109 protein-coding genes, 1 tRNA gene and 2 pseudogenes (2 of these 112 cut by a window edge) are annotated in these 114388 nt (G+C 60.2%); 77 read left to right on the top strand and 35 right to left on the bottom strand.

What is annotated here, in order from left to right; translation table 11 throughout:
- From flhF to MHM84_RS02215, 4 genes are all read left to right on the top strand, one after another.
- Window positions 1–922, top strand: partial view of a flagellar biosynthesis protein FlhF gene (flhF, locus tag MHM84_RS02230; protein WP_239261995.1) — the end only. It extends 1355 nt beyond the left edge of the window; only the last 922 of its 2277 coding nucleotides appear in the window; its start codon lies beyond the left edge, outside the window; it ends in the stop codon at window positions 920–922.
- Window positions 923–943: 21 nt separating this feature from the next.
- The gene (locus MHM84_RS02225; RefSeq protein ID WP_239261993.1) at window positions 944–1444 is read left to right on the top strand and encodes a hypothetical protein; all 501 of its coding nucleotides are present in this window, start codon (window positions 944–946) and stop codon (window positions 1442–1444) included.
- Window positions 1441–1857, top strand: a complete 417-nt coding sequence (locus MHM84_RS02220; protein WP_239261991.1) for a flagellar protein FlhE — start codon at window positions 1441–1443, stop codon at window positions 1855–1857. Before MHM84_RS02225 ends, MHM84_RS02220 begins: the two co-directional genes overlap by 4 nt.
- 160 nt (window positions 1858–2017) lie before the next feature.
- On the top strand, window positions 2018–2719 hold the full coding sequence (locus MHM84_RS02215; protein WP_239261988.1) for an RNA polymerase sigma factor FliA: 702 nt from the start codon (window positions 2018–2020) through the stop codon (window positions 2717–2719).
- Window positions 2720–2746: 27 nt separating this feature from the next.
- On the opposite strand, the gene MHM84_RS21555 is transcribed toward MHM84_RS02215, so the two are convergent.
- From MHM84_RS21555 to MHM84_RS02190, 5 genes are all read right to left on the bottom strand, one after another.
- Window positions 2747–3976, bottom strand: a complete 1230-nt coding sequence (locus tag MHM84_RS21555; RefSeq protein ID WP_239261987.1) for an HDOD domain-containing protein — start codon at window positions 3974–3976, stop codon at window positions 2747–2749.
- Window positions 3977–4133: 157 nt separating this feature from the next.
- Window positions 4134–5459, bottom strand: coding sequence for a DEAD/DEAH box helicase (locus MHM84_RS02205; RefSeq protein WP_239261985.1), 1326 nt, complete (start codon window positions 5457–5459; stop codon window positions 4134–4136).
- Between the two features lie 161 nt (window positions 5460–5620).
- Window positions 5621–6196, bottom strand: coding sequence for an ABC-type transport auxiliary lipoprotein family protein (locus tag MHM84_RS02200; protein ID WP_239261983.1), 576 nt, complete (start codon window positions 6194–6196; stop codon window positions 5621–5623).
- Window positions 6197–6250: 54 nt separating this feature from the next.
- Window positions 6251–7900 carry an intermembrane transport protein PqiB gene (pqiB, locus tag MHM84_RS02195; RefSeq protein ID WP_239261981.1) on the bottom strand — a complete coding sequence of 550 codons (1650 nt, stop codon included), beginning with the start codon at window positions 7898–7900 and terminating at the stop codon, window positions 6251–6253.
- Complete coding sequence (locus MHM84_RS02190; protein ID WP_239263791.1) at window positions 7893–9188, bottom strand: paraquat-inducible protein A; 1296 nt, start codon at window positions 9186–9188, stop codon at window positions 7893–7895. Before MHM84_RS02190 ends, pqiB begins: the two co-directional genes overlap by 8 nt.
- Before the next feature lie 252 nt (window positions 9189–9440).
- Between MHM84_RS02190 and MHM84_RS02185 the strand changes: the two genes are divergently transcribed.
- From MHM84_RS02185 to MHM84_RS02150, 8 genes are all read left to right on the top strand, one after another.
- Window positions 9441–10412 carry a calcium/sodium antiporter gene (locus MHM84_RS02185; protein ID WP_343218269.1) on the top strand — a complete coding sequence of 324 codons (972 nt, stop codon included), beginning with the start codon at window positions 9441–9443 and terminating at the stop codon, window positions 10410–10412.
- A 73-nt stretch (window positions 10413–10485) separates the two neighbouring features.
- A complete protein-coding gene (locus MHM84_RS02180) occupies window positions 10486–11457 on the top strand; it encodes a calcium/sodium antiporter (RefSeq protein ID WP_239261979.1) in 972 nt (323 codons plus the stop codon).
- 270 nt (window positions 11458–11727) lie between these two features.
- Window positions 11728–13140, top strand: a complete 1413-nt coding sequence (locus tag MHM84_RS02175; RefSeq protein WP_239261977.1) for a cytochrome ubiquinol oxidase subunit I — start codon at window positions 11728–11730, stop codon at window positions 13138–13140.
- 3 nt (window positions 13141–13143) lie between these two features.
- Window positions 13144–14145, top strand: coding sequence for a cytochrome d ubiquinol oxidase subunit II (gene cydB, locus MHM84_RS02170; protein ID WP_239261975.1), 1002 nt, complete (start codon window positions 13144–13146; stop codon window positions 14143–14145).
- 6 nt (window positions 14146–14151) lie between these two features.
- On the top strand, window positions 14152–15852 hold the full coding sequence (gene cydD / locus MHM84_RS02165) for a thiol reductant ABC exporter subunit CydD (RefSeq protein ID WP_239261973.1): 1701 nt from the start codon (window positions 14152–14154) through the stop codon (window positions 15850–15852).
- Window positions 15836–17563, top strand: a complete 1728-nt coding sequence (gene cydC / locus MHM84_RS02160) for a thiol reductant ABC exporter subunit CydC (RefSeq protein ID WP_239261971.1) — start codon at window positions 15836–15838, stop codon at window positions 17561–17563. Before cydD ends, cydC begins: the two co-directional genes overlap by 17 nt.
- 59 nt (window positions 17564–17622) lie before the next feature.
- The gene (locus tag MHM84_RS02155) at window positions 17623–18627 is read left to right on the top strand and encodes an adenosine deaminase (protein WP_239261968.1); all 1005 of its coding nucleotides are present in this window, start codon (window positions 17623–17625) and stop codon (window positions 18625–18627) included.
- A gap of 146 nt (window positions 18628–18773) precedes the next feature.
- Window positions 18774–19772, top strand: a complete 999-nt coding sequence (locus MHM84_RS02150) for a cytochrome-c peroxidase (RefSeq protein WP_239261966.1) — start codon at window positions 18774–18776, stop codon at window positions 19770–19772.
- Window positions 19773–19832: 60 nt separating this feature from the next.
- On the opposite strand, the gene MHM84_RS02145 is transcribed toward MHM84_RS02150, so the two are convergent.
- The 5 genes from MHM84_RS02145 to xdhA all read right to left on the bottom strand — a co-directional run bounded on the left by MHM84_RS02145 (window position 19833) and on the right by xdhA (window position 27598).
- Complete coding sequence (locus tag MHM84_RS02145) at window positions 19833–21218, bottom strand: nucleobase:cation symporter-2 family protein (RefSeq protein ID WP_239261963.1); 1386 nt, start codon at window positions 21216–21218, stop codon at window positions 19833–19835.
- A 298-nt stretch (window positions 21219–21516) separates the two neighbouring features.
- A complete protein-coding gene (gene guaD / locus MHM84_RS02140; protein ID WP_239261961.1) occupies window positions 21517–22839 on the bottom strand; it encodes a guanine deaminase in 1323 nt (440 codons plus the stop codon).
- Window positions 22836–23699, bottom strand: coding sequence for a xanthine dehydrogenase accessory protein XdhC (xdhC, locus tag MHM84_RS02135; RefSeq protein WP_239261959.1), 864 nt, complete (start codon window positions 23697–23699; stop codon window positions 22836–22838). Before xdhC ends, guaD begins: the two co-directional genes overlap by 4 nt.
- Window positions 23686–26127, bottom strand: a complete 2442-nt coding sequence (gene xdhB, locus MHM84_RS02130) for a xanthine dehydrogenase molybdopterin binding subunit (protein WP_239261957.1) — start codon at window positions 26125–26127, stop codon at window positions 23686–23688. The genes xdhC and xdhB overlap by 14 nt, the downstream gene beginning before the upstream one ends.
- Window positions 26111–27598 carry a xanthine dehydrogenase small subunit gene (gene xdhA / locus MHM84_RS02125; protein WP_239263787.1) on the bottom strand — a complete coding sequence of 496 codons (1488 nt, stop codon included), beginning with the start codon at window positions 27596–27598 and terminating at the stop codon, window positions 26111–26113. The genes xdhB and xdhA overlap by 17 nt, the downstream gene beginning before the upstream one ends.
- A 212-nt stretch (window positions 27599–27810) precedes the next feature.
- On the opposite strand from xdhA, the gene MHM84_RS02120 reads away from it, so the two are divergent.
- Together MHM84_RS02120 and MHM84_RS02115 are read left to right on the top strand one after the other, a co-directional pair.
- Complete coding sequence (locus MHM84_RS02120; protein WP_239261955.1) at window positions 27811–28443, top strand: TetR/AcrR family transcriptional regulator; 633 nt, start codon at window positions 27811–27813, stop codon at window positions 28441–28443.
- Window positions 28444–28562: 119 nt separating this feature from the next.
- Complete coding sequence (locus tag MHM84_RS02115) at window positions 28563–29285, top strand: GntR family transcriptional regulator (protein ID WP_239261953.1); 723 nt, start codon at window positions 28563–28565, stop codon at window positions 29283–29285.
- A 27-nt stretch (window positions 29286–29312) separates the two neighbouring features.
- On the opposite strand, the gene MHM84_RS02110 is transcribed toward MHM84_RS02115, so the two are convergent.
- Window positions 29313–29516 carry a hypothetical protein gene (locus tag MHM84_RS02110; protein ID WP_239261951.1) on the bottom strand — a complete coding sequence of 68 codons (204 nt, stop codon included), beginning with the start codon at window positions 29514–29516 and terminating at the stop codon, window positions 29313–29315.
- Window positions 29517–29638: 122 nt separating this feature from the next.
- Window positions 29639–30595: a calcium/sodium antiporter gene (locus MHM84_RS02105; protein ID WP_239261949.1), complete on the bottom strand. Its 957-nt coding sequence runs from the start codon at window positions 30593–30595 to the stop codon at window positions 29639–29641.
- Window positions 30596–30826: 231 nt separating this feature from the next.
- On the opposite strand from MHM84_RS02105, the gene otsB reads away from it, so the two are divergent.
- Both otsB and MHM84_RS02095 read left to right on the top strand, forming a co-directional pair.
- Window positions 30827–32398 (top strand): trehalose-phosphatase, encoded by a 1572-nt coding sequence (gene otsB, locus MHM84_RS02100; protein WP_239261947.1) that lies wholly within the window; start codon window positions 30827–30829, stop codon window positions 32396–32398.
- Window positions 32399–32569: 171 nt separating this feature from the next.
- Window positions 32570–33241 carry a metallophosphoesterase gene (locus tag MHM84_RS02095; RefSeq protein ID WP_239261944.1) on the top strand — a complete coding sequence of 224 codons (672 nt, stop codon included), beginning with the start codon at window positions 32570–32572 and terminating at the stop codon, window positions 33239–33241.
- Window positions 33242–33575: 334 nt separating this feature from the next.
- Here MHM84_RS02095 and MHM84_RS02090 read toward each other — a convergent pair whose 3' ends face one another.
- Entirely contained in the window at window positions 33576–33758 is a 183-nt protein-coding gene (locus MHM84_RS02090; protein ID WP_239261941.1) for a hypothetical protein, read from the bottom strand.
- 518 nt (window positions 33759–34276) lie between these two features.
- Window positions 34277–34441, bottom strand: coding sequence for a hypothetical protein (locus tag MHM84_RS02085; protein ID WP_239261939.1), 165 nt, complete (start codon window positions 34439–34441; stop codon window positions 34277–34279).
- Between the two features lie 374 nt (window positions 34442–34815).
- Between MHM84_RS02085 and MHM84_RS02080 the strand changes: the two genes are divergently transcribed.
- Complete coding sequence (locus tag MHM84_RS02080) at window positions 34816–36564, top strand: hypothetical protein (RefSeq protein ID WP_239261937.1); 1749 nt, start codon at window positions 34816–34818, stop codon at window positions 36562–36564.
- Between the two features lie 189 nt (window positions 36565–36753).
- Window positions 36754–36843 (top strand): annotated as a pseudogene (locus tag MHM84_RS02075) (IS3 family transposase); the annotation flags it as partial.
- Between the two features lie 61 nt (window positions 36844–36904).
- On the opposite strand, the gene MHM84_RS02070 reads toward MHM84_RS02075, so the two are convergent.
- Entirely contained in the window at window positions 36905–37420 is a 516-nt protein-coding gene (locus MHM84_RS02070; protein WP_239261935.1) for an Hsp20 family protein, read from the bottom strand.
- A 453-nt stretch (window positions 37421–37873) separates the two neighbouring features.
- Window positions 37874–37950 (bottom strand) — tRNA-Pro (locus tag MHM84_RS02065).
- Between the two features lie 193 nt (window positions 37951–38143).
- Here MHM84_RS02065 and MHM84_RS02060 point away from each other — a divergent pair.
- From MHM84_RS02060 to MHM84_RS02030, 7 genes are all read left to right on the top strand, one after another.
- Complete coding sequence (locus MHM84_RS02060) at window positions 38144–38506, top strand: CidA/LrgA family protein (RefSeq protein WP_239261933.1); 363 nt, start codon at window positions 38144–38146, stop codon at window positions 38504–38506.
- Window positions 38503–39231, top strand: a complete 729-nt coding sequence (locus MHM84_RS02055) for an LrgB family protein (RefSeq protein ID WP_239261931.1) — start codon at window positions 38503–38505, stop codon at window positions 39229–39231. The genes MHM84_RS02060 and MHM84_RS02055 overlap by 4 nt, the downstream gene beginning before the upstream one ends.
- A 122-nt stretch (window positions 39232–39353) precedes the next feature.
- On the top strand, window positions 39354–39527 hold the full coding sequence (locus MHM84_RS02050; RefSeq protein ID WP_239261929.1) for a DUF2970 domain-containing protein: 174 nt from the start codon (window positions 39354–39356) through the stop codon (window positions 39525–39527).
- Between the two features lie 125 nt (window positions 39528–39652).
- Window positions 39653–40771, top strand: coding sequence for a cytochrome c oxidase subunit II (gene coxB, locus MHM84_RS02045; protein ID WP_239261927.1), 1119 nt, complete (start codon window positions 39653–39655; stop codon window positions 40769–40771).
- A gap of 46 nt (window positions 40772–40817) precedes the next feature.
- Window positions 40818–42455, top strand: a complete 1638-nt coding sequence (gene ctaD, locus MHM84_RS02040; RefSeq protein WP_239261925.1) for a cytochrome c oxidase subunit I — start codon at window positions 40818–40820, stop codon at window positions 42453–42455.
- Window positions 42456–42492: 37 nt separating this feature from the next.
- Window positions 42493–43056, top strand: coding sequence for a cytochrome c oxidase assembly protein (locus MHM84_RS02035; RefSeq protein WP_239261923.1), 564 nt, complete (start codon window positions 42493–42495; stop codon window positions 43054–43056).
- Complete coding sequence (locus MHM84_RS02030; protein WP_239261921.1) at window positions 43053–43913, top strand: cytochrome c oxidase subunit 3; 861 nt, start codon at window positions 43053–43055, stop codon at window positions 43911–43913. The genes MHM84_RS02035 and MHM84_RS02030 overlap by 4 nt, the downstream gene beginning before the upstream one ends.
- Window positions 43914–43919: 6 nt before the next feature.
- Here the strand turns inward: MHM84_RS02030 and MHM84_RS02025 are convergent, their stop codons facing one another.
- On the bottom strand, window positions 43920–44117 hold the full coding sequence (locus MHM84_RS02025; protein WP_239261918.1) for a DUF2909 family protein: 198 nt from the start codon (window positions 44115–44117) through the stop codon (window positions 43920–43922).
- Here MHM84_RS02025 and MHM84_RS02020 point away from each other — a divergent pair.
- The 4 genes from MHM84_RS02020 to cyoE are packed head-to-tail and all read left to right on the top strand — an operon-like array spanning window position 44116 to window position 47403.
- Window positions 44116–44847: an SURF1 family protein gene (locus tag MHM84_RS02020; protein ID WP_239261916.1), complete on the top strand. Its 732-nt coding sequence runs from the start codon at window positions 44116–44118 to the stop codon at window positions 44845–44847. The genes MHM84_RS02025 and MHM84_RS02020 overlap by 2 nt on opposite strands.
- Window positions 44844–45380 carry a hypothetical protein gene (locus tag MHM84_RS02015; protein ID WP_239261914.1) on the top strand — a complete coding sequence of 179 codons (537 nt, stop codon included), beginning with the start codon at window positions 44844–44846 and terminating at the stop codon, window positions 45378–45380. Before MHM84_RS02020 ends, MHM84_RS02015 begins: the two co-directional genes overlap by 4 nt.
- 54 nt (window positions 45381–45434) lie before the next feature.
- Window positions 45435–46499 (top strand): COX15/CtaA family protein, encoded by a 1065-nt coding sequence (locus MHM84_RS02010; RefSeq protein WP_239261912.1) that lies wholly within the window; start codon window positions 45435–45437, stop codon window positions 46497–46499.
- Window positions 46492–47403: a heme o synthase gene (gene cyoE / locus MHM84_RS02005; protein WP_239261910.1), complete on the top strand. Its 912-nt coding sequence runs from the start codon at window positions 46492–46494 to the stop codon at window positions 47401–47403. The genes MHM84_RS02010 and cyoE overlap by 8 nt, the downstream gene beginning before the upstream one ends.
- 61 nt (window positions 47404–47464) lie before the next feature.
- On the opposite strand, the gene MHM84_RS02000 is transcribed toward cyoE, so the two are convergent.
- A complete protein-coding gene (locus MHM84_RS02000; protein ID WP_239261908.1) occupies window positions 47465–48925 on the bottom strand; it encodes a DASS family sodium-coupled anion symporter in 1461 nt (486 codons plus the stop codon).
- A 194-nt stretch (window positions 48926–49119) separates the two neighbouring features.
- Here MHM84_RS02000 and MHM84_RS01995 point away from each other — a divergent pair, with 194 nt between their 5' ends.
- The 10 genes from MHM84_RS01995 to ihfA all read left to right on the top strand — a co-directional run bounded on the left by MHM84_RS01995 (window position 49120) and on the right by ihfA (window position 59297).
- Complete coding sequence (locus MHM84_RS01995) at window positions 49120–49587, top strand: DUF2489 domain-containing protein (RefSeq protein WP_239261906.1); 468 nt, start codon at window positions 49120–49122, stop codon at window positions 49585–49587.
- An 18-nt stretch (window positions 49588–49605) separates the two neighbouring features.
- The gene (locus tag MHM84_RS01990) at window positions 49606–50745 is read left to right on the top strand and encodes an amidohydrolase (protein ID WP_239261904.1); all 1140 of its coding nucleotides are present in this window, start codon (window positions 49606–49608) and stop codon (window positions 50743–50745) included.
- 283 nt (window positions 50746–51028) lie between these two features.
- The gene (locus tag MHM84_RS01985; RefSeq protein ID WP_239261902.1) at window positions 51029–51919 is read left to right on the top strand and encodes an OmpA family protein; all 891 of its coding nucleotides are present in this window, start codon (window positions 51029–51031) and stop codon (window positions 51917–51919) included.
- A gap of 321 nt (window positions 51920–52240) precedes the next feature.
- A complete protein-coding gene (gene thrS / locus MHM84_RS01980; protein ID WP_239261900.1) occupies window positions 52241–54139 on the top strand; it encodes a threonine--tRNA ligase in 1899 nt (632 codons plus the stop codon).
- Window positions 54111–54710, top strand: coding sequence for a translation initiation factor IF-3 (gene infC / locus MHM84_RS01975; protein ID WP_275445639.1), 600 nt, complete (start codon window positions 54111–54113; stop codon window positions 54708–54710). The genes thrS and infC overlap by 29 nt, the downstream gene beginning before the upstream one ends.
- Window positions 54711–54801: 91 nt before the next feature.
- Entirely contained in the window at window positions 54802–54996 is a 195-nt protein-coding gene (gene rpmI / locus MHM84_RS01970) for a 50S ribosomal protein L35 (protein ID WP_019017569.1), read from the top strand.
- Between the two features lie 34 nt (window positions 54997–55030).
- The gene (rplT, locus tag MHM84_RS01965; protein ID WP_092850218.1) at window positions 55031–55384 is read left to right on the top strand and encodes a 50S ribosomal protein L20; all 354 of its coding nucleotides are present in this window, start codon (window positions 55031–55033) and stop codon (window positions 55382–55384) included.
- 132 nt (window positions 55385–55516) lie between these two features.
- Complete coding sequence (gene pheS / locus MHM84_RS01960; protein WP_239263783.1) at window positions 55517–56536, top strand: phenylalanine--tRNA ligase subunit alpha; 1020 nt, start codon at window positions 55517–55519, stop codon at window positions 56534–56536.
- A gap of 26 nt (window positions 56537–56562) precedes the next feature.
- Window positions 56563–58947 (top strand): phenylalanine--tRNA ligase subunit beta, encoded by a 2385-nt coding sequence (gene pheT / locus MHM84_RS01955; RefSeq protein ID WP_239261898.1) that lies wholly within the window; start codon window positions 56563–56565, stop codon window positions 58945–58947.
- Between the two features lie 26 nt (window positions 58948–58973).
- Complete coding sequence (ihfA, locus tag MHM84_RS01950) at window positions 58974–59297, top strand: integration host factor subunit alpha (protein WP_239261896.1); 324 nt, start codon at window positions 58974–58976, stop codon at window positions 59295–59297.
- Between the two features lie 68 nt (window positions 59298–59365).
- On the opposite strand, the gene MHM84_RS01945 is transcribed toward ihfA, so the two are convergent.
- Window positions 59366–59572, bottom strand: coding sequence for a DUF2788 domain-containing protein (locus MHM84_RS01945; protein ID WP_239261894.1), 207 nt, complete (start codon window positions 59570–59572; stop codon window positions 59366–59368).
- Between the two features lie 142 nt (window positions 59573–59714).
- Between MHM84_RS01945 and MHM84_RS01940 the strand changes: the two genes are divergently transcribed.
- Together MHM84_RS01940 and MHM84_RS01935 are read left to right on the top strand one after the other, a co-directional pair.
- Window positions 59715–60179, top strand: coding sequence for a flavodoxin (locus MHM84_RS01940; RefSeq protein ID WP_239261892.1), 465 nt, complete (start codon window positions 59715–59717; stop codon window positions 60177–60179).
- A 13-nt stretch (window positions 60180–60192) separates the two neighbouring features.
- Entirely contained in the window at window positions 60193–60567 is a 375-nt protein-coding gene (locus MHM84_RS01935; RefSeq protein WP_239261890.1) for a hypothetical protein, read from the top strand.
- A 134-nt stretch (window positions 60568–60701) separates the two neighbouring features.
- Here MHM84_RS01935 and ppnN read toward each other — a convergent pair whose 3' ends face one another.
- Window positions 60702–62066: a nucleotide 5'-monophosphate nucleosidase PpnN gene (gene ppnN, locus MHM84_RS01930; protein WP_275445638.1), complete on the bottom strand. Its 1365-nt coding sequence runs from the start codon at window positions 62064–62066 to the stop codon at window positions 60702–60704.
- A 319-nt stretch (window positions 62067–62385) separates the two neighbouring features.
- Between ppnN and MHM84_RS01925 the strand changes: the two genes are divergently transcribed.
- Complete coding sequence (locus tag MHM84_RS01925) at window positions 62386–63303, top strand: LysR family transcriptional regulator (protein ID WP_239261888.1); 918 nt, start codon at window positions 62386–62388, stop codon at window positions 63301–63303.
- A 115-nt stretch (window positions 63304–63418) separates the two neighbouring features.
- Here the strand turns inward: MHM84_RS01925 and gcvP are convergent, their stop codons facing one another.
- Together gcvP and gcvH are read right to left on the bottom strand one after the other, a co-directional pair.
- Window positions 63419–66313 (bottom strand): aminomethyl-transferring glycine dehydrogenase, encoded by a 2895-nt coding sequence (gcvP, locus tag MHM84_RS01920; RefSeq protein WP_239261886.1) that lies wholly within the window; start codon window positions 66311–66313, stop codon window positions 63419–63421.
- 106 nt (window positions 66314–66419) lie between these two features.
- Complete coding sequence (gene gcvH, locus MHM84_RS01915) at window positions 66420–66815, bottom strand: glycine cleavage system protein GcvH (protein WP_239261884.1); 396 nt, start codon at window positions 66813–66815, stop codon at window positions 66420–66422.
- 556 nt (window positions 66816–67371) lie between these two features.
- Here gcvH and MHM84_RS01910 point away from each other — a divergent pair.
- Both MHM84_RS01910 and gcvT read left to right on the top strand, forming a co-directional pair.
- On the top strand, window positions 67372–68751 hold the full coding sequence (locus MHM84_RS01910) for a sodium:alanine symporter family protein (RefSeq protein ID WP_239261882.1): 1380 nt from the start codon (window positions 67372–67374) through the stop codon (window positions 68749–68751).
- Window positions 68752–68788: 37 nt separating this feature from the next.
- Window positions 68789–69901, top strand: a complete 1113-nt coding sequence (gcvT, locus tag MHM84_RS01905) for a glycine cleavage system aminomethyltransferase GcvT (RefSeq protein WP_239261879.1) — start codon at window positions 68789–68791, stop codon at window positions 69899–69901.
- 80 nt (window positions 69902–69981) lie between these two features.
- Here the strand turns inward: gcvT and MHM84_RS01900 are convergent, their stop codons facing one another.
- The 3 genes and pseudogenes from MHM84_RS01900 to MHM84_RS01890 form a co-directional block, all read right to left on the bottom strand.
- Window positions 69982–70920 carry a LysM peptidoglycan-binding domain-containing protein gene (locus MHM84_RS01900; protein WP_239261877.1) on the bottom strand — a complete coding sequence of 313 codons (939 nt, stop codon included), beginning with the start codon at window positions 70918–70920 and terminating at the stop codon, window positions 69982–69984.
- Window positions 70866–71736, bottom strand: a pseudogene (locus tag MHM84_RS01895) (acyltransferase). Before MHM84_RS01895 ends, MHM84_RS01900 begins: the two are co-directional and overlap by 55 nt.
- A gap of 104 nt (window positions 71737–71840) precedes the next feature.
- The gene (locus MHM84_RS01890) at window positions 71841–73790 is read right to left on the bottom strand and encodes an acetoacetate--CoA ligase (protein WP_239261875.1); all 1950 of its coding nucleotides are present in this window, start codon (window positions 73788–73790) and stop codon (window positions 71841–71843) included.
- 375 nt (window positions 73791–74165) lie between these two features.
- Between MHM84_RS01890 and MHM84_RS01885 the strand changes: the two genes are divergently transcribed.
- Entirely contained in the window at window positions 74166–75503 is a 1338-nt protein-coding gene (locus MHM84_RS01885) for an MFS transporter (protein ID WP_239261873.1), read from the top strand.
- Window positions 75504–75515: 12 nt separating this feature from the next.
- Here MHM84_RS01885 and MHM84_RS01880 read toward each other — a convergent pair whose 3' ends face one another.
- From MHM84_RS01880 to MHM84_RS01870, 3 genes are all read right to left on the bottom strand, one after another.
- On the bottom strand, window positions 75516–76283 hold the full coding sequence (locus MHM84_RS01880) for a DUF1338 family protein (protein WP_239261871.1): 768 nt from the start codon (window positions 76281–76283) through the stop codon (window positions 75516–75518).
- Window positions 76284–76510: 227 nt separating this feature from the next.
- The gene (locus MHM84_RS01875; protein ID WP_239261869.1) at window positions 76511–76786 is read right to left on the bottom strand and encodes a GrxA family glutaredoxin; all 276 of its coding nucleotides are present in this window, start codon (window positions 76784–76786) and stop codon (window positions 76511–76513) included.
- A gap of 146 nt (window positions 76787–76932) precedes the next feature.
- Complete coding sequence (locus tag MHM84_RS01870) at window positions 76933–77754, bottom strand: inositol monophosphatase family protein (protein WP_239261867.1); 822 nt, start codon at window positions 77752–77754, stop codon at window positions 76933–76935.
- A gap of 125 nt (window positions 77755–77879) precedes the next feature.
- Here MHM84_RS01870 and hybE point away from each other — a divergent pair, with 125 nt between their 5' ends.
- A complete protein-coding gene (gene hybE / locus MHM84_RS01865) occupies window positions 77880–78317 on the top strand; it encodes a [NiFe]-hydrogenase assembly chaperone HybE (protein WP_239261865.1) in 438 nt (145 codons plus the stop codon).
- Window positions 78318–78354: 37 nt separating this feature from the next.
- Complete coding sequence (locus tag MHM84_RS01860; protein ID WP_239261863.1) at window positions 78355–79137, top strand: 3-hydroxybutyrate dehydrogenase; 783 nt, start codon at window positions 78355–78357, stop codon at window positions 79135–79137.
- A 10-nt stretch (window positions 79138–79147) separates the two neighbouring features.
- Here MHM84_RS01860 and MHM84_RS01855 read toward each other — a convergent pair whose 3' ends face one another.
- Together MHM84_RS01855 and MHM84_RS01850 are read right to left on the bottom strand one after the other, a co-directional pair.
- Window positions 79148–79687 (bottom strand): response regulator transcription factor, encoded by a 540-nt coding sequence (locus tag MHM84_RS01855; RefSeq protein ID WP_239263779.1) that lies wholly within the window; start codon window positions 79685–79687, stop codon window positions 79148–79150.
- Window positions 79688–79718: 31 nt separating this feature from the next.
- Window positions 79719–80996, bottom strand: coding sequence for an ATP-binding protein (locus MHM84_RS01850; protein ID WP_239261860.1), 1278 nt, complete (start codon window positions 80994–80996; stop codon window positions 79719–79721).
- A gap of 385 nt (window positions 80997–81381) precedes the next feature.
- On the opposite strand from MHM84_RS01850, the gene MHM84_RS01845 reads away from it, so the two are divergent.
- The 4 genes from MHM84_RS01845 (at window position 81382) to MHM84_RS01830 (ending at window position 85113) form a co-directional block, all read left to right on the top strand.
- Window positions 81382–81957 (top strand): hypothetical protein, encoded by a 576-nt coding sequence (locus MHM84_RS01845; protein ID WP_239261858.1) that lies wholly within the window; start codon window positions 81382–81384, stop codon window positions 81955–81957.
- 186 nt (window positions 81958–82143) lie between these two features.
- Window positions 82144–83733: a peptide chain release factor 3 gene (locus MHM84_RS01840; RefSeq protein WP_239261856.1), complete on the top strand. Its 1590-nt coding sequence runs from the start codon at window positions 82144–82146 to the stop codon at window positions 83731–83733.
- A 102-nt stretch (window positions 83734–83835) separates the two neighbouring features.
- Window positions 83836–84312: a large conductance mechanosensitive channel protein MscL gene (gene mscL, locus MHM84_RS01835; RefSeq protein ID WP_239261854.1), complete on the top strand. Its 477-nt coding sequence runs from the start codon at window positions 83836–83838 to the stop codon at window positions 84310–84312.
- Between the two features lie 27 nt (window positions 84313–84339).
- The gene (locus tag MHM84_RS01830; protein WP_239261852.1) at window positions 84340–85113 is read left to right on the top strand and encodes a TatD family hydrolase; all 774 of its coding nucleotides are present in this window, start codon (window positions 84340–84342) and stop codon (window positions 85111–85113) included.
- Here MHM84_RS01830 and MHM84_RS01825 read toward each other — a convergent pair.
- Window positions 85110–86168: a folate-binding protein gene (locus tag MHM84_RS01825; protein WP_239261850.1), complete on the bottom strand. Its 1059-nt coding sequence runs from the start codon at window positions 86166–86168 to the stop codon at window positions 85110–85112. The two genes, MHM84_RS01830 and MHM84_RS01825, sit on opposite strands and share 4 nt — an antisense overlap.
- A 144-nt stretch (window positions 86169–86312) precedes the next feature.
- On the opposite strand from MHM84_RS01825, the gene MHM84_RS01820 reads away from it, so the two are divergent.
- The 11 genes from MHM84_RS01820 to MHM84_RS01770 all read left to right on the top strand — a co-directional run bounded on the left by MHM84_RS01820 (window position 86313) and on the right by MHM84_RS01770 (window position 98550).
- On the top strand, window positions 86313–86504 hold the full coding sequence (locus MHM84_RS01820; protein WP_239261848.1) for a hypothetical protein: 192 nt from the start codon (window positions 86313–86315) through the stop codon (window positions 86502–86504).
- A gap of 21 nt (window positions 86505–86525) precedes the next feature.
- Window positions 86526–86930 carry an OsmC family protein gene (locus MHM84_RS01815; RefSeq protein ID WP_239261846.1) on the top strand — a complete coding sequence of 135 codons (405 nt, stop codon included), beginning with the start codon at window positions 86526–86528 and terminating at the stop codon, window positions 86928–86930.
- 39 nt (window positions 86931–86969) lie between these two features.
- Window positions 86970–89000: an excinuclease ABC subunit UvrB gene (gene uvrB, locus MHM84_RS01810; RefSeq protein ID WP_239261844.1), complete on the top strand. Its 2031-nt coding sequence runs from the start codon at window positions 86970–86972 to the stop codon at window positions 88998–89000.
- A 363-nt stretch (window positions 89001–89363) separates the two neighbouring features.
- Window positions 89364–90506, top strand: coding sequence for a branched-chain amino acid ABC transporter substrate-binding protein (locus MHM84_RS01805; RefSeq protein WP_239261842.1), 1143 nt, complete (start codon window positions 89364–89366; stop codon window positions 90504–90506).
- Window positions 90507–90610: 104 nt separating this feature from the next.
- Window positions 90611–91531 carry a high-affinity branched-chain amino acid ABC transporter permease LivH gene (gene livH, locus MHM84_RS01800; protein ID WP_239261840.1) on the top strand — a complete coding sequence of 307 codons (921 nt, stop codon included), beginning with the start codon at window positions 90611–90613 and terminating at the stop codon, window positions 91529–91531.
- Window positions 91531–92784, top strand: a complete 1254-nt coding sequence (locus MHM84_RS01795; protein ID WP_239261837.1) for a high-affinity branched-chain amino acid ABC transporter permease LivM — start codon at window positions 91531–91533, stop codon at window positions 92782–92784. The genes livH and MHM84_RS01795 overlap by 1 nt, the downstream gene beginning before the upstream one ends.
- Window positions 92777–93547 (top strand): high-affinity branched-chain amino acid ABC transporter ATP-binding protein LivG, encoded by a 771-nt coding sequence (livG, locus tag MHM84_RS01790; RefSeq protein WP_343218268.1) that lies wholly within the window; start codon window positions 92777–92779, stop codon window positions 93545–93547. Before MHM84_RS01795 ends, livG begins: the two co-directional genes overlap by 8 nt.
- Before the next feature lie 9 nt (window positions 93548–93556).
- Window positions 93557–94258 carry an ABC transporter ATP-binding protein gene (locus MHM84_RS01785; protein WP_239263776.1) on the top strand — a complete coding sequence of 234 codons (702 nt, stop codon included), beginning with the start codon at window positions 93557–93559 and terminating at the stop codon, window positions 94256–94258.
- Window positions 94259–94470: 212 nt separating this feature from the next.
- Window positions 94471–95976, top strand: a complete 1506-nt coding sequence (locus tag MHM84_RS01780; protein WP_239261834.1) for a fumarate hydratase — start codon at window positions 94471–94473, stop codon at window positions 95974–95976.
- A 106-nt stretch (window positions 95977–96082) separates the two neighbouring features.
- Complete coding sequence (gene cls / locus MHM84_RS01775; protein ID WP_239261831.1) at window positions 96083–97501, top strand: cardiolipin synthase; 1419 nt, start codon at window positions 96083–96085, stop codon at window positions 97499–97501.
- 131 nt (window positions 97502–97632) lie between these two features.
- Window positions 97633–98550, top strand: coding sequence for a LysR family transcriptional regulator (locus MHM84_RS01770; RefSeq protein ID WP_239261828.1), 918 nt, complete (start codon window positions 97633–97635; stop codon window positions 98548–98550).
- 12 nt (window positions 98551–98562) lie between these two features.
- Here the strand turns inward: MHM84_RS01770 and MHM84_RS01765 are convergent, their stop codons facing one another.
- On the bottom strand, window positions 98563–99639 hold the full coding sequence (locus MHM84_RS01765) for a bifunctional nicotinamide-nucleotide adenylyltransferase/Nudix hydroxylase (protein WP_239261825.1): 1077 nt from the start codon (window positions 99637–99639) through the stop codon (window positions 98563–98565).
- Between the two features lie 190 nt (window positions 99640–99829).
- Between MHM84_RS01765 and MHM84_RS01760 the strand changes: the two genes are divergently transcribed.
- Window positions 99830–100744, top strand: a complete 915-nt coding sequence (locus MHM84_RS01760; protein WP_239261823.1) for a YihY/virulence factor BrkB family protein — start codon at window positions 99830–99832, stop codon at window positions 100742–100744.
- Between the two features lie 101 nt (window positions 100745–100845).
- Window positions 100846–101118, top strand: coding sequence for an acylphosphatase (locus tag MHM84_RS01755; protein WP_239261821.1), 273 nt, complete (start codon window positions 100846–100848; stop codon window positions 101116–101118).
- Window positions 101119–101121: 3 nt separating this feature from the next.
- Here the strand turns inward: MHM84_RS01755 and MHM84_RS01750 are convergent, their stop codons facing one another.
- The 3 genes from MHM84_RS01750 to MHM84_RS01740 form a co-directional block, all read right to left on the bottom strand.
- On the bottom strand, window positions 101122–102063 hold the full coding sequence (locus MHM84_RS01750; RefSeq protein ID WP_239261819.1) for a nucleoside hydrolase: 942 nt from the start codon (window positions 102061–102063) through the stop codon (window positions 101122–101124).
- A gap of 71 nt (window positions 102064–102134) precedes the next feature.
- Window positions 102135–103055 (bottom strand): ribokinase, encoded by a 921-nt coding sequence (locus MHM84_RS01745; protein WP_239261817.1) that lies wholly within the window; start codon window positions 103053–103055, stop codon window positions 102135–102137.
- A gap of 134 nt (window positions 103056–103189) precedes the next feature.
- Entirely contained in the window at window positions 103190–104128 is a 939-nt protein-coding gene (locus MHM84_RS01740; RefSeq protein WP_239261815.1) for a D-2-hydroxyacid dehydrogenase, read from the bottom strand.
- A 184-nt stretch (window positions 104129–104312) separates the two neighbouring features.
- Here MHM84_RS01740 and MHM84_RS01735 point away from each other — a divergent pair, with 184 nt between their 5' ends.
- From MHM84_RS01735 to MHM84_RS01675, 13 genes are all read left to right on the top strand, one after another.
- On the top strand, window positions 104313–104576 hold the full coding sequence (locus MHM84_RS01735; RefSeq protein WP_239261813.1) for a zinc ribbon domain-containing protein: 264 nt from the start codon (window positions 104313–104315) through the stop codon (window positions 104574–104576).
- 58 nt (window positions 104577–104634) lie between these two features.
- A complete protein-coding gene (gene aspS / locus MHM84_RS01730; RefSeq protein WP_239261812.1) occupies window positions 104635–106416 on the top strand; it encodes an aspartate--tRNA ligase in 1782 nt (593 codons plus the stop codon).
- A 131-nt stretch (window positions 106417–106547) separates the two neighbouring features.
- The gene (gene ruvC, locus MHM84_RS01725; RefSeq protein WP_239261810.1) at window positions 106548–107087 is read left to right on the top strand and encodes a crossover junction endodeoxyribonuclease RuvC; all 540 of its coding nucleotides are present in this window, start codon (window positions 106548–106550) and stop codon (window positions 107085–107087) included.
- 87 nt (window positions 107088–107174) lie between these two features.
- Window positions 107175–107780 (top strand): Holliday junction branch migration protein RuvA, encoded by a 606-nt coding sequence (gene ruvA / locus MHM84_RS01720; RefSeq protein ID WP_239261808.1) that lies wholly within the window; start codon window positions 107175–107177, stop codon window positions 107778–107780.
- A 9-nt stretch (window positions 107781–107789) separates the two neighbouring features.
- On the top strand, window positions 107790–108830 hold the full coding sequence (ruvB, locus tag MHM84_RS01715) for a Holliday junction branch migration DNA helicase RuvB (RefSeq protein ID WP_239261806.1): 1041 nt from the start codon (window positions 107790–107792) through the stop codon (window positions 108828–108830).
- Window positions 108827–109252 (top strand): tol-pal system-associated acyl-CoA thioesterase, encoded by a 426-nt coding sequence (gene ybgC, locus MHM84_RS01710; protein WP_275445635.1) that lies wholly within the window; start codon window positions 108827–108829, stop codon window positions 109250–109252. Before ruvB ends, ybgC begins: the two co-directional genes overlap by 4 nt.
- A complete protein-coding gene (gene tolQ / locus MHM84_RS01705) occupies window positions 109249–109935 on the top strand; it encodes a protein TolQ (protein WP_239261804.1) in 687 nt (228 codons plus the stop codon). Before ybgC ends, tolQ begins: the two co-directional genes overlap by 4 nt.
- A gap of 15 nt (window positions 109936–109950) precedes the next feature.
- Window positions 109951–110391 carry a protein TolR gene (gene tolR / locus MHM84_RS01700; RefSeq protein ID WP_239261801.1) on the top strand — a complete coding sequence of 147 codons (441 nt, stop codon included), beginning with the start codon at window positions 109951–109953 and terminating at the stop codon, window positions 110389–110391.
- 6 nt (window positions 110392–110397) lie between these two features.
- A complete protein-coding gene (gene tolA / locus MHM84_RS01695) occupies window positions 110398–111588 on the top strand; it encodes a cell envelope integrity protein TolA (protein WP_343218267.1) in 1191 nt (396 codons plus the stop codon).
- Complete coding sequence (gene tolB / locus MHM84_RS01690) at window positions 111585–112877, top strand: Tol-Pal system beta propeller repeat protein TolB (RefSeq protein WP_239261798.1); 1293 nt, start codon at window positions 111585–111587, stop codon at window positions 112875–112877. Before tolA ends, tolB begins: the two co-directional genes overlap by 4 nt.
- A 36-nt stretch (window positions 112878–112913) precedes the next feature.
- Entirely contained in the window at window positions 112914–113453 is a 540-nt protein-coding gene (gene pal, locus MHM84_RS01685) for a peptidoglycan-associated lipoprotein Pal (protein ID WP_239261794.1), read from the top strand.
- A gap of 60 nt (window positions 113454–113513) precedes the next feature.
- On the top strand, window positions 113514–114233 hold the full coding sequence (gene ybgF, locus MHM84_RS01680; RefSeq protein ID WP_239261792.1) for a tol-pal system protein YbgF: 720 nt from the start codon (window positions 113514–113516) through the stop codon (window positions 114231–114233).
- Window positions 114234–114294: 61 nt separating this feature from the next.
- Window positions 114295–114388: the 5' portion of a YciK family oxidoreductase gene (locus MHM84_RS01675; RefSeq protein ID WP_239261790.1), read on the top strand. 668 nt of this gene lie beyond the right edge of the window; the window shows 94 of its 762 coding nt (coding positions 1–94); it begins with the start codon at window positions 114295–114297; its stop codon lies off the right edge, out of view.

Here is a 114388-nt window from a genome sequence, read left to right as displayed (position 1 = left end):
AACCTGGCCATTGCTGGGCTATCCATTGGAGCAGCAGCGCGCCCGGGTTCCCGGCCTGATCGACACCGAGCGACGCTTGCTACATGGCCAGCAGGAAACTCTGCATGCCTTGCTCTGGGGGCGCGCCAAGACGGTGAGCGGCACGGATTGGGCCATGCCGGCAGTCAGCTTGAATGCGGCCGGCCATGCCCAGGCAATGCCGTGGTTGGCGCATCTCTTTCCTGCGGGCGAGGCCGAACGCCTGATGTGGGCCGAAGCCGAGCTGGGGCCGGCCTGGCATCTGCTACCCAGCTACCCCGGTGTACTGGCGCGCGATACGTTGGCCAATCTCGGCATGGCGTGGCTGGCGATGGGGCAGGCCAATTCCCGGGTCATGGCGGGCGGGGAGCGGCACACGCTGGCAGCGTTGAGTCGCCATGCCGAGCTGCAGACCCAACTGACGTGCCGGTATCGTGGCCGTGATTCCAGCCTCGCACTGTCTCGCCTTGCAGTCGACGTCAGCGATGGCGAGCGCCTGCATGCTTGGTTCGGCACGCTTTCAGCGACCGAAACCGGCCGCCAAGTGGGGCAGCGCTATTGGCTAGCGCCGCGGAGCGACATGCGCGAGCAGGGCATCGTGGAGGCAATGACGTCGCAACTGATCCATGACGATCTGCCGTTATTGACCCGCCGGGCCTGGCGCTTGGTGGGAGAGGCCAGCCGTGTTCCGCTCGATCCCGAACTGCAGCTGCTGGTGGCGACAAGCTTGGCGGCGGTCGCGTCCCGCCTCGATCAGGACGGGGCCGATTGGGCAATGGATGTACGTGCGCATGTCATGGCTGCGATCGGGGGGCGGCGGACGCGTTCATCCACCGCGCTGCTGGAAGGGCTGGTTCACGTGTTGACGGCGCGTGATGCCTTTCGCCTGGCCGGCGTTCAGTGATCGTCTAGGGAGTGAACACAGGTGAGTCAGTCGGATCAGGCGGCGGGACTGCGACGTTGGGCCGAGTCCATGACGCCGCCCCAGCCCAGTCCTTCCCAGGAAGCCACGCCCTCCCGCGTCTTGTTGACGCTGGGATTGCCGGAGGGGGCGGACAGCGATGTCGAGCCCGTCATGGATGCGCTGTGTCGCTGGCATGAGCGGGGCCAATCATGGGTCGGCGATCCTGCGGCCTGGCGTGTGGTGGCGCTGGATGCGCAAAGTCCCCATGTCGCTGCCTTGGCCAGTCAGCAGAAACGCTGGGCGCTTTGGGTGGACGATGATGCAGACGGCTTTCGGCGTGCCTATCGGACATTGAAGCAACTGGCTCGGCATCCAGGGACGCCGCGACGCTTGCTGATGGTACATCCTCCGTTGCTGTCCGGCGCCGGCCTGCTGGGTAACCTGCGTGATGCGGCAGCCCATTTCTTTGGAATCCAGCTCGTCATGATCGGCTTTACCAAGCCCAGGGGAAAGCGCACGTGAGATTAACCAGAGGTGTTGCCTGTCTGGCATTGGCCGCTTGCAGCCTGCTCCCCGTCTCGAGTGTTGCCGCGCCGGGGAGCTGGGTGAGTGCCGGGGAGAGCGTGCGATTGTTTACCACCGGCCGGGTGGTCGAATCGCAGCCCTTGTTACCGCAAGGCGACATGGTCAAGGGCACTCACATACGACAGGTTCGCTGGCAATATCGCGTTCCCGCCGGCCAGCCCTACCTGGAAGCCTGGCTCTGCGCTTCGCAGGAGTGCGTTCGCCTGGGAGGCCCACGCGGCTCCAGCCGGGCCCTGGCCGGCCTGGCGGCGGATCAACCGTTGCACTTCCGCTTTCGGCTACCCAAGGGGCGCCAGCCGGCCAAGCCGTTTCGCGTCGAAGGCCTCCAGGTCATCGTCGATTACCAATAATTGGCGCCATTTGCACTACGCGTCGTTAAAGCGCGAATAAACCATGGCAATAGGGGGTTTTCGTTGCTTGGTAGCTATCGGCACAACGTAATAATGCAAGTATCGGCAGCCAATCGCATCGGTTGACATGCTGTCGCTTACTCTTTTCGAGGCGAGTGGAATGTACACGGCACAGGGCAAGATCGACCAACGCGCACTACTCGATCAATACCTTCCCATCGTGCGGCGACAGGCGCTGGCGCTTCAGGTGAAGTTGCCGGCCAGCGTCGAGCTCGATGACTTGATTCAGGCAGGCATGCTCGGCCTGTTGGACTCCTTGGGGCGTTATGATTCCGCCCAGGGGGCCAGCTTCACCACCTATGCCAGTCAGCGCATTCGTGGCGCGATGATCGATGAACTGCGTAGCCGCGATTGGGTGCCGCGCAGTGTCAGGCGCAATGCCCGCGAAATCGAAGAGGCGATTCGCAGCCTGGAGCAGCAATTGGGGCGTGCTGCCGAAGAGCGCGAAATCGCTGACGAACTCTCGCTGAGTCTGGAAGAGTACCGCCAACGCCTGGCGGATACCAACGGGGGACAATTGCTCGGCTACGAGGATATCGTGGCCGAAGGCGGCGAGCCCGAGGCGGACGAGCGCTCGCCGAAGTCGCCTTTCGACGCCATCGCCAGCGGCGAACAACGCCAGCGCCTGGTAGCGGCCATCGAGCGATTGCCCGAGCGCGAAAAGCTATTGCTGGGCCTGTATTATCAGGAGGAACTGAACCTCAAGGAGATCGGCGCCGTGTTGGGGGTCAGCGAGTCGCGCGTCTGTCAACTGCATAGCCAGGCCGTGGCACGCTTGCGTGCAAAACTGGCCGACGCCTGATCGGCCGGGCTCTTCTTCCTCATGACGTCAGGATGTCTTGAGCGATTGCAACAGGGCATCCGCCTCTTCGTTGGCTTGCAGATAGCAACGGCGCAACTGGGCGCGTTGCGTGGAGTCGTTGCCATCCATATCCACGGCCATCTTCTCGTAGTCCTCCGCCAAAACCAGCAGAGCGCCGAGGCTGCCTGAGCGTGTTCGCAGGGCGGCAAGTACGTCTTCCGGCAAGGGGACCTCGCGCAACAAGGTCTCCATGGACAGGTCGAGCATCACGTCCATCAACGAGAACAGGCCAGCCGTGAAGGCGCTTTCCCGGTCGATGCCGGGAAAGGGATCGGCCAACAGGCGACACATCAGGGCGCGGATCAATGCCAGTTTCATGGTCAGGCGACAGACCGGGCCGTTTTGCGACAGCATCACGGTGGCGACCAGGGTGCGCAGCTCGATCAGGCCCAGCAGTTGCAGGCTGCGCTTGAGCTGGTTGATCTGCTTGCCCTGGCCGAAGTATCCCGAATTGGCACGTTTTAGTACCGTGACGTAGAGATACGGGTCCTGGGCAATGAGCTTGGCGACGTCGTCGAGGTTCACGGTGTCGCGGTAAAGCTCGGTAATCAGCTTCAACTGACTGCTCTGATTGCTACGACGTGTGTTCAGGCTGGCAGTGTGGGTCTTCGGCTGAGCGAAGAAAAAGCCTTGGAACAGCTGAAAACCCAGCGACTTGTAGCGCTCGAAGACATCCAGATCGTCAACTTTCTCGGCAAGAAACGTACGCTCGCCATTGGTCAGCGACTGGACGGCTTGTCGGTCATAGGGCCGGGTCGTATCGACTTTGATGATGTCGGCAAGCTCACCGAGCGTGCTGGTGCGGCTGTCGTCGCTCTGCAGGGTCCACGAGACGCGATAGCCGTAGCTCTTGATGACCTGAATGGCACGAACGGTTTCGCTATCCGCCTGAACCGAATCGGTTATCTCGATAACGATCTGCTCTGCCGGGGTGGGCAGCAGTTCGGGACGAGCCAGCCATTCACTGGAAACATTGAGAAACAGCCAGCGATTGCTGACCAGCTTCTCCAAGCCGATATCGTAGATGGCGGCACTACACGCCCGCGCGGTGGCTAACAGGGGGTCGGTGATGACCGCCGTGCTGGCCTGCGGCGATGAACGATAGAGCAGCTCATCGCCGACATGTTGAAACTGGGCATCGCATACGGGCTGCAGAGCAATGCAATATTGATCGTCGTCAACGACGGAAGTGCTCACACCGGATTTCTCGATAAAAAGTGAGACGGGTCAATCTCTTGCAGACATAAGAGTACTCGGCCAGGCGGGTTGAAACAATTCATGCCTTGCCGTATTGGAAGCGCAAGGTTCAACGCAAGGTAGGCCGGCACCGAGCGATATCGATGCCGGCAAGCGATCAGGCTTGTTGAGAACGCTGGGGGCGGCGGCGGCGGCGCTGTTGGCCGGCATTGTCACCTTGGCGTTGCTGGCTGTCGTTGCGAGCGCCGCTCTGGGACTTTCCCTGGCGCGGATTGGCGGTCTTGTTGCGAGGCTGCTGTCGGCCATTGCCTCCGCGGCGACCGTTCTCGATAGGTTCGGGCTTGGCGTTGGGATCGGGCTCGAATCCCGTCTCGATATGCTTGGGCAGGTCGCGCTTGATCAGCTTCTCGATATTCCGCAGCAGGCCATGTTCGTCGACGCAAACCAGCGAAATCGCCTGACCTTCGCTACCGGCCCGGCCGGTGCGTCCGATGCGATGCACGTAATCTTCGGCAACGTTGGGAAGCTCGAAGTTGACGACATGAGGCAGTTCGCTGATGTCGAGGCCGCGTGCAGCGATGTCGGTTGCCACCAGGACCTGGAGGCTGCCGTCCTTGAAGGCGGCAAGGGCGCGGGTGCGGGCCGACTGGCTCTTGTTGCCATGGATCGCCATGGCGGGAATGTCCTGCTTGTCCAACTGTTCGGCAAGTCGGTTGGCGCCATGCTTGGTGCGGGTGAAAACCAGCACCTGGTACCACTGGTGGCGCTTGATCAGATGGGCCAGCAGATCGCGCTTTTTCTCCCTGTCCACTCGATAGACGGCCTGATCGACGGTCTCGGCCGTGGTGTTGCGACGGGCGACTTCGATCATCGTAGGCTGGTCGAGCAGACCGTTGGCCAACTGCTGAATTTCATCCGAGAAGGTGGCCGAGAACAGCAGGTTCTGACGCTTGGCGGGCAGCAGGCGCAGCAGTTTCTTGATGTCGTGTATGAAGCCCATGTCGAGCATGCGATCGGCTTCATCGAGCACCAGTGTCTCGACCCGCGATAGATCGACATGGCGCTGCTGATGCAGATCCAGCAGGCGACCCGGCGTAGCAACGAGGATATCGAGGCCCGGACGGACGGCGTCGATCTGCGGCTGAGCGCCAACGCCACCGAAGATGACGTGCGAGCGCAGCTTGAGATGACGGCCGTAGGCGGTGACGTTGTCACCGATCTGGGCGGCAAGCTCGCGGGTTGGGGTAAGCACCAGGGCGCGCACCTGGCGGGCGCCGGGGCGGCCGCCGGCACTGAGACGCTGTAGCAAGGGCAGGGTGAACCCTGCGGTCTTGCCGGTGCCCGTCTGGGCGCTGGCCAGTAAGTCGCCGCCCTTGAGCACGGCGGGGATCGCCTGGCGCTGGATCGGGGTCGGGGTGGTATAGCCCTGCTCTTCGACGGCACGTAGCAGCTCGGCGCGCAGGCCTAGATCGGAAAAACTCATGCAAGCTCCGGATATACGCACTCGCCGCACACCTGAAGGGTGCGTCCCGGGCCAATGCGAAGAAAAGAACGGTGACAATGGAGGCGCAGCAGGGGGACGAAAAAGCTGCGACGCGCATCATGACAGAAAGTCTCGCATGATGCACGCCAAGAGGCTGCAGCCTACAGTGAGCGGATGCGCTGAGCGATGTCGACGGCGACTTCATCCCAGCTCTTGCCGAGGGCGCGAACCAGGGCGGGGTAACCGTCGCTATCCAACGCCACACTCGCCGAAAAGGGCTCGATGGTCAGAATGTCGCCGTCGGCATCACGCAATTGCCAACGTCCGCCGGCTACCGCCATGCCATCGTAGCGGCCCAGGAATTCATCGACCTCCACGCGCAGATGCCAGGCATCGTTGACGTTGCCGCTATCCAGCACACGGGTGTCGGGCAGGCGCTCGGCCAGTCGCTGACGCAGGCCGCGACGCAGTTGGCGGCCCAGGTCCTCGGCCCATAAATGCGTGCTGGCCTGATGTAGCAACACATCGTTGCGCTGCAGGACGATGCCTTGACCGGAAAGGTAGTTGGCCACCTGGACGCTATCGATCACGAGGGTGCGTTGGGGAGACGGCGCCGTCGGCTCGTTGGTATAGGTACCTGGCGGGAGGGTGTAGCGCTCCAGCGAGGAGCCACCGCCGCCTGCGGCACACCCCGTAAGCCAGGCCAGCAGCGGGAGCAATATCAGGACTCGCATCATGGATCGTCCTCCGTTAATGAACATTCTGCCGGTGCCGTTCGACACCGGCTGTGCTTAGCGACTCGGTGCTCTGGGAACCGGATCCGCGCCACCGCTGCGGTCGAAGATCAGCGCGCTGGGTTGCTCGCTCAGTGTCCTGGCGACCGGCTGCAGGTCGCGGATCAACTGATCGAGGCTTTCCAGCGTCTCCGTCAGCTCGCGATAGGCATCGGATTCCGGCGACAATCCCTGCAGGGTCTGACGCAGTTCGCGCAGCGATGCGTTGATGTTGTTCAACAGATCGCCGGTGGTCGGGTCGTCCAGCAGGGCCTGCAGGGATTCTGCCGTACGGCGCACTTCGACGAGTACCGATTGCGAGGTCTGTAGATTCTCGTCCAGCCCTGTCAGGATAGGCTCGATTTCCAACTGATTGAGTTTCTCGAGCAGGTTGGCGACCTGTTGTTCGATCTGCGCGAAACCACCGGCAGTGGTGGGGAACACGGGAATGCCATCGAAGGTCTCGCGCTGATAGTCGCCGGCGTCCTCTTGGAAGTTGAGATCCACGAACAGGGCCGCGGTCAGCAAATTGCCGGTTTTCAGCGAGGCTCTCAGGCCGTAATCGAACATCCGGCCGATCCGCTCGCGCCACTCGTCCAGATCGATATCCTCGGGGGCATCGTCACCGCTGCCCAGGCGCTGGGGCTCGATGCGAATCAGCACCGGGATGGCAAAACGCTGCCGCGTATCCGGCTGTGGCGCACTGAAGTGCCACGGGACGCTGACCACCGTACCGACACGTACGCCGCGGTACTCCACAGGTGAGCCGCGCGATAGACCGCGCACGGTGTCGTCGATCAGAAGGACGTATTCCAGATAGCGGTTGAACGTGCCCTGGAGGGCGCTTTCCTCGTCTGGATAGAGCTGGTAGGTGCTATCCGGTGACGCCTCGGGCCCCATGGGCACGTCCGAGGGGACGCCGAAGGTCACGCCACCGCCAATCAGCGTCTCGAGCGACTCGACGTTGGCATTGAAGCCCTCGGAGGTCAGGTTCAGGCTGATCGCCGCCGCTGTCCAGAAGCGTGTACTTTCGGTCACCAGGACGTTATACGGTGCCTCGATGAACAAGCGATGACGCATCTTTCGCGTCTCGGGATCGAACTCGGTATTTTCCACCCGGCCTACGGTAAAGCCCTGATAGGTGACCGGATCACCGACGTTGAGCGAGCTTCCCACTTCGCTGACCAGGTTGATACGAATTCCTTCGGCATTGGGCGGTGCAACGGGGGGCTGTTCGAGAACTTCGAAATGATATTGCGGTTGCTCGCTCCTGCCGGGCTGCAGCTGGATATAAGCGCCCGACAGCACGGTGCCCAGGCCGCTGATCCCTTCGCGCCCGATTCGCGGCTTGACGACCCAGAAACTGGTGCCTTCGTTGAGTAGCCGGTCGGTATCCTCCGCCATGCGCGCCGTCACTACGGTATGGGTCAGGTCATCGGACAAGCGCACCCCCGTGACACGGCCGACCTCGACATTGCGTGACTTGATCAACGTTTTGCCCGCCTCGATGCCTTCGGCATTGGGCATGATCAAGGTGATTTCGGGGCCACGGCTGGCATAGTTGTCATAGACCAGCCACAAACCGATGATCACGGCGACCAGCGGCACGATCCAGATCGGCGACAGACGGGTTTGACGATGACGCTCAGCGCGATGCGCTTCAGGCATGACGGGCTTCCTTGTCAGACGTTTCGAGCGGGGGAGATTTCCATAGCAGGCGTGGATCGAAGGTAATGGCTGCGAGCATGGTCAGTACCACTACGCTGGCGAAAGCCAGTGCGGCAGGCCCCGGCGTGATGGTCATCAATGCGTCGGCACGGATCAGGGCGACCAGTATCGCCACGACGAAGATATCGACCATGGACCAGCGACCGATGAATTCAGTAAGCCGGTAGAGCCGAGTGCGCGTGACGGGATGATAGCTTGAGCTGCGTCGGGCGACGATACATAGCCAGGCCAGGGCGATCAATTTTCCGACCGGGACCAGCACGCTGGCGACGAAGATGACCAGTGCCACCGGGATCGAGCCCGCCTGCCAGAGTTCCACCACTCCGCCAATGATCGTTTGTGGGTCGCTGCTGCCCAGGTAGGTGGTGGTCATTATCGGAAAGACATTGGCCGGAACGTACGCCACCGCAGAAGCGAATAGCAAGGCCCAGGTACGTTGCAGGCTATGTGGCAGCCGGGCATGCAGGCGTTCGCCGCAGCGCCGGCAACGGCCATGACCCTGCCCGTCGAGGCGATTGACCAGGCCGCAGGTCGGGCAGCCACTGAGCCCCTGAGTCGCGGCAACGGTTCCGGTTCGGCTACCTTCCGGGGCCAATGGCTCACCGGCCAGCGAGAACCACATCCAGTCGCTGTCGATGGATTGCGTCGTGGCCAGTAACAGCACGGCAAAGCAACAGAAAGCCCAGAACGAAATACCCAGGGTGACACTTGCCAGGCCCGAAATTTTGATCAGGCTGACCAGCGCGCCGATGATGAATACATCGGCCATCATCCAGGGATGCAGATGTGCCAGGGCACGCGCGATGTAACGGCTGGCAGGCAGCCGGATGCGCTGGATCAGGCCGGCATGCAGCCAGATGACGCCTGCCAGGTAGACGGCCGGCAGCACCATGATCGTCAAGGCTACACTGATCGCGACCAGGGGCTGATCGAAGCCGATCAGAGTGGCTGCCGTCTGGGGAAGCTCGATGCGGTTGCTGACGCCACTGACCTCGAAGCTGACGAAGTCGAACGAGACGGCGAGGACCAGGGCGACCAATGCGGCGATGCTCAGAGCCAGGCTACGCTCGGCAGGTTGCTGGTGGCGCGTTGCCAGCGTGTGCCCGCACCGGGGGCAGTCGGCTTTCTGCCCGGCGCGCAATGGCGGCAAGGCCACCAGCCAATCGCACTCGTGACAGACGCGCAAGCGTCGCCGTGTTTGTCGGGGCGTTGGGTCTACCGGGCGCATGTCCTGGTCGAAAGGCTCCGAAGTCGTTTTGGCTGAGCGTAGGTTCACGAGCTAGCTTCCCGCCGACATTTGACGATAAAAGTCGTTCCTTGACGTATGAACAGTGTAACCTTACTGGCTGCGCGGTACGAACCAGTGTCGTTGCACTGGCGTATCGTGCAACCATGCTTAGCTGGCCAAGGTTTTTCACCTTGTGGTTCGCAAGCGCCCATGCTTCGCTGTGCGCACACTCATCGGTAAGGGAGAAGTAACGTGTTAATGGCCATCGCCGCCATCGTGGTAGGGTTGATCATACTGGTCTGGAGCGCAGATCGCTTCGTGGATGGCGCTGCCGCTACCGCAAAACACTTAGGCGTGCCGTCCCTGCTCATCGGCATGCTGGTCATCGGTTTCGGCACCTCGGCGCCTGAGTTGATGGTATCGGCCCTGGCTGCCGGACAGGGCAACCCCGGGTTGGCACTGGGCAACGCCTATGGTTCGAACATCACCAATATCGGTTTGATCCTCGGCTTCGTTGCCTTGATGAGCCCACTTGCCGTTCATTCGCAAGTACTAAAGCAAGAGCTGCCCCTGCTTGGCCTGGTCACGCTGATTTCGGCATGGTTCCTGCTGGATGGCACGATTTCCCGGCTCGATGCCACGATCCTCATCGTTCTGCTGTTCGTCGTCATGGGCATCAGTATCTGGCGTGCCCGCCAGGGCAATGGCGATGCACTTGGTGTGAATACCGAACAGGACATGGCGGAAAACGCCATGAGCCTGAAGGCTGGGGTGGTCTGGACCTTGGTCGGGCTTGTACTGCTGATTGCCAGCTCGCGGATGCTGGTGTGGGGCGCTGTCTACATTGCCCAGACGTTCGGCGTCAGCGATCTGATCATCGGCTTGACCGTCGTCGCCGTGGGTACCTCCCTGCCTGAGCTAGCCTCGTCGATCAGTGCCGTGCGCAAGAAAGAACACGATCTGGTCCTCGGCAACGTGGTCGGTTCCAACCTGTTCAATACGCTGGGTGTCGTGGGTTTGGCCGGGGTGATTGCGCCGATTCACTCCGTGTCGGAAGCTCTGTCTCGCGATTGGCCGGTCATGGCTGCGCTGACCCTGGCCGTGGTGATCTTCGGTATCGGTTGGCGAGGTCAGGGGCGGATCAATCGCCTGGAAGCGGCAGCCTTGCTCGCTGCATACGTCGGCTATACCGGCTATCTTGTTTATACCGTTATCTCAGCGTAGTTCACACATGCCATGCCGGTGATGGAAGGGATCCTGAATCCGGCATGCGCATCTGACAAGAGGAGACAGGGACGTGTGGCTTCCTCTGTTGTCTATCGTCATAGGACTCATCCTGCTGGCCTGGAGTGCCGATCGCTTCATTGACGGCGCGGCGGCCACCGCTTTCCATCTGGGGATGCCACCGCTTCTGGTCGGCTTGCTGATCATCGGGTTCGGTACGTCGGCGCCGGAGATGGTGGTGTCCGCGCTGGCCGCCATACAGGGGAGTCCCGGTCTGGCATTGGGTAACGCCTACGGCTCGAATGTTGCCAATATCGGCTTGATTCTCGGCGTTGTGGCATTGCTGAGTCCACTCGCCGTGCATGGCCAGTTGCTGCGTCTGGAGCTGCCCGTTCTGGGGGCAGTCACGTTGCTCTCCGGTGCCTTGCTGCTGGATGGCACGATTTCACGAATCGATTCGGCATTACTGCTCTTCCTCCTCGCTGCGGTCGTCGTGCTCAGTATTCTGCGAGCACGACGACGCGCCAGGAAACAGCCGGTTGACCTGGATGAAAGCCGAACAGCGGGCCAAGGCATGTCGCTTCGTCAGGGCATGATCTGGACCGGGTTCGGGCTGGTAGTGCTCGTCGCCAGCTCACGGCTGTTGGTCTGGGGGGCGGTGAGCGTAGCCGAGGCGATGGGGGTCAGCGATCTGATCATCGGTTTGACTGTCGTCGCCATTGGAACGTCATTGCCTGAACTGGCCTCGTCGATCAGCGCCGTGCGCAAGCGAGAGCACGACATGGTGTTGGGCAATGTGGTGGGGTCCAATCTATATAACACCCTTGGCGTGGTTGGGCTGGCGGGGGTCATTGCGCCGATCCATACCGCGTCGGAAGCCCTCTATCGAGACTGGCCGGTGATGGCGGCGCTGACGCTGGTCATGGCCCTCTTTTGTCTTGGCCGCGGCGGCCCGGGGCGAATCTTGCGTTGGCAAGCCGCGCTGCTGCTCATGGCCTACCTTGGCTACAACGCCTACCTGATCGGCTCGGCCCTTACCGTTTAGCGGTGAGTTCCGCCAGCTGCGTCAACGAGACACACCTGGGGCGGGTGGATAAGCTTCAAGTGTCGTTATCGATTGCGTAGCATGGCGTTAACGAGATCGTACTACGCCCGGATACTGTTTGTTTTGCGGCATAAGCTGCGTGAATGACTATCCTCTGTGTGTCGTTTACGAATGCGCGACGGCCACTCGGCCCGAGTGACAATAATCGGGAAGACCCGAAAAACGCATCGACGGCTGCCTCTGAACCACGACTAATGTCAAGGAGAAGCCATGGAACTTGATCCGATACTTCTATCGCGATTGCAGTTCGCCTTCGTTGTCTCTTTTCACGCGATATTTCCCGCCTTTTCGATCGGCATAGCTTCGTTCGTGGCGCTGCTTCAGGGGCTTTTTGTCTCGACGGGCAATCAAGCCTGGGAGAGATTGTCGATTTTCTGGACCAAGGTGTTTGCCGTTGTCTTCGGCATGGGCGTGGTGTCGGGCATCGTCATGGCTTTTCAGTTCGGTACCAACTGGAGCAATTTTTCGCAGGCGACAGCCAACTTTTTCGGACCCATGCTCAGCTATGAGGTGCTGACGGCCTTCTTCCTGGAAGCGGGGTTTCTCGGGGTACTGCTGTTTGGTCGCGATCGCGTATCACCGGGTGTGCATCTGTTCGCTGCCATCATGGTCGCCCTGGGTACGCTCATTTCATCCTTCTGGATCTTGGCTGGCAACAGCTGGATGCATACCCCGGATGGGGTCGAGTTCCGTGACGGCGTCTTCCATGTCACTTCCTGGTTCGATGCAATCTTCAATCCGTCCTTTCCTTACCGTCTGGCGCATATGGTAATGGCGTCCTTCTTGGCTGGCGGTTTTGTCGTGGCTGGGGTGAGCGCCTGGTATTTGCTGCGCAAGCACGATGTCGAAGCCAACCGCAAGGCACTATCGATGACCCTATGGCTACTGTTGTTTGCGGCGCCGGCTCAAGCGGTAATCGGTGACTTTCATGGCCTGAATACACTGGAGCATCAGCCGGCCAAGATCTCGGCGATAGAGGCCATCTGGGAAACCGAGGAATCCGTACCATTGCTGCTCTTTGCGATTCCCGATCAGGAAAACCAGACCAACCACTTCGAGGTCGGCATTCCCAAACTGGGCAGTCTGATCCTGGCCCACGATCCCAACGCTGAGCTGCCCGGCCTGAACGAGGTGGCCCGCGACAGACAGCCTCCCGTGTGGTTCACCTTCTTCGGGTTCCGCATCATGGTGGGGCTGGGGGTGTTGATGATTGTGTTTGCTGTAGTCGGGCTGGTATTGCGCCGTGGCGGCAAGGTCTATACCAGCCGGTGGTTCCTGCAGGGATTGAGACTGATGAGCGTGACGCCATTCATTGCCCTGCTTGCCGGCTGGATCACGACCGAAACCGGGCGGGCTCCCTGGCTGGTTTACGGCATGATGACCCATGCCGAAGGGGTAACGCCGTCACTGAGTACGGGGATGGTGTGGTTCACCCTGCTGGGCTATATCGCCGTTTACGCCGTCATTTTCTGGGCTGGGCTCTATTACCTTACGCGGGTAATACGCAAGGGGATTCAGGAAGACGAGGCTGGCACCGAGGAAAGCCATCGCCCCATGCGTCCCATGTCGGCCTCGCATGTGTCGTTCGATAGCGAAGACGATGCTGCACCAAGGAGGGGATAACCTATGGATACCTACGTTTTATCGACCATCTGGGCTGTCATCATTGCCTTCAGCATCATCATGTACGTGCTCCTGGACGGTTTCGTGCTGGGCATGGGTATTCTCTTCCCGCTGGCTCCCGACGAAGAGGCTCGTGACGTCATGATGAATACCGGGGCGCCGATCTGGGACGGCAATGAGACCTGGCTGGTATTGGCGGGCACGACGTTGCTAGGGGCGTTTCCGCTGGTTTACACCATTATTTTGCCGGCGCTTTACATCGGCGTCTTTCTGATGGTCGCCGCGTTGATCTTCCGGGGCGTGGCGTTCGAACTGCGCTTCAAGTCGCATCGTTCGCGCAAATGGTGGAACCTGGCATTTGCCGGCGGCTCCGCTGTGGCGGCTTTCGCCCAGGGTGCCGTGGTAGGCGCCTATATTCTCGGCTTCGAAACCGAAAGCCGGACGTTTGCCGGCGGCCCCTTCGACTGGCTGACGCCGTTCACCATCATGACCGGACTGGGCATGATGGCAGGGCTGGCGCTGCTGGGGGCAACCTGGATCATCATGAAGACCGAGGGTGCAGTTCAGGACTGGGCCTTCCGTCTCGTGCCCAAGCTGCTCGCCGGCGTACTGCTGGTGTTCGCCATCGTCAGCTTGTGGACGCCGTATGTCGATCCCAATGTCTGGAATCGCTGGTTCAGCAATATCCAGTTCATCTGGATATTGCCGGCAATGGCGCTGCTCAGCGCCGCTCTGCTGTTCTGGGCGGTCAAACAGCGGCGCGACAGGCTGCCGTTCCTGGCCACCTTGAGCATGTTCATCTTTACCTATCTGGGGCTGCTGGTCAGCCGCTGGCCATACGTGGTGCCCCCCAACCACACGCTATGGGATGCCGCCGCTTCGCCGAGTTCTCAGCTGTTCTTGCTGATCGGGACATTGTTCGTCATTCCGATCATTCTCGGCTATACCGCCTGGGCGTACTGGGTGTTCCGAGGCAAGGTACGGCCGGGCGAAGGGTACCACTGAGCGCTTATGGAGGAGTCCGATCTAACTCCGCGTGGCTGGCTGCGCCATCAGGCGACCCGCGTTCGAGTTCTCTTGGCGCAAGTCGTGGCGCTGGGGGTGGTCGTGGGGTGCCTGACGATCGTTCAGATGGGCCTGCTTGCCTGGATCGTCAGTCGCTTGACCATAGAGGGCATCCCGGCCGACGAACTGATATGGCCTTTCATGGGTCTGGCGTTGGTCGTCGTACTGCGTGCCCTGGCCCAGTGGGGCCAGGAAAGCGCCGGCAACGAGGCTGGAGTGCGGGTGCGCTCGCGCCTCCGCGCCGAGTTGCTGGATCACCTGGCAGCGCTAGGACCCCAGCGTCTCAGCGATCAGCACAGTGCGGGCCTGGGCGGCCAAGTGGTAGAGCAGGTCGAAGCGCTAGACGGTTATTTCTCGCGTTTTCTGCCTCAGCTCCGCCTGGCCGTCGTGTTGCCACTGATCATATTATGCGTCGTGCTGTGGCTAGACTGGTTGGCGGCGCTGTTTCTGCTTCTCGCGGCTCCCTTGATTCCGTTGTTCATGGCCCTGGTGGGCATGGGGGCCGAGCGGCTCAACCGTGAGCAGTTTCTGGCCGTGACTCGACTGGCCGGGCACTTTCTCGACCGGGTCCGTGGCGTAACGACGCTGCAGCTGTTCAACCGCACCGAGCGAAGCGTCGATGAGGTGTTCACGGCAGCGGACGATTATCGACAGCGCAGCATGCGCACGCTGCGTATCGCCTTTCTGTCGTCGGCCGTCCTCGAGTTCTTCGCCTCGGTGGCGATTGCCGTAGTCGCTATCTATATCGGGTTCGGGTTGCTGGGATACATCTCGTTCGGGCCGGCCGATGAACTGACTCTGTTTAGTGGCTTGTTCGTTCTGCTCCTGGCGCCGGAATTCTTTCAGCCGTTACGCACCCTGTCGCAGCACTATCACGATAGAGCGGCGGCACTGGGGGCCGCGGACGCTCTGGTGAAGCTGCTCAAGCGTCCGGCGCCCGCCGAGCCCGTACCGGCCGAGGTTTCCGAGACCGAGGGGCAGGCAAGCGGTTCGCGTGTTGACCTCGAAAACGTCGTGGTGAGTTATCCCGAGCGCGGACGTGTACTCGGGCCGCTGGATCTCGTCATCGAGCCCGGCGAGTGCCTGGCCGTGACAGGGCCTTCGGGAACGGGAAAATCGACCTTGCTGCACTTGCTGGGCGGGTTCGTCACACCGGCCGAGGGAAGCTATGAGGTATCCCCTGCAGCGCCCATTGCCTGGATGGATCAGCGTCCTTGGCTGGTCAAGGGCAGCCTGGCAGACAACCTGCGCCTGGCTGCACCCGATGCAGACGAGGCGCGTCTGTATGACGCTGTCCGTCAGGCCGGATTGGGTGCGCTGATCGACACGCTGCCTGACGGGCTCGACACTTCCCTGGGGGAGCGCGGCCTGGGACTGTCGGGCGGGCAGGCGCAGCGCTTGGCGTTGGCGCGTGTATTTCTCTCGCAGGCGCCGCTTGTACTGCTCGACGAGCCGACCGCCAGCCTGGATGTCGACACCGAGGCCCAGATCATCGGCTCGCTGCGCCGCCTTATCGACGCAGGCAGAACCTTGATCGTGGCCACGCATCACCCGGCATTGATAGACATGGCGGATCGCGTACTTACGTTGAGCGAAGGCCGAGTGATCGATTCCCAACGGCGAGGACGCAATGAAATCGAGCAATGACGCGACGCTGACTGCCACCTTTCGTCCTTGGATGAAAGTGCTTGGCCGGCGACGCCGCCGGCTGTGGCTGGGTGGCTTGTTGATACTGCTTACCGTCGCTGCCGCGATTGGCCTGCTGGCGCTGTCCGGCTGGTTCATCACGGCGACGGCGGTTACCGGGCTGATGCTCGCCGCCGGCATCCAGGCCACGCTCGATATTTACCGTCCCGGCGCCGGCATCCGCTTCTTTGCCGTCGGGCGCAGCGTGGTGCGTTATGTGGAGCGTGTCTACAACCACGAGACGGTGCTGCGCCTGCTTGCCGACCTGCGTGCCGGCATGTTCACCGTCATGACTCGCCTGGATGAACGCGTGGTGGGCCAGTTGCGCGCCTCCGAATGGCTCAACCGCCTGACGGCGGACATCGATGCGCTGGATAGCCTCTACCTACGCCTATTGGCACCGCCACTGGTGGCATTGCTGGCGATTGCCGGCATCGGTATTCTGCTGGGGCTGTTCGTGCCGGGCATCGGCGTGGCGGTTGCCATTCCCTTGCTCGGATTATGGCTATGGCTGGTGGTGGGCCAGGCCCGTCTCGGGTTGGCGGCCAGCCGGCGCAGAATAGCCACCCTCGATCGGCTACGCATGCGCAGTATCGAACAGATGCAAGGCTTGGCCGAGTTGCGCTGCTACGGCACGCTGGCCACGCATCGCCGTGCATTGGCCGACGAAGAGCGCGCCTTGTACGAGGACCAGCGTCGGCTCGGGCGCTATCAGGCGTTGGGTAATGCCCTGGTGGGCATGGGCGTTACGCTGAGCGCAGTGTTGGCCCTATGGCTGGGAGCCCGGGCATTCGGTGCCGGTGAGATAAGCGGGCCGGTCATGGTCATGATGCCCCTGGCCGTACTCGCCATGAGCGAAGCGCTGGCGATGTTGCCCAGTGGCTTCACGCATTTCGGCAGTACCTTGGCCGCGGCCGAGCGCCTCAACGGAATTGCCTCGTTGCGTGGCGCGATTCGCGAACCACAGGCTCCCGAGGCCTTGCCCGAGGGGGCGTTGTCCCTGGAGATGGTCGATGTCTCGTTGGACTATTCCGGCACGGGGTTGCCTAGCGAGGTCCGTAGCGTGACTCCGGCGCTCGAGCGTGTGTCGTTCAGCGTGCATGCCGGAGAGCGTGTCGCATTGCTGGGCGAGTCGGGGGCCGGCAAGTCGAGTGTCGCCAAGCTGGCCACTCGACTGATCGAACCCGAGCAGGGGCAGGTCCTCATCGGTGGCAACAACGTGCGTCAGGTGGCGTTGGGCGAGCTACGTTCACGCATCGGCTATCTGACTCAGCACGCCGAGCTTTTTCATGACACGCTGGCAGCCAATTTGCGCCTGGGCGATGCCCAGGCCGATGACGCACGGCTATGGGACGTGCTGAGTATCGTCGATCTGGCAGCCTGGGCTCGTGAGCTGCCGCAGGGACTGGACACATGGGTCGGCGAGTCGGGGCGTCAGCTTTCCGGTGGCCAGGCCCGCCGCGTGGCCCTGGCACGGGTACTGCTGTGCGATCCGGATCTGGTGATTCTCGACGAGCCATTTTCCGGGCTGGATGCAACGACGGCAGCCTATATCGCCTCAAGGCTGGACGATTGTCTGGCCGGGCGCACCGTCATCTATCTGGCGCACGACGAGGCGGGCCTTCCTTCGGTCGATCGAGCCTTACGCCTGCGGGAAGGGCGGCTCACCTAGACTTTGCGCAACTGGTCAAGTCACGGCAAGATGGCTCAAACCCGATGAGGAGTGACGCGATGAAGGATTGGTTGAAAGCCCTGCCCAAGGTCGAGCTGCATCTACATATAGAAGGCTCGTTGGAGCCGGAATTGATGTTTGCGCTGGCCGAGCGCAATGCCGTCAGCTTGCCTTACTCCTCGGTGGACGAGGTGCGAGCCGCCTACGATTTCAGCGATCTGCAATCCTTTCTGGACCTCTATTACCAGGGCATGGCGGTGCTGCGCACGGCCGACGACTTCCATGACCTGGCCATCGACTACTTTCGTCGCGCCCAGGCCGAAGGGGTCGTGCACGTGGAGCTTTCCTTCGATCCGCAGGCGCATCTGTCGCGCGGCGTCGGCTTCGACGTGCAGATCGAGGGACTGACCCGGGCCATGCGCCATGCCGAGCGGGAGTGGGGGCTATCCACGGCACTGATCATGAGCTTCCTACGCGACAAGCCCGCCGAGGATGCCATGGCCGTACTCGATCAGGCTGGCTCCTACCTGGAGCTGATCGATGCCGTTGGGCTGGACAGTGCCGAATCGGGCAATCCGCCGTCCAAGTTCGCCGAGGTGTTCGCCCGGGCAAAAACCTTAGGCTTGCCACGTGTCGCCCATGCCGGGGAGGAGGGGCCGGCCGACTACATTCGTGAGGCGCTGGACTTGCTCGAGGTATGTCGCATCGACCATGGCGTGCGTTGTCTGGAGGATCCCGAGCTGGTCGCCAGGCTACGCGAGAGCCGGATCCCGCTGACCGTCTGCCCGCTGTCCAATGTTCGGCTCAAGGTGGTCGAGCGGATCCAGGACCATCCATTACCCCAGTTGCTGGATGCCGGACTCAAGGTCACGCTCAATTCCGACGACCCGGCGTATTTCGGTGGGGGAGTACTGGACAACTACATGGCTTGCGAGCAGGCTTTCGGCTGGGACAGGGCGACGTTCGTTTCGATGGCGCGCAATGCCATCGATGTCGCCTTCATGGAGGAAGGGCGTCGGCAGGTGCTTTTGGCCAGGCTCGACGAGTTTTCCCAAGCGGTTTGATCCCGATCAAGTCCCTTGGCGCAGGAATTGACCGGCATCAATCAAATGCCTTCGCCGGGCTCTCACAATGGAACGAGATAAAGACACATCTAATAGATGTGCTGCCGGGCCGCAGGGCCGGGCTCGTTCCAGCAAGGGAGCCTGACATGAAACGTAGTGCGTGGGGAGCCATTATCGCCTTGGGGCTGGCGGCGCCAGCCTGGGCCGACCGCATCGCTGAAGAACCGATCAAACCCATCGAGCCGGCTACGGTCGATGCACCGCTCAAGGTGGAACTGGGCAAGAAGCTGTTCTTCGATCCGCGGCTGTCACGATCAGGGTTCATTTCCTGTAACTCCTGCCATAACCTCAGCCTGGGCGGCAGCGACAACCTGCCGACCTCCATCGGCCACCATTGGCAGGAAGGCCCCATCAACTCGCCGACCGTGCTGAATTCAAGCCTGAGCCTTGCGCAGTTCTGGGACGGCCGTGCCGAATCGCTCCAGGAGCAAGCTGCAGGACCCATTGCCAATCCCAAGGAGATGGCCTTTACCCACAACCTGGCTGTGGACGTGCTGACATCGATTCCGGAATATCGCGCCATGTTCGATGAGGTGTATGGCACCGAAGCCATCACCATCGCCGAGGTGACGGACGCCATTGCCGAGTTCGAGAAGACGCTGGTCACCCCGAACTCGCGCTTCGACCAATGGCTGCGGGGCAATGACGCTGCCCTGAGCGATGCGGAAAAGGCGGGTTACCAGCTGTTCAAGGAAATCGGCTGCGCCGGTTGTCACCATGGCCCGGCAGTGGGCGGAACCTCGTTCCAGCGCATGGGGTTGTTCGAGAAATACCTGACCAACAACCCCTCGCAGGGACGTTTCGAGGTGACCGGCAAGGATGCAGACCGCATGTCATTCAAGGTGCCGAGCCTGCGTAACGTCGAGCTGACCTACCCGTACTTCCATGACGGCGCTTACTGGGAGCTGGAAAAAGCCGTAGACGTGATGGCAACACTGCAGTTGGGACAGGAGCTGGATGCCGAAAGCATCGACAATATCGTGGCTTTCCTGCACAGCCTGACCGGGGAGCAGCCCGACTTCACCATGCCGATACTGCCGGCCTCCACGTCGGAAACGCCACGTCCGGTGCCGTTCAAGGAGTAAGCTTGCCCCAGACGACGACAGCCCGCGAAATGCGGGCTGTCGCGTTTCAGTGTCCTCAGCTTATTTCGGCGAGGCCCCAGGACTGGGTACTTCATTGGTAGGAGCCTCGGCCTGGACTGCCTTGCCCGTATCGGGCAGCAATAATGTACAGAGAATGGCCGTGAGTCCGCCCGTGGTGATCGGGGACGAGAATATCTTCTGCATCAACGGTGGCAGACCGGACAGTACCTCGGGGACCAGGAGAACGCCCAGCCCCATGCCCAGGGAGGTGGCAATGGTCATCAGTGCTTTGCGATCCATGGCCTGGCTATTCAGGATGCGAATCCCCGAGACGGCGATCAATCCGAACATGAGCGTGGTCGCTGCACCCAGTACGGGGCGGGGGATCTGCTGTAGAAACTGACCCAGTGCCGGAATCAGTCCCAGTACGATCAAGATCCCCCCGACGTACCAGCCGACATGGCGACTGGCCACACCGGTGAGCTGGACGACGCCGGTGTTCTGGCTGAACGTGGTGTTGGGGAAGGTATTGAACAGGGCAGCCAGTGCCGAGTTGACGCCATCGGCCATGACGCCACCGCGAATGCGTTGGCGGTAGATCGGGCCGTCGACGGGCTCGGCCGAGGCGCGTGAAGTGCCGGTCAGATCGCCTATGGTCTCGATTGCGGTGATCAGGAAGATGAAGGCGACGGGAATGAAGGCGGCGATATCGAAGTCCAGTCCGTAGCGCAACGGTTGCGGGACGGTGAGCCAGGTGGCCTCGCTCAGCGAGGGCAGCCCCATCTGGCCGCCCAAGGCGGCAGCCAGGCAGCCCACGACGAGGCCCACGAAGATCGATCCGATGCGTAGCCAGGCATGGCGCGAGAGCTGACAGGCGACGACGGTGACGATGACCAGTGCGGCCAGGCCCAGGTTGCCCAGGCTGCCGAAGTTCTCCGCCCCGAAGCCGCCGGCCATATCGGTAACCCCCACTTTGATCAGTGACAGGCCGATGAGCACCACGACGATGCCTGTCACTGTGGGTGTGATGATGCGCTTGAGCTGCGGCAGAACGCTACCCAAGGCGATTTCTATCACGCTGCCCGCCAGGCAGACACCGAACAGGGTGGCGAGCACGGCTTGGTCGCTGGCGCCCCCGTCCCGCGCCGCCTGGCCGGCGATGATCAATGCTCCGACGAAGGCGAAACTGGTGCCCTGTACGCTGAGTAGCCCGGACCCCAGCGGACCGATGCGCTGGGATTGCAGCAGGGTGGCGACGCCCGAGACGAACAGGGCCATGCTGATCATATAGGGGATATAGGCCTCGAGTCCCAGCGCGCCGGCGATGATCATGCTGGGAGCGATGATGCCGACGAAGCTGGCCAGCACATGTTGTAGCCCGGCGAGAAGTGCCTTGGGTGGGGCAGGGCGATCTTCAAGCCGATAGAGTGGCGTGTCGATGGACATGGCGGCGGTTCCTGATTGGATTGGTTGTATACAAGAAATGTTTTTCTTTCTGTATGCAATTAGCTTGCCAATCAAGGAGCGCACTATCATGCGGGGGGAAGCGCATCAGCAGGCAACGCTAGGCGACTCGCCTGGGTCACGATAGGGGACGCTGTTCAGCCACAGTTTCGTTAGTGCATTGACTTGGTGCATTGGCACTATTTGGCGAGTCTTAAAAGTGCAGGATGACAGACGAACCTGACTCAAAAGCATCACGCCCGGCACGGCCGGGCGTGACATTAATGCCCTGTCGGGCAAGTTAGCTATCAACCTCGCTACGCTGATGTACGCACCGACCGTTGGCCCAGGTCGCATGCACGGCGCGGTCGTCGCCCAGGATCATCAACGCGAACAGGCGCTCGCCCAGGCTGGTGGTGCGGGCCATGCGACGCTCCAACAGCGGCGTCGCCTTGGGGTCGAGCACGACGATGTCCGCTTCCGCGCCTTCGCGCAGGCTACCGATGTGAGAGTCCAAGTGCAGGGCGCGGGCATTGCCCAGCGTCAACCGATAGAACCCCTGCCAGGGCGTCAGCGGCTGGTTGAGCAACTGACCCACCTGGTATGCCGCTTTCAGGGTGCCGAAACCGGACAGGTCCGTGCCGCCACCGATGTCGCTGGCCAGCGAGACGTTGAGGCCGGCCTCGCGGCAGGCCAGGCGGTCGAACAGGCCGCTGCCGAGGAACAGGTTCGAGGTCGGGCAGAAGGCGATGTTGGCCCCCGCCTGGGCCAGGCGGTTGCGTGCATCCTGAGTCAGGTGAATGCCGTGGGCGAAGGTGCTCTTCGGACCGACCAGTCCGTAGCGCTCATAGACGTTGAGATAGTCGCTGGCTTCGGGAAAAAGCTCTGCCACCCAGGCGATCTCGCCGTGGTTCTCCGACAGGTGCGTCTGCAGGTGCAGGTCGGGCGCATTGCGCAGCAGGCCGCCGGTAGCGTCGAGCTGTTCGCGGGTGGACGTCGGTGCGAAGCGCGGCGTCAACGTGTAGCCCAGCCGGCCCTTGCCGTGCCAGTCGCCGATCAGGCGTTCGGTATCGCGAATGCCGCCGTAGGTGTCGTCAACCAGCGCATCCGGTGCATGGCGATCCATCAGTACCTTGCCGGCCAGCATGCGCAGGCCGCGGCGATGGGCGGCTGAGAAGAAGGTGTCCACCGAGATCGGATGCGAGGTGCAGAAGACTTGGGCGGTCGTCGTGCCGACACGCAGTGTCTCGTCGAGAAACGCCTCGGCGATGGCTTCGGCATGAGCACGCTCGGCAAACCGGCACTCTTCCGGAAACGTGTACTCATTGAGCCAGTCGAGCAGCTGGCGCCCATAGGAGGCCATGATCTCGAGCTGCACGTAGTGCACGTGACTATCGATGAAGCCCGGCATCATCAGCTTGTCGCCGTAATCCACCACTTCGATGCCCTCGGGCAGCTCGGGCTCGAGCTTGAGGTATTCGGCGATGGTGCGGATGCGGCCATTCTCGATCCACAGCGCGCCATCCTCGAGATACACCACGCTGCCCGGTTGCGGCGTATCGTCCTCGCCCGGATCGTTCATGAAGCTGAGCAACGGGCCGCGCAGCACTCGGGAATCGGTCATTTCCTGGTCTCCAGCTGGGAATTCGGTGAGCGGTCGGCGTCGAATACCTTGCGCAGTACCCTGGGTTCGATACCGCGTTGATCGGGACGTTCACCCGATGACTTGAGGGTCAGCAACTCGGCACTCACCGCCAGCGCGATCTCGTAGGGGCGCTTGCCCTGGGCGCCGGCAATGCCGATGGGGCAGCGCACCTGCGACAGCGAGGCCGGGGTGTGTCCCGCCTCGCGCAGGCGACGCTGAAAGCTGGCCCACTTGCTCTGCGAGCCGATCAGGCCGATCGACGCACAATCGCCGCGCCTCAACAGCGCATCGACCAACACACGATCCTCGGCATGATCATGAGTCATGACCAGCGCGTGCGACCCCGGAGGCAGGGCGGCTACGCTGGCTGCACTGTCCGAACCATCGCGACACTCGAGTCGTGCCTGGCCGGTGGCTTCGGCCGGGAACGATTCCGGCCGGCTGTCGTGCCACAGCACGCGCCATGGCAACGGTGCCAGCAACTGCATCAGGGCCTGTCCCACATGACCGGCTCCGAATACGGCCACGGTCATTTCGGCGCCGGCGAAGACTTCGATCAGCACATGAACATAGCCGCCACAGCATTGGCCGGAGCGGCCGCCGAGCGGGAAAGCCTCGAGGCGCGTGGCGGTGTCGTGACCTGCCAGGGCCTGGCGGGCGGCATCGATCACCTGGAACTCGAAGGTGCCGCCGCCCAGGGTATCGTGGACCTCGTCGGCGGTGATGACCATCTTGGCGCCCGGTTCGCGCGGCGTGGAGCCCGCCGCCCCGACCACGGTGGCCAGGACGTGGGGCGTTGCTGCGTTCTGCAGGCGATGCAGGGCATCATGCCAGATCATCGCTGGTCTCCACCGACGGGGCCATGGCAGCGGCACGGCGCAGCGCTTCGGCGGCCATCAGCACGCGCTCGGGGGTCGCCGGCGTGTCCAGGCGCGGCGCCTGCCGGTAATCGACCAGACTGGCCAGGGCGTCACGAAGCGCGGACCACACCGAAATGCCCAACATGAAAGGTGGCTCGCCCACGGCCTTGGAGCGATAGATGCTGGCCTGTGAGTTGGGGTGCCCCTGCAGCAACTCCACATTGAATTCCGGCGGCAGGTCGCCAAACGCTGGGATCTTGTACGTGGCGGGACCATCGGAGAGCAGGCGGCCCTGGTCGTTCCACTTGAGTTCCTCGGTGGTCAGCCAGCCCATGCCCTGAATGAAACCGCCCTCGACCTGGCCCATGTCAATGGCCGGGTTCAGCGAGTCGCCCACGTCGTGCAGGATATCGGCACGCGTCAGTCGGTATTCGCCGGACAGGCTATCGACCTCGACCTCGGCGACAGCGGCGCCATGGGCGAAATAATAGAAGGGGCGGCCCTTGCCGGTATTACGGTCGTAGTGGATCAGCGGCGTGGAATAGAAGCCCTTGGCCGACAGCGATATGCGTGACAGATAGGCGGCCTGAACCAGCTCGCCCCACGAGATGCGACGGTTGAAGGCGACCAGTTCGCCATTTTCCATGGTCATGCCTTCACGGTCGATCTCATAGTGCTCGGCAGCGAAGTCGAACAGCCGTTCGCGGATCTGGCTGGCCGCGTCGCGTGCGGCCATGCCGTTGAGATCGGCCCCGCTGGAAGCCGCCGTCGGCGAGGTGTTGGGTACCTTGTCGGTACGTGTCGCTGTGATCCGCACCTGTGCCAGATCCAGCCCCAGTTCGCGCGCCACGACCTGGCAAACCTTGGTATGCAGGCCCTGGCCCATCTCGGTGCCGCCGTGGTTGATCATCACGCTGCCATCGGTATAGACGTGCAGCAGCGCGCCGGCCTGGTTGAGGTGCTTGGCGGTGAAGGAAATGCCGAACTTCACCGGGGTCAGCGCCAGGCCCTTCTTGACGATCGGGCTGCGGGCGTTGAATTCGCTGATTGCCTTGCGGCGGTTCCAGTAATCGCTGCTGGTTTCCAGGCGCTCGACGATCTCGTGGATCAGCGCATGCTGGTCCACGCTCTGGCCGTAGTGCGTGACGTCGCGCCCCGGGCGGTAGAGGTTGCGCTTGCGTACCGTCAACGGATCCTCGCCGACGTGACGGGCGATGTCGTCCATCGCCGCCTCGATGATCATCATGCCCTGAGGACCGCCGAAGCCGCGAAACGCGGTGTTCGAGGCGGTATGGGTGCGGGCGCGATGGCCGGTGACGCGAGCCTCGCCCAGCGAGTAGGCATTGTCGGCGTGGAACATGGCGCGATCGACGATCGCCTCGGACAGGTCCGGTGAATAGCCGCAATCGCCGATCACCGTGATATCGCCACCGGTCAGCACACCCTGGTCATCGAAACCCAGACGATAGCGGTTGTGAAACGGATGGCGCTTGCCCGTGGCGCGCGTATCCTCGGCGCGCGGCAGGCGAAGCCGGATCGCCCGTCCGGTGCGACGGGCGAACAAGGCCGCGATACAAGCCCAGGGCGAGGCCTGGGTTTCCTTGCCGCCGAAGCCGCCACCCATGCGCCGGGTTTCCACCGTGACGGCGTGAAAGGGCACGCCCAGCACTTCGGCGACCAGCTTCTGCGTCTCGCTGGGGTGCTGGTTCGAGGTGAATACGGTCACGCCTTCGTCCTCGGTGGGCGTGACCAGGCAGGCCTGGCCTTCGAGATAGAAGTGCTCCTGCCCGCCGACGAACTGCTCGCGCTCGAGTACATGCGGCGCGCTGTCCAGCGCGCGTTGCCAGTCGCCACTCTGTTGGACGTGGGTCGGGCGTACCACATCGCCGGCCTCGGCAGCCGAGACCGGATCGAGGTTGATCGGCTGCTCGTCGATTTCCGCCACGGCCAGCCGGACCGCCAGGCGGGCTGCCTTGTAGCTGGTCGCGGCGACGGCAAACAACGACTGGCCGAGATAACTGATTTCGTCATCGACAAAGATCGGATCGCCGGGAAACACCGGTCCAATGTCGGTATGTCCCGGTACGTCGACGATGGTGATCACGTCGATGACGCCGGGGGCATGCCTGACCTTGTCCAGGTCGAGCCGGGTCAGGCGCCCATGCGCCACGGGCGAGAAGCCGATTGCGACATGCAGGGCATCGGCCGGCGCCGGCAGGTCGTCGATGTAGGCAGCGCGACCGGTGACGTGCTTGATGGCGCTTTCATGGGCTGCAGACAGACCGGCGCAGCCCCGGCTGGTCTCGCTCTCGGTATCCCGAGCCAGTGGTCCGTCGCCCTTGTTGCGTCCGATCTGTTCCTGACGCGCATTGGCGGAATCGCGGGAAAGTTCAGTGAGCGTACGCATCGAGGCAGACCTCCGCAGTGTCGTTGTCGTGGCTCGTTTGTGTCTCTTTCTGCAGCATCAGGCGCAGACGCTCGAGCAAGTTGGCTGCCGCCACGAGACGGTATTCACTGGAGCCCCGCACATCATCGAGAGGCTGGAACTCCTGTCGCAGCGCCGCTCGGGCGGTCTCGAACGCGGCGGGGCCCGGTGGCTGGCCTTCCAGCGCCGCTTCAGCCTGGGGCGCGCGGCGCGGAATGGCCGCCATGCCACCAAAGGCGAGATGGACATCCCGCATCACGCCGTCATCCAGCCGCCAGGAAAAGGCGGCCAGAACCGCGGAAATATCGTCCTCGCGACGTTTGGACAGCTTCCAGACCTTGAGCTGGCGCTCTTCGAGCCGCGGCAGGAAAATGGCACGGATGAACTCGCCCCGCTGGAGGGCCGTCTTCTTGTAATCGAGGAAGAATGTCTCGATGGGAAGTTCGCGCTGCCCTTCGGGGCCATCGAGGGCCAGCCGGGCATCCAGCGCCAGCAGCACCGGCGGGGTATCGCCAATCGGCGAGGCATTGGCCACGTTGCCGCCCATGGTCGCCCGGTTGCGGATCTGCGACGAGGCGAAACGGTGCATGAGGTGTGCGAAGGCCGGGTAATGCTTGGCGAGCAACGGCTCCAGCCGACGATAGGTGACGGCGGCACCTACCCACCAGCCATCGGCGGTTTCCTCGATGGTGTTGAGTCCCGCGACCTGGCGGACATCGACGACATCCTCGAGCGGCTTGAGCTGCTGCGTCACTTCCAGCCACAGGTCGGTGGCCCCGGCCACCAGGCGTGAGTCGGGACGCTGACGGCGCAGTTCGCGCAGGCTCGCCAGGTCGCGTGGCATGGCATAGCCCTCGGCTGTCTCGGAAGTAGATTGGGCAGGGCGCGTGGCAGCGCTGAACAGCGTTTCGACATTGCGAGGCAGGTCCGGATCGTCCGCCCAGGTGGGGTGCGTATCGGGATACTCACCCATGCGCAGGGCGGCATCGCGAATCGGACGGTAGCCAGTACAGCGGCAAAGATTGCCTCCCAGTGCCGACTCCAGGCGCTCCTGTGTCAAGGGCGCCGGTCGATGCCGCTGGCCTTCGTGCAAGGTGAACAGCGACATGACGATGCCGGGGGTACAGAAACCGCATTGGCTGCCGTGGCAATCGACCATCGCGGCCTGTACCGGATGCAGCGCGTCGCCCCGGGCCAGCCCTTCGACAGTAACCACGTGGCAGCCATTCAACTGATGGGCGGGCATGATGCAGGCATTGGCGTTGTGATAGACCAGGCCGCCTTGGCCGTCGGGCTCGCCGATGGCCACCGTACAGGCGCCGCAGTCGCCGGAGGCGCAGCCTTCCTTGGTTCCGGTCTTGCCCAAATCGATACGTAGCAGTTCCAGCGCACTGGTGTCCGGGCTGATGTCGGCACACTGCTGACGTTGCCCGTTCAGATAGAAGTCGATCATCACGGAGTTCGCTCGTTGTTATCGGAGATCTGTCAGGAGGAGTTTGCAAGCAACTTGACCGAATGGTCAATGTTATTTAGCGTGGCCGAAAGCCCTCGTGCGTGCAAGCCAGCGAACGTAAAAGTTCCTTCCTGCCAAGTAGCGAGAGCCCCGGCGTTGAGTCCCTCGCCAAGCTAGGGCAAGCTTGCCGCTTTGGCAGGGGGAAGGCCTCGATGACGACAATGACTGCGCCAGAAATGACACGAACGCGGCTACGCAACGAAAAAGCCATCCTCGATGCCGCCGAGCAGGTCTTTGCCCGTCACGGCTACCGTGGTGCCAGCGTGCAGGCGATTGCCGAAGCGGCGGGGTTGCCCAAGTCGAACGTGCTCTATTACGTGGGCAGCAAGCGCCAGCTGTATGTCACGCTGCTCGAACGCATGATGGAGCGCTGGAACGCGATGCTGGACGACATCAGTGTCGATGACGATCCCGCCGAGGTCATCGAAGCCTTTATCCGCAGCAAGATGGAGCTCACCCGCACGCATCCCCAAGGCTCGCGGCTGTTCGCCGCGGAAGTGCTGCAGGGGGCGCCATTTCTGCAGGACTACTTACATGGCGAATTGCGTGAGTGGGTCCAGGCGCGGGCAAAGGTGTTCGAACAGTGGGCGGCAAGGGGGATGATGGACCCGGTGGATCCGGTCTGGTTGATCTTTCTGATTTGGTCGTCCACTCAGCACTATGCCGATTTCGAAGCCCAGGTCTTGGGTATTACCGGTCGTGAGGCGCTGGATACCGACGACTATCGCCATATCACCGACTTCCTGTGTCACGTCATCCTCAAGGGGTGTGGTGTCCGGACATGATTCCCACTGGAAACATCATACTTGTTTGATTGGATACAATCTTCGCGTGGTTTGGATACGTATAGCGTTCGTCGTGACAACATGCGAAGGTATGCATGACCGAGCGAGGGAGTACGGCTATGCCGAAGTCATGGCAGGACACGGTAACCGACGATATTCATGCAGGTAAGCGTGTCGGCGACCAATATATCGTCGACATGATACGCGATGCGGTGTTGTCCCAGCGCCTTCCGCCGGGCACGCGTCTGCCCGAGGCAACGTTGGGAGGCATCTTCGGGGTCAGTCGCTCGGTGGTACGCAAGGCATTGACCCGGTTGGTCGGTGACCATGTCGTCGTACAACAGCCGAATCAGGTGGCTCGTGTCGCGTCGCCCGATATCCAGGAGACGAAAGAGATCTTTGCGGCGCGGCGCTTGGTGGAGGGCGAGGTGGCAGCCTTGCTGGCAGGCAAACTATCCTCCGCGCAATATGAGGAACTACGGCAAATTGTCGAAGAGGAGCATGGCGCACACCAGCAGGGCGACGAAGCCCGGCGCGTAAAGTGCTCCCTGGCAGTGCATCGTTATCTGGCGGATCACTCGCCGAACCGGGTGCTGGGCAGCATGCTGACCGATTTGATTCTGCGTACATCCATCGTGATCGCGCTATACAAACGTCCGGGCATGGAAGCCTGCTATCTGGATCACGACCATGCCGATCTTCTGAACCTGCTGGGGTCCGGCTCGCCGCAGCAGGCTTGCAATCGGATGCGCCAGCACCTGAGCGATCTCGAGGGGCTACTCGATCTACGCCCTCAGGGAGGGCGAATCGATCTGGCGGCTATCCTCGGTGGGATCGCCTAGCTTCATCGTCGTCGCTCACGTCTGAGGTCATTCCGAGCCCGGGTCAGCGTCAGTGCCGCCTTTATAAGCTGCCCAGTCCGAATCCAGCATGTGTTCGCGTTCCGTCTGAGCTCGGTCATAGCTATCGTAGATTCCCAAACTCATGCCAGTGTCGCCGTCGAACAGTTCGTAGCGAGTCGCCGAACGGCTCTCGACGTCGACTTCCCTGATTTCCATCGCGCTTCTAAGCATGCCGGTTCCCTGAGCCAATTCATCCTATCGATAGGACACCCTACCACGCTCTTGGGCATGCCTGGGTATCCTCATGGCAACGGCATGATCCAATAGGTAACCTGCTTCCCTCCGCTGGCGCTTCAGAACGACATGAAACTCAGCCAGACATAGACTACATAGCTGCCAAGCAGAATGGCGCCTTCGACACGCGACAGACGCAATCCGGTGTAAAGAAAGCCCATGAGTACGACGGCCGAACCCAGCATGACCCACTGATCGAAAACCAGGATGCGCTCGGCCATCGGCAAGGGTTGCAGGATGGCCGAGATGCCGAGGATACCCAGCACATTGAAAATGTTGCTGCCGAGGATGTTGCCCACGGCGACATCGGCATGTCGGCGCAAGGCGGCGATCACCGACACCGCCATTTCGGGCAGTGAAGTCCCGACAGCCACCAGCGTCAGGCCGATGACGGTCTCGGGTATGCCCATGGCTTCGGCAATGCCGATGGCGCCGTGAAGAAGCAGCCTGGAACCGCCGATCAACAGGCCGAGGCCGAACAGGATGGCCAGTACGATGGTGAGCCAACGGCGTGGCAACGCCGTCATCTCCTCGGCTTCTGCGGCATGCATGTCGCCAGCCGGTATGTGCTGACGGCTTTCGCTGCGATAGGCCCAGACCAGGTAAGCAGCCAAACCGACCAAAAAAATCAGCGCATCGACTCGGCCGAGGCCGCCACTCAATGCCAGCACGATGAACAGGGCACTGGCGACCACCACGACGAGGCCATCGCGTCGCAGGGCCAAGGGCTGGACGGTCATTGGCGTGATCACGGCGCACAGCCCGAGGATCAGAAGAATGTTGCCGATATTGCTGCCGACGATGTTGCCCACGGCTATGTCCGGTTGGGCATTCATTGCGGCATCGATGGACACTACGAGTTCCGGCGAAGAGGTGCCGAACCCTACGATGACGAGGCCCGTCAACAAGGGGGAAACCCCGACCCGCCGCGAGGCGGCGATGGCACCCCGAATCAGCGTTTCACCGCCCAGCGTGAGCAGTGCGATACCGATAGCCAAGCTAAGCGCATATCCCATGGATTCGAGTCCCTGCGTTATTGTGAATCAACCTGCTGATGCTAATGCAGTCTGCTGGCGTTGACGATAGGAACGTAGACCATAGCGATGCTTCCTTCGTCGTGTGGCGTTTGCGCCCAGTTGACCCCAGGGCCGTGTCGCGACCCCCGTCCGGCCTGGAAGACACTACGCCGGAGCGGCCAACTACACTATCGACACGACTCCGTGAACGGACAGAAACAGGGATTAGCGATGCAACAGCCAAGGCGCTCGCCACAGGATGTAACGCCGACCGGTTATCGGGCCGGCATCTTCGATCTGGACGGGGTAGTGACCCATGCGACACGTATCCATTGCCAGGCTTGGCGAAAGCTCTTCGACGGCTATCTCGCCGAGCGTGCCAAGCGCGACGGTGAACCTTTCCAGGCATTCGATCCCCAAGACTACCGACGCTATGTCGACGGCGCGCCACGCTACGACGGGGTAAGTAATTTTCTTGAGTCCCGCGGCATACGGCTGCCGTTCGGCTCGCCCGGGGACGCTCCCGATGAAGAGACCGTGTGTGGGCTAGGCAATCGCAAGCAGCGATATTTCGAACGGTTTCTGGGAGCAGAGGGAGTCGAGATCTTTGCATCGTCGGTGGCTTTCATCGAGTCGATCCGCAAGGCTGGGATAAAGACGGCGCTGATTTCATCAAGCAAGAATGCGCAGGACATTCTCGTCAGGACCGGCTTGGATCACTTGTTCGATGCCGTGGTCGACGGTATCGAGGCCGAGCGCTTGGGGCTGCAGGGCAAGCCGCATCCCGATATCTTCCGCCATTCAGCCAGCCTGCTGTCGGTGACCCCGGGAGAGGCCTTTGCCGTCGAAGATTCCCGGTTCGGCGTCAAGGCCGCCGACAAGGCAGGTATCGGCCTGGTGATCGGTGTCGATCACGCCCAACAGCGTAACGAGCTATTGGCTCATGGCGCCGATGTCGTAGTCGACGACCTGGCCGAATTGATGCCGGGCCATAGGGTGCACGGCGATTCCCTGCCGGATGCCATGGATGCTTTCGACCGCCTCGTCGAGTCCCTGGGGGCTGAGCGTCCGGCTATATTCTTGGACTATGACGGTACCCTGACACCCATCGTCGATCGGCCGGAACTGGCCGTCCTCGACAAAAGCATGCGCCATACCCTCGAAAGGCTGGCCGAGCGCTGTACCGTCGCCATCGTCAGCGGACGCGACCGAGCCAACGTAGCCGAGCTGGTAGGGATCGATAACCTCGTCTATGCGGGGAGCCACGGTTTCGACATCGTCGGCCCCAATGGCCTGCAGATGCAGCACGAACGTGCCGCGGAATTCCTGCCGGCCCTCGATGAGGCCGAGGCGCAACTTCGGGCCCGTCTGGCCGAGGTGCCGGGCGCCCTTGTCGAGCGCAAGCGCTTTGCCGTCGCCGTTCATTACCGGCTGGTCGCCGAGCGCGACGTGGATCGCGTTGATGCGACCGTCGAATCCGTGGCGGGTGAGCAACCGCCACTACGCCGTACCGGTGGCAAGAAAGTCTTCGAACTGCGCCCGCAATTGCCCTGGGACAAGGGCAAGGCCGTCGCGTGGTTGATCGAGGCGCTCGGCCTGGCGGAGGAGGGCGTCGTGCCGATATACATCGGCGACGACGAAACCGACGAAGATGCCTTCATGGCGCTACGCGAGCGGGGCGGGATCGGGCTGTTCGTCGGCGATACTACGCAGGACACGGCTGCCAGCTATCGTTTGAGCGACACGGTTGCCGTCGGGCACTTTCTCAGCCGCCTTGCCGACGTTCTGGGAGATGAATCATGAGTGATTGAACGATGCATAATGGAAAGGCCCTGCCAATCCTTGGTCAGGGCCTTTATGTTCTGTCATGCATCCTGCCGTCGTTGGAATGGCACTTGGCGGTTTTGCCTGGCGCCGGGTTATGCCTACGCTGAGTAAGGATCTCCTCATTGCCAGCCATACCTAGGGGAAAGAATGCTTCAGAAGCATGGCCCGAACGACCGGGGCCGGGATTTCTTCGTTGGAGACATTCACGGCCAATTTGCGCTGCTGCAGGCCTCGTTGAAGCGGGTAGCATTCGATCGTGCCAACGACCGGCTGTTCTGTGTCGGTGATCTGATCGACCGAGGCCCTGACAGCTTGGCCTGCCTGGCCCTGGCTTTCGAGCCGTGGTTCTTCGGGGTGCGTGGCAACCATGAAATATTGGCGCACCAGGCCCTGAACGAAGGCGGCAGGGCCTGGCGGCTCTGGATGATGAATGGCGGGGACTGGGCAGACCGCTGTGCCTCGAGCGATGTCGGAGCTTGCCTGGAGCGAGCCTTGGAACACTTGCCTTACGCACGTGACGTCGAGGTGAAAGGTCATAGGATTGGCATGGTCCATGCCGAGCCACCGGCCGATTGGGCGATGCTTGAATCCGAAGGCGCGCGCCATGAGCACGATATGGTTTGGGGTCGCTCGAGGATTCAGCGCCGCGATGAGACGTGTATCTCGGGTATCGATGGCGTCGTCGTCGGGCACACCATCGTTCCTCACCCCCTATGCCTGGGAAATGTGCTGTACATCGATACCGGGGCCTTTCATACCCAGAACTTGACGCTCATGGAGGCCGACGAGGTGATTGGCTGGGTAGCTATAAAACGCTAGATCGAGCGTAGCGCCCATACATAAACTAAGCCCGGCCTCAAAAAGGAGAGAGCCGGGCTGGAGCAGAAGTTTTCCTCTGCCAAAGGTAAGCTGTTACGGGATCCTTGGCACCTAAGCGGCATCCTGCCTTCGTCACTGCCTTCTTTCCCGAGTGCCGGTCTTCCTGACCGCGCTCTTCCCTGAACTGGCGGCCTGTCCTTGGCCGCTGCTTACCGTGCCTCTAAGGTTAGTGAGACGATCCAATGATTGCAAAAAGGAAAATGTTTAGAAAAGAAACCGGGCTGGACCAGCGTTTACACATGAGCTGGGCAACCTGCCCATTCGGCAGCTAGAACTACAGTTCTAGCTTTCGTTTCCAGGGGTTGCGCTCGGTTTCCGATGCCTTCTGGATCTCTTGTTGCATGTCCCAGCCTGCGAGTGGATCCGTCTGCTGTACTTCGGTAGTGGATGCGTTCAATCCGATGAACGTCAATGCTGCTCCGACGAGCAGCACGCCCAGCAAAGCGACTCGTCCCATCACTGCTTCCCTGCGTTGGTTTATGTTTCAGATAGGCTCAGTCTAGTCGCTTGATTGAAACATTCCAGTTACATTCTTCTAGTCCTTTTGGCTAATCTTGATGATTAGCGCATGGCTATCGTTTGTCTTTGAATAATTGCTACCTGTAGTGAGCTTTGGTCATCCGGTTTTCGTATTGGTTGCAAACTTTGTCGAGAACAGCTTCGAGGAGGTTTTGCTATCTTGATGGGTATACCGTTATATGGCGTATAGGCCGCTGGTCTATCCGTCGCCGTTCCAAGGGTTACGCTCGTTGTCCGATGCCTCCTGTATCGCCTGGCGCATGTCCCAATCCGACAGTGGCGCTGTCTCGATTTCCGTTGGTGATTGATCCATGGCCCTGTATAAGATGACTGCCCCAGCGAGCAGTATCACTAGTAATGCGACTCGTCCCATGGCGGCTTCCTGAGGTTGTCGGTATACGTACCATCAACGAGCGTGCCTTGAACGAGCTGGGTTTACAAATTCTCTGGCTGGACTTATTCGTTCTTGCCCTGCCACTTGGTGCGTCCCTCTTCGGAGGCGCCGGGAATGGCATCCCTTGGTTCCCAAAGTGGAGCCTTTTCTTCAGAGCCACTTTCCAGCAAGGCGTAGGCTGCAATCATAAGCCCTAAAATGATAGCGCTGGTTTTGACGATGCTCATGGCTGCACCTCGGCAGGCATTACGGCTGTACCGTCAAACGTCTTCATTGTTCCCTCCTAAATTAGTATTTACCTGCTTTGCGCCAGTGTAGATGAAGTATTTGGTGTTTGCCTGCCACTAATTTGCCTCTTGTGCTTAGGGAGGGAGTACTACTGCAGCCTAATGCTACCGACAGGTATAGGACTTATAGGGTAGATGCAGGCGTGCGAGGAGTCGTTGCCAAAGGCCGCACAGCTCCCAGTGAGCCCTTGTCAGCGGGTATGGACCGGGACACGGACCTGAAGCGTACTGAATCGGATGCTTGTCTCAGGTTGTGCCGCTATATGCTATATGAAGCTATTGAACCCGATTTGGCAGGGGGCGAATGTCATTCTATGGCCAAGGCCACTGGAGATAGCGTGGATCGAGCGCGGCGTAGGTTCGTTCTCAAGGCGTTACGGGCTGGTGCTGTTTTGACGGTTGCCGATAATGCGCACTCGCACAATCAGACGAGTCATGCGGCTACTGGTGCCGACACAGACGTCGATTATGCTAGCGTTGCCGGCGAGTTGGGAAACATCCATGTTTCCAACGGCTTCGATAAACGCAAGCTTAACGAACGGTTGCTTGACCAGGGCATATGGGTGTCATCAAGGGATGAGCTCATGGCGGCTCAGGATTATGTCAAAACCGTATTGGGTGAGCGTACGACCATCCATTTGTCGCGCGATTTTTCTCCTTGGACTGCAGCGCAAACTAGCATCGATTTGGCTTATGTCACGTTGGCCGGTCATGCCGATGGTGCTCATATCGATGCCAGAGGTATACCCAATGTCGAAGGCAATTATTTTCTTAGGCTGTACAATTCAGGCGATAAAACGGTAAATAGTCTTTCCTATCTGGGCGGAGATCGCCTCAGCGGAATCAACGTCATAGGGCCGGGTAGACACAGTCATGTGACAGCATTTCTCTTTAATAGCCCTGAAGGCTCGCTTGGCGTATTTTCCACTCGATCACGCCAGCTGCAGGAGTTCGGCTATGGCGATGTGTATCAGCAGAACGCCTATATCGTACATAACTACAACTGTAGCATTACACGGTGTGCCGTCCATATAGACATGCCTAGTGGGTTCGCAAACTACGGGGAGGGCATCGAATATTACGGCGGAGCAGTCGCCACATCCAGCGGACTGGCCATACATAACGATAACAACAATGGCGCCATCCGGCTATTCGGTACCTCGGTGGACTATGTCGGTCAATTGGTTCATGCACAGTCGGGGTCCGTTGAGCTATATGGCTGTCACCAAGAGTTCAACAATGACAGCAATCCGCTAACTGCGATTCCCTACATTTGTGGCTCTCATGAAACGTCGCGCATCGTTATCGTTGGTGGAGAGATTCTAGGCTGGAACAGTGACCTTGATGTCCCAGCGCTGTTTGACGTGTCCGCTGATGCGATGGGCGTATTTTTACGCGACGTTAAACTGCTGAAGCTGTTAACAACGACTGGTCGATTCAAACAGGGCGACGGGGCGATCTATATCGATAATCCAGGCGTGATCGACGGGACGGGGAATTATCTGGTATCGACGCTACTATCGGCGCGTGAGAATCTGGTTCTGGATGGCGGTAATCAGGGGAATGCCCCAGCAGAGTGGCTGATCGCAAACGACACTGCTGCGATCACTGACCGTTTAACCGGAGACAATTTAGCATTATCCAACAGTACCGATGTAGCCTGCAGCGGATCGAAGGCTTTCAAGGCGGCCAAGGTGAAATATGGGCGTGGAAGCAATGCGGCGATAATGCTGCTCGTGCCGGTAAAAAAAGCCGGCACCTTGAATAATTCTTCATACCTTTATCGGTTTGCGGTGGGAATGACCGGAACTGCATATGCGGAACAAGCATACGTAGGGGTATCACATTTCAGCCAATATGGTTTGCCCGTGATTGCCAAGACTGAAAGGATTTGCAGCGGCGTAGCGCTGGCGGCAGTCACGACGAGGTGGGTTCGACACCACCAGCAACTCGTGCGTAAGCCTGCGCCTGATTGGGCCACTCACGTCGCTTTCATCATCAACATGTTCGATGTCAGTGTTGGAGCGCTGTATATCGATGATGTCGAGATATACCAGTTCTAGAGCTGCGTTCTACGCTCTGATCGAAAAACGTGGGCTTGGCCTTGTCGGGTAGGCCTGGGGATGCTCGGTGTTTTTTCGCGAAGCTCAGTGAACTCACGGGAAATCATATCGGGCTAGACTGAGTTTCAACGATCCCAAGCTCACGCTGCTCTAATTATGCGCTCTGGCTTGCCGGCGGCTCTCCAGTAAATTCACTACTGCAACCACAAGCGTACAAAGATGAAACTAAAAGGCCCAAGTCCTGTGCAGTACAGGACTCAGGCCTTGGGTGCCACCTAGATGAACCGCCCAGCTTTAGTAGGGGAACAGTTCAAAACGGGGCTCTATAACGAAGTGGTCATTATGCTGTGTTCTTCATCTGGGCCGGCTCCTGTACCCGTTCGCCCTGTTTGGACTCGAGTTGCCGGACCCCAGATTGGTTTTGACCGACTGCATTGATTTCGATTTCGCGCGGCTTCTCCGCTTCAGGTATTTCGCGCAACAGGTCGATGAACAATAGGCCATTTTCCAGACGGGCCCCTTGTACATCGATGTGATCCTCAAGCCGGTAAGTCAGCTTGAAGGAACGGTGCGCGATGCCTTGGTGCATGTAGGAGACGTTTTCCTCGCCTTTCTCATCGGTCTTGTTGCCGGAAACCGTCAGCACGCCTCCCTCGAGCTTGATGCTAAGCTCCTTTTCAGTGAAGCCGGCGACGGCCAGCACAATCCGGTACTCGTTATCGCCATGCTTCTCGACATTGTACGGAGGGAAGCTAGACGTAGCGCCTCCTTCGAACGCACGCTCGAATAGATCGTTAAAGCGATCGAAGCCGATGGAATGACGGAAGAGCGGTTCCAGTGAGAATGCAGGGTTCATAGATATGTCCTCCCTAGTGGCTAGCGAAGTCATACCTTCTGCTACGGGATCCGATTAGCGGCATCCCGTCTCGAAGGGTTCTGCCTTTCGGCAATCATGAAATATGGCCGTCCGCAACGATATCAACTACTTTTTTTGTAAAAAAATGTTTTTTGTGGCTTCTGTTTGTGTTGAAGCTTGGTTCAGCGCTGCGACGCGGCCCTTGTACGCTCATTGACCATGCCACGCTCTTTCTGGGGTAGGCGAGCCAGGTCGACAGCATCGGCCGGCTCGTCAGGCGTGATGGCTTCGATTGCGGCGATGTTCTGTATGGACTTACAGGTTACTTGAGGCGAAGGATGGGGAAGGGTTGGCTGTAGCGGTGAGTTTTCAGAATATTTTGGGAAAATTTTGGGAGACAAAGAAAAAGCCGCTTCGGTGTTTACCGTAAGCGGCTGATTCTTTTAATCTTTCTGGTCGGAGCGACAGGATTCGAACCTGCGACCTCTGCAACCCCATTGCAGCGCGCTACCAAGCTGCGCCACGCTCCGTCATCTTCACTCTTGCGGGAGCCCCCGCAGCGAACGAGGCATATACTAACGTTTTTCCTGCCAATTGCAACCTTGTATTTCGCTTTTCTTTCAAGCGCTTGGCGTAGCGATGTCAAGACGTATTCGCTCACGACCACCGCGCTAGACTTTCGTAGTAAAATGCGCCGTCTTGATATGACTGCAGGGGAGAGCCATGCCACTGATCGTGGGGATGAGCGTGCTGTTGGGCTGTCAGTTTCTGGGAGAGCTGTTGTCTCGTGGTCTGGCTATTCCCGTGCCGGGACCGGTGCTTGGCATGGTCGTGTTGTTGCTCGCCCTGCTGATGCTTGGTCGTGTTCCTGATTCGCTGCGTCTCGCCGGCGAAGGACTGTTGCGTTACCTGACGCTATTGTTCGTGCCTGCCGGCGTTGGCTTGATGGTGCACTTCGAGCTGATCAAGGCGGATTTCTGGGTATTGGTCGTCACGCTGGTTGTGTCGACGGCGGTGACCCTGGCGGTAACCGGTAAGGTGCTGGATCGCCTGGCCAAGCGCTATGCCAAGGGGGGCGGTAAATGAATCTGGCGGCGCTGGACAAGCTCTGGGTTTACCTGTCCGGGAATCCGTTGCTCTCCCTGTTGGCGACACTAGTGGCTTTTACCTTGGCGACACGCATCAATCGACTTGCCAAGGGCTCACCTTTCGCACACCCCGTTATCGTCGCTATTGTCTTGCTAATCGGTTTTTTGCTCCTAACTGGTATCGATTACGCCACTTATTTCGAAGGGGCGCAGTTCATCCACTTTTTGCTTGGGCCGGCAACCGTGGCGTTGGCGATACCGTTGTTCGACCATCGCGAGCGGGTTAGGCGCATGCTTGTCCCTATCGTACTTGCCTGCCTGACCGGCATTGTGACTGCCGTGTCGTCGACCCTGGCCATCGGCCTGCTGCTGGGGGCGCGTCATGAAACGTTGCTGTCGCTGGCCCCGCGCTCGGTGACCTCACCCATTGCCATGGGTATTGCAGAGCAGATCGGCGGTATCCCTTCCTTGGCAGCGGGGCTCGTGCTTCTGACCGGCTCGGTCGGATGCGCGCTGGGGCCCTGGCTGTTTCGCCAGTTGCGCATCGAGGACCCCAGCGTTCAGGGGTTTACCATGGGCTTGGCTGCCCATGGTTTCGGTACGGCGCAGTCGTTTGCTTCGCTAGGGGCCATGGCCGGCGCTTTTGCAGGCTTGGCGATGGGGTTGACCGGTATGGTGACGGCCTTCCTGCTGCCGTTGATCGTCAGGCTGTTCGGGCTTTGATGGCATAGTTTCAGCCGGTCTCTCGTTGAAAATCCACTGTGTGCCACGTGCGGTCAACGGCTACGCTCCACAAGAGGCAAGTTTAGCCAGCCAGCCTGACGAAACTGCAGGTAGGAGGCACGATGTGGGGCGTCGTCAAATCGGTATTGGCCGCGTTCTTTGGGGTACAGAAGGAGCGCCAGCGACAGCACGATTTCAGTGAGGGAAAGCCGGTTGCCTTCATCATGACCGGGATTGTGCTTGCCGTAGCGCTGGTCATCGCCATCTTGCTGGTGGCCACGCTCGCATCCCGATAGCGCAAATTAATCTTTCGTCTGTGGCGACCGCTAAATCACCGAACCTTCTTCTATACTTCGACAAGCACGTCCTAATCTAGCTCTACCCCTCGCTCCGACTCATTAAAACAATCATGGAGGAGCCGATGCGCAAGACATACGTTCTTGCCGCCCTGATTACCGGGCTGGCTGGGCTCGAGCGCAACGCTTTGGCCAACGGTTGGAATATGCCGGTCGGGGTGACGGAAGTCAGCCGTCATGTCCATGGCTTGCACATGACCATTTTCTGGATTTGCGTCGTGATTGGGGCCGTCGTGTTCAGCGTGATGTTCTATTCGCTGTTCCGTTACCGGCGGTCAAAGGGGGCGCAGGCCGCGAATTTTCATGAGCACACCACCGTCGAAATCTTCTGGACGGCCATCCCGCTATTGATTCTCGTTGCCATGGCTATCCCGGCCACGGCCACGTTGCGCCATATGTACGACGCTTCCGAAGCGGACCTCGAAGTGATGGTGACCGGGCATCAATGGCGCTGGCATTACGATTATGTCGGCGAGGACGTCGGTTATTTTTCCAACCTGACTACTCCGCGCGAACAAATCGACGGGACACAGGCAAAGGATGCCAACTATCTGCTGGAAGTCGATCAGCCTCTCGTTCTTCCCGTGGACCGCAAGGTACGACTGTTGATGACCTCGTCGGATGTCATTCACTCATGGTGGGTACCCGACCTGGCCGTGAAGAAGGATGCCATCCCCGGATTCGTCAACGAAGCCTGGACGCGTATCGACGAGCCGGGCATTTATCGCGGTCAATGTGCCGAACTGTGCGGCAAGGATCATGGCTTCATGCCCGTGGTCGTTCATGCCATGGCCCAGGATGAATTCGATGCCTGGCTGGCCGAGCGCAAGCAGGAAGCTGCCGCTGCGGCGAGCGGTGTCGATCGTAACTGGACCCTGCCGGAATTAATGGAACGAGGCGAGCAGGTCTACGGTTCCATCTGCGCATCCTGCCACCAACCCGAAGGGCAAGGCCTGCCGCCGACGTTTCCTGCATTGGTGGGCAACCAGGCTCTACTGGAGGATCTCGAAGGCCATATCGACACCGTCGTCAACGGTGTCGCCGGTACGCCAATGCCGGCTTTCAGTGGCACCTTGAATGCCGTGGATATCGCGGCGGTGATCACATTCGAGCGTAATGCCTGGGGCAACGACACCGGCGATATCATCCAGCCGTCGACCATCCAGGCGCAGCTCTCACCCTAGGATCCTCGATCCGACGCATGGCATAACCAAGCCGGGAGGAGACGTCATGGCCCCCAAGTTACCGCTCAAGGCAAGGCTAGAGCATAGCGAGAACGTGGCCGGCGGAACCGCCGTTCAAGACCATGACGCGCACCATTCAAGTGGTCCGCTGCGTTGGCTGTTGACGACCAATCACAAGGAAATCGGCACGCTTTACCTGATTTTCTCGCTGACCATGTTTCTGATCGGCGGCGCCATGGCGCTGGTGATCCGGCTGGAGCTTTTCCAGCCCGGGCTGCAACTGGTCAGGCCCGAGTTTTTCAATCAGATGACCACCATGCATGGTCTGATCATGGTGTTCGGCGCCGTGATGCCCGGATTCGTCGGGCTCGCCAACTGGATGGTGCCGCTGCAGATCGGGGCGCCGGATATGGCGCTGCCCAGGCTCAATAACTTCAGCTTCTGGCTACTGCCGGTGGCGTTTCTGTTGCTGTTGTCGACACTGCTGATGCCGGGCGGTGGGCCGAATTTCGGCTGGACGTTCTACGCGCCGCTCTCGACGACATATGCGCCACCTTCGACGACCTTTTTCATCCTGGCGATGCACATGGCCGGCATCAGTTCGATTCTGGGCGCGATCAATATCATCGCGACCATTCTCAATCTGCGGGCACCGGGCATGCGCCTGATGGACATGACGTTGTTCGTTTGGACCTGGCTGATCACGGCCTTCCTGCTAATCGCCGTCATGCCGGTGCTGGCGGGGGTGATCACCATGATGCTGCTGGATATCAACTTCGGCACCAGTTTCTTCAATGCGGCGGGCGGCGGCGACCCGGTACTTTTCCAGCATCTGTTCTGGTTCTTCGGGCATCCTGAGGTTTACATCATGATTCTTCCGGCTTTCGGCATCATTTCGGTGATCGTGCCGGCCTTCGCCCGCAAACCGTTGTTCGGCTATGCCTCGATGGTGTACGCCACGGCGTCTATCGCCATTTTGTCCTTCCTGGTCTGGGCACATCACATGTTCTCGGTGGGTCTGCCGCTCATTGCCGAATTGTTCTTCATGTACACGACGATGCTGATTGCAGTGCCGACCGGGGTGAAAGTCTTCAACTGGATCGCGACGCTGTTCCGCGGCTCGATTACCTTCGAGACGCCCATGCTGTTTGCGCTGGCATTCATCGTCCTGTTCACCATCGGCGGGTTCTCGGGACTGATGCTGGCCATCGCGCCGGCGGATTTCCAATACCACGATACCTACTTCGTGGTGGCGCACTTCCATTATGTGCTGGTGCCCGGGGCCGTATTTTCGATCATGGCGGCCGTCTACTACTGGCTGCCCAAATGGACCGGCCATTACCCGGATGAATGCCTTGGACGCTGGCATTTCTGGCTGTCGGTGATCGGGGTCAACCTGCTGTTCTTCCCGATGCACTTCGCCGGCTTGGCGGGCATGCCCCGACGTATTCCCGACTACGCATTGCAGTTCGCCGATTTCAACATGGCCTCGAGTATCGGCGGCTTCTTGTTCGGCTTTTCGCAATTGCTGTTCGTGTGGGTCGTCATCAAGTGCGTGAGAGGCGGAGTGACGGCACCGGCCAAGGCGTGGGATGGCGCCACCGACCTGGAGTGGAGCGTACCGAGCCCCGCGCCGCTGCATACCTTCGAAACACCACCGGATCTTCGTCGAGTCGCTGGCTGACGCATCGTCGTCGGCAAGGAGCGGCCGGGAGGCAGTCATGACACCAGTACAACGCACGGTCACCAAGACACTGCTGGCGCTGGTCGCGATGGTGGGGTTCACCATTGCTTTGGTGCCGCTGTACGACGTGTTCTGCCAAGTGACGGGCCTCAATGGGCGTGCTGCCAGTCAACCCCAGGCTTTCGCCAGTGGTGAAGTGGATGAGTCGCGTTACGTGACGGTGCAGTTCATCACCCGCAAGGGCAGTGGGCTGCCTTGGCGGCTGGAAGCGTTGGATAGCCAGATTCGCGTGCATCCTGGCCAGGCCTACGAGGTGGACTTCGTGTTCAGCAATTACGGCAAGTCGGCCTACCGCGGCAGGGCCGTGCCCAGCGTCAGTCCGGGCGAGGCGTCACTCTATCTGCGCAAGGTAACCTGCTTCTGCTTCCAGGAGCAGCGTCTCGAGGCGGGCGAGCGGGTGCAGCTGCCCCTGGTTTTCCAGCTTTCACACGATCTTCCCGAGAGCGTTCATACCGTGACGCTCGCCTATACCCTTTATCCGGTCCTGGATCGTCCGGCCGCCAGCGACGACGAGACGATCAGCCAAGGAGGCGACGCATGAGTGGAGGCAGCTACTACGTTCCCGCCAGCAGCAAGTGGCCGGTACTGACCGGGCTGGCGCTGGGGCTGTTCATGATCGGCACGGGCATCTGGCTGGTCTTCGACCGGGCCGGTTATCTGATCGTTCTGGGGGCGCTTGCGATCGTCACGGCGATGGCGCTGTGGTTTCGCGACGTGGTCAGGGAGTCGCAGAGCGGACTCTACGATGAACAGATGGATCGCTCCTTCCGCTGGGGGATGGGCTGGTTCATTTTCTCGGAAGTGATGTTCTTTGCCGCCTTCTTCGGTGCGCTTTTCTACATTCGGGTGTTTGCCGTGCCCTGGCTCGATGGCGAGGGTGCCAAAGGCGTCAGTGCCCTGTTGTGGCCCGATTTCGTGGCCAGCTGGCCGCTCATGAATCCGCCCGACAGCAGTGTGGCCGGGCCGCGTGAAGTGGCCGATCCTTGGCAACTCCCATTGGTCAATACGCTGTTTCTGGTGGTGTCCAGCATCACCCTGACGATCGCCCACGAGGGGCTGAAGGAGGGCTACCGCGACAGTGCCCGCAATTGCCTGGCGGTGACCATAGTCCTGGGTATCTGCTTTCTGATCGTGCAGGGGCTGGAGTACTACGAAGCCTATCATCATCTGGGCATTACGCTGCAGGCCGGTATCTATGGGGCGACCTTCTTTCTGCTGACAGGCTTTCATGGCGCCCATGTCACGGTTGGCGCCACGATACTCATCGTCATGCTCTGGCGGCTGCGGCGCGGCCATTTCACTGCCGACAATCACTTCGGATTCGAGGCGGCGGCCTGGTACTGGCACTTCGTCGATGTGGTTTGGGTCGGGCTGTTTCTGTTCGTGTACGTCTTTTGAACCCACTCAAGCCGAGCTGGCCAGTCCACCGAAATAGAAGCCGTAGACCAGCAGGGCGACCAGCACGACGGCCAGGGTAACTCGGACCTTGAGCGAGGCCAGTAGGCGTCGCGACCGACTGTCGTCACGCAACAGGAAGCCGGCACCGACCAGCAGGCTGGTGAGCATGGCAAGAAACACGACGGCAATCAGGACTTTGATCATGGGAGGTTCTCGCAACGTGGTCATGTGCAGTTCAAGCAAACCTGCAGGCGGCGTCAAGTGGCAAGGCCTCTGGTGGGGGGGCTGGAGCCTGATTGTCGTGCTGGGCCTTTGCCTGGGGGTGTGGCAATGGCAGCGGGCCGAGGAGAAACGGGGCCATCTGGCCGCGCTGGCCGAGGCGCCGGTGCTGTTCATGCCGCAGCGACCGCCGCCCGAGGGGGCGCAAATTTCCCTGCAAGGTCGCTTCCTGCCACAACAAACCCGGTTTCTCGACAATCGGGTCCGTGAGGGGCAGATCGGGGTGGCCGTACTGACGCCCTTGGAAGATAGCCAAGGGCGCTGGTGGCTGATCGAGCGGGGCTTCGTACCCATTGGACCCTACCGGCGGGACCCTGACGTAGACACCCCGACCGGCCCGGTAGAAATCACCGGGCAATGGCAGGGCGCCAGTGACGCATCGCCCCTGTTTGGTCCCAATCAGGAAGGGCAATGGCTGCAACGTATCGAGCTGGATGCCTGGCAAGGTGCGTCTCGCTTTGCCTACGCTGGTTGGTTGCACCAAGGCGGAGGCGAAGGCGCGTTTGCCCCCTGGTGGACGCCAAACGTGATGCCGCCGGAGCGCCATGTGGCCTATGCCGTGCAATGGTGGTTGCTCGCGGTTGCCGCTGCAGCGGTGATGTGGTTCGGCAAGCGGCATGTTTCGTCTCGGCCACCTTGGAGAAACACGCCATGACACTGCGTATCGCACATGCTGACAGGCAGCGACTCAAGCTGCTGGCACTGATCGGACTTTTCGTGGCGCCGCTCATCATAGCCTGGAGCATGATCGAATGGCGTGTAGGGATTCCCGCAGAGCGCGTCGCCCATGGGCGGTTGATGCCTGCCGTACCCAACCTCCAGACGTGGCCCTTGGCTGCGCCGGTGTCGACGAGGGGGACGTTCGACTGGGTATTGGCCTATGACTGCAATGTCGATTGCCCGGCCGTTGCCGATCGCTGGTGGCGCTTGCACCGTGCGCTGGGCCGAGAGGCGCCTCGTCTGACCCGGGTGCGCTTGGGTGGCCAGGCCGATGCTTTGCCGGGGGAAGTGCGTAATCAATGGCGCGTTCGCCCTGCCTGGAGCCGTGAGGAGGCATTGTGGTTGATCGATCCTGATGGTCGTGTGGTGCTGGGCTACCGTCCGCATCACGCAGCCGAGGATGTGTTGGAAGACTTGCGCCACCTACTGAAGATGAACCCGCAGCCAGCCCTGGCCATCAGGGAGTGAGTTGCACAGGAGCTAATGAACGACAGGGAAGACGACTGAAGAGGAGCGACAGCAATGGAAGCTGTGCAAGCCAGAATGCGTCTGGCCAAGGCCTTGAGTCTGTTGGGCGTGATAGTGACGTTTGGCGTGATCCTGATGGGGGCCTGGACACGGTTGGAGGATGCCGGTCTGGGATGTCCCGACTGGCCTGGATGTTACGGTCACATGGTGGTGCCCGACAGCGCTACGGCGTTGGCCCGTTTTCCTCATGCGCCACTCGATGCCGGCAAGGCCTGGTTCGAGATGGTCCATCGCTACCTGGCCGGTGGGCTTGGCCTGCTGGTCGTCGGGCTTGCCTGGCTTGCCTGGCGGCTGCGTCACGTGCCCGGCTATCCCGTCCGTATCAGCCTGGCGTTGCTGGCACTGATCATGCTGCAGGGGGCATTCGGTGCCTTCACGGTAACGCTGCGTCTCTGGCCCCAGGTCGTCACGCTGCATCTCATCGGCGGCATGACCATCATGCTGCTGTTCCTGTGGCTTCATCTGCGCCAGCGCGAGATCGTCTCGCAGCCATGGTGGTCTGCGAGGATGGCAAGATTGTCCCGGCCTGGTGGGCTGTGGCTGTTTGCGATTGCAGTGCTGGCCGGGCAGTTAATGCTGGGTGGCTGGACCTCGAGCAATTATGCCGGCATCGCCTGCCAGGGCATTCCCTCGTGCAATGGACAATGGTGGCCGGCGATGGACTGGGGCGAAGGCTTTCATTTGACTCAGTCGATTGGCCCCAGCTATTTGCATGGCAAGCTGCATGCCGAAGCCCGGACGGCCATTCATATGGCGCACCGTCTCGGGGCGGTGCTACTAGGCGGGGCATTGGTGGTGTTGTTGTGGCGCTACCGCCACGACGTCGACGTACGACCGTTTCTGGGTCTGGCGATGGCAGCCTATGCGCTCCAGGCTGGGTTGGGAATCGCCAATGTGCTGTTTTGGTTGCCGCTCGGCTTGGCGCTGGCGCATACCGCGGGTGCGGCCTTGCTGGTGTTGGCGATGACGGCCGCGGTCTGGCGGGTGACCAGCTTGTCGCGCGGCCTGGCGCCACGACCGTCGGGAACCGATCCGGAAGAGGAGTGGGTCAATGCGTGATGCAGCAGTGGCTGAATCCCAGGTAGTGTTATCGCCATGGCAATGGCGCGACCTGGTCGAGATCGGCAAGCCACGCGTCGTGGTGGTCATGCTGGTGTGCGCAGCCGTCGGGATGGCATTGTCCGTACCGGGCCTGCCGCCGAGCGGTGCCGTTGTGTTCGGGCTGCTGGGTATCGGCTTGGCGGCCTCCGGTGCGGCGGCTTTCAATCATGTACTGGATCGGCGTCTCGATGCACTCATGGTGAGGACCGCAAGGCGGCCGGTGGCGTCGCGGCGATTGCCGACAGCGTTGGCTCTTGGATGGGCCTCGCTGCTTTCGACGGTTGGGGTTGGCCTGCTGGCCTGGCAGGTCAATCCATTGACCGCTTGGCTCACCCTGGCCTCGCTCATTGGCTATGCACTCATCTATACCGCCTTCCTGAAGCGGGCCACGCCTCAGAACATCACGATCGGTGGCCTGGCCGGAGCAGCGCCGCCGCTGCTGGGTTGGACCTCGGTGAGTGGTAGCGTCGACCCCGAGGCGCTGCTGTTGGTGCTGATCGTCTTCGCCTGGACGCCACCACATTTCTGGGCCCTGGCCATTCATAAGCGGGAGGAGTACGCACGTGCCAACGTACCGATGCTGCCGGTAACTCATGGCGATGCATTCACGCGTTTGCAGGTCTGGCTGTATGGCTGGCTGACCGTGGCGGTCACGCTGTTACCGTATGCCACCGGGATGGCCGGTGCCGTCTATTTGATCGGTATCATGGCGCTCAATGCACGCTTCATGCAGTGGAATTGGCGAGTCTGGCGGGCCAGGGACGACAAGGCGCCACTCGCGGCGTTCTGGTTCTCCATTCGCTATATTCTGGGCGTCTTTGCGTTGCTGTTACTCGATCACTATGCCGCACTGCCAGGCTGAAGCCCGCCATGAACGAGAAAGCCGCCTTGAAGCGGCGGCTTTCGGACAAAGCGAAGCATGGTTACCAGAAAGCGCCAACCAGCATATAAACCAACAGGGTAACCACCACGGTGCCGGCCAGGTTGAGAAAAAAACCGGCACGAATCATCGACTGAATCTTCATGTGACCCGTGGCGAAAACGATGGCGTTGGGCGGAGTCGCCACCGGCATCATGAAGGCGCAGCTGGCGGCAATGGCTGCCGGCACGGTGATCAGTAGCGGTGAAACGTCCAGCGACAGGGCCAGTGCGCCCAGCAACGGCAAAAACGCGGCGGCCGTGGCCGTGTTGGAGGTGACTTCGGTCAGGAAGATGATGACCAGCACCACGATGCCGATCAGCAGAATCAGCGGCAGGGCGCCGAACACGGCCAACTGATTCGCGATCCACTCCGCCAGTCCCGAGTTCTTGATCGAGCCGGCCAGCGCCAGGCCGCCACCGAACAGCAACAGAACGCCCCACGGCAATCCCTGGGCACGCTCCCAGTCGAGCAGGCGTACGCCTTTTTCGTTGCCACTGGGAATCAAGAACAGGGCAAGGCCGGCGGCGATGGCGATGCTCGTGTCGTTGAGCCAGGCGATGCCTACATCGTTAAGCAACGGACGAAAGACCCAGGCCAGTGCCGCCAACAGGAATATGGCACCGACCCGGCGTTCCGCCGCCGAGATGGTGCCCAATGCCTTGAGTTCGCCCTTCACCAAGGTGGCGCTGTCTTCGTTGCTGCCCAACGAGAAGCCGCCACGTGTCAGCCACCACCAGGCAATGATCATCATGGTGAGGCTGACCGGCACGCCGACCATCATCCACTGGGCGAATCCGATATCGATCCCCCGGTCCTCGGCCAGATAGCCGGCCAGCAGGGCATTGGGAGGCGTACCGATCAGCGTAGCGATACCGCCGATACTGGCTGCATAGGCGATGGCCAGCAGCAGCGCCGTGGCGTATCGGCTGAGTTCTTGAGGGTCGTTTTTTTCCAGCAGAGAAATGACCGACATGCCGATGGGCAACATCATGATGCTGGTGGCGGTATTCGATACCCACATGCTGAGAAAACCGGTGGCGATCATGAAACCGCCAATCTGGCGCCGGGGCTGATGGCCGACCATCTGCAGCACCTTCAACGCGATTCGCCGATGCAGGTTCCAGCGCTGCATGCCGATACCGATCAGGAAACCACCGAGAAACAGGAAGATGATCGGGTTGGCATAATTCGAGGCGGTGGACGAAAGCTCGCCGATGCCTAGGGCGGGAACCAGAACCAAGGGCAGCAGCGAAGTGGCAGGAATCGGTATGGCCTCGGTCGACCACCATGTTGCCATCAACAGGGCCAGACCGACACACGCCCAGGCCGGCTCGGACATGCCCGCCGGCGCGGGAAGTACCAAGGTCAACATGAGCCAGGCCGGGCCCAGCCATAAGCCGACGCGAGCCGCCGTGGAAGGGCGCGTGTCCTGATCGTCGGGTGCATTTGTCGGGTTTTCCATGCCTAATCTCCTCTCCCTTTCGTGCAGTACAAAGTGCTGCAGACCCTACCACACCGTAGCTCAACTGAGCGCAAGGTTCGGCTGATGTCCTGTGCCATGCTGGGCTGACAGGAAAAGCCAGGACGCGTTCTTGGGTTGGGCCAAGGAAGTCGGCCACGTATACTGCGTCCAATCCAACGATCGTCGAGGAAAGAATGAGTGAAACAGTGGCCTGGCTATTGCTGGGTGCAGGCGGGATCGTGGTCATTGCCCTGGGCGGTTATGCCATGAAGCTGTGGCGCGAAGTGAAGCGTCGCGAGGCGATGAAGAAGGATGAAGTCCGGCGCGCCAACGATAACTGTCTGCAAAGCCTCGAGCTGATCGCCAAGGCCATGCTCAATGAGCAGGTCGATCCGATCGAGGGCAGTCTGCGCTGCAAGGTACTGCTTGAGATCATCGACCCGGCACTGGTCGCGCGTTCCTCGTTTCAGGTCTTTGCTGAAGTGCACCAGCGCACCTCCCATCTACACACCCATTCGGCACGTCGAGAGCTGTCTCCGCGCGAGCGTATGAAAGAAGATCGCGAACGCCTGGCGGTGGAAGACGAACTGCGTAACAGTATCCTGCAGGCAGCGCATGCCGTCCTGGATTTCAAGCAGCGCTGGCCGTCCAGTCTGCACTAGTCATTATCGGTGACCCTGATGACATTGCTCGAAACCTCCCTTATGGAATTGCGTCATCACTTGCATGCCATGCCGGAGCTGTCCGGTGAGGAGTCGGCAACGGCCGAACGTGTCGCCGGCTGGCTGGAGGAGGCTGGTGCCGATGAAGTGATACGCCATCTGGGTGGGCACGGCGTGGCGGGCGTGTTTCGTGGAAACGCATCCGGTCCGCGCGTGCTGCTGCGTGCCGAACTCGATGGCTTGCCCATCGATGAGCAGGGGGATAAAACATGGCGTTCCAGGCGCGCTCATGTCGCGCATAGCTGTGGGCACGATGGGCACATGGCCGTATTGCTTGGCGTGGCGCAGCAACTCGCTCGTCAGCGTCCTGCAAGCGGAGAGGCCGTGCTCCTTTTTCAGCCGGCGGAAGAGACGGGCGAAGGGGCGCGGCGTATCGTGGCCTCCGAGGGATTCGAGCGGATTCGCCCGGATCATGTCTATGCCTTTCATAACCTTCCCGGACGACCCGTGGGCGAAGTGTCGGTTTGCGCCGGCACGTTTACCTGTGCGTCGCGAGGCATGATCGTCCGTCTGAATGGTTTGTGTTCCCATGCCGCTCATCCCGAGTTGGGGCGCAATCCCGCCATGGCCATGTGCCGGATTCTCCAAGGGCTGAAGCGCCTTCCGCAGCAATTGCCCGACGACCATGGTCTGGTTATGGTGACGCTCATCCATGCGCGTCTCGGTGAAGTCGCATTCGGTACATCGCCCGGCCAGGCGGAAGTCATGGCAACTCTGCGTACTGCCAGTGACGACATGATGCGTGCCCTTGCCGAAGCGGCCGTGGCCTTGGTTCGCGCCGAAGCCGATGAGGAGCAGTTGGGTATCGAGATCGACTGGTGCGATGCTTTCTCCGCCACTGTCAATGCCGAAGAGGCGGTGCAGACCATCGAGAAGGTGGCTGCCGAACAGGGCTTGCCAGTGTCGCGCATGGCGTCGCCACATCGTTGGTCGGAGGATTTCGGGGCCCTGAGTAGCGTCTCCAATGGTGCGATGTTTACGTTGGGGGCTGGCGAGGAATGCCATCCCTTACATCATCCCAGCTACGATTTTCCAGATGCGTTACTAACGACGGGGGTGGGAATATTGCTTGGGCTTGTTCGTCGCCATCTTGCATAATGCCTTCGGTTTCTGCAGCCTTATACGCGGCTGTTACAGTTGACGAAATGACCAGTCATTATCCTGTCAGTCCCGGTTAGGGCTGCTAGGATAGGAAGGACCGTATATCGTTGTTACCACATGCAACGGTTGCGGGAAGGCACGGTTTGGCCGGCGAGCGCCGGGTGCTTTCTTTTTGGGGGATGGATGAGCATATGATGCTCATTTCCTGATGGGACCATTTTGGGTCCTGCTGAGTAACGTTACGTTACGACTAGCGCTGTGTGTTAAGAAGGAGTCTTACATGAAAAAATCAACCACTGGCTTGTTGCTGGGTTCCGCTCTGGTCGTCGGCCTGTCGGGCTGCGCCAACTCCGGCGCCCAGTCCACTTCATCCTACGGGAGCGAGCAGGACGCCTGGTACCAGTCGCCATTCGTTTGCGGCCTGGCCGGCGGCCTGATCGGGGGTGGGATTGGTTACGCCACCAGCAGCGATTCAGACGAGGACGATGGTGCAGCGCTGGGTAGCGTTGCCGGTGCTACCGCAGGCGCTCTGATGTGTGCGGATTTCTCCTCTCAGGTCGGCGATAGCGATGGTGACGGTGTACCCGACGACCGTGACCAGTGCCCGAACACCCCGGCCGGTGTCGCTGTCGACGCCAGCGGCTGTCCGCTCGATAGCGACGGCGACGGCGTGCCCGACTACATGGATGAGTGCCCCGGAACGCCTGCCGGTGTCGAAGTCAACGCCTCCGGCTGCCCGCTGGATTCCGATGGCGACGGCGTGCCGGACTACATGGACCAGTGCCCGAACACGCCGGCCGGTGCCGAAGTCAATGCACTGGGTTGCGAAGCCGACGTAGTCCTCCAGGACGTGACCTTTGAGTTCGATTCTGCCCAGCTGACACAGCAGGCCGAGCGTATCCTCGATGGTGTCGCCCAGAAGCTGCGCGCCAACGAGAACGTCCGCGTTCGCCTGGAAGGCTATACCGACTCCATCGGTTCCGAGTCGTACAACCAGGATCTGTCCCAGCGTCGTGCCAACGCCGTCAAGGACTACCTGACCTCCCAGGGTATCGCCGCCAGCCGCATGCAGGCTACCGGCTACGGTGAACAGCAGCCGATCGCCACCAACGAGACGGAAGCTGGCCGTGCCCAGAACCGTCGCGTCGAACTTGGCGAGTGGCAGCAGTAAGCGACCCTTGCGCGTCGCTTTCCGTCACCGGGCATGATCCGGTTGCGAAAGGAAAGGAGAGGGTGCCAATCGGCACCCTCTTATTTTGTCTACCTGCCTTTACGTTACGCGCGGCAACGCTTGCAGTGGACGGAAGGTAACGACGGCTGCTAATGTTGCCTCTCTTCGATGTCCGCCATCGGGCACCGTCTCACGTCACATGCCCAGCGCATGATTGCTGCGTGATGGCCCGGTAGGATTCGAAGCTCCCGTTCCAATTCATGACTCCTGCGATACGTGGTCCCTGGTATGGATCACCACTGCGCCCGAAGGAAGCCCTCAATGCCCATCGTTACCCTGCCTGACGGTAGCCAAAGAACGTTCGAAGAACCCATCAGCATCATGCAGCTCGCCGAATCCATCGGCCCCGGCCTGGCGAAAGCCTGTGTCGGCGGTAAAATCGATGGCGTGGCCGTGGATGCTGCCGACATGATCGAGCATGATGCTGACGTCGCGATCCTCACCGCCAAGGATCCGGAAGGTCTCGAAATCATCCGGCATTCCTGTGCCCACCTGATCGGCCATGCCGTCAAGCAGCTTTACCCCGATGCCAAGATGGCCATCGGTCCCGTCATCGAAGACGGTTTCTACTACGATATCGATTTCGGCCGTTCGGTGACGCCCGAGGATCTGGAGTTGATCGAACAGCGCATGAAGCAGCTGATCGACACGGATTACAACGTGGTTCGCGAGTATGCCGACCGTGACAAGGCCATGCTCACGTTCCTGCATCGCGACGAGCCCTACAAACAGGAAATCGTTCGCGAGATACCCGAAGGCGATACCATCCGCCTGTATCACCACGAAGAATACACGGACATGTGCCGCGGTCCGCACGTGCCCAATACGCGCCACCTCAAGGCCTTCAAGCTGACCAAGCTGGCCGGGGCCTACTGGCGCGGCGATGCCAGCAAGCCCATGCTGACGCGTATCTACGGGACGGCCTGGCCCGACAAGAAGCAGCTCAATGCGTATCTCAAGCGTCTCGAAGAAGCCGAGAAGCGCGACCACCGCAAGCTGGCCAAGCGCATGGACCTTTTCCATCTTCAGGAAGAGGCGCCCGGCATGGTCTTCTGGCATCCTAACGGCTGGACGATCTACCAGGCTCTCGAGCAGTACATGCGCCGCGTACAGCGCGAGCATGGCTATCAGGAAATCAAGACACCTCAAGTCATCGATCTGTCGCTGTGGAAGAAATCGGGGCATTGGGGGCATTATTCCGAACTCATGTTCACGACCGAGTCGGAGAAGCGCGAATTCGCCGTCAAGCCGATGAACTGTCCCGGCCATGTCCAGGTCTTCAATCAGGGGCTCAAGAGTTATCGCGACCTTCCGCTGCGCCTGGCCGAGTTCGGCAGCTGTCACCGCAATGAACCGTCCGGTTCCTTGCACGGGCTGATGCGCGTTCGTGCGTTTACCCAGGACGATGCCCATATCTTCTGTACGGAAGGACAGATCCAGTCCGAGGCCGAGGCGTTCATTAAGCTGACGCTGCAAGTCTATAAGGATCTGGGCTTCGATGACGTCGAGCTAAAACTATCGACACGTCCCGATTCCTATGTCGGTGAACTCGAGAACTGGGAGCGTGCCGAGCAAGGATTGGCTCAGGCGCTGGATGCCTCGGGACTGAGTTGGGAGCTCTTGCCTGGTGAAGGCGCTTTCTATGGACCGAAGATCGAATTTTCGCTGCGCGACTGCCTGAATCGCGTCTGGCAGTGCGGTACCCTGCAGTTGGATTTCAATCTGCCGGGAAGGCTAGGCGCCCAGTACGTCGACGAGGATGGCGCTCGCAAGACGCCGGTCATGCTGCACAGAGCGATTCTCGGCTCGTTCGAACGCTTCCTGGGAATCCTGATCGAACATTACGCAGGTGCGTTGCCGCTGTGGCTGGCACCGCAGCAAGCATCTATCCTGACGATTACCGATGCGCAGCGTGATTATGCTCTCGATCTCGAGCGCCGCTTGCAGAAAACCGGTCTTCGCGTCAAGGCGGACTTGAGGAATGAGAAGATCGGCTTTAAAATCCGTGAGCATACGTTGCAGAAGGTCCCGTACCTACTGGTGGTCGGGGACAAGGAAATCGAGTCCGATTCAGTGGCCGTTCGTACCCGCAGCGGTGAAGACCTGGGCACGTTGAAGGTCAACGACCTGATTGCCCGGCTCGATGCCGAACGGGGCTAACGACAACGTCAACCAGAACGGAGACATAGCGATCAAGCGAAGCAACCCAAGAGGGCGGCCCCAAGAAAAGCGCCCCCCGATGAACGAGCGGATTACCGAGGATGAGGTTCGCCTCATCGACAGCGATGGCGAGCAGTTGGGTGTCGTGCCGACGCGTGAAGCGTTGGAGCGTGCCGAAGCGGCTGGTCTAGACTTGGTGCAGATTTCCAATGCCGATCCGATCGTCTGTAAGATCATGGATTACGGCAAATTCGTCTTCGAGCAGAAAAAGCAAAAAGCCGCTCAGAAGAAGAAGACCAAGCAGATCCAGGTCAAGGAAGTCAAATTCCGGCCTGGCACCGACGAGGGTGACTATCAAGTCAAGTTGCGTAACTTGATTCGATTCCTCGAAGGTGGCGACAAGGGCAAGGTCACGCTGCGTTTCCGCGGCCGTGAGATGGCGCACCAGGAAATCGGCCGCAAGCTGATGGAGCGCATCGCCGCGGACCTCGAGGAACTGGCGAATGTCGAGTCCTTCCCGAAAATGGAAGGCCGTCAGATGATCATGATTCTTGCCCCCAAGAAGAAGTGATCCGAAGGCAGGTAAACGGGTAGCCGTGACGATTTTGCGTCATGGCTATCGGCCCCGGATTTTCTAAAGAAACCGAGCGGAGTTTTCACTCATGCCGAAAATCAAGAGCAATAGTGGCGCTGCCAAGCGCTTCAAGAAGACAGCTAACGGCTTCAAGCACAAGCAGTCTTTTCGTAGCCACATCCTGACCAAGAAGTCCACCAAGCGTAAGCGTCAGCTGCGCGGCACCAAGCTGATTCACGATGCCGACAAGGCGCTGATTCAGCGCATGCTGCCCAATCTGTAACCTTGGTCGAACCGTTTAACGTCAGGAGAATGCTATGACTCGTGTCAAGCGTGGCGTCGTTGCACGTCGCCGTCACAAGAAGATTTTGAAGCAGGCCAAGGGCTACTACGGTGCTCGTTCGCGCGTATTCCGCGTAGCCAAGCAGGCGGTCATCAAGGCCGGCCAGTATGCCTATCGCGACCGTCGCCAGCGTAAGCGCCAGTTCCGTGCCCTGTGGATCGCCCGTATCAATGCGGCGGCCCGTCAGAACGGCCTGTCTTACAGCCGCTTCATTGCTGGCCTCAAGCAGGCTGGAATCGAGATCGACCGTAAAGTGCTGGCCGATCTCGCCGTTCACGAAAAGGCCGCCTTTGCCGCTATCGTCGAGAAGGCCAAGGCTGCCCAGTAAATGATGGCCGCCGCGATACCGTTGCGGTATCGCGAACCATCGTGAACGTCGCAGGGGAAGAGCAGCCGCTCTTCCCCTGTTTTTTTGGAGCGCCGTATGGCGCTCCGCGACCAACGTTTCGGAGCAGTACGGATGGAGCATCTTCCCAATCTGGTAGCCGAGGCGCGTGCGGCCATCGCGTCGGCGGACGGTGTAGCCTCTCTCGATGAAGTCAGGGTTCGATACCTCGGCAAGAAGGGTGAGATCACCGCCTTGCTCAAAGGGCTGGGCAAGCTGGCTCCCGAGGAACGGCCCCAGGCTGGCGAGCGAATCAATCAGGCCAAGCAGCAGCTCAGTGGCGAGCTGGATGCACGCAAGAACGAACTCGAACGACATGCGCTACAGGCGCGGCTGGCTGCAGAGCGCCTGGACGTAACGCTGCCGGGGCGTGGCCAGGTTTATGGCGGGCTGCATCCCGTGACCCGCACGCTGGAGCGCATCGAAGGACTGTTTACACGGATCGGCTACGATGTGGCGGTCGGTCCGGAGATCGAGGACGATTACCACAATTTCGAGGCGCTCAACATTCCCGCGCATCACCCGGCGCGTGGCATGGCGGACACGTTCTATTTCGATGCCACGCGGTTGTTGCGTACGCATACCTCACCCGTGCAGGTCAGGACCATGAAAGGTCAGGAACCGCCGATTCGCATCGTCTGTCCTGGCCGAGTCTATCGCAGCGACTCCGATCTGACGCATACGCCGATGTTTCATCAGGTCGAAGGGCTGCTGGTCGATGAGGATGTCAGCTTCGCCGACCTCAAGGGAACCATCGAGGATTTCCTCAAGGCCTTCTTCGAGCGCGACGAGCTATCGGTACGCTTCCGGCCGTCCTACTTCCCGTTCACCGAGCCGTCCGCCGAGGTCGACATCCAGTGCGTGATGTGCAACGGCGAGGGTTGCCGCGTTTGTTCCCACAGTGGCTGGCTCGAGGTCATGGGCTGCGGCATGGTGCATCCGGAAGTCTTCCGCCATTCGGGAATCGATGCCGAGCGCTACAAGGGTTTCGCCTTCGGCATGGGCGCCGAGCGACTCGCCATGCTGCGTTATGGCGTCAACGATCTACGGTTGTTTTTCGAAAACGATCTGCGCTTCCTGCGCCAGTTCGCCTGACCGCTTCAAGGAGATAGGAAAGCAAGATGAAATTTTCCGAACAGTGGTTGCGTGAATGGGTGTCGCCCGAGCTGACCACCCAGGCGCTTGCCGACCAGATCACCATGGCGGGCCTCGAGGTGGATGCCGTCGAGCCGGTGGCCTCGGCATTCAGGGGCGTGGTCGTTGCCGAGGTGGTCGACAGGACGCCACATCCGGATGCCGACAAGCTCAATGTATGCCGCGTTGACGATGGCTCCGGTGAGGACGTGCAGGTGGTGTGCGGCGCGTCCAACGTGGCCGTGGGGCAGAAAGTGCCGTTTGCCCGGGTCGGGGCGGTTCTGCCCGGCGATTTCAAGATCAAGAAAGCGAAGCTGCGGGGCGTGGAGTCTCGCGGGATGATCTGTTCCGCCTCCGAGCTGGGGCTCGAAGAGGAGACCTCTGCCGGCATTCTCGAACTACCGGCCGATGCGCCGGCCGGCAAGGATTTCCGGGAGTGGATGAAGCTCGATGACCATACGATCGAAGTCGATCTGACGCCCAACCGCGGCGATTGCCTGAGCCTGAAGGGGATGGCGCGCGAAGTCGGCGTATTGAACCGCCTGGCGCTGACGCCGCCCGAGGCCTCGGAACATGCACCTGTCCATGACGCAGTGTTCCCCGTCCATGTCGAGGCGCCGGAGCGTTGCCCGCGCTATGTGGGCCGTGTGGTCAGGAACGTCGATGTGACGGCGCCCACGCCGTTGTGGATGGTCGAGCGCTTGCGTCGCAGCGGCGTGCGCTCCATCGACCCGGTCGTCGACATCACCAACTATGTCATGTTGGAGCTGGGTCAGCCGATGCATGCCTTCGATCTGGCCAACCTGAGCGAAAGCATCGTGGTGCGTCCTGCACAGGAGGGTGAGACGCTGGTCCTGCTCGATGGTCAGAGCATCGCGCTGCGCGAGGATACGCTGATCATTGCCGACCGCGACAAGCCATTGGCGATCGCCGGTGTGATGGGGGGAGAGTATTCGGGCGTCAGCGCCAGCACGCGTGATGTTTTTCTCGAGTCGGCCTTCTTCACGCCATTGGCCGTAGCCGGTCTGGCACGTTCCTATGGCTTGCACACCGATGCATCGCATCGTTTCGAGCGGGGAGTGGATCCTGCTCTGACCCGGCAGGCCGTGGAACGAGCCACGGCGCTACTGCTCGACATTACCGGCGGAGAGCCGGGACCGCTGAGCGAAACCGCCAGCCCCGACCATCTTCCTGTCGAGCGCCAGGTCCTGTTGCGTGCCGCACGTATCGAGCAGTGCCTCAACCTGACGCTGCCGGGCGAAGAGGTGGTCGACATTCTCGAACGCCTGGGTATGCGTGTCGTCGTCGATGGCGAGGGGAGTTGGTTGGTGACTGTCCCGAGCTGGCGTTTCGATGTGGCCATCGAAGAAGACCTGATCGAAGAGCTGGCGCGCATTTACGGATACAACCGGCTGCCGGTACGCCGGCCCTCGGCGCGACTCGGATTGCGGGCAGACGGCGAAAGTCGTCAGCCACTGGCGAGGCTGCGTCGTCAAATGGTGGCGCGCGGTTATCAGGAGGCGATTAGCTACAGCTTCGTGGCGCCCGATCTTCAGGCGCTATTGGCACCCGATGTGGCAGCGCCGCAATTGGCCAATCCGATTTCCAGCGATATGTCGGTCATGCGTGCCAGTCTCTTTCCAGGGCTGGTCAAGGCATTGATGCACAACCTGAACCGCCAGCAGCAGCGCGTGCGCCTTTTCGAGACGGGGCTGGTATTTCGTGGCGAACTCGACGATCTGGAGCAGAGCCCCATGCTGGGTGGGTTGATCTGCGGGACGCGCGACCCGGAGGGATGGTCCGCTCGCCGAGAAGGTGTCGATTTCTTCGACCTCAAAGGCGATCTGGAAAGCCTGATGGCGGTCGGCGGCGATCTGTCGGCCTGGCGGTTCGAGCCGGATGAGCACCCTGCGCTACACCCCGGTCAGACGGCGCGAGTCTATCGTCATGAGCGACCGGTCGGCTGGATCGGCGCGTTGCACCCGGCCGTACGTGCCGAACTGGGACTGCGCGTCGATGCCTTCCTGTTCGAGGTCCGGCTCGATGCCCTGACCGAGGGCCGCTTGCCCGCGTTCACGCCGTTGTCTCGTTATCCCGAAGTGCGCCGTGATCTGGCACTGGTGGTCGAGGAAGACGTCCCCGTACAGGCGTTGCTGGACACGCTGCGCGAAAAAGCCGGCGAATGGCTGACCGACCTACGCCTGTTCGACGTTTACCAAGGGCCGGGGGTGGAGAAAGGTCGCAAGAGTGTCGCCTTGGGCTTGACCTGGCAGCATCCTTCGCGCACGCTCAATGATGATGAAATCAATCAGTTAGTCGATGGAATCATCGCCGAGTCCAAGCAGCGCTTCGATGCGGAACTGCGGGGCTGAATCGACATCTGTACGAAGGAGTGACCATGGGTGCGTTGACCAAGGCGGAGCTGGCCGAACATCTTCATACGGAGCTTGGCTTTTCCAAGCGGGAAGCCAAGGGCATGGTTGAGGCGTTCTTCGAGGAAATCCGCGGTTGCCTGCGCGAAAACGAACAGGTCAAACTGTCGGGTTTCGGCAATTTCGATCTGCGCGACAAGCGAGAGCGGCCAGGACGCAATCCCAAGACCGGTGAAGAGATCCCCATTTCGGCGCGACGTGTGGTGACGTTTCGTCCGGGTCAGAAACTCAAGGCTCGGGTGGAGCAGTTCGAAGGCGAAATCTCCGACGCCGTCGCGACGCACTCCTGATTCCGGCAGGTCAGGTGTCTCTAGCCACGCCATGGCTCATGGCGTGGCTTTTTGCCGTTGCCCATCCGTTAAAGCCCGCCGCTCTCCATCATCTTGGTGATCACCGTCTTGATGACGAAGCCTAGCATGCCTGCACCCAGGGCGATGAACAGTATGAGGGTGCCGAACTTGCCGGCGTTGGATTTGCGTGCCAGGTCCCAAATGATGAAGCACATGAAAAGAATCAGACCACCGATCATGATCGGTGTGACCCATGCCTCGAATGTGCGCTCCATGTTTTCCTCCCTGCAATGAGACGGCCAGTATAGCCAGTGCGGCCGACCCGCGCATTGGCAGCGCCTCATCCCTTGCCGATGCGTGGGCGCATCGGGGATTCCATGCTAATATCCGGGCAAATTTCTCAAGCAATGGCTTTCAATGTCCACGCTAAAGATCTTCGTCGGTACCATGTATGGCGGTGCTCTGGATGTCGCCGAGCAGGTCAAGCCTCTGTTCGAGGAGGCGGGGTACGATGTCGGCATCTACGAGCAGCCTACGCTGGACGACTTGCTCGAATCGCCCACCGACTTGGCGCTCTTCTGTGTTTCGACGACGGGGAGTGGCGATTACCCAGGCAATTTCGTGCCGTTTGCCCGTGAAATCGATGAGCGACACCCGGTATTGACCGAGTTGCGCTATGGCCTGATTGCGCTGGGAGACAGCTCTTACGGGGATACTTTCTGTGGGGCGGGCCGTTCTCTCGACGCCCTGTTGGAATCGCATGGGGCGCAGCGTCTTGGCCAACGCCTGGAAATCGACGCCATGGAAACGTTCATGGCTGACGATGCCGCCATTCCCTGGGTGGAAGCCTGGATCGAAGAGCAGGGCCTGCGGATCGGCTGACGGAAATCCTTTCATGACGACATCCATGACCCCCGAGCGTCTCAGCACGCTGATTGGGGTATTGACGGCGATTGCCGCCACGCTGCCGCGCTACGTGTACGGCGCCGTCGATCAGGGGCGTTTGGTGCTGATCCTGATGGCCTTTGGCGTGGTTGCCATCGTCGCCGGCATCGCCTGGCGCCTGCTGGCTCGATCGGCGCGCCAACGCTTGCCTGGCCTGTTGGCAAGGTTGCTGATCAACGTATTGCTGGGCTGCCTATTGGTGACCCTATGGCAGTGGTACGAGCATGGCACGATAGCGCCGCTTCTGCTGCTGTCGCATGGAGCCACGTTCGGCCTGCTGATTCATGCATTGACCGTAGGCTGGCGACGTCGCAGCGCTACCTGATGAGGCGTGAGCGTTAGCGAGACGCCTATGTCTTGCCTGAAAAATGCCTGCGCTCGGCGATTTTTCAGACAGGACTTGAATATCACAAGGCCCGGCAATGCCGGGCCTTGTGGTGTCTGGTTCAGCGTCTATTCTCAGCCCAGCGTATAACACGGGACGTAATCGCTCCCAGGCAGCTTCATGCGGCCTTGAGCGACGAACGAGCTCAACAGTTCGTCGAGACGTGTCATGAGCTCGGGCTCGGCATGCAGGCGAAATGGGCCGTGAGCCTCAATGGCACGGATACCCGGCTCCTTGACGTTGCCTGCGACGATGCCCGAGAACGCACGACGCAGGTTGGCGGCCAGTTCGTGCACGGGTTGGTCGTGGTGCAGAGCCAGGGCAGCCATGGCGGCATGGGTAGGCTCGAAAGGCTGCTGGAAGTCGGGCTGGATGCTCATTCGCCAGTTGTAGTAGAACGCATCGTCATGAGCACGGCGGAATTCGGTAACCTCGTCGATACCTTCACGCATGGCGTGTGCTACCCCGACCGGGTCGTCGATGATGATCCGGTATCGCTGACGGGCTTGGTCGCCAAGCGTGTAGGCGAGAAACTCGTCGATACGCTCGAAGTAGTCCGCAGCGCTGCGCGGTCCGGTGAGAATGACCGGGAAAGGCATCTTGGCGTTGTCCGGGTGCAACAGGATCCCGAGCAGGTAGAGGATCTCTTCGGCAGTGCCTACGCCGCCCGGAAAGACGACTATGCCATGACCGACACGCACGAATGCCTCGAGACGCTTCTCGATGTCCGGCATGATCACCAGCTCGTTGACGATCGGGTTGGGCGACTCTGCGGCGATGATGCCGGGTTCGGAGATGCCGAGATAACGTCCATGCTTGCGGCGCTGCTTGGCATGTGCCACGTTGGCGCCTTTCATCGGCCCCTTCATGGCGCCGGGGCCGCAGCCGGTGCAGATATCCAGTTCCCGCAAGCCAAGGTGGTAGCCCACATCCTTGGTATAATCGTACTCTTCTCGGGATATCGAGTGACCGCCCCAGCAGACCACGAGGCTGGGCTCGCAGGATGACTTCAACGTGCCGGCGTTACGCAGGATGTGGAACACGGCGTTGCTGGTGTCCTCACTGCTCGACAGGTCGAAGCGTGGGTGCTGCTGAATTTCGTTATAGACGTAGACGATGTCGCGCAGTACGGCCGAGAGATGTTCGCGTATTCCTCGGATCATCTTGCCGTCGACGAAAGCCTCGGCAGGTGCATTACTCAGCTTGAGGCGGATGCCCCGATCCTCCTGAAGGACTTCGATGTCGAAGTCGTGATACGCCTCCATCAGGGCAAGACTGTCATCGGTGGCCGTATCGCAATTGAGTACCGCCAGGGCGCAGCGACGCAACAGATCGTGCAGACCGCTGGAGGACGTATCGCGCAGGCGATTCACTTCGTGCTGGGAAAGTACCTCGAGGCTGCCCTCGGGGGAAATCGTTGTGGAAATCTTGCGTGGCATTCGGGTTTCCTTGTTGACCGTCAGGCGGCACTGCGGCTCCATGACCAGTTGGGTATTCTACAGAGGGCCGGTACACCGGGCCGCGGGTCGGACATGGACGGGTATCCTTAGGGCGTTGCGACAATGTCTGTGATGCTAACATGCGCCGCGGGGAACTCGCAGCGCTGCGCATGGCAGGATTGTCTGGTAACATTTATGCAGTGATATCAGCCGTTTCCCATAATGGCTCTGCGTTTTCGTGTCGTTCGCTCGCCGCCGCCGTGTTGGCATCCGGTCGATTTCCGTCATTTGCATTATCCGTGAGTGGACTCGACGATTCATGTTCAATGCCCAGTATTTTCGCACGTTCATTACGCTGGTAGAGACCGGGAGCTTTACGCATACCGCGCGCCGTCTCGATATGACGCAGCCCGGCGTCAGTCAGCACATCCGCAAACTGGAACAGTATCTCGACAAGCCTCTGCTCAACCGCCAAGGTCGCCGATTCATGCTGACGGAAACCGGGCGGCGCGCCTACGACTATGCCGTCAAGCTGTTCGCCGAGCATGAGCATTTCCGCCATTCGCTGGATGACGATTCCCTGCATGCCGGCGATTGTCGTATCGCGTCGCCGGGGAGCGTCGGGCTGATGTTCTATCCTTTCATCCTCGGCTATCAGCAGATGCATCCCGGTTTGACGGTCAGTTACAGCTTCGCGTTCAACCAAGACATCGTGAGGGACGTACTGACCGGGAGATACGATCTGGGCATCGTGACCGAGATGGCCAACCAACCCGATCTCGAATACGAACCCTGGCATCAGGAGCCGCTTTGCCTGGTAGTGCCTGCCGATTTCGCAGGTAATACCTTCAATGACTTGATGGCGTTGGGGTTCATGAATTATTCCGACGGCGTCAACCATGCCAGCCAATTGCTGCGGGCCAATTTTTCCGGTGAATTTCGCAGCATGAACCAATTTCCCAAACAGGGATTCACCAACGAGGTGGCCATGGTGCTCGATGCAGTGGCCCGCGGCCTGGGGTTTACCGTCATTTCACGACTGGTGCTGGAAACCTCGCCTTGGCAGCGTCAGGTGAGGGAGTTGGTGCTACCGCAACACGTCTATGAGACGCTCTATATCGTGACCCGCACGGGCGCCGAGATGCCAAGGCGCTATACGCAATTGCTCGAGGACTTCCGGGATCAGCGGCGTAACATGCTATACGGCCTTTCCGAAGAGCCCGGTTTCGATGCGTAGTCAGCGTTTTTGCCGTCGCGGCTAGACATGCCGGCCGATGGCCGCTGTGCAGGCAGCCAAAAAGACGGCCCCCGCAGACGAAACGCTGCGGGGGCCGTTTTTTCGGCTCGGGAAATCAGTCGCGGTAGGCGTCGATAGTGGGACACGAGCAGATCAGCTGTCGGTCGCCGTAGACGTTGTCAACGCGATTGACTGCCGGCCAGAACTTGGCCGTCTTGGTGGCTTCGGTCGGGAAGGCGGCGATTTCGCGACTATAAGGCCTTTCCCAGCCGTCATCCATGAGATCCGCCATGGTGTGTGGCGCATTCACCAACGGGTTATTCTCCACAGGCCATTCCCCGCTCTCGACTCGGGCAATCTCCTCGCGAATGGCGATCATTGCGTCACAAAAGCGATCGACCTCATAACGGGACTCGGACTCGGTCGGTTCGATCATCAAGGTGCCCGGTACCGGGAAGGACATGGTCGGCGCATGGAATCCATAGTCCATCAATCGTTTGGCGATGTCTTCCTCGCTGATACCGGAGGCGGCCTTGAGCGGGCGAATGTCGACGATGCATTCGTGGGCCACCGTGCCGTTGACTCCCCGATAGAGCACCGGGTAATGCGTCTCGAGCCGTTTGGCGATGTAGTTGGCGTTGAGAATCGCCAGTTCGGTTGCTTCGCGCAGTCCCTGGGTTCCCATCATCTTGATGTAGGCCCATGAGATCGGCAGGATCGAAGCGCTGCCGAAGGCGGCGGCGGATACCGCGCCACAATCCTCGCGCACCCCTGGAATCGGTGTAACGACATGGTTGGAGACGAAAGGCGCCAGATGCGTTTTGACGCCGATCGGCCCCATGCCGGGGCCGCCGCCGCCATGGGGGATGCAGAACGTTTTGTGCAGGTTGAGGTGCGAGACGTCTCCGCCGAAATCGCCGGGGCGGCACAGGCCGACCTGGGCATTCATGTTGGCGCCGTCGATATACACCTGGCCGCCATGCCGATGCACGATATCGCAGGCTTCGCGGATCTCTTCCTCGAAGACGCCGTGCGTGGAAGGATAGGTCAGCATGATCGCCGACAGCGCCTCGCTGTGCTTTTCGGCCTTGAGGCGTAGGTCGTCGAGATCGATATTGCCGTTCTTGTCGCACTCGACGACCACGACCTTCATCTGCGCCATGGCCGCCGATGCCGGATTGGTGCCGTGTGCCGAGCTGGGTATCAGGCAGATATCGCGGTGCCCTTGATCGTTGGCGGCCTGGTAGCGGCGGATGGCGACGAGGCCGGCATATTCGCCCTGGGCGCCTGAATTGGGCTGCATGGAAATATGCTCGTAGCCGGTGATCTCGACCAGGAACGCGGCCAGCTCGTCGATCATCTGCTTGTAGCCGACGGCCTGGTCGCCAGGCACGAAGGGGTGCAGGTTGGCGAACTCCGGCCAAGTGATCGGCATCATCTCGCTAGTCGCATTGAGCTTCATGGTGCACGAGCCCAGCGGGATCATGGCGTGGGTCAGCGATAGATCGCGATTCTCCAGGCGCTTGAGATAGCGCAGCATCTCGGTCTCGCTGCGATAACGCGTAAAGTTGGGGTGCGTCAGGTAATCGCTTTCACGCACACAGTCGGCAGGAATGCCGCTCAGTCCGTTGGCGACCACCTCGTCATCGAGGCTGGATACCGAAAGTTCGTGTTCTTCACCCAGCAGGACATCGAAGAGTGTGGCGACATCGGCTGCCGTCGTGGTTTCGTCGAGACTGATGCCGATGCGTCCGTCTTCATGGAAACGCAGGTTGACTGCATGGGTCAGGGCGCGGCCGTGGATCTTGCCAGCATCGGCGTTGACCAAGGTCAAGGTGTCGAACCAGCTGTCGTGGGCCAGCGTCAGCCCCTTGCGCTTGAGCCCTTCGGCCAGGATGGTGGTCAACCGGTGAATGCGAGAGGCGATGGTGCGCAGCCCTTCGGCGCCATGATAGACGGCGTAGAAACCGGCGATATTGGCCAGCAGCGCTTGCGAGGTACAAATGTTAGAGGTGGCTTTCTCGCGGCGGATATGCTGTTCGCGGGTCTGCATGGCCATACGCAGGGCGGTGTTGCCACGGCTGTCCTTGGACACTCCGATGATGCGTCCCGGGATCGAGCGTTTGTGCTGATCCGTGGTGGCGAAGAAGGCTGCATGGGGACCACCGTACCCCATGGGAACGCCAAACCGCTGCGAATTGCCCAAGACCACGTCCGCGCCGATTGCGCCAGGCTCCTTGAGCAGTGCCAGGCTCATGAGATCGGCGGCGACACATGTCATGACTTGGCGCTCGCGTGCTGCATCGAGCAACGGCGCGAGGTCATGAACGCGTCCCGTTTCGCCGGGATACTGGAGCAGCGCCCCGAAGACGTCATGTTCGGCAAGTCGGTCGGGCCTGTCGATGATCAGTTCGAAGCCGTAATACGCCGCCCGCGTACGCAGTACGTCCAGGGTTTGCGGCAGCACGTCATCGGCGACGAAGAACTTGTCGGTCTTGGCTTTCTTGTTGGCCCGGCGGCATAACGCCATGGCTTCGGCGGCAGCGGTCGCCTCGTCGAGCAGCGAGGCATTGGCCAGATCCATCCCAGTGAGGTCCATGACCATCTGCTGGAAATTGAGCAAGCCTTCCAGCCGGCCTTGTGCAATTTCCGGTTGGTAGGGCGTATAGGCCGTATACCAGCCGGGATTTTCGAGTACGTTGCGAGCTATGACCGCCGGGGTATGGGTGTTGTAGTAACCCTGGCCGATATAGGTCTTGAAGAGCTTGTTCTGTTGAGCAAGGCGCTTTAGATAATCCAGCGCCTCGGCTTCGCTACGAGGTGCCTCGAGATTGAGTTGGCGTTCCAGGCGGATATCGCGTGGAATGGTCTTCTCGATCAGCGTTTCCATGCTGTCGATGCCGAGCTCGCCCAGCATATAGGCGACGTCCGCACTGTCCGGTCCATTGTGGCGATGAACGAAGGCATCATGACTGGCCAGCTCGGCCAGGCGGCGTTTTTCTACAGCCATGGGGCACCTGTGTGGTAGCGGGGCGGTCAGGCCCATAACAGATAAGGGTGTTGCGTGGCGAAAGACGCCGAGAGGTGTGATGCAGTGGCGTCTTTCGCAGGAGACGTCAGTCTTCTTCGGCTTCGGCGATCTGGGCGTAAGCATCCGCATCGAGCAGATCGTCGAGTGCCGTATCATCGGCCAGTTTCAGCTTGGCGAGCCACCCATCTTCGTATGGCGACTCGTTGACGGTCTCCGGAGCGTCTTCCAGGCTTTCGTTGACTTCGACGATCTCGCCTGACAGCGGCGCATAGAGGTCGGAAGCGGCCTTGACCGACTCGATGACACCGAATTCCTCGCCGGCATCGAGTTCGCGGCCGACTTCGGGAAGCTCGACGAAGACGACGTCGCCCAAGGCTTCCTGAGCATGATCGGTGATGCCGATGGTGACTGTGCCGTCGCCATTGTCCAGCACCCATTCGTGGCTTTTGGTGTAGCGAAGGTTATCGGGAATGGAGCTCATCTTGTTTTCCTATACGAGAAGGGGTTCCTGTTGGCGGGAATCGTACCGTCATGCGTGGATGGTTACGAGTCTCGTAGGGTTGTCCAAATAAGTTTTTACTGCAATACGACCTGACCGTGACTATAGCGTGGCCAGCTTTCGCACGAGCGTCCAGCCGCACTCATCGAACGACTCTCCGCCTGCCGCCTCCTATGCCTGATCTTCCGAGGCGAAACCTTTGCCTGTGTATGCATAGCGCACACGGGCAGGTTGTCTAGACTGAATTTGGCCGGTAATGTAACCATGTTTCTTATTGGAAACAAGTTTCTTCGATGGGGCGACCCGAGAATACGTCCCTGCGAAAACAAGAGAATGGTAATTTCGGCCTTGCCGACTAAAGTCCCAAGTTTCCTCTGCCATCAATACATAAGGCAAAAATTTCCTACATAACGCTGGGTCTCGGTGGCGGTATTCGCTAAGGTAAGCGGGTTCGCAAGAAGCGGGTCGCTTCTCCGTCATGTCAAGGGCTTACGGTGCGCCGTGCCCATAACAACAAGCGAAACATTGGAGTATTCACGTGGAAACGTTGACAAGCATTCTATCCGCCATCGAAGGGGTCGTTTGGGGGCCCCTGATGCTCTTGCTGCTGCTTGGAGTGGGGCTGTATCTCCAGATGGGCCTGAAGGCCATGCCTATCCGCAAGCTTGGCATGGGGTTCAGGCTATTGTGGCAGGGGCGTACAACGGCCGAGGGGGATGAGAAGGAGGGCGAGGTATCGCCTTTCAATGCCCTGATGACGTCGCTCTCCGCCACGATCGGGACCGGCAATATCGCCGGGGTCGCCACGGCGATCTTCCTGGGCGGTCCAGGTGCGGTGTTCTGGATGTGGATCACTGCCCTGGTGGGTATGGCGACCAAGTTCGCGGAGGCCGTGCTGGCCGTTCGCTATCGCGAAATCGACGAGGCGGGAGATCACGTAGGCGGGCCGATGTATTACATCCGCAATGGCCTGGGGCGCAAGTGGGCCTGGTTGGGTGGCTTGTTCGCCTTCTTCGGTGCAGTGGCCGCGTTCGGTATCGGTAATACCGTTCAATCCAATTCGGTAGCCGATGGGCTCAATGAGTCGTTGAGTCTGCCACCCTGGCTGACCGGTATCGTGATCATGCTGCTGGCCGGTGCCGTCATTCTGGGCGGGATCAAGCGCATCGCCAAGGTGGCGGGCAAGCTCGTACCGCTAATGGCCGTCGCCTATATTATTTGCGGCCTCCTGATCCTGATCATCAATGCCGACCAGATCGGTTCGGCACTCGGGTTGATCTTCGGGCATGCGTTTTCACCGGCATCCGCCGTGGGCGGTTTTGCCGGGGCCGCGGTCGCCAAGGCGATCCAGTTCGGCGTGGCGCGTGGCGTGTTCTCCAACGAGGCAGGGTTGGGCAGCGCCCCGATCGCTCACGCCGCCGCACAGACCAAGAACCCGGTTCGTCAAGGCCTGGTCGCGATGCTCGGTACCTTCATCGACACGATCATCGTCTGCTCGATCACGGCACTGGCGATCCTGACCACCAGCGACTGGACGTCGGGCGAGACCGGGGCGGCACTGACCAGCATGGCCTTCGACAACACGCTGCCGGGCGTAGGCCAGTATGTCGTTTCCTTTGCGTTGGCCGTGTTTGCCTTTACGACGATTCTCGGTTGGGCCTTCTATGGCGAAAAATGCTTCGAATATCTGTTCGGCGTACGCTCGATCAAGCTCTATCGCGTAGTCTATATTCTTGCCATTTTTGCGGGTGCGGTGGCTCCTCTGGATTTCGTCTGGCTGATGGCCAGCGTGTTCAATGCGCTGATGGCCATCCCCAACCTGATCGCCCTGGCCTTGCTGTCGCCGGTCGTGTTCAAGCTGACCAAGGATTATTTCGAGGGCAAGACCGTGCTACCGGGTGAAGACCTGGGGCGCTGAGCCGCCGGTATTAGCGAACGTTGACGAGGAGCGACCAATGTACGAACTTGGCAAAACCCCGCTGCACGATCTGCATCTGGAGCTGGGTGCAAAGATGGTCGAATTTGCCGGTTACTCGATGCCGGTGCAGTACCCGCTTGGGGTCAAGAAGGAGCATGAGCATACCCGCTCTGCCTGTGGGCTCTTCGATGTCTCGCACATGGGCCAGATCGTAGTGAGTGGCCCCGAGCCCGCCCAAGCGCTGGAGGCGTTGGTATGCACCGACATTGTGGGGCTGCGTGAGGGAATGCAGCGTTATACCCTGTTCACCGGCACCGAAGGTGGGATTCTCGACGATCTCATGGTGGTCAATGCAGGCGATCACCTCTATCTCGTGGTCAATGCGGCCACCAAGGCGCAGGACATTGCCCACTTGCGTATGGGGTTGGGAACCGAGTACCGGGTCGAGGAACTCGACCGCGGCCTGTTGGCGTTGCAGGGGCCGAGAGCCGCCGACGTAATGGCCCGGTTATGTCCCGAAGCCTGCAATTTGACCTTCATGCAGCATGGGCAGTATGACGTGGCGGGCATCCCGGTATGGATCAGTCGCAGCGGGTATACCGGTGAGGATGGCTTCGAAATCTCGGTGGCGGCGCAGGAGTGCGAGGCGCTCGCCCGGCGTCTCCTGGACGAGCCCGAAGTCGAGGCGATCGGCCTCGGCGCCCGCGATTCGTTACGCCTGGAGGCCGGCCTATGCCTGTACGGCCACGATATCGATCAGACCACCACACCCGTGGAAGCCGGCCTGACCTGGGTGGTCAGCAAGACACGTCGCTATGGCGGCGAACGCGAAGGAGGCTTCCTCGGGGCGGATATCATTCTTCACCGAATCCAGGTCAAGGATCATCAGCGCAAACGTGTGGGCCTGCTCGGAGAAGGACGTGCGCCGGTGCGTGAAGGTGCCGAGCTCTACAGCGAAGACGACAGGCATATCGGGACGGTGACCTCCGGCGGCTTCGGACCGTCGGTCGGCAAGCCCGTGGCGATGGGTTATGTGGCGATCGATGACGCCGAGGTCGGTAATGTCGTTTATGCCGAAGTGCGCGGTAAACGCTTGCCAATGACGGTTAGCAAGATGCCTTTCGTCGAGCCAGGCTATTATCGAGGCTAGTCGTATTATACCGTTATCTTTCCCAAGCCAAAGCCGTCTCCAAGGAGGCGGCTTTTCATTTGGTGACCGGCTAGCGGATATCAGCGCAATACCTTGCGGGGGTCGATGGGCTTTCCGCCGTGTCGCACGTCGAAGAGCAAGTCATAACGCTCGGTGGCGGAGCTGTAGCTCACCGTGCAGACTGCCGTTCCCATGGGGACCGTCTGGCCCTCCTTGACCTTCAGGTCGTCGCACAAGGCATACACGCTCTGAAGATTGCCGGAGTGATGAATGATGACCACATTGCCCAGATGGCGCATGCTACTGGCGAAGCTCACCTTACCGTTCGCCACGCTCTTGGCTTGGCTGCCGCTATGCGTACTCAGCAGCATGGGTTGCAGGCTGCCACGACTGTCCTTGCCGAACTGACGTACGACACGATAGTCGTCGAGCGGCCAGGACCAATCTTTTTGCTGGCTCGGCAAGGGGCCGGGGTCGGGTATCCTGGCTGGTTTGGCGGCTGGAACTGCGGGTTTTGGCTTTGGCTTGGGCGAAGTGGAGCGGCTTGCGACACGGCTGGTATTGCCGCGCAGAGGCACCTGTAGCAGATACCCCACTTTCAGTGCATTGGGATTGATCGAGCGATTGGCGTTTTGGATCCTTCCCGAGGTCGTCCCGAAGTGTCTGGCAATGCTCGAATAGGTATCGCCGGGGCGTACCTGGTATCGATAAGGACCGCCCGAGGGAGCGCGCTCCTGCTGGGTCGGTATCATGATTCGCTGGCCGATGGCCAGCTTATGCGGGTCGACGCCTGGATTGAAGCGCATCAGGCGCACGAGCGGTATATCGGCACGTCTGGCAATGGCGCCCAGCGTGTCGCCACGCTGGATCGTGACCCAGTTCCCGGCAAGCGTGGCAGGGCTGCGCCAGGTGGTCGAGCCTACCGGTGTGGCGCAGCCGCTCAGCAGCAGGCAAAGCAAAAAGATCAGTGCAATGAGTCCAGGAAGCGATCTTTGTCCTGCCACAAGGCGTTGAGCCATTTCTGGAAACGTTCCTTATACTGCGGATCCTGATGATAGTCACCACCGTGCATCCAGCTCGGTAGGTCGAGGCGTCGAGCATACAGGCACGGCGGCTTCCCGTCCGCAGAGAAAATCCCAGAAACTGGGGCATTCGCGCGTATAACCCAGTGTGACATCGAGGACGCCACTGAGCTGTCTTCCCAGCAGGCTGACGACTTGGGCCGTGCCGCCGGCCTTGGGGCGCAGCAGGTGGCGATAAGGGCTATTCTGCCTGCGTTGCTTGGTGGGGGTGAAGCGCGTCCCTTCAACGAAGTTGTAGATTGCCATGGGCATCTGCTGGGCGCGTTCGCACAAGCGTTCGGTTGCCTGCCTGTCGCGTGTGGCCAACGCGGGATTGCGCTCTAGGGCATCGCGTTTGTAGCGTCGCATGAACGGAAACTCTAGCGCCCACCACGCCAGGCCGATCACCGGTACCCAGATCAGCTCACGCTTGAGAAAGAAGCGCGGCATTGGGATGCGGCGGTGCAAGGCCATCTGCAGCAGGAAGATATCGGTCCAACTGCGATGGTTGGCAACCACCAGCCACCATTGGTGAGGCGACAGTCCCTGCGGGAGGTGAATGTCCAGGCGCGGTTTGAGCCAGCGCCGCATCCACCATAGATTGGTCCCGATCCAGGCCAGGGCAATACGGTTCAGGCCCCCGAGCAGGCGTAGACGTAGCCGGCGCGTTGGGGTGACGAGTTTCAACAAGGTGAGGGCGTACAGAGGAACGGCCCAGAACAGGGTGCTGAGCACCAGTAGCAGAATGCTCACGATCCCCTTGAGGGTCGACATGTCATGCTCCTTCAATGACGTGGCGACATGCTACTGGATGCGGGTAAGGCTGCCCAGTCTTGATGTTTGCCCCTCGTGTTGATAGCAGCGAGAGGCGTGACGGATCACTGATGCAGTTCGGTAAGGTTCTCGTAGAGCTTGAGTGCTTCGGGGTTGGCAAGCGCATCCTGGTTCTTGACCGGCCGCCCGTGGACGATGTTGCGCACGGCCAGCTCGACGATCTTGCCTGACAGTGTGCGAGGAATATCGCTGACCTGGATGATCTTCGCTGGCACGTGTCTAGGACTGGTGTTGATGCGAATCGTGCGCCGTATCTCGTCGCGCAGGGCCTCGTCGAGTTCGATACCCGGCTGTAGACGTACGAACAGGATGACGCGAATGTCGTCGCCCCACTCCTGGCCGATGCATAGCGACTCGAGGACGCCTTCGACTTTTTCCACCTGGCGATAGATCTCGGCGGTACCGATGCGCACGCCGCCCGGGTTGAGCACGGCATCCGAGCGACCATGAATGATCAGGCCGTCTTCGGCTGTGATCTCGGCGTAGTCGCCGTGGGCCCAAATCCCCGGAAATGTCGAGAAATAAGCTTCTCGGTAGCGTTCCCCATCCGGATCGTTCCAGAACCCGATGGGCATCGAGGGAAACGGGCGGGTACAAACCAGCTCGCCCTTTGCCTCGCGCAGTGATTTGCCGTCGTCGTCGAAGACATCCACCGCCATGCCCAGGCCACGGCATTGCAGTTGTCCGCGGTAGACCGGACGAATCGGGCAGCCCAAGGCGAAACAGGAGACGATATCGGTGCCGCCCGAGATCGAGGCCAGCAACAGGTTGGGCCCGATGTCGCGGTAGACGTAATCGAAGGATTCGTGGGCCAGAGCCGAGCCTGTGGAAAGCACGGCACGCAGGCGGGAAAGATCGTGGCTGCGGCCGGGTTTGAGGCCTTCCTTTTCACAAGCGGCAATGTACTTGGCGCTCGTGCCGAAGACGCTGATACCTTCGCGTTCGGCCAGCGACCACAGTACGTCGGGTGTGGGAGCGAAAGGTGAACCGTCGAACAGCACCAGTGTCGAGCCGCTGGCCAGGCCGGAAACCAGCCAGTTCCACATCATCCAACCGCAAGTGGTGTAGTAGAAAAGCACGTCGTGGGAACGTAAATCGGTATGCAGGCGATGTTCCTTGAGATGCTGCAACAGCGTGCCGCCAGCCGAATGGACAATGCACTTCGGGGCACCGGTCGTTCCCGACGAGTAAAGTATGTAGAGCGGATGGTCGAAGGGCTGGGGCTCGAATTCGATCTCGCTGGCGTTGTTGTTGAGGTAGTCGTGCCAGGCAACGGCCTTGTCGATGCCGTGAGTATGGGCTTCGTCATGCAGGAAAGGGAATATCACCACTTGATTCAGCGACTCGATGGCGCCACTGATCTTGGCAATGCGGTCGTGGGTGTCGATGGGCTTGCCGTTCCAGGTATAGCCATCGGTGGCAATCAGCACCTTGGGCTGGATCTGACCGAAACGGTCGAGCACGCCATTGAAGCCGAAATCCGGCGAGCAACTCGACCATACGGCGCCCAGGCTGGCCGTAGCGAGCATGGCGATAACGGCATGCTCACTGTTGGGCACGAATCCGGCGACACGGTCGCCGGCGGTAATGCCGCTGGCGCGCAGGGCGTGCGCTAGCTTGGCGACCTGATCGTACAGTTCGGCAAAGCTGATCTGTTGGCGTCTTCCACGTTCGTCGCAAGCGATCAGGGCCGGATGGTCGTCACGTCGGCGCAGCAGGTTGGCGGCGAAATTGAGCTTGGCATGCGGAAACCAGCGCGCTCCCGGCATGGCATCGGGGCGCTCGAGTAGCGTATCGCCCTGGGTATCGGCCAGCACGCCGCTCTCTTCCCAGACGAGTCGCCAGAACGTTTCCAGGTTGTCCACGCTCCACGCATGGAGTGACGCATAATCGCTTAGCTCGGCATCATGCTCGCGATTGATGCGTTGCATGAGGGCATGCATCTGTGTGGCTTCGATCTCGGACTGGGAAGGTTGCCAGAGCGGTTGCGACATGCTGTCCCTCCTGCGTTATTGATTGTGTGGCCAAGTCAGGGTGATGCGCTGCAAAACGCGTCCATTTAAATCTACCCAGAGCATAATTGCCACGGACGAGAGCACGCTTCCTCCCTTCGTCTAATGAATGCTCATGCTGAGAATGATGAAAAACTGAGCATTTCGTAACAGAGCAACGGTTCATCAATGTTACGCGGGAATTGCGCAGCAGCCTTGCACAGCCTTATCCACAGTTTCTGTGCATAAGCGGAATAGCTGTGAAATTTTCTTACCAAATTTTGAGAGGCGCTTTGGGGGAGAGTAGACTTTCCTATGTATGCCGGCCAGTGAGCCGGCGATTGCATTTTTATGCTTGGTAAAGAGGGAGACGAAGCCTTGCGCGGCTTGCCTGCAACACTGCCGATCCTTTTCGTATGCGAAATCAGCTTTTTGCTCGGCCATGGCCTGATCATGACCCTGCTTGGGGTACGCATGTCCCTCGAGGGGTTCCCGTCGCAAATGGCGGGTTTATTGATGTCGAGTTTCTCGCTCGGGTTCGTGTTGGGCAGCTATTTCATCGAGAAGCGCATCCGTTCGGTCGGCCACATTCGGGTCTTCGCCGCTTGTGCTGCCATGCTGGCAGTGACCGCCATGCTGCATGGCTTGTGGATCAATCCCTGGGCATGGTTGGTTTGGCGTGTCGCCGGTGGTGCATCCACGGCGGGGCTGCTGATGGTCATGGAGTCTTGGGTGTCCGGCGAGTCCAATAACGAGAACCGGGGCAAAGTGCTGGCCTGGTACATGATCATCTCGACCCTGTCCCTGGCGGGGGGGCAATGGATGCTCAACCTGGCCGACCCGGGTACGGCCGTACTCTTTTCGGTGTCGGGCATACTTTTCGCACTGGCGCTGGTGCCACTATCCATCCATCGTATTCCTGGCCCGTCCCAGGGCAGTCACGACGTGGCCCACAAGATCAAGCTCAGCGAACTTTTCAAACGCGCACCGGTTGGATTGGTGGGGGCGTTTACCGCCGGTCTCATGGCACAGGCATTCTTCGCCATGACCCCCTACTTTGGCCAGGAAATCGGCCTGACGACCCGCGAAACCTCTCAGTTCATGGCGATTACCACCATGGTTGCGCTGGTCGCCCAATGGACGTTGGGACGTGTCTCGGATCGCATCGATCGTCGCAAGGTGATCCTTTTCATGGCCGTGGTAATGGCCGCGACAGGCAGCGTGATTTCCGTGGCGGCCGCCTACAGCTATCTGGCGTTGCTCATCGTGGCATGCCTGCATACCGCCATGTTGCATACCCTGTATTCCTTGAGCCTGGCGCATACCCATGATTGGCTGGAACCGTCGGAGATCATTGCGGCGAATGCCAAGCTGATGATTTGGTATGGCGTTGGCTCGATCATCGGCCCATTCAGCGCATCCTTGGTCATGCAAGCGGTCGGGCCGGAAGGGCTATGGCTGTTTTTGGGTGCCGCTGCCCTGGCCTTGGGCATGTTCGTGCTCGTGAGGCTGTTTGGTCGTCGAGGTTGGGAGCCCGAAGTGGAACAGGAGCCTTTGGCGCCCATGCCGCTGGTCGAGACATCGCACTATCTGAACGAGCTCGACCAACAGCGCTACGAAATGCAGCAACTGGAGCTGGATTTCGAGCGTTTCAGCGAACCCGAGGAGCAGGGCGCGTTGAGTGGGGCCGATGCTGGGATGACTGATAAGGCTTGATAGGCAACGACGTCAGGCGATTTCACAACGGGTATGCTGAGGTAGCAATAACTCGACGGCACGCTCCTGATCGTTGGTCAGGCATTTCTGTACCAGGGCGACGCCTCCCACGGCGATACGATGCTCGTCGCCCTCGGCAAAGGGGAGTCGCCGCAGGCAGGTCGGGTAAAAGCGATAGCTCAAAAGGGGAGATACCGGAAAAATCCCGTGTTGGCGATCGGCGCTCCCTACGAAACCGGCCTGCTGCATGGCGTGGTCGAGCGACTGAAGATCGCTACCCGCTCTGTGGCAATCGAAGCCGGCATGGTGCACACGAGGCCCCATCACCGAGAGCCAAGCCGCCAGTGGGTTCGATTGCTTCAAATGCTGGTAGGTCGCCCAGTCGGGCATCGGCCAGGGGCGTCCTCGGCAGAACAGATTCTGTCCACGGCAATCCTGAGGATGGGCGCGGTCGATGAGGCTCTCGAGTCGCTGACGTGGCAGGCGTGTGAGCGTGCTGGGCTGGAACTCGGCCAACACCAGCCAGGCACTGTCATCGGGAGGCGCCAGCAGCGTAACCAGTAACCCCCGATCCGCCATGGCATAGCTTTGCATGCGGCGAAAGCCGAAATGATATAGCGTCGGAGACAGGACCTCGGTACTGAAAGGGCCATGATTGAGCGTTACCAGCACCAGGTATTCGGTATGTCGCGTAATTGGCCCGAGCTGAGTGCCACCAAGCTCCGGGTGCAGATGGATGTAATCCAGCCAGAGCTGCTGCAGGAACTCTTCACGTTGCATGTCGGTGGCCTCCTGGCGAGTGGCTTTGCTCCCTTCATGCAGTATAGGCATAGCTCGCCGGTGAGCATTCAACGTTAGAGGCGTAACGAAAAAAGCTCAGTAACCACCTGATGGTCAAACATGAAGCGAACGGCCGGCGGTTGGGCATCAACGAAGGCGCCGGCCCCTGGGGCCGGCGCCTTCACATGCAAGGTCGTCTTGGAGGCTGTCGACCTAATCGCAGGGTATCAGCTCGCTGCCGATTCGGGCATTAGCGAATTGTCGCGTACGTACTGGTCGAATTCGGTGAAGCCGCCGATGTGCGTTTGGTCGACGAAAATCTGCGGCACGGTCTCTACCGGCTTGCCGATCGTCTTTTCCATGTCGGCCTTGGTAATGCCTTCTTCATGGATGTCGATATAGCGATAGCTGAAGTCGTCACGTGCTTCGCTCAGCTTCTCGGCGAGGTCCTTGGCGCGAACGCAAAAGGGGCAGCCTGGGCGTCCAAAGATAACTGTCAACATAACGGTCTCCTGATGTGAATGAGCGTCGATAGGAAAAAGGCTAAATGGGTGCCATTATTTCTTATCGTGCTACGCGAGGCCAATAGAGACTGCCTACACGGTTTATGATGCCCGCCTATCGTAGGCTGTATGGTTGCCGTTGGGTGCTAATCGTAGTGGAACCGCTCTTCGTCGGCCCTGATCAGCAACTCTTTCATATCTTTATAGATATCGGAGGCTGCTGCGAGGATATGCTCGCTATAGAGCTCGTCCGGTATAGTGTCGGGAACGGGGTAAAGATGGCCGGTGCGTGCCCCCGCTTCGCGGGCGATCAGCATGCCGGCGGCACTATCCCAAGGCGAGACGCTTTCATAGTAAGCCTCCAGGCGCCCACAGGCGACATTGCACAGATCCAGGGCGGCCGAGCCGCAGCGACGCATGTCCTGGCAATTTTCCATGACGGCAGCGAGACGTCGCAACAAGGGCGCTCGACTTTCACGGCGATAGGGAAAGCCGGTGGCGACCAAGCTTTTCTCCAGGGACGATGCCGTGCTGGCGCGAATCTGACGGTCGTTGAGCCGGGCGCCTTCGCCACGCAGGGCGGTAAAGGTTTCTTCTAGAAAGGGCGCATGTACCACGCCGACATGCACCTTTCCATCCCGGGCCCAGGCAATGGAAACGGCCACGTGCGGCAGGCCCTGAGCAAAGTTGACGGTGCCATCGATGGGGTCGACGACCCACAAGGGCCCTTTGCGCTCCATGCTCTCCTTCTCGGGGGTCAACTCTTCGGTCAGCCTGGGCTCGCCCGGGAAATTCCGCTCGAGCTGATCGGCAATGAACTGGTCCACTGCCACGTCGACGTCGGTCACCAGTTCTGCATTTTTCTTGTAACGCCGATCGAAATTACTTTGTGCCCTGGCGTCCTGAATCATTCGCCCTGCCTGCTCTGCAATGTCGGTCGCAATGGCAAGCCGCTCGGCATCCCGCATCCTGGCCTCCTGGCGGAAATGAACGTGAGTTTCCCAGTCTAGCATTCATGATTGGTGCGGTGCGGAAACATTCCCGGTCAAGCCTCTATAATGCAGGCGATGCTTGAGCAGGACAGGGGAAAAACATGCAGGCGTTAGGTGGCGAAGATTATCAGCGACTCGAGCGGTTGGCGCGGGAATGGCTGAAAGAGCACGCCTTGGAATACAAGACAGCCGAGAGAAGGAACCCGTCGTTGGGTGTGGATGCATTATGCTTCCAGGCGATGGGAGATGATCTGATTGGTGTGCTGGTTACACCCGTAGCGCTGTCGCTGGTGGTGTTGCCGGCCCGCAGCCAAGATTCGCTAGGAGACGATACGGTAAACGCCGATCGTCGAATCGTCACCTTGCCCAGCGGGCGGTACGCTTTCATGCCGGTGTCCCTCGCTGCAGGAAGAGAACGCCTGTGGTGTTGTGAGCTGCTCGATGACATGTCGGCCTTGCATGGGCCGGACGAGGCCAGCCGGCTGGCTCAGCGAGTCATGCAGCGCGTAATGTCGCCTGCCGAAGGTCCACAAGAGTGACCATCGGTAGTTTCCGGATTCTCAAGGAGCTGAAGATATGAGTGCGAACCCCAACCCCAACCCCGGTTCTCCGCGTGTCGCACTGGTGACGGGCACGTCGAGCGGCATTGGCGCAGCAGTGGTCGAAACGCTATGCGATTTAGGCCATCAGGTTCTCGCCGTGGACTTCAATCCAGCGGGAAAAAGCGTAGCCGAAGCGTCCGGGGCGGTATTCTTTCAGGCCGACCTGACCGATGCCGAGGCGTGCCGGGCAGCAGTGGGCGATGCCATCAAGCGCTTCGGCCATGTGGATATCCTCGTCAACAACGCAGGTGTCCAGCATGTCGAAAGCATCGAGTCCTTTCCGGAAGCCAAGTGGCGGCAAATCATCGACCTGATGCTCACGGCTCCCTTCCTGCTGACCCAGGCGGCCTGGCCCTACATGCGCGAAGGACAATGGGGGCGCATCATCAATATCGCCTCGGTACATGCCCAGGTCGCTTCGCCCGGCAAGGCCGCCTACATCAGCGCCAAGCATGGCCTGATTGGCCTGACCAAGACAGCGGCGCTGGAAGGGGGGGAACATGGCATTACCGCCAACGCATTATGTCCGGCCTACGTGCACACGCCGCTGGTCGATAATCAGATAACCGATCAGGCACGCATGCATGGCATGAGCGAACGCGAGGTCATCGAGAAGGTCATGCTCAAGAACGCCGCCGTCAAGCGGCTGATCGATCCTTCCGAGGTGGCCGCGTTGGTGGCCTACCTGGCTTCCGACCAGGCAGGCGCTGTGACGGGGTCCAGCTGGAACATCGACCTGGGCTGGACTGCGCAGTGAGAGACTCCCGCTAGCGACGCACCGGGCGCTTCTGGAGCTTGCGCTGGAGTGTCCGGCGATGCATGCCCAGTGCCCGGGCTGTGGCGGAAATATTGCCATCGTGTTCCTGCAGAATCTTCTGGATATGCTCCCAGGTGACCCGGTTGATGGATGGCGGGTTGTCGGCGATGTCGATGTCCGGGTCGCCGCTATCCCGGTCCAGGGCGGTGACGATCTCGTCGGCGTCGACCGGCTTGCAGAGGTAATTGACGGCGCCCAGCTTGATGGCTTCCACCGCCGTGGCGATGCTCGAATAGCCGGTCAGCACGATCACCCTGCAGTCCGGGGCGATGGCCAGCAGCTCCGGCAACAGTTTCAGGCCCGACGAGTGTTCCAGCTTGAGATCCAGCGTGGCCAGGTCCGGCGGGGTTTGGCGTACCAGTGCCAAGGCCGTCTCGGCGTCGTGGGCGACATTGACCTCATAGCCACGGCGCGTGAGCGCGCGCTGCATGACGTGGCAGAACATTTCGTCGTCGTCGACGATGAGCAGGCGTTCGTTGCTATCCATGATAATCCTCTTTTCGAGCTGCGCACCCGCTGGGCTATAACGCTTGCCCGGGGGCGGCGCGGGGCAGCTTGACCTCGGTTAGTGTGCCGCCTTCTTCGTGATTGTAAAGACTCACGCCACCACCGAAGCGGTTGATGGTGGCATGGGTCAGGAACAGACCGATTCCCATGCCCTTGCTCTTGGTCGAGACGAAGGTATCGCCCAGCTGATCGGCAATGGACATGGCCACACCCGGACCATGATCGCGGATGTCGATGATCACTTCGTCGCTTTTCCAGTCGAGGCAGATGAGTATGTCTTCGGGATTGGCGTCGGCGGCGTTGTTGAGCAGATTCATCAGCGCCTGCTCCAATGTGGTATCCACGGCCAGCCAGGGAGTGCCGCGCTTGCCGAGCACCTCGATGGCGTGAGTCACGTCGGGCCTGAGTACCAGCCAACGCTGGACGAGCTGCTCGAGCCACTCCTGGGCGGGACGAATCTCGGGCTCGGCGAGGCGGCGGCGATCGGCATTCGCGACCAAGTGCTGAAGGCGAGACTTGCAGGTATCGACCTGTTGGCGAAGCAGGTCGATGTCCGCTTCGAGGGTCGGGTTATCTTCGGCATCCTGACGCATTTCCTTGAGCAGAACCGCCATGGTCGAGAGCGGTGTGCCCAGCTCGTGAGCGGTGCCTGCCGCCTGGGTCGCCACGGCGAGGACCTGCTCGTTGCGCAGAGCCGCTTCCCGGGTGCGTGACAAGGTCATGTCTCGACGGCGCAGAGCGTGTGCCATTTTGTAGATGAAGAATGTGACCAGGCCGGCAGACAGGCCGAAATTGATCCACATGCCGAGCACGTGCAGGCTGATGCCCGGGCCGACCAACCCATGACTCAGTTGTGGAACCGGCTGATAAAAGAGCATCAGGAAGGTATAGCCGGCCATGGCGGCGCTGGCCACGATCCAGGCATACAGCCAAGGCAAGGTGGCAGCGGCAATAGTCACGGGAACCAGATAGTAAGTGATGAAAGGGTTGGTCGAGCCGCCGGTATAGTAGAAAAGCAGGGTCAGACCGGCAATGTCTGCCATCAGATGCAGCAGATACTCGGTGTCGGTAACCGCACGGGGCCGGCCAAGACGCCACCAGGTGGCGATGTTGATCAGCCCCATGGCGACGATCACGCTGATGACCGGAATCACGCGTAATTGAAAGCCAAGCACCTCGATCCCGAAGATGATTGCACCGAGATAGCCCGTCCAGGTGATGCCGCGGACGAAGGTCAGGCGAACCAGGTTGCGATTGGGGGTGGACAGCGGCAGCGGTAACGGCTGATGCATGATGGCTCCGGCTGGGTGGCTGGCGCCATGATAACCCATCTGCTGCGTTTTTTTGCTTGAGAACAGACCCCAGCTACTGCGTTTCTTCGCATGATCGTAGGATGACTGCGCGTAGCGTGACGGATTGTGAGAGCGGTCATTTCGCTATGCTACCGTTGAACCGCGGCGTGCTGTCTCGACAGTGTAAGCTGCGTGAAAAGCCGGGGGTTGGCACTACGAGCCTGCAGGTATATATCGGTTATATACCGTCTTGTCAGCCAGTGGAAAGCGGCGTGGCAAAGAGCGCTATCATCGAGGTGTTATCGAGAGCTATCGCAACAAAAGCACGACACAAGTTCATGGACGAGGCTAACGAACGAGAAGAAGAAAACGGAAGGAGTGGAATATGCTTACTCATAAGCAGCGCACTCTATTAATCGCCTCGGCATGGCTGATGGCGCTGACTGCCGCCCCCTATGCTACCCTCGTCATCTACCAGTACGGAGATTACGATCCTGACGGCTTCCTGGCCGGACCGGGGGTCTTCGCATCGGGAATCGTCCTGTTCACCGCCGCAATTCTCGTTCTGACGCTGCTTGTCACAAAACTCAGCAGTGAACTGGATGACATTGAAAAGGCATCTCGTCTCGCATCGCCAACCTCTACTGCGCACAATCGACGGCAGCGTGACAGCTTGTTGCCAGAAGGACGCGATAGCGGGTTACGGCTATTGAGAATGGCCAAGGACAGCCCGATCAAGGGCAAGGTCGCCGCGAAGGCCATCATACTGTCGATAAACGGACAGCAGCCGGCCTCGGCGGCCGAAGCCAACGAGGCACTTAAACACGGAGACAACCGGGTCGAGTGGGCCGATAACAAGGGCAACGTGCACTCCACCACGTTCTATTGCCAGAAGCACGATCTCAAAGCCCAGTTCGAGCAAATCACTAGAGTAAGGGAGTCGACACGGTCGTCAGGCTAAGCTGCGCTCGAGCATGCTGTCCGAGTGCCGGCAGTGAGGTTTTGGCCGTGCCATTCACCGGCGCTTCGGCGTTAACCCTACACTACGTCGAGCCCAGCGATTACAATCCTCGCCAGAACACACATCCTCCAACTGGGCGCTCTCATTACGAGTGCCAGTCTGAGTACAAATTAGCGACATAGCTCAATGCCAGATAGCCAGTTAGCCCATAATGCCGGGCTTCGCCGTACTTTCGCCATTATCTCGCACCCCGACGCCGGTAAGACCACGATTACCGAGAAGCTGCTGCTGTTCGGAAACGCCATCCAGCTGGCCGGCTCGGTCAAGGGCAAGCGCAACGAGCGCCATGCCACGTCCGACTGGATGAAGATGGAGCAGGAACGCGGCATTTCGGTGACCACCTCGGTCATGCAGTTTCCCTATGGCGGGCGTATCGTCAATCTGCTGGACACCCCGGGGCACGAGGACTTTTCTGAAGATACCTACCGTACCCTGACGGCCGTCGACTCGGCGCTGATGGTCATTGACGGCGCCAAGGGGGTCGAGGATCGCACCATCAAGCTGATGGAGGTCTGCCGCCTGCGTACCACGCCGATCCTGACCTTCATCAACAAGATGGACCGTGACATTCGCGATCCCATCGAAGTCATGGATGAGGTGGAAACGGTGCTCAACATCCAGTGTGCGCCGATGACCTGGCCGATCGGCATGGGGCGCCACTTCCGGGGAGTCTATCATCTCTATAACGACGTGATTCACCTGTACAAGCAGGGGCAGGGCAATCGCATCCCCGACGATGTACGTATCGAGGGGCTCGATAGTGCCGAGGTCGACGAGGTGCTGGGGGCCGACCAGGCCGAGGAGCTGCGCATGGAAGTCGAGCTGGTGCGTGGCGCCTCGCATGAGTTCGACCTCGAGGCATATCGGCGCGGCGAGCTGACACCCGTCTATTTCGGCACCGCCATGGGCAATTTCGGCGTGCGCGAGATGCTCGATGGCTTCGTCGAGTATGCGCCGGCTCCACAGCCGCGCGAGACCGATACGCGTGAAGTGAGCGCCGAGGACGGAACCTTCAGCGGCTTCGTGTTCAAGATCCAGGCCAACATGGATCCCAAGCATCGCGATCGCGTGGCGTTCCTGCGCGTCTGTTCCGGCAAGTACGACAAGAACATGAAGATGCGGCACGTACGGATCGGCAAGGACGTCAAGATCGCCGACGCACTGACCTTCATGGCTTCCGATCGGGCGCATGTCGAGGAAGCCTGGCCCGGCGACATCATCGGTTTGCACAACCACGGCACCATTCAGATCGGCGATACCTTCACGGTCGGCGAGGACATGCGCTTTACCGGTATCCCGCACTTCGCGCCGGAGCTGTTCAAGCGGGTACGCCTGCGTGATCCGCTGAAAATGAAGCAGTTGCAGAAAGGCCTGCAGCAGCTGTCCGAGGAAGGCGCCACCCAGGTCTTCATGCCGCTGGACAACAATGACCTGATCGTCGGTGCCGTCGGTGCGCTGCAGTTCGACGTGGTCGCCCATCGTCTCAAGGAAGAGTACAAGGTGGATTGCATCTACGAAGCGGTCAATGTCCAGACGGCACGCTGGGTCTACTGCGACGACGCCAAGAAGCTCGATGAATTTCGGCGCAAGGCGAGTACCAACCTGGCGCTGGATGGCGGTGGCTACCTGACCTACCTGGCGCCGACCCGGGTCAATCTGCAGATGACACAGGAGCGCTGGCCGGAAGTGCGATTCAATGCCACTCGTGAGCATTGATGCGACTCCAAGGCAGACAGCCAGCAGGCACCGAGAGCCGACTTTACAGCGCTATCGGGAATGTGGATTCTTGAAGGCGAGCCAGATCAAGGAGCGATATGCATGGCCACGAAGTTTCTCAAGGAGTTTCGCGAGTTCGCAGTCAAGGGCAACGTGGTCGACATGGCGGTGGGGATCATCATCGGCGCCGCTTTTACCGCCATCGTCAACAGCCTGGTCAAGGACGTCTTCACGCCCTTGATCGGCTTGGCAACCGGGGGCCTGAACTTCACCAACCAGTTCCTGGTGCTACGTGAAGGCAGTGGACCAGGCCCCTACAATACGCTGGCGCAGGCCCAGGCCGATGGGGCGGTGACACTCAACTATGGGCTCTTTCTGAATGCCACCCTGTCCTTCGTCATCGTCGCCTTTGCCACCTTCCTGTTGATCCGTAACATCAATCGCCTGAAGAATCTCGCTCAAGCCCCCGAAACGGCGACGGCGCCGACCATCAAGACCTGCCCTTACTGCATCAGCAAGATTCCCATTCCCGCCACGCGTTGTCCGGCATGTACCTCGGAACTGCCTGGCGACAGTTGACCATCGATTACAGGAGCCATCGCACGGATGCTGATCGACGCTCATTGCCATCTCGATTTCGAGGCCTTCGACGAGGATCGCAAGGCCATGTTCTCACGCGCCCACGAAGCCGGGGTCGAGCATTTTCTGGTGCCCGGGACGACACGCCGGCGTTGGCCAGACGTCATCGATGTCGCCCAGCGCAGCGACGTCAGCCTGAGCCTGGGGCTACACCCCTATTTCATGCACGAACACGGGACCGAGGACATCGAAGCGCTCGAACGGGCGCTGGACGACCATCCCGAGGTGATCGCGCTGGGCGAGTGCGGGATCGATGCGCGCTTCGAGGACACCCTCGACGATCAATGGGCCCTGTTCGAGGAACAACTGCGCATTGCCAAGGCGCGTCGTCTGCCTGTGGTGATTCACTGTGTGCATGCCAACGACAAAGTGTCCAAGCGCCTGCGTCAGCTGGATCTGCCGGCCGGCGGCCTGATCCATGCTTTCGCAGGCAGCCCCGAGCAGGCTGGCAAGTTCATCGATCTGGGCTTCGTGGTCGGCCTGGGCGGCGCCACCACTTACGAACGGGCCAAGCGTGTGCACCGTGCCGTCGCGGCACTGCCGGATCACGGCTTCGTTCTGGAGACGGACAGTCCCGACATGCCGTTATGTGGCTTCCAGGGGCAGCGCAATGAGCCAGCACGAATCGCCATGGTCTGCCGCCAAGTCGCGGAATTGCGGGGGCAGACCGACGAGGAAGTGGCCGAACATACCACCGCCAATGTGCAAAGAGTGTTCGGCATAACGCCTCACGCCAGCTAGCCTGCCTGCCCGTTGCTGGCAAGATTCTCAGGGTCGACTCGCTCCAGCGGATAGGGCAGCTTGAGCCGTTTCAGGTGTTGGTCGAGGACCGTCAACGGTTCGGCCAGATCGTCGCGGGTGGTCATTACGGCGAGAATTTCGACTTCGCCGTAGCCGTCGATTTCCGCACTCACCACCTCGCCCTGACTCTTGCCCTCGGCATCGAGTATGGGAGTGCCGATGTCGGGCAGGGTGGCGCCGTCGAGCTGGCCTCGCACCAAGCGTTTCTTGACCTGTCCGCGAAAATGGGCTCGGGCGACGACTTCCTGGCCCGTATAGCAGCCTTTCTTGAAGCTGATGCCGCCCAAGGCTTCCCAGTTGATCATCTGTGGCAAGTAGGTGTCTTGATGAGCGGCGTTCAGCCAGACGAGGCCGGCCTGAATGTCATGCAACTGCCACACGGCATTGCCGACCGGGATGGCATGCTTCGCCAGTGTGTCCCATACGGCACCGGCCTCGTCTTGAGGCAGGCATAACAGTAAGCGCGGCTTATGGCCCGGATGGCGCAGAACGACACGTTCGCCGTGATTGACCTGTTGCCAGGTCGTGGGTGGGCGCAGGTCCATACGCGTCTCGACCAGGGCAGGTGCGTCACGTCCAATCAGACCGAGCAACACGATATCGTCGCGTGGCGTGATGTCCGCTTTATAGAATGCGGCGAATTTTGCCAGGTGATTGCGCAGAGGGTCGATCAGGTCGCGATCGATCAGCAACCAGTAACGCCCCTCCTCGACACGCAGTAGCTGCGCGTTGGCCAGCATGCGCCCCTTCGGCGTGCAGAATGCGGTCGGGGCGGCGAAATCTCCATTGGCCAGGCTGAGTTGGGCGCTGGTCTGTCCCTGCAGGAAGCGCTCGGCGTCGGCGCCTGCCAGTTGCAGGATGCCCATATGGACCAACGGCGTGATCACGGTGTCGTCATGGGCGTGACGGGCCTGGTCCGAATCGCCGAAATCGACATGTCGATCGTCGGAGAAGTGGGCGCCAAGTCGTTGAAGGTAGGCTTTCCAGTCGGACATGAGGACTCCGTTGCGACACGATGTTCAGTATCCACGGTATGAGGGCTGAGACCCTGAAATGCAAGCCGGCGTTGGCCGTGTTGGGGCGATACGATGACGGCGTGCTAGACTTCGCTCCGATAGTGTCCAGATTAGGAGCGCCCGATGAGCCATATCTCGCTGACTTTCGAAGGCGTCGACGACGCCGAGAAGATCAATCAGCTGACGACAGCGCTGATGATGGTGGATGGTGTGGAAAGTGCCGAGGTGGGGCGCCACGGGGCCGATGTCGAGGGGCGCGTTAGCCGAGAGGCGTTGATGGCAGCCGTTGCGAAGCTTGGCGTCAAGGTCCGCTGAGTCTGCCGACAGGAGGTCGTCATGACCATCGTAGTCACCAGTGAAGGGCGTGAGGGGCTTCGTCATCGTATCGAAGTCGAGGGATTCGAGGACATGTTTGCCGATGGCCCTGGCCTCATCGGCGGCAGTGACAGCGCACCGGATCCACACGATTATCTGGACATGGCGCTTGGCGCCTGCAAGGCCATTACCGCGCGGATGTATGCGCGACGCAAAGAGTGGCCGCTGGAAGGCGTCAGGGTCAGCGTCATTCGTGACGACAGCCAGGAGCGTCGCGGCATCTACCGGTTAATGGTCAGCATGGATTTTCTCGGCATCGACGATGCCGAGCAACGTGCCCGGCTGCTGGAAATTGCCGAGCGTTGCCCTATCCAGCGCCTGATGACCGTGTCGCAGGTCGAGGTCAATACCGAACTGTCGGCGTGAGCGCTTGAACTTTTCCGAGACCGGGCCCATCTCAGGCACATGAACAGACCATTCCGAATTCACTCGAAGTATCGTCCCGCGGGGGACCAGCCAGCCGCCATCGATGGGTTGGTCAAGGGCATCGAAGCGGGGCTGGCCCATCAGACCCTGCTCGGCGTGACCGGGTCGGGCAAGACCTTCACCATGGCCAATGTGGTCGAGCGTCTACAGCGTCCGGCCATCGTGATGGCGCCCAACAAGACGCTGGCCGCGCAGCTGTACGGCGAATTCAAGTCGTTCCTGCCCGACAATGCCGTCGAGTACTTCGTCTCGTATTACGATTACTACCAGCCTGAAGCCTATGTGCCGTCGTCGGACACCTTCATCGAGAAGGATGCATCGATCAACGACCATATCGAGCAGATGCGCCTGTCGGCCACCAAGGCGTTGCTGGAGCGTCGCGATGCCTTGATCGTCGCCTCGGTGTCGGCGATCTACGGCCTGGGCGACCCCGAGCTGTATCTGAAGATGCGTCTGCACTTCAATCGCGGCGAGTTGATCGATCAGCGCAGCTTTCTGCGGCGCCTCGCCGAGCTGCAGTACACGCGCAACGACATGGACTTCCGCCGCGGCACCTATCGTGTGCGTGGCGACGTGATCGATATCTACCCGGCGGATGCCGAAGACGAGGCGGTGCGTGTCGAGCTTTTCGATGACGAGATCGATTCGATTCGCCTGTTCGATCCGCTGACCGGCGAGATGCGCGGTCAGGTGCCGCGCATGACCATCTACCCCAAGAGTCACTACGTCACGCCGCGCGAAACTATCGTGCAGGCCACGGAAAACATCAAGGCCGAGCTTATCGAGCGACTCGACTGGTTGCGCAAGCATGACAAGCTGGTAGAGGCCCAGCGTCTCGAGCAGCGCACGCTTTACGATATCGAGATGATGCTCGAGTTGGGGTACTGCAACGGTATCGAGAACTACTCGCGTTATCTCTCGGGGCGCAAGCCCGGCGAGCCGCCGCCGACGTTCTTCGACTACCTGCCGGCCGATTCGCTGTTGTTCATCGACGAGTCCCACGTCAGCGTTCCCCAAGTGGGGGGGATGTACAAGGGCGACCGCTCGCGCAAGGAAACGCTGGTGGAATATGGCTTCCGGCTGCCCTCGGCGCTTGACAATCGACCCATGACCTTCGAGGAATGGGAGCGTATCTGTCCGCAAACGGTTTTCGTCTCGGCGACACCGGGTAAGTACGAGGCCGAACATGCCGGCCAAGTGGTCGAGCAGGTGGTGCGTCCCACCGGGTTGCTGGATCCCGAAGTCGAGGTGCGTCCGGCCTCGACGCAGGTGGATGACTTGTTGTCCGAGATTCGCCTGCGCACCGAGGTGGGCGAACGTGTGCTGGTTACGACGCTGACCAAGCGTATGGCCGAGGACCTGACGGAATACTTCGACGAACACGATATACGGGTACGCTATCTGCATTCCGATATCGATACCGTCGAGCGTGTCGAGATCATTCGCGACCTGCGCCTGGGCAAGTTCGATGTCCTGGTGGGCATCAACCTGCTTCGCGAGGGTCTGGATATTCCCGAGGTGTCGTTGGTGGCCATCCTCGATGCCGATAAGGAGGGTTTCCTGCGTGCCGAGCGCTCCTTGATTCAGACGATCGGGCGTGCGGCGCGCAACGCCCGCGGCAAGGCGATCCTTTATGGTGACCGGATCACCGATTCGATGCGCAAGGCGATCGACGAGACCGAACGGCGCCGTGCCAAGCAGATTGCCCACAACGAGGCGCATGGCATTACGCCGACGACGGTGACCCGTTCGGTGGCCGACATCATGGAAGGGGCCCAGGCTCCCGGCAAGAAGGGCAGCCGCCGCAAGAGCGAGCGCAAGGTGGCCGAGGCACAAGGCGAATATACGCTGGACGATCTCAAGGCCATGTCGGTGCCCGACATTACCCGGGAGATCGGCAAGTTGGAGGATGCCATGCACGAGGCGGCACACAATCTGGAGTTCGAAGAGGCCGCCCGGTTGCGTGATCGAGTGCATACGCTCAATGCACGCCTCATCGAACTGAAGTAATTCCCTCCGTTTCCTCCTGACATCCGGCCGCGCCTTGGTCATTGGCGCGATTGGCCGGGTGCATCCTGTCTTGCTGCGCTGTTTGTCTCGCACCGGATGATCCTCTGCCATGGCATTTAAAAAGCGTTTATCTGTCGCCTTTTGGTGGGGAAGGGCGCATTACTGCTGTGCTTGTTTTTGGTGTCAGTGTTTTTTCTTTCGAAACGGAACTCGGCTGGTTCTTGTTTCCGTCAAAGCGCCGGGAAATGGCGAAATGGCAGGCTTTTGCGCGCTTTACAGTACCTGACGCGGCTGCCAATAATAGGCTCGAACGACCGCTTGAAAGCGGTGGCTTTCCAACATAACAACGAGATGGAAACCCGTATGAAGAACACGATGCGCAAGTCGCTGTTGGCCGTGGCCATTGGCGCAGGGATGACCAGCCTTACCGCACAGGCGGAGATTACCATTGGGCTCGCCGGGCCCGTGACTGGACCGGTCGCCCAATACGGTGACATGCAGTTCATTGGGGCCGAAATGGCCATCGAGCGGATCAATGCCCAGGGCGGCGTGAACGGTGAGATGCTCAAGGGCGTGAAATACGACGATGCCTGCGAGCCGAAGCAGGCGGTCGCCGTCGCTAACCAAATCGTCAACGATGGCGTCCAGTTCGTCGTCGGTCACCTGTGTTCGAGCGCCACCCAGCCGGCTTCCGACATCTATGCCGAAGAAGGCATCCTGATGATTACGCCGGCCTCGACCAGCCCCACCATCACCGAAGCGGGTTACGAGACCGTGTTCCGCACCATCGGCCGCGACGATGCCCAGGGGCCGGTTGCCGGACGCTTCATTGCCGAGCACATCAAGCCCGAGCGCATGGCGATCATTCATGACAAGCAGCAATACGGCGAAGGTGTGGCGACGGCGGTGCGCGATACCGTCGAGGAGGCCGGTGTCGACGTGGTGGTCTTCGAAGGGATCACGGCGGGGCAGCAGAACTACTCGTCGCTGGTGTCCAAGCTCAGTCGCGAGAATGTCGATTTCGTCTATTACGGCGGTTATCACCCGGAGCTGGGCCTGATCTTGCGCCAAGCCAAGGAACTCGGCTTCGACGCCCAGTTCATGGGGCCGGAAGGCGTCGGCAATCCGGACATTTCCAAGATCGCCGGCGAGGCCTCCGAGGGGCTGCTGGTGACATTGCCCCAGGCCTTCGAGACCGATCCCAAGAACGCCGACCTAGTGGCAGCCTTCGAAGCCAAGAACCAGGATCCCTCCGGTCCTTTCGTGATGCCGGCCTACACCGCGGTCCAGTTGATGGCCGAAGGCATGCAGGCGACGGAATCCACCGACCCCTTCGAAGTCGCCGAATACCTGCATCAGAACACCTTCGATACGCCGATTGGCGAGGTCAAGTACGACGAAAGCGGTGACCTCGAAGAGTTCAACTTCGTCGTCTACAACTGGCACGCCGATGGCAGCAAGACCAAGGCCCAAACCGGCGAGTCTCAGTCCGATTCCGCCCAGTAACGTCCACGCTTCGGTTCAGCATGGCATCACCGTCGCTTGAGCGACGTCGACCTTCGCCTGGCCGGTCAAAAACCGGCTAGGCGTCTTTGCGCAGGTAATTCCTCATGGAAGCTTTCCTCTACTTCCTTCAGCAGGTGATCAACGGCCTCACCATAGGCAGCACCTACGCGCTGATTGCCATTGGCTATACCATGGTCTACGGCATCATCGGCATGATCAATTTCGCTCATGGCGAAATCTACATGATCTCGACCTATGTGGTGTTCATCGTCATTGCCGGCCTGTCGATGCTGGGGATCGACAGTACCGTGTTCCTGATGGCCGCCGCCCTGCTGGTTGCGATCGTCGTGGCCAGTGCCCATGCCTTTGCCGTCGAACGGGTGGCCTATCGGCCCGTACGTGGTTCCAAGCGCTTGATTGCGTTGATTTCCGCCATCGGCATGTCGATTTTCCTGCAGAACTACATCTTGCTGGCGCAGGGGTCTCGCGACAAGGCGATTGCCAGCCTGTTGCCCGGTGGCTGGCAGTTCGGCGGCGATGGCTTCGCCGTCAATCTCTCTTATATGCAGGTCATCATCTTTGCCGTCACCCTGATCAGCATGACGGTGCTGGCGCTGTTCATCTCGCGTTCACGCCTGGGCAGGGCCTGTCGTGCCTGTTCCCAGGACCGAGGTATGGCCAATCTGTTGGGGATAAACACCGACTTGATCATTTCGATGACCTTCGTCATCGGGGCGGCGCTGGCCGCCGTGGCCGGTTTGCTGCTCGGCATGTATTACGGCGTGGTCAACCCGTATATCGGCTTCCTGGCCGGTCTCAAGGCGTTCACGGCGGCGGTGCTCGGCGGCATTGGCAGTATTCCAGGTGCCGTGCTGGGCGGTCTGATCCTGGGCGTGGCCGAGGCAATGACCGGGGCCTACCTGTCCACGGAATACAACGATGTGGTGTCGTTCGGTCTATTGATCCTGATTCTGCTGTTCCGTCCCTGGGGAATACTCGGCAAGCCTGAAGTGGAGAAGATCTGATGAAAGGCAAATTGCTTCCCGCTTTCTTCGCCGCCGGGCTGACGTTGCTGCTGGGGGCGTCCGTACTCGGTATCCAACTGCAATCCCAGGGCATCGAGACGGTCGTGGTCGTGCACGGTCCATGGACCTGGCTGGGCCTGTTCGCAGCAGCCGGGATCGTGTTCGTCTATCAACTGGTCAAGGATCGCGTACAGCGGGTGCGTGAAAACGCCAGGCAGGGCTCGCGCTTCCGGCTGCCCGCGTTTCTGGAGAATCATGCCCAGCGCCGCTTGATGTTGGCACTGGCCATCGGTGCCTTGCTGTTGTTCCCTTTCATGGCCGAGCGTAGTGCCGTCGATATCGCCACCCTGACGCTGATCTACGTGATGCTCGGTCTCGGGCTCAACGTGGTGGTGGGGCTGGCCGGCCTGCTCGATCTCGGTTACGTGGGGTTCTATGCCGTCGGTGCGTATACCTATGCCCTGCTGAACAGCTATTTCGGCTTCAGCTTCTGGGAAGCGTTGCCCATCGCTGGCGGGATGACGGCGCTGTTCGGGTATTTGCTGGGCTTTCCCGTGTTGCGTTTGCGTGGCGATTACCTGGCCATCGTGACGCTGGGATTCGGCGAGATCATTCGGATCCTGCTCAACAACCTGACCGGGATCACTGGCGGGCCCAATGGCATCGCACGGATCCCCGAGCCATCGTTGTTCAATCTGCAGTTCGCCCGGCGTGCCGATGAAGGATATACCTCGTTCCATGAATTCTTCGGCATCGCCTACGATCCCATGCACAAGGTGATCTACCTGTACGTTCTCGCCTTGCTGTTCGCGCTGGCCGTGGCCTACATCATCTATCGCCTGATGCGCATGCCGATCGGTAGAGCCTGGGAGGCGCTGCGTGAGGACGATATCGCCTGCCGTTCGCTGGGGCTGAACCCGACGGGCGTCAAACTCTCGGCGTTCACCATCGGCGCGAGCTTCGCCGGGATCGCCGGGTCTATCTTTGCGGCGCGTCAAGGGTTCATCAGCCCGCTGTCGTTCACGTTCATCGAATCGGCCATCGTGCTGGCGATCGTCGTGCTCGGTGGGATGGGATCGCAACTGGGGGTCATTCTGGCAGCGATAGCCATGACATTGCTGCCCGAAATCGCTCGCGAGTTCAACGAGTACCGCATGCTGCTGTTCGGTCTGATCATGGTGCTGATGATGGTCTGGCGCCCGCAGGGGCTGTTGCCGCTCAAGCGTCCGCAGATGGAGTTGAACCGTGGCTGATACCCCTTTGCTTTCCGTCCGCAATCTTTCCATGCGCTTCGGCGGTCTGTTGGCGGTCGACCGGGTGAGCATGGATGTGGCTCCCTGTGAAGTCGTGTCGATCATCGGTCCCAACGGTGCCGGCAAGACGACCGTGTTCAACTGCATCAGCGGTTTCTACCGACCCACTGGTGGGGAGGTCATCTTCGAGGGCAAGCCGATGCATCGGCTACCCGGGTTCAGGATCGCCCGGGCGGGGATGGTGCGAACGTTCCAGAACGTTCGCCTGTTCAAGGAGATGACCGTCATCGAAAATTTGCTGGTCGCCCAGCACATGCAGGCCGAGCGCAATCTGCTCAAGGGCCTGTTCCTGACGCGGGGTTTTCGGCGCCGCGAGGCCGAATTGATGGACCGCGCCGCCCATTGGCTGGAGCGGGTGGGCCTGATCGAATTCGCCAACCGTGAGGCAGGCAATCTGGCTTATGGACAACAGCGTCGCCTGGAAATAGCCCGCTGCATGGTAACGCAGCCGAAGCTGCTGATGCTCGATGAGCCGGCGGCGGGGCTGAACCCCAATGAGACGCGCGATCTCGACCGCCTGATCGTCCAGCTCAAGGAAGAAGAGAAGATTACGGTTTTGCTGATCGAACACGACATGAGCCTCGTCATGGGGATTTCCGATCGCATCTATGTGGTCAATCAGGGCCAGCCATTGGCCGATGGCACCCCGGAGCAGGTCCGACGCAATCCCGAAGTGATCAAGGCCTATCTGGGGGAGGAGTAGCGCATGGCGATGTTGGATGTCGTCAATCTGACGACGCATTACGGGCCGATTCAGGCGCTCGATGGCGTATCGTTGAGCGTCGAGCACGGCGAGATCGTCACGCTCGTGGGCTCCAATGGGGCCGGCAAGACTACCTTGCTGATGTCCATTTGCGGTGATCCCAAACCGACCTCGGGCACCATCCGCTTCGAGAACGAAGAGATCCACTCACTGCCTACCTCACGCATCATGCGCACCGGGCTCGCTGTGGTGCCGGAAGGGCGGCGCATCTTTACCGGCATGACGGTGGAGGAGAATCTGGCGATGGGCGGCTATTACCGCGATAAGCACGAGATCGCCCGGGATACCGACTATGTACTGGCGCTCTTTCCCCGACTCAAGGAGCGTTATCATCAGCGGGGAGGGACCATGTCCGGCGGCGAGCAGCAGATGCTCGCCATCGCCCGCGCCCTGATGAGCCGACCGCGTCTGCTGCTCCTCGATGAGCCGTCGCTGGGGCTGGCGCCGATCGTCATTGCCCAGATCTTCGAAATCATCGAGAAGTTGCGTGAAGAAGGTACGACCATTTTTCTGGTGGAGCAGAATGCACATCGTGCCTTGTCGATCGCCGACCGAGGCTATGTACTCGAGCATGGCCGCGTCGTGTTGGCCGACAGCGGTAAGGCACTATTGGCCAACGACGAGGTGCGTCGCGCCTATCTCGGTGGCTGATTGAGCATGGCCTGGCGGAGCGCTTTGCGGCTCCGCCTTTTCTTGCTCTGATACTTATACCGTTATCTAAGATGCATTTTAAAAGAGCAAAGCGCAACGGTACCTGCCGCCACTGGTTCAGTGAGGTATAATCCGCGCCCACTGGAACCTCGCCATTGGCTGCCTGACCGGCCATGTCGCGTGTCTCGTTTTCTGCCAGGAGTTCTTGTCAAATGACCGTGATCCGCCAGGATGACCTGATCCAGAGCGTTGCCGACGCCCTGCAGTACATTTCCTACTATCACCCCAAGGATTTCATCGACGCGATGCATGCGGCGTATCAGCGCGAGGAGAATCCGGCGGCGAAGGACGCCATCGCCCAGATCCTGATCAACTCCCGCATGTGCGCCATGGGACATCGTCCGATCTGCCAGGATACCGGCATCGTCACCGTTTTCGTGCATGTCGGCATGAATGTGCGCTGGGAGGCCGAGATGAGCCTCGACGACATGATCAATGAAGGGGTGCGCCGGGCCTACCAGCTTCCTGACAATGTGCTGCGTGCTTCGGTATTGGCCGATCCGGACGGCAAGCGTCAGAATACCAAGGACAACACGCCGGCGATCATCCATCACAAGATCGTGCCAGGCGACACGGTCGAGGTGCATGTGGCGGCCAAGGGCGGTGGTAGCGAGGCGAAATCCAAGTTCGCCATGCTCAATCCGTCCGACAGCGTGGTCGACTGGGTGCTCGAGCAGCTGCCCAAGATGGGCGCCGGTTGGTGCCCGCCCGGCATGCTGGGTATCGGTATCGGCGGCACGGCGGAAAAGGCCATGGAAATCGCCAAGGAAGCGCTGCTCGATCCCATCGACATCCAGGAGTTGCAGGCCCGCGGCGCCAGCAACCGGGCCGAAGAGCTGCGCCTGGAGCTATTCGATAAGGTCAACAAGAGCGGTATCGGTGCCCAGGGTCTGGGTGGGCTGACTACGGTACTCGATATCAAGGTCAAGGATTTTCCCACGCACGCCGCGAACAAGCCGGTGGCCATCATTCCCAATTGCGCGGCGACGCGTCACGTGCATTTTTCGCTGGATGGCAGTGGCGCTGCCGAGCTGCCGGCGCCCAAGCTCGAGGATTGGCCGGAAATCAGCTGGAAAGTGGGTGACAACGTGCGTCGTGTCAATCTGGATGACGTGACTCCCGAAGACGTACAGACTTGGCAGCCCGGCGATACCGTCCTTCTGTCCGGCAAGCTGTTGACCGGGCGCGATGCGGCGCACAAGCGTATGATCGACATGCTGGCCAAGGGACAGGAGCTTCCCGTGGACATGCAGGGTCGCTTCATCTACTACGTCGGTCCGGTGGATCCTGTCGGTGACGAAGTGGTGGGGCCGGCCGGTCCGACGACGGCGACCCGGATGGACAAGTTCACCCGGACGATGCTCGAGCAGACCGGCCTGTTGGGTATGGTCGGCAAGGCGGAGCGGGGGCCGATGGCGATCGAGGCAATTCGTGACAACAAGGCCGTTTATCTCATGGCCGTGGGTGGTGCCGCCTACCTGGTAGCCCAGGCAATCAAGAAGTCCCGCGTCGTGGGGTTCGAGGATTTGGGCATGGAAGCGATCTACGAATTCGAGATCGAGGACATGCCGGTCACCGTAGCGGTGGACAGTCGGGGCGAATCAGTGCATCAGACCGGCCCGGCCAAGTGGAAAGAAATTATCGCCGAGCGGGCCTGATAGGGTAGGCTCTAGCATCGAGCACGGCCCCGCCTTCGGTGGGGCCGTGTCATTCATGGTCGAGGGATTTCGGGTATCTTGGCGTGCCATTGTAAAAGGAGCCGCAATGACATCCTGGCTTGTGGGGCTCGGCGTTGCCTTTTTCCACATAGGGGGGGTGATTTCCGCCGTCCTGGCACTCATGTCCAGCCGTACGTCGCAAGGTGCGGTGGCATGGATCATCTCGCTGGTAACGTTTCCTTATGTGGCTTTGCCGGCGTATTGGGTCTTTGGCAGGCCGCGTTTCTATGGCTATGTCTCGGCACGTGGCGAGCATGATACGGCGCTGCGTCGTGTGTTGGAGCGCTACCGGCCGTTGATCGCGCCCTATCTGGCGGATTCGAGACGGGGAAACGTGCGGGCCGTCGAGCGTTTGGCGATGATGCCGATGACCAGCGGCAACCGTGCGGAATTGCTGATCGATGGCGACGCCACGTTCGACAGTCTGTTTCACGGTATCGCACAGGCCAAAGAGTACATTCTCATTCAATTCTTCATCGTGCGCCGCGACCGGCTGGGAATCGAACTCAAGGACCGGCTGATACGACAAGCCGAGCGTGGGGTTCGTGTCTATTTCCTGTTTGACGAGATAGGCTGCCGAGGGCTGAACGATGGATATCTCAACGATCTGCGCCAAGCAGGTATCGAAGCCAGAGCGTTCAATTCATCGCGGGGGGTGCGGCACCGCTTCCAGCTAAACTTCCGCAATCATCGCAAGGTGATGGTCGTCGACGGGCAGTGCGGTTGGACGGGTGGGCTCAATGCGGGGATCGAGTATCTCGGTGAAGACCCGCGTCACGGGCCCTGGCGCGACACCCATCTCAAGTTGTCCGGACCCAGCGTCCTCGGGCTGCAGGAAGCGTTCTGGGAGGACTGGTATTGGGCTGCGGGCCAAGTGCTGGCCCTGACCTGGAAACCCCAGGTCACCTGTACCGAATGCCAGAACGTCATTATCGTTCCATCGGGACCGGCAGATCCGCAAGAGACGGCAAGCCTGCTGATCCAGCATGCGATCCACAGTGCCCAGCATCGGTTCTGGGTGACAAGCCCCTACTTCGTGCCTGATCAAAGCGTTCAGGATGCCTTGCGCCTGGCGGCGCTCCGAGGTGTCGATGTCCGGGTCATGATTCCCGAACGCCCCGACCACTTGCTCGTTTTCCTGTCGGCCTTCTCGTTTCTGCCGGACATGTTGCGTGCCGGTGTCAGAATATACCGTTATCAGCCCGGTTTTCTGCATCAGAAAGTCATGTTGATAGACGATCACAGTGCTGCCGTTGGCACGGTCAACCTGGACAATCGTTCGTTCAGGCTCAATTTCGAATTGACGGCATTCATACCCGATCGCGGTTTCGCCGCGGAAGTCGAGAGCATGTTGCTGGAGGACTTCGAGCGATGTCGCGAAATAGCCCTCAATGAACTGGAGCGACGCCCCCTGTGGCGTAAGCTGGTATCGCGCGCGGCCTACCTGATGGCTCCGGTGCAGTAAGCATCGTTTGGTCGACCCGCACTTCACGAATCCCGACATGCACGTGGTGGGGTCGCAACTGGAGGGGTAAACTCCTGTTTTCGTTACCGGCATTTGCCGGTTCGGCTGATAACTGAGGTAGCGGAGTCGCGGTGAACCTTGAAACCAAATGGCTGGAGGATTTCGTCGCCCTGGCCAATACGCGCAGTTTTTCCGCCTCGGCGCGTCAGCGCCATGTCACCCAGCCGGCGTTTAGCCGCCGGATCCGCTCCTTGGAGCAGGCCGTCGGCAAGACGCTCGTCGATCGCTCTACGACGCCGGTCGGGCTGACACCGGAAGGACAGCTGTTTCTGGTGACGGCACGCAACCTGGTCGAGCAGCTCAACGAATGTCTCGGGCATTTGCGTGGCTTGTCGATGGCCAACGAAGCCTTGGATGTCGTCGCTGCACACTCGCTGGCGTTGGCCTTCTATCCGCGTTGGATTTCCCGATTGCAGAAAGGAGTGGGGGAGTTGCCTACCCGGTTGGTGGCGATGAATGTAGGGGATGCCATTCATGTGCTTCGGGAAGGCAACTGCGACCTGATGCTCGGCTACCATGACCCCTATGCGACCATGCAACTCGATGGCGATGTATTTCCTTCATTCTCTATCGGGAATGCCAAAATGATTCCGGTGTGTTTGCCGGATACCGATGGGCTGCCTTGCTTCCCGCTATCCGGTAGCGACTCCATTCCGTTCCTTGCTTACACCCAAGGCGCTTTCCTGGGACGTAGCGTACGTATGCTGCTGAAGAACGACCCGTTGCGCTTGCGCCTGAAAACGGTCTACGAAACCGCGATGGCAGAGGGCTTGAAAGGCATGGCCTTGCAAGGTGTCGGCATGGCGTGGATTCCCGATTTCTGTGTGCGCGAAGAACTGACCAGTGGGCGACTGGTGCGCGCCGGTGAGGCCAAGTGGGACATTCCTCTCGAAGTGCGCCTCTATCGCTGTTCGCTGGTTCACAAGCCTGGTGTGGAGCGTTTGTGGCGGCAGATGATGAAGCTGCCACGGGATTTCCTGCAAGCCTGAGCCTGCACTTCGTCAGGGCGTGGTCCAGCCTGCAGGAAGGCCGAGAAAGTTCTGGATGATGAAGAAGTGGTCCTCGAACAGCGTCTCGGGCTCGAGGTCTGCCAATGCCACCCACTGTGCGGTATCGCCTCCTTTGGCTGGCTTGAGCTTGGGCAACTGTTGCTCGGGACGCAGGGCGAAATAAAAAGCCTCGGCGAGGGAGCGGCCACGCCAGCTTCGATGCGGCTCGTCGAAAAGGCGCCGGCCACGTAGCGATCCCTTGAGTACCGGCTCCGGCACTTTCAGGCGGATGCGCTCACGTAGATCGCGCAGGCAGGCATCGAGCAGCCGTTCATGAGGATTGATGAATCCGCCAGGCAGCGCGAACAGCCCCTTGCCAGGCGCCGCTTTGCGCTTGACGAGCAGCACGTGTCCCGATTGGACGACGACGGCATTGACGGTCACGAAGATGGGCGGATAGGGGGCCTGCGACCATGCCCGACGGTATTGCTCGACCAGGTTCTGTTCTTCCAACAACTGCTGGCCTGCCGATGTCTGATGAAACGCCGTGAGTGCCTGGTGAACCTTGGGTGGCAGATCATGCTCGGCACCGGTAGCCAAATAGTCCTCGGCAGAAGCGCTGGAATGAAAAAGTCGTTCACGAATCTGGCTGGCCGAAATGCCATCGACCAACGGGACGCTAACGGACTCCCATTGCGGAAAGAGGCTCAAGTAATAGCTCGACTGACCTCGACTGGCGCCAATCAGACCGATACGCGGCAGTTTTCCTTGGCTGGGGCGGGCAATGTCCCGCACCTTGCGCTGTACGTCACGTACCCAGACATCATCATTGTAGAGCGCATCCAGCAAGGGCTCGATCTCGAGACGTTGGTTGTCGCGTAGATCGAAACAGCTGCGTAGCATGTCTCGCCGCTCTTCGAAGCGCCACGGATTACGCAGCGACCTTGCCTGCCAGGCCGAGCCGATCAGCACGATAACTTGTCTTGCGCGCTTGAGAGCCTCGTGTATTACGGTCAGATGCCCCAGGTGAGGCGGCTGAAAACGGCCGATAAAAACCAGGCAGTCGAAATCAAAGCTTGTTTCAGGCATATGAGCGTCGGGCTCGGCGTCGTCACGCAGAAGCGAAATGGCGTGGAGCGCCATTATGGGTGCAGGGTTGTTGCCCTGCAAGGAAGCAGGCAAAGTCTCGTATCGGTTTTTTCTCACATTTCGTTGTCACGATCACTTGGTTATGCTGAGGGCGACGGCGCATTCTGGAGGTGGGCGAGTGGTCAAGAAAATGGCGCTGAATTGGTACCGGATCGTCCTCAATGCCATTCAGCTGTGGCTGGAGCACAACGCGTTCAGTTATGCAGGCTCCCTGGCCTTCTACACGCTATTCTCGCTCGCCCCAACGGTCATCATCGCCGTAACGGTGATTGGCGTGGTGTTCGGCGAAGAGGCGGCGCAAGGGGAGATCGTTACGCAACTGCAAGACGCCATCGGCCCAGGCGCTGCCCAAGCCGTAGAGCAGGCGGTCATTCAGTCGCGCATCGAGACATCGGGGGTGCTGCCCACGCTGATCGGCATAGGAGCCCTGTTGGTGGGTGCCACTACCGTGTTCGCGCAGATGCAGTATTCGCTCAATACGATATGGGGCGTTACGTCCAATCCGGACAGGAGTAGCCTGAGGGCATTTATCAAGACCCGTCTACTCTCCCTGACGGTCGTTCTGGCAATCGGGTTCGTACTGTTGGTCTCGCTAGTGATGGGTGTCGTTCTGCGAGCCATCTTTGTCTTCGCCAGCAACTGGCTACCTGCAGGGGAGTTTCTGCTGAGCAGCGCCGAGTCGTTGCTTTCACTGCTGATGATCACGGCATTCTTTGCCGCACTGTTCAAGATACTCCCCGATGTGGTCATCGGCTGGCGTGATGTGATCATCGGCTCGGTTGTGACCGCGGTGCTTTTTTCTATCGGACGTTACGCCATTGCCGCCTACTTGGCTTATACGGCCACAGCGTCGACTTACGGCGCAGCGGGGTCGGTGGTTTTGGTGCTTCTCTGGGTCTACTACTCTTCGCTGATTCTGCTGTTCGGTGCGGCACTGACGCGAACGCATCTGGAAGCCAAGGGGCGAACCATCATGCCGCGCAACACGGCGGTGCGCGTTCAGCGCCAGGTGATCGATCGCGATCGGGGGTCAGCGGAGAGCTAGAGCCGATACTCTGTGTCGAGAGGCGCAGCGTGACCTTGGGGGCGGGCGGCTAGGAGTGCTAAAACGTAGTTGGTGCCATTCATGATGAAGGGAAGCTGACCATGAGTAAATGCTGTGTCAGGGCGCTGGTTTCGGGCAAGGTGCAAGGGGTGTTTTACCGCCGGGCTGCCCAGGAACGAGCGCTAGGTGCAGGGGTGACTGGCTACGCCAGCAATCTGCCGGATGGGAGCGTCGAAGTGGTCCTGTGTGGCGAAGGCGAAGCGGTCGACTCCGTCGTCAAATGGCTATGGAATGGGCCACCCGATGCCAAGGTGACCCATGTCGAGGTGGAGGGCTGCGAATGGCGCGATTACGACACCTTCGCTACCTCCTGAGTCTTAGCTAAGCACATCGACGATCCAGGACACTACTGCCTCCCCATCGGCATTGAGGCAGACATCAACCATGGGCGTGCTGGACCAGCGCTCGCCGAGGAAGGGGCGGCCCTCCGGAGCGAATATAGTCTGGCCTTCGGCATATCCTTCGGTAGCGACGGTCAAGTGGCCGCGTGCCGTAGTGAAAAGCTCGGGCTTCATCAACCAGGCAAGTGCACAGCTGTCATGGGGGCAGCAGCCATCGATGCCCAGCGCACCACGATAAAAGTCGCTATAGAAGCGGTAACTGCCGGCCAGTACCTGACCCAGTTTCCCTTGGGCATCGGCAATCCGTTCCATGTCGGCAGGGCTCAGCACACACCGATGGGTCGCATCGAGCCCCACCAGGGTCAAAGGCCATCCTGCCGTCAATACGCGCGAGGCGGCATGCGGGTCGTTGAACATGTTGGCTTCAGCCACGGGCGTGACGTTACCGCCTTCACGGATCGAGCCGCCCATGATGACGACCTGTTTCACTTTATTGACGATGTCCGGGTCGAGTTGCAGTGCCGCAGCCAGGTTGCCTACGGGGCCGACGGCTACCAGCGTAATTTCATTGGGTCGGGCATTGACCTGTTCGACGATGAACTCCGCTGCACTCATGGCCAGCGCTTTGCCGTTGACGCCTGGCAATTCGATATTGCCCAGACCGTTAGCGCCATGGATATGCGCCGGAGCGGGATGCTTGGCCTTGACCAGCGGGGCGGCGGCACCCTGGGCAACGGGGATATTCTGACCGGCCAACTCGGAAAGCAGCAAAGCGTTGTGAGTCGCCGTGTCGATATCAACGTTACCGTAGGTTGTCGTCAGCCCGAGTAGTTCGATGTCGGAATGGGCCAGTGCAATGGCGATGGCTTGTGCGTCGTCGACGCCTGGATCGGTATCGAAGATGATCGGTATCGGCATGATGAGCTTCCTTGTGCGAGTTTATGGTCGGGCAGGGCCCGCTTGGAAACCATCGTCATCCAAACGGGCGATCATGATGGTAAGAGTTCCAGCTCAGGCCAACCCCGGGTGACATCCAGGACTTCACTCAGTACCGGAATGCTGGGAGCGGCGCCATCTCGTTGTACGCACAGGGCCGCTGCAGCACTGGCCAAACGCAAGGCGCCTACCAGGTCGGTATCGTGCTGTCGCGCTGCCATGAAGTAACCGATGAAGGTGTCGCCAGCCGCCGTGGTGTCCTTGGGGTCGACGTGGTGGGCTGGCAGCCGATACTGAACATCGCCGTTCAGGTAACAGACGCCTTCACTGCCAAGCGTGAGAACGATTTCCACGTGCGGAAGACGTTTGCGCAGCGCTTCGATCAGCGTTTGTGCCGAGGCTGTATCGTCGAGCCCTACTAGCGCTGCGGCTTCGCCGCGGTTGAGAAACAACAGCCGACAGATATCGAGAGGCAGTCGCAGCACGGAGGCCGTCATCGGGGCAGGATTGAACGCAACTTGCATGCCGCGCTCTGCCGCGAGGGTCATCATCTTGCCGACGGCATTGCATTCGTTCTGTAACAGGAGCCAGTCGCCTCTATCCGCGGAGGCGGCGAGGGCACTTTGCTGCGCATCGGTAAAGCCGTGGTTGGCGCCCGGGTGGACGATGATCGCATTCTCGCCATGATCGTCGACCTGGATGAGGGCATGCCCGCTGGCATCGGCCGTCAATTCGATGTGGGCAATGTTCACGCCTGCCGATGAAAGGGTCTCGAGGACCCAGCGATCGCCTTGGCCCAGACGCCCCCAGTGCACGACTTGCCCGCCGGCACGGGCAATGGCCAGGGACTGATTTGCCCCTTTGCCACCGAGAACCTGACGGTAACCATGACTCGATAGAGTCTCTCCCGTCCTGACGAGGTGGGGCACTCGGTAGACATGATCGATGTTCACCGACCCATAGTTATAGAGCATGCGTGTTCCTGGCTGTTCTGCGTCTCGTAGCGGTCTGTCGTTAACGCCTCGGTTTTGTTCCGAGTATTGTTATCGAGGCCATGCGTTGCAAGTGGGTTCTAGGAAACTCTTTTATACCGTTAACTAAGATGCTATTAGCCATCATATTTCCATTCTTTGATATTATTCGCAGTCAATACCACGACGTTCTGCCGAGCTTCGGGGCTAATCCAGGCACTGTGCGGCGTTACGATGAGATTTAGCGGCTCTGCCATGGCCTCGATCAGTGCATGGCCCTCGCGCGGTGGTTCCTGAGGCAGTACATCGACACCCAATCCGCCGATCCTCCCGTCTCGCAGTGCGCGCAATGCCGCTTGCTCGTCGATGACGCTTCCGCGTGCGCAGTTAATCAGCAAGACATCACGCTTCATCTCTTTCAGCAGGTCATCGTCAACCAGATGATGGGTCGCCTCTGTCAACGGGCAATGCAGGCTCAGTACGTCTGCCGAAGCGGCTAACTGCTTGAGTGAAGGGCGTTCGTCAGTGTCTTCGCTGCCAGGCCGGGCGGCAAAGACTACATCCATCTCGAATGCGCTGGCGAGACGCGCAACGGCATTGCCAAGCACGCCACTGCCGACGATGACTAGGCGTTTGCCGGCAAGCTGCAAGGTGCGATGCTCAAGCAGGCAGAAAAAAGGGCTTTGCCCCCATCGTCCCGCCGCTACGTCACGCTGATAGAGAGGGAGGCGGTTGGCCAATGCCAGGATTAGCATTAGGGTGTGCTGGGCCACGCTTTGCGTGCCATAAGCGCTAACGTTGCGGACCGCAATGCCTAGTCGCTCTGCCGCTGCCATGTCGATGTTATTGGTGCCGGTCGCTAAAACGCAGATCAATTTCAACTGCGGTAGACTGGCAAGCAATTCTTCGCCGAGCACCACCTTGTTGACCATGACGATATCGGCGCCTTCCAGGCGCTCCTGGCATTCCTCCGGGGACGTCAGGGAATGGACCGTCAACTCGTCTACCTCACGACGCAACGGGGACAGATCGATATCGTCTCCCAGGGTGGCGGCATCCAGTATCACGGCTTTCATCAGCGGTCTCTCCACGGCAGGTTAGAATGTCTTTGGTACATGCGGCCTTGCCCCTCGGGGGCCGCAACACGCTATAATATGCGGCTCTCGAGGCAGCCTTGGAAAGCGCGTCGACTGACCGCATATTGCAATCGCCGCATGCTATACGTCTGCGGTCGTGTTATGTCACAGAGTGATAAGAACCATGCCCATCTACGAATATGAGTGCAAGGCCTGTGGCCATCGTCTCGAAAAATTGCAGAAGGTCAGTGCCACCCCATTAACGGAATGTCCCGCCTGTGAAAAACCCGAACTGGCGCGCCTGATATCCGCCGCCGGGTTCCGTCTGGCTGGCGGTGGCTGGTACGAAACCGATTTCAAGTCAGGTGGCAAGAAGAACCTTGCCGACGACACTGGCGACAAGAGTGCGCCGAGTACCCCGGGTAAGGAAAGCAAGGCGACCGCCTGACGTTCCTGCCGGCAAATGCCGGCAGGGCTCATACGAAAGCAACTGAACAGGATTTGACATGCGCAGCCATTATTGCGGCCAGTTGAACGAGACCCAGGTGGATGAAGAGGTCACGCTGTGTGGATGGGTACATCGCCGCCGAGATCACGGCGGCGTGATCTTTCTCGACCTGCGCGACCGGGATGGCATCGCTCAGGTCGTGGTCGACCCCGACACCCCCGATGCGTTCGCGACCGCTGACCGTGCACGTAACGAGTATGTGCTGCGCATTCGTGGCCGGGTCCGGTTGCGTCCCGAGGGAACTCAGAACCCCAACATGCCGACCGGCTTGATCGAAGTTCTGGCCAAGCAGGTCGAGGTGTTGAACACGGCGGCGACTCCACCGTTTCAGCTCGACGAGCACGGCAAGGTCGGCGAAGAAGTGCGCCTGAAGCACCGTTACATCGACCTGCGTCGTCCCGAGATGATCGATAAGCTACGCCTGCGTTCGCGTATCTCGCACAGCGTGCGCGCCTATCTCGAGGGTGAAGGGTTCCTGGACATCGAGACGCCGATCCTGACCCGGGCCACGCCGGAAGGGGCGCGTGATTATCTGGTGCCGAGTCGCACCCATCCCGGCCACTTCTTTGCACTGCCGCAATCCCCGCAGCTCTTCAAGCAGTTGCTGATGGTGTCCGGTTTCGATCGGTACTACCAGATTGCCAAGTGTTTCCGTGACGAGGACCTGCGTGCCGATCGCCAGCCCGAGTTCACTCAGATCGATCTCGAGGCATCGTTCGTCGATGAAAACGACATCATCGCCATTACCGAGCGCATGATTCGTCAGCTGTTCGTCGAGGTCCTCGATGTCGAACTGCCCGCCTTTCCGCGCATGCCTTATGCCGAGGCCATGCAGCGCTACGGTTCCGACAAGCCGGATCTGAGAATCCCGCTGGAACTGGTCGACGTCGATGACCTGATGAAGGATGTCGACTTCAAGGTTTTCTCCGGTCCGGCCAAGGCCGACGATGGCCGTGTAGCGGCGCTCAAGGTGAGCGGCGGCGCCAAGCTGACCCGCAAGGAAATCGACGATTACACCAAGTTCGTGAGTATCTACGGCGCCAAGGGGCTGGCGTGGATCAAGGTCAACGAACGTGGCAAGGGGCTCGAAGGGCTGCAGTCGCCCATCGTCAAGTTCATGGAGGGCATCGTCGAGACGCTACTGGAGCGCGTCGGTGCAGAAGATGGCGACATCATCTTCTTCGGTGCCGATAAGGCGCGGGTCGTCAACGAAGCGCTCGGCGCGTTGCGCGTCAAGCTGGGCGGCGATCTCGACCTGTACACCCAGGCGTGGGCACCGCTATGGGTGGTTGATTTCCCGATGTTCGAAGCCGACGATGCCGGACGCCTCTCCGCGCTTCACCATCCGTTCACGGCACCGTCCTGCTCCCCGGATGAGCTCAAGGCCAGTCCGGCCACGGCGCTGTCCCGGGCTTACGACATGGTGCTGAACGGGACTGAACTGGGTGGCGGGTCGATTCGTATCCACGATCAGGCCATGCAGCGTGCCGTCTTCGAGGTGCTCGGCATCGGTGCCGAGGAAGCCGAAGAGAAGTTCGGCTTCCTGCTGGACGCCCTGCAATACGGCGCACCGCCGCATGGCGGGCTGGCGTTCGGTCTGGACCGGCTGGTCATGCTGATGACCGGGGCGAAGACGATCCGTGAAGTCATCGCCTTTCCAAAGACCCAGAGTGCTGCGGATCTCATGACCGACGCGCCTGGCGAAGTCAGCCCTGACCAGCTCAAGGATCTCAACATCCGTCTGCGCCAGAAAGCCAAGGTAACGTCCGACGAAGAATAATCTCGGCGTCGGGACAACGTTACTTCACATCGCGGAGCCGGCACCCTGTTACAGGGTGCCGGCTTGCTACTGTCAAGGTGCACCGCTCGTGCCAGCGAATCGCGGGATCGGGTGGTGGGAGGCTCGCTGCAATGATCGTATTGGGGATCGACCCTGGCTCTCGAATTACGGGGTATGGCGTGCTGGACGTATCTCTGGCCCAGCCACGTTATATCGCCAGTGGCTGCATACGTATCCGCAATGACGATTTGGCCCAGAAGCTTGCCCAGGTCTATGCGGGGGTGGCAGAGCTGATCGCGATGTATCGTCCTGCCGAGTTCGCCATCGAGCAAGTGTTCATGTCACGCAATGCAGACTCGGCGTTGAAGTTGGGGCAGGCTCGTGGAACCGCCATCGTATGTGCCGCCAATCATGGTCTACCGGTCTACGAGTACGGGCCGAAGCAGGTCAAGCAGGCGGTGACCGGAACGGGCGGTGCCGACAAGCAACAGGTGCAGCACATGGTGACGGCGGTCCTCGGCCTGAGCGATACACCGCAGGAGGATGCAGCCGATGCGCTGGCGATCGCCCTGACACATGGGCATGCCCGGGTGGGCTTGGTCCAGCAGGGAAGTTTCGGTGGGCGGCGGCGCAGTACCAGGCAAGGCTGGCGGGATTTCCGCCCCTCTTGACCGCTTGTGAACAGTGTTCACGCAGCGCTAGTCAGTCGAGCGACCGACACGTATAGTGGCACCAATCATTAGAAGGATCGGTAAGGCATGATTGGACGCCTACGAGGCACCCTGATCGAGAAACAGCCCCCTTGGCTGGTCGTGGACGTGGGGGGCGTCGGCTACGAGCTCGAGGCCTCCATGAACACATTGCTGGCATTGCCCGGACTCGGCGAGACCGTGCAACTCTTCACGCACCTCAGTATTCGCGAGGATGCCCACCTGCTCTACGGTTTCCATAAGGAACCGGAGCGCGCCTTGTTCCGCGCCCTGATCAAGGTCAATGGGGTCGGCCCCAAGCTCGCGCTGGCCATTCTCTCCGGCATGGAACAGGAGCAGTTCATCCGCTGTGTCATGGAGGATGACGTCAAGGCCCTGACCCGGCTGCCGGGGGTGGGCAAGAAAACCGCCGAGCGATTGATCGTCGAGATGCGCGACAGGTTCCCGCACTGGAGTGCCGAAACGCAAGGTGAGTTGACGTCCTTGCCACCAGGCGTGCCGGCGACGAGCGACCCCCTGGCCGATGCCGAAGCTGCACTGATTAGCTTAGGCTACAAGCCGGCCGAAGCGTCGCGCATGCTTTCCGGGCTCGAGGCCAACCAGTCCACCGAAGCGCTCATCAAGTCAGCGCTAAGTCGCAAACTGGCAGGATAAACGGTAATCATGATCGAAAGTGACCGTCTGATTGCTGCCGATCCCCAAGCGGGGGAGGTGCGCGCAGACCATGCTATCCGCCCCCAGCGGCTGGCCGATTATATCGGCCAACCGCGAGTGCGTGAACAGTTGGATATCTTTATCACGGCGGCGCGACAGCGAGGCGATAGCCTCGATCACACCCTGGTCTTTGGCCCGCCGGGGCTGGGCAAGACGACCTTGGCAAACATCATCGCCGAGGAGATGGGGGTCGATATCAAATCGACCTCCGGCCCGGTGCTTGAGCGAGCCGGCGATTTGGCAGCCATGCTGACCAATCTCCAGCCTGGGGATGTGCTGTTCATCGATGAAATCCATCGCCTTCCAGCCACTGTCGAGGAAGTGCTGTATCCCGCTATGGAAGACTTTCAGCTGGATATCATGATCGGTGAAGGCCCTGCGGCACGCTCGATCAAGCTCGACCTGCCCAAGTTCACCCTGGTGGGGGCGACCACACGCGCCGGTTTGTTGACCTCTCCATTGCGTGATCGTTTCGGTATCGTTCAGCGTCTCGAGTTCTACGCTATCGACGAACTCACCGAGATCGTTGCGCGTTCGGCGCGCTTGATGGGAATCGAGGCCCTGGCAGGCGGGGCCGGCGAAGTCGCCCGTCGGGCTCGGGGCACCCCGCGCATCGCCAATCGCCTGTTGCGGCGGGTGCGCGATTACGCCGAAGTGCGTGGTGACGGGCGGTTAACGAAAGAGATCGCCGATCTGGCCCTGAACATGCTGCATGTCGATACGCATGGACTGGACCATATGGATCGGCGCCTGCTGCTTGCCATGATCGAGAAATTCGACGGTGGTCCGGTGGGTGTCGACTCCCTGGCAGCGGCGATCAGCGAAGAGCGTGATACCATCGAGGACGTCATCGAGCCTTATCTGATCCAGCAAGGTTTCATGTTGCGCACTGCGCGTGGTCGCATGGTGACGCGCCAAGCCTACCTGCACTTCGGTCTGGCCGCTGGGGACGGCGTGCCGGATGCGATGGGTGAGGAACTTCGCTCATGACGACTCCTTTCAGCATCCCGGTCCGCGTCTATATCGAAGATACCGATGCAGGCGGGATAGTGTACTACGTCAACTACCTCAAGTTCATGGAGCGAGCCCGCAGCGAGTGGCTCAGACAGCATGGTTTGACGCAGCAGGGGCTACTGGAAGAGGGTGCCCAACTGGTCGTACATCGACTCACGTGCCGCTATGCCAAGCCCGCCAGGCTCGATGATGAATTGCAGGTTACCGCTCAAATTATCGAATATTCCGCCTGCCGGCTCGCTTTTCATCAGCGGGTCACGGTGTATGGGGAACCCTTGTGCGAAGCGGACGTCCATATCGCCTGTGTGGATGCCGTACGACTTCGCCCAGTACGTTGGCCGTCGGCCTTGGCCGCAGTCCTGACGAATAATTCCGTATCATTACGAGGACACCCGTGAACGATTCAATGTCCATTCCTCACCTGATCATGAACGCCAGTCTCGTGGTGCAACTGGTCATGCTATTGCTATTGGCCGGTTCCATCGCTTCCTGGGTCGTGATATTCCAGCGAAGCATCGTGCTGAGACGTGCCAAGAAGGCGCATCGCGCTTTCGAGGACAAGTTTTGGTCGGGTGTCGACCTGAATGAGCTGTATCGCGAAAAGCCGCCGGAGCAGGAAGTCGTCGGCGCCGAACACATCTTTCGTTCGGGATTTCGCGAGTTCAATCGCCTGATGACCAAGACGCGCAACTCCCAGGCCATCTTGGATGGCGTTCAGCGTGCCATGCGTGTGGCTTGGTCTCGGGAAGAGGAGCGTCTCAACCTGCATCTGATCTTTCTCGCGACCGTTGCCTCGGCTAGCCCCTACATCGGTCTGTTCGGTACGGTCTGGGGTATCATGGGATCATTCCAGAGCCTGTCGATGGCTCAGCAAGCCACGCTTTCCACCGTGGCGCCCTGGATTGCCGAAGCCTTGATCGCCACTGCCATGGGGCTGTTTGCCGCGATTCCCGCCGTCATTTTCTACAATCGCCTCTCGGCGAGTTCCAATCGTTTGCTCGGACAGTACGAGGACTTTGCCGAAGAGTTTCACTCCATCCTGCATCGCAATCTGCAGGGTCGTGAGCGGGAAGCCGCCTGATAAGGGAGTCGTAAGATGCTAGGTCCATTCAATCGCGGGCCGCGACGTAAACCCATGGGCGAAATCAACGTCGTTCCGTTCATCGACGTGATGTTGGTGCTGCTGGTCATCTTCATGATTACCGCGCCAATGCTGACCCAGGGGGTGCAGGTCGATTTGCCTCAGGTGAGTTCCGAGCCCATCGAGGATATGGAGGATCGTGAACCCATCGTCGTATCCGTTGACAAGGAAGGACAGTACTTCATTTCACTGGGCGAAGAGGATACTCCCGTCTCGCTCGAGGAAGTCAGCGATAAGATCATTATCATTCTCCAGCGTCGGCCCGATACGCCTGTTCTGGTTCGAGGTGACCGCAATGTGCCATACGGTCAGATCGTGACATTGATGAGTACCCTTCAAGTCGCGGGCGTTCCTAATGTTGGGCTGATTTCCGAGCCCCCTTCCGGTGAAAGCTGAGTAGACATGATGGCCAAAGAAGAACGTAGAGTTGGCTACGGCCTGCCCACGCTGCTTGCCATTGGCGTTCATGTTCTCGTATTGCTGGTGACTGCCTTGCGCTGGCCCGATGCCGATGTCGAACCCAGTTCGTCGTCCGTCGTGCAGGCAACCCTGGTCACGACGGAAACGGCTACCGACCAGGCGCAGCGGGCCAAGGAAGCTCAGGTCCGCGCTGCTGCCAACCAGCAAGCCGAACAGGCTCAGGCACAAGAGGAGCAGGCCCAGGAGCAGCGCCAGGCCGAGGCGCAGGCAGCCGAAGAAACCGCACGTCAACAGGCCTTGGCGGAAGAACAGGCGCGCCGCGAGGCCGAACAACAGGCTCGGGAAGAGGCGTTGAAGCAGGCTCAGGCCGAAGCTGCTAGGCGTGCTGACGAAGCGGCAAAACAGGCTCAGTTGCGTGAGCAACAAGCGGAGCAGCGCCGTCAGGAGGAGGCTCGCCAACAGGCGGAGCGTCAGCGCCAGGAAGAAGCAAGACGCCAAGCTGAAGCGGAAGCCAAGCGCAAGGCGGAGGCGGAAGCTCAACGCCAGGCCGAAGAAGAAGCCAAGCGCAAGGCTGAGGCGGAAGCCCAACGCAAGGCCGAAGAAGAGGCCAAGCGCAAAGCGGAGGTGGAAGCCCAACGCCAGGCCGAAGAAGAGGCCAAGCGCAAGGCAGAGGCAGAAGCTCAACGCAAGGCCGAAGAAGAGGCCAAGCGCAAGGCAGAGGCGGAAGCTCAACGCCAGGCCGAAGAAGAAGCCAGGCGCAAGGCAGAGGCGGAAGCGCGCCGTGCCGCCGAGGCAGCTCGCCAAGCATCTGCCTCATCGCTGGATAACCTGATCGCTGGCGAGGCGGAGTCCATCGCCAACGCCAAGCAGGCGGCCCAGGCGGCGAATGGGTTCATCAACCTGGTGAGGCGTGCGATCGAGCAGGCCTGGATTCTGCCGGCAAGTGCCACGAACCAGCTCCGGGCAGTCGTGCGTATACAATTGCTACCCACCGGTGAACTGGTCAGCGCAAGAATCATCGAAAGTAGTGGTGATGGCGTCTTCGACAGGTCTGTGTTGCAGGCCGTCGAACGGGCTGCACCATTCCGAGAAATAAGAGAGCTTCCGCTGGCCGCCCAGAGCCAGTTCCGTGAATTCAACCTGGACTTCAATCCCAAGGATGTACGCCGATGAAACGAGTTGTTTCTGTCATGGTCGGTCTATGGTTCGCGCTGTATGTCGGCCTGGCCAGCGCGGATCTGACCATCGAAATCACCAAGGGCAGCGATCAAGCCATCCCCATCGCCATCGTTCCTTTCGCGACTCAGGGGCAGGGCACACTATCCGAAGACATCGCTCAGATCGTCAGTGACGACCTCGCCCGTAGCGGTCAGTTCTCACCATTGTCGCGCAATTCGCTAATTGCCCAGCCCAGTCGTAGCGAAGACGTCCATTATCGCGATTGGCGCGCCGTGGATAGCAACTACCTCGTTGTCGGTCAGGTGACGCCGCAAGGCGATGGCTACAGTGTTCAGTTCGAACTGATGGATATTTATGGCGAACGCCGCATGCTCGGTGAAGTCGTCAATGTCAGTCGTGGCCAGTTGCGCAGTGCGGCTCACTACGTCAGCGACAAGGTATTCGAGGAGATTACCGGGATTCGTGGCGCCTTTTCTACGCGTATCGCCTATGTCACGGCAGAGGGTGCCGCTGACAATCGCCGCTATGCATTGCATGTGGCCGATGCCGACGGGCATAACAGCCAGCAGATTTTATCCTCGCAGCAGCCCATCCTGTCGCCTGCCTGGGCTCCGGATGGCAACAAGCTTGCCTACGTCTCCTTCGAGTCGGGGCGTCCGGCCATTTACATTCAGGATTTGGCAAGCAGTCAGCGTATCCAGGCGACATCCTTCGAAGGCATCAACGGGGCGCCAGCCTGGTCGCCGGATGGACGCAAGCTGGCTATGTCCTTGTCGAAGGACGGGCAGCCGGAAATCTATGTGATGGATATTGCCTCGCGCAGCTTCCAGCGCCTGACGAACAATTCCGCCATCGATACTGAGCCCGATTGGGCGCCGGATGGGCAGAGCTTGGTCTTTACCTCGGATCGCAGCGGTGGGCCACAATTGTATCGCTACAATCTTGCCAATGGGCAGGCAGAAAGAATAACATTTACCGGAAGCTACAATTCACGCGGTCGCTTCTCACCCGATGGGGAAACACTGTTTCTTATCCATCGGGACGATCAGGGATTCCATGTTGCCAAGAAAGACTTGGAAACCGATCGCCTGACGATTCTCACCGACTCCCAGTGGGATGAGTCACCTAGCGTGGCCCCGAACGGTAGCATGGTGATCTTCGCTACCCAGCAGGGCAATCGTGGTGTGTTGGGTGTCGTGTCGGCCGATGGTAATGCCTCTTACCGTCTACCCTCGGCACAGGGCGATGTGCGGGAGCCCGCCTGGTCGCCTTTCATGAACTAAAAAGTGTGTCATTCTAATTCCGAGCAAGGAGTTACCATGCAATTCAAATCTTATGCCAAGTCCCTGGCCGTCGCCGTGTCCCTCGCTGTCATGGCTGGCTGTTCCAGCACTGGCGGCTCTCAGGACGGGAGCATGGATGGCACTGGCACTGCAGGAGGCGTAGCGGGTCAGGGGATGGCCAATGGCCAGGCTAGCGGAACTCAGCTCGGCCAGGGGCAAGGGTATGGCCAGGGCCAGGGCCAGGGTATTCCCGATCAGCGCACCATCTACTTCGACTACGATCGCGACACCATTCGTCCCGAGTTCGAATCCGTACTGAATGCGCATGCCCAGTACCTGCGTTCCAATCCCAACGCGTCGGTAATCCTGCAGGGGCATGCGGACGAGCGCGGCACCCGCGAATACAACCTGGGGCTGGGAGAGCGCCGCGCTCAATCCGTCGAGCAATTCCTGACCGTTCAGGGCGTCTCTCCCTCGCAACTGGAAATCGTCAGCTACGGTGAGGAGCGTCCGGCTGTTGAAGGCCACTCCGAACAGTCCTATGCTCAAAACCGTCGTGTGGTCTTCGATTACTAAGCTTCGACGGAGTCAAACATGAAACACGGTCTGAAAAGACTGTGCGGCGCGGGAGCATTAATGCTCCCGCTGTCCGTATGGGCAGCACCTGTGGTCGAAGACTTGTCGGCCTCGTCCGGGTCGCGAACGTTTTACGAGAACACTCAGGCTCGTGAGCCCACGCCGGGCGCCAGCTTGCAGATACTCAACCAACTGCAGGAAAACCAACGCCAGATCCAAGAGTTGCGTGGCCAAGTCGAGGAACTGCGTTATCAGCTCGAGCAGCAGCGCAAGCTTGCACAGGAACGCTACCTGGAGTTGGAGGAGCGCATTGCTTCTGGCAGCGCCGGACAGACTGGAGCAGCCGGTACCGCCCAGGCGGGGGGAGACCCTGACGCTGGCAGCGCTATGCAGGGCAGTAGCCAGGATGGGCAGCAGGCCTACCAGGCGGCCTTCCAGAAGGTGCAGGCGCGTGACTTCGATGCCGCCATCGAGGCATTCAATGCTTTCGTTCAGCAGTATCCAAACTCTCCGCTACGCGCTAATGCCCATTACTGGCTGGGTGAATTGTATTCCAGCCGCTCCGAGCTGGAACCTGCCGCTCAAGCATTCAATACTGTCATCGATGAGTTCCCCCAAAGCAACAAGGTGCCCGACTCCCTTTACAAGCTGGGCTTGCTGAAGGCGCGCCAAGGTCAGCCGGAGGCCAGCAAGCAATTGCTGACTCGGGTGCGGCAGGAATACCCCGAAAGCAATGCGGCCAGCATGGCGGCGGATTTCCTCAATCAATCCGGCCTCTGAGAAAGAGTGGGAATGTTGAAACCCGGTATGCCTGTCCATTCGAAGGGCTGAGGGAGTCGTAATGACTTGCAAGATTGATTACCAAGCGCCGTCCGAGTTGCTCAAGGACCGGGTGATACTGGTGACCGGTGCCGGTGATGGCATCGGTCGAGCCG

Source organism: Halomonas sp. McH1-25, assembly GCF_022348165.1.
Taxonomy (GTDB): Bacteria; Pseudomonadota; Gammaproteobacteria; order Pseudomonadales; family Halomonadaceae; genus Modicisalibacter.
The sequence above is the reverse complement of the archived record's forward strand: the minus strand, read 5'-3'. Positions and strand labels throughout refer to the sequence as shown.

Coding starts and splice junctions, on each gene's coding strand:
- MHM84_RS01785 (WP_239263776.1), top strand. CDS start 93,557: ATGTTGGATGTCGTCAATCTGACGACGCATTACGGGCCGATTCAGGCG.
- MHM84_RS01860 (WP_239261863.1), top strand. CDS start 78,355: ATGAGTGCGAACCCCAACCCCAACCCCGGTTCTCCGCGTGTCGCACTG.
- MHM84_RS02095 (WP_239261944.1), top strand. CDS start 32,570: ATGCTTCAGAAGCATGGCCCGAACGACCGGGGCCGGGATTTCTTCGTT.
- ybgC (WP_275445635.1), top strand. CDS start 108,827: ATGACGACTCCTTTCAGCATCCCGGTCCGCGTCTATATCGAAGATACC.
- MHM84_RS01890 (WP_239261875.1), bottom strand. CDS start 73,790: ATGTCGCAACCGCTCTGGCAACCTTCCCAGTCCGAGATCGAAGCCACA.
- MHM84_RS01850 (WP_239261860.1), bottom strand. CDS start 80,996: ATGCATCAGCCGTTACCGCTGCCGCTGTCCACCCCCAATCGCAACCTG.
- MHM84_RS01880 (WP_239261871.1), bottom strand. CDS start 76,283: ATGCAACGTGAAGAGTTCCTGCAGCAGCTCTGGCTGGATTACATCCAT.
- MHM84_RS02030 (WP_239261921.1), top strand. CDS start 43,053: ATGAGTGGAGGCAGCTACTACGTTCCCGCCAGCAGCAAGTGGCCGGTA.
- otsB (WP_239261947.1), top strand. CDS start 30,827: ATGCAACAGCCAAGGCGCTCGCCACAGGATGTAACGCCGACCGGTTAT.
- aspS (WP_239261812.1), top strand. CDS start 104,635: ATGCGCAGCCATTATTGCGGCCAGTTGAACGAGACCCAGGTGGATGAA.
- cydD (WP_239261973.1), top strand. CDS start 14,152: ATGGAGGAGTCCGATCTAACTCCGCGTGGCTGGCTGCGCCATCAGGCG.
- MHM84_RS02000 (WP_239261908.1), bottom strand. CDS start 48,925: ATGGAAAACCCGACAAATGCACCCGACGATCAGGACACGCGCCCTTCC.
- pheT (WP_239261898.1), top strand. CDS start 56,563: ATGAAATTTTCCGAACAGTGGTTGCGTGAATGGGTGTCGCCCGAGCTG.
- MHM84_RS01845 (WP_239261858.1), top strand. CDS start 81,382: ATGCTTACTCATAAGCAGCGCACTCTATTAATCGCCTCGGCATGGCTG.
- MHM84_RS01755 (WP_239261821.1), top strand. CDS start 100,846: ATGAGTAAATGCTGTGTCAGGGCGCTGGTTTCGGGCAAGGTGCAAGGG.
- xdhC (WP_239261959.1), bottom strand. CDS start 23,699: ATGATCTGGCATGATGCCCTGCATCGCCTGCAGAACGCAGCAACGCCC.
- hybE (WP_239261865.1), top strand. CDS start 77,880: ATGCAGGCGTTAGGTGGCGAAGATTATCAGCGACTCGAGCGGTTGGCG.
- MHM84_RS01735 (WP_239261813.1), top strand. CDS start 104,313: ATGCCCATCTACGAATATGAGTGCAAGGCCTGTGGCCATCGTCTCGAA.
- MHM84_RS02215 (WP_239261988.1), top strand. CDS start 2,018: ATGTACACGGCACAGGGCAAGATCGACCAACGCGCACTACTCGATCAA.
- MHM84_RS01820 (WP_239261848.1), top strand. CDS start 86,313: ATGAGCCATATCTCGCTGACTTTCGAAGGCGTCGACGACGCCGAGAAG.
- MHM84_RS01740 (WP_239261815.1), bottom strand. CDS start 104,128: ATGAAAGCCGTGATACTGGATGCCGCCACCCTGGGAGACGATATCGAT.
- xdhA (WP_239263787.1), bottom strand. CDS start 27,598: ATGATCGACTTCTATCTGAACGGGCAACGTCAGCAGTGTGCCGACATC.
- MHM84_RS01990 (WP_239261904.1), top strand. CDS start 49,606: ATGACATTGCTCGAAACCTCCCTTATGGAATTGCGTCATCACTTGCAT.
- MHM84_RS02115 (WP_239261953.1), top strand. CDS start 28,563: ATGCCGAAGTCATGGCAGGACACGGTAACCGACGATATTCATGCAGGT.
- tolB (WP_239261798.1), top strand. CDS start 111,585: ATGAAACGAGTTGTTTCTGTCATGGTCGGTCTATGGTTCGCGCTGTAT.
- MHM84_RS01935 (WP_239261890.1), top strand. CDS start 60,193: ATGACGACATCCATGACCCCCGAGCGTCTCAGCACGCTGATTGGGGTA.
- MHM84_RS02145 (WP_239261963.1), bottom strand. CDS start 21,218: ATGTCCATCGACACGCCACTCTATCGGCTTGAAGATCGCCCTGCCCCA.
- MHM84_RS01940 (WP_239261892.1), top strand. CDS start 59,715: ATGTCCACGCTAAAGATCTTCGTCGGTACCATGTATGGCGGTGCTCTG.
- MHM84_RS02205 (WP_239261985.1), bottom strand. CDS start 5,459: ATGAGTTTTTCCGATCTAGGCCTGCGCGCCGAGCTGCTACGTGCCGTC.
- MHM84_RS02120 (WP_239261955.1), top strand. CDS start 27,811: ATGACGACAATGACTGCGCCAGAAATGACACGAACGCGGCTACGCAAC.
- cydB (WP_239261975.1), top strand. CDS start 13,144: ATGGATACCTACGTTTTATCGACCATCTGGGCTGTCATCATTGCCTTC.
- gcvH (WP_239261884.1), bottom strand. CDS start 66,815: ATGAGCTCCATTCCCGATAACCTTCGCTACACCAAAAGCCACGAATGG.
- MHM84_RS01750 (WP_239261819.1), bottom strand. CDS start 102,063: ATGCCGATACCGATCATCTTCGATACCGATCCAGGCGTCGACGACGCA.
- MHM84_RS01900 (WP_239261877.1), bottom strand. CDS start 70,920: ATGGCTCAACGCCTTGTGGCAGGACAAAGATCGCTTCCTGGACTCATT.
- MHM84_RS01925 (WP_239261888.1), top strand. CDS start 62,386: ATGTTCAATGCCCAGTATTTTCGCACGTTCATTACGCTGGTAGAGACC.
- cls (WP_239261831.1), top strand. CDS start 96,083: ATGACATCCTGGCTTGTGGGGCTCGGCGTTGCCTTTTTCCACATAGGG.
- thrS (WP_239261900.1), top strand. CDS start 52,241: ATGCCCATCGTTACCCTGCCTGACGGTAGCCAAAGAACGTTCGAAGAA.
- MHM84_RS02070 (WP_239261935.1), bottom strand. CDS start 37,420: ATGAACCCTGCATTCTCACTGGAACCGCTCTTCCGTCATTCCATCGGC.
- rpmI (WP_019017569.1), top strand. CDS start 54,802: ATGCCGAAAATCAAGAGCAATAGTGGCGCTGCCAAGCGCTTCAAGAAG.
- MHM84_RS02190 (WP_239263791.1), bottom strand. CDS start 9,188: ATGCGCCCGGTAGACCCAACGCCCCGACAAACACGGCGACGCTTGCGC.
- MHM84_RS02200 (WP_239261983.1), bottom strand. CDS start 6,196: ATGATGCGAGTCCTGATATTGCTCCCGCTGCTGGCCTGGCTTACGGGG.
- rplT (WP_092850218.1), top strand. CDS start 55,031: ATGACTCGTGTCAAGCGTGGCGTCGTTGCACGTCGCCGTCACAAGAAG.
- MHM84_RS01870 (WP_239261867.1), bottom strand. CDS start 77,754: ATGCGGGATGCCGAGCGGCTTGCCATTGCGACCGACATTGCAGAGCAG.
- ihfA (WP_239261896.1), top strand. CDS start 58,974: ATGGGTGCGTTGACCAAGGCGGAGCTGGCCGAACATCTTCATACGGAG.
- MHM84_RS01840 (WP_239261856.1), top strand. CDS start 82,144: ATGCCAGATAGCCAGTTAGCCCATAATGCCGGGCTTCGCCGTACTTTC.
- MHM84_RS02020 (WP_239261916.1), top strand. CDS start 44,116: ATGGGAGGTTCTCGCAACGTGGTCATGTGCAGTTCAAGCAAACCTGCA.
- MHM84_RS02080 (WP_239261937.1), top strand. CDS start 34,816: ATGGCCAAGGCCACTGGAGATAGCGTGGATCGAGCGCGGCGTAGGTTC.
- MHM84_RS01795 (WP_239261837.1), top strand. CDS start 91,531: ATGAAAGGCAAATTGCTTCCCGCTTTCTTCGCCGCCGGGCTGACGTTG.
- ruvB (WP_239261806.1), top strand. CDS start 107,790: ATGATCGAAAGTGACCGTCTGATTGCTGCCGATCCCCAAGCGGGGGAG.
- xdhB (WP_239261957.1), bottom strand. CDS start 26,127: ATGCGTACGCTCACTGAACTTTCCCGCGATTCCGCCAATGCGCGTCAG.
- MHM84_RS02105 (WP_239261949.1), bottom strand. CDS start 30,595: ATGGGATATGCGCTTAGCTTGGCTATCGGTATCGCACTGCTCACGCTG.
- MHM84_RS02060 (WP_239261933.1), top strand. CDS start 38,144: ATGCCACTGATCGTGGGGATGAGCGTGCTGTTGGGCTGTCAGTTTCTG.
- MHM84_RS02090 (WP_239261941.1), bottom strand. CDS start 33,758: ATGGGACGAGTCGCTTTGCTGGGCGTGCTGCTCGTCGGAGCAGCATTG.
- tolA (WP_343218267.1), top strand. CDS start 110,398: ATGATGGCCAAAGAAGAACGTAGAGTTGGCTACGGCCTGCCCACGCTG.
- MHM84_RS02025 (WP_239261918.1), bottom strand. CDS start 44,117: ATGATCAAAGTCCTGATTGCCGTCGTGTTTCTTGCCATGCTCACCAGC.
- ruvA (WP_239261808.1), top strand. CDS start 107,175: ATGATTGGACGCCTACGAGGCACCCTGATCGAGAAACAGCCCCCTTGG.
- MHM84_RS01780 (WP_239261834.1), top strand. CDS start 94,471: ATGACCGTGATCCGCCAGGATGACCTGATCCAGAGCGTTGCCGACGCC.
- MHM84_RS01830 (WP_239261852.1), top strand. CDS start 84,340: ATGCTGATCGACGCTCATTGCCATCTCGATTTCGAGGCCTTCGACGAG.
- MHM84_RS01875 (WP_239261869.1), bottom strand. CDS start 76,786: ATGTTGACAGTTATCTTTGGACGCCCAGGCTGCCCCTTTTGCGTTCGC.
- MHM84_RS01825 (WP_239261850.1), bottom strand. CDS start 86,168: ATGTCCGACTGGAAAGCCTACCTTCAACGACTTGGCGCCCACTTCTCC.
- pheS (WP_239263783.1), top strand. CDS start 55,517: ATGGAGCATCTTCCCAATCTGGTAGCCGAGGCGCGTGCGGCCATCGCG.
- MHM84_RS02050 (WP_239261929.1), top strand. CDS start 39,354: ATGTGGGGCGTCGTCAAATCGGTATTGGCCGCGTTCTTTGGGGTACAG.
- gcvT (WP_239261879.1), top strand. CDS start 68,789: ATGTACGAACTTGGCAAAACCCCGCTGCACGATCTGCATCTGGAGCTG.
- guaD (WP_239261961.1), bottom strand. CDS start 22,839: ATGACCGATTCCCGAGTGCTGCGCGGCCCGTTGCTCAGCTTCATGAAC.
- cydC (WP_239261971.1), top strand. CDS start 15,836: ATGAAATCGAGCAATGACGCGACGCTGACTGCCACCTTTCGTCCTTGG.
- MHM84_RS02035 (WP_239261923.1), top strand. CDS start 42,493: ATGACACCAGTACAACGCACGGTCACCAAGACACTGCTGGCGCTGGTC.
- ppnN (WP_275445638.1), bottom strand. CDS start 62,066: ATGCCACGCAAGATTTCCACAACGATTTCCCCCGAGGGCAGCCTCGAG.
- MHM84_RS02055 (WP_239261931.1), top strand. CDS start 38,503: ATGAATCTGGCGGCGCTGGACAAGCTCTGGGTTTACCTGTCCGGGAAT.
- tolR (WP_239261801.1), top strand. CDS start 109,951: ATGCTAGGTCCATTCAATCGCGGGCCGCGACGTAAACCCATGGGCGAA.
- MHM84_RS02175 (WP_239261977.1), top strand. CDS start 11,728: ATGGAACTTGATCCGATACTTCTATCGCGATTGCAGTTCGCCTTCGTT.
- MHM84_RS01945 (WP_239261894.1), bottom strand. CDS start 59,572: ATGGAGCGCACATTCGAGGCATGGGTCACACCGATCATGATCGGTGGT.
- MHM84_RS02155 (WP_239261968.1), top strand. CDS start 17,623: ATGAAGGATTGGTTGAAAGCCCTGCCCAAGGTCGAGCTGCATCTACAT.
- MHM84_RS02110 (WP_239261951.1), bottom strand. CDS start 29,516: ATGCTTAGAAGCGCGATGGAAATCAGGGAAGTCGACGTCGAGAGCCGT.
- coxB (WP_239261927.1), top strand. CDS start 39,653: ATGCGCAAGACATACGTTCTTGCCGCCCTGATTACCGGGCTGGCTGGG.
- ctaD (WP_239261925.1), top strand. CDS start 40,818: ATGGCCCCCAAGTTACCGCTCAAGGCAAGGCTAGAGCATAGCGAGAAC.
- MHM84_RS01760 (WP_239261823.1), top strand. CDS start 99,830: ATGGCGCTGAATTGGTACCGGATCGTCCTCAATGCCATTCAGCTGTGG.
- MHM84_RS02150 (WP_239261966.1), top strand. CDS start 18,774: ATGAAACGTAGTGCGTGGGGAGCCATTATCGCCTTGGGGCTGGCGGCG.
- uvrB (WP_239261844.1), top strand. CDS start 86,970: ATGAACAGACCATTCCGAATTCACTCGAAGTATCGTCCCGCGGGGGAC.
- gcvP (WP_239261886.1), bottom strand. CDS start 66,313: ATGGCTGTAGAAAAACGCCGCCTGGCCGAGCTGGCCAGTCATGATGCC.
- livH (WP_239261840.1), top strand. CDS start 90,611: ATGGAAGCTTTCCTCTACTTCCTTCAGCAGGTGATCAACGGCCTCACC.
- MHM84_RS01805 (WP_239261842.1), top strand. CDS start 89,364: ATGAAGAACACGATGCGCAAGTCGCTGTTGGCCGTGGCCATTGGCGCA.
- pal (WP_239261794.1), top strand. CDS start 112,914: ATGCAATTCAAATCTTATGCCAAGTCCCTGGCCGTCGCCGTGTCCCTC.
- cyoE (WP_239261910.1), top strand. CDS start 46,492: ATGCGTGATGCAGCAGTGGCTGAATCCCAGGTAGTGTTATCGCCATGG.
- MHM84_RS01765 (WP_239261825.1), bottom strand. CDS start 99,639: ATGCCTGAAACAAGCTTTGATTTCGACTGCCTGGTTTTTATCGGCCGT.
- MHM84_RS01995 (WP_239261906.1), top strand. CDS start 49,120: ATGAGTGAAACAGTGGCCTGGCTATTGCTGGGTGCAGGCGGGATCGTG.
- MHM84_RS01745 (WP_239261817.1), bottom strand. CDS start 103,055: ATGCTCTATAACTATGGGTCGGTGAACATCGATCATGTCTACCGAGTG.
- MHM84_RS02015 (WP_239261914.1), top strand. CDS start 44,844: ATGACACTGCGTATCGCACATGCTGACAGGCAGCGACTCAAGCTGCTG.
- MHM84_RS01815 (WP_239261846.1), top strand. CDS start 86,526: ATGACCATCGTAGTCACCAGTGAAGGGCGTGAGGGGCTTCGTCATCGT.
- mscL (WP_239261854.1), top strand. CDS start 83,836: ATGGCCACGAAGTTTCTCAAGGAGTTTCGCGAGTTCGCAGTCAAGGGC.
- MHM84_RS02085 (WP_239261939.1), bottom strand. CDS start 34,441: ATGAGCATCGTCAAAACCAGCGCTATCATTTTAGGGCTTATGATTGCA.
- MHM84_RS02010 (WP_239261912.1), top strand. CDS start 45,435: ATGGAAGCTGTGCAAGCCAGAATGCGTCTGGCCAAGGCCTTGAGTCTG.
- MHM84_RS01985 (WP_239261902.1), top strand. CDS start 51,029: ATGAAAAAATCAACCACTGGCTTGTTGCTGGGTTCCGCTCTGGTCGTC.
- ybgF (WP_239261792.1), top strand. CDS start 113,514: ATGCTCCCGCTGTCCGTATGGGCAGCACCTGTGGTCGAAGACTTGTCG.
- ruvC (WP_239261810.1), top strand. CDS start 106,548: ATGATCGTATTGGGGATCGACCCTGGCTCTCGAATTACGGGGTATGGC.
- pqiB (WP_239261981.1), bottom strand. CDS start 7,900: ATGCCTGAAGCGCATCGCGCTGAGCGTCATCGTCAAACCCGTCTGTCG.